This is a genomic window from Domibacillus sp. 8LH (assembly GCF_038806185.1).
Classification (GTDB): Bacteria; Bacillota; Bacilli; order Bacillales; family Domibacillaceae; genus Domibacillus; species Domibacillus indicus_A.
The window spans coordinates 1-111,897 of the sequence record NZ_JAVJNG010000008.1; the positions used below are offsets into that span (position 1 = coordinate 1).

The window sequence follows — 111,897 nt, forward strand, 5'->3', positions numbered from 1 at the left end:
GTTGTGGTGATTCAATTCTACAAGAAAAGGTCTTCCTTTTTCTATTTACTCATTTACACAAAATATTTTACGCTCTCCTTCTCAATGATTAAATCATTTAAAGTATAAAGAAAAATAATAAAAGATATTTAAAAACCAGTAAATGTATTGCAGGATGAAAGCAACCCTGAGTAACTGCTCTTACATCGGAACAGGAGAGGGCGCCTTGTCTCTTCTGTTTTTTTAAAAGCAATTTTGTGAAAAAGTGAGCAAAGCAAAAACCATTAGAAAGAATATAAAACCCGCTTATTTAAAGACTTATAAACACAGCGCACATAAAAGAAAAAGTGCTATTGACAACGGGTATCCAAAAGTGGTCTATTTGTTTTACGTGGGGAAAGGGGATGAAAATGAATAAATGGGATAATTTGATGAAATGGGTACGCCCAGTTAAGATTCGGCAGAAGTATTTTGTGACCATGCTGATTATTTCGATTTTGCCGATTGCGGCACTCGGTTTCATTTCCTATAATATCGCCAAAAATACACTGGCTGAGAACCAGCTGCAGGCAACAGCGAACCAATTAAAAACATCGAGCGAAAGTGCAGATTTGCTGCTTCAAAATGTTATTAATTTGGAACGGCTTATGTCATGGAACCAAGATCTTCAAAGCGAGCTAAAAGAAAGTGCGGCAAACAATGAAATAGACAGTGCGACGATGACGAATGAGACACTTAACCGGATTAATTACATCATTTACAGCTATTTTATTGATACACAAGATATCGACTCGGTCTGCTTATTTGATATTCATCACCATCCATACTGCTACGGCAATTCTAACAGCATCGGTTTATTCGATAATGGCGGCTCATTCCCAGAAATCGAAGGTGAAAAATGGTATCAGGAAGGACTAAAAGCAGAAGGCGGCATTACCTTTTTCAGCAGGAATGTGCTAGTCGGCAACCAGTCTGAACAAACCTTTTCTTCAGTTAAACTGCTTCGGGATGCGGAAGGGGTTTTTGAAGAAAGAGATCTCGGCATGCTTGTTGTGAATGTAAAAAAATCATTATTTGAGCGGGCTATAAATGAAAGCGGTCACAGTAAAACGATGGTGTTTGATGATTCAGGTTCCATTGTTCGAAGTGTGTATAGTGATCCCTTTGTCAGCAGGTCTTCTCTCAGTCACCGAAGTACACTTGAGGGAACAATTGACAGCTTGAAAGAAGATGGAAATCTTGTCAGCAGTTATCAAAACGATACGACTGGATGGACATTTGTGCATACCATCGATGAAGACGAACTGTTCAGCCAGTCGAGCGGCATCCGGAATGCGACCGCACTTCTTGCTATTTTAATGGTTATGGTTTCTTTGTATTTATCATTTGTTGCATCCGGCCGGCTGATCCAGCCTTTTCTTCAACTGAAATTGCTAACATCGGACTGGAGCAGCCATGGGATAAGCAGTGAAAACAAAAAGAATGATGAAATTACAGAAATCGGCGAGACCTTCAAGCGGGTCACAACGGAAAACAAAGAATTGAGTGAAGAGCTGATTCGTGCTCAGCTAAAAGAACGGGAAGCAGAATTGAAAGTGCTGCAGGCGCAAATTAAGCCGCATTTTTTGTATAACACGCTCGACTCCATGTACTGGATGGCGACCATTAACAACAATCCGGATATCGCCAAAATGGCGCTCGCCCTGTCAGAAAGCTTTAAAATCAGTTTAAGCAAAGGAAAAGAGCAAATTTCCGTGAAAGATGAGCTTGATCATATCCGCCATTATATTACCATCCAAAATTTACGATATCAGGACCGTTTCACGTACATAGAAGACGTAGACCCTGCAATGCTGGATAAGCCGATGTTAAAGCTGCTCTTGCAGCCACTTGTAGAAAATGCCATTTATCATGGTCTTGAACAAAAAGTTGGGCCGGGTACGATTCGCGTAACTGGACGGGAAAATGACGGCCTGTTCAAATTTACTGTGGAAGACGATGGTGTTGGCATGGAGGATGTTTCAAAAGCGAATGAGGGGTTTGGCATGAGTAATGTAAAAGAGCGGCTTCTGCTGTTTTACGGACCGGAAAGCACGTTCAAGGTTGCAAGCGAACCGGGAAAAGGAACAAAAGTGGAACTGCAATTTCCAGAAAAGAAAGGGGAGAAGTAGCGCGTGTTAAAAGCCGTTGTATTTGATGATGAGTACATTGTGCTGCAAGGTTTGCGCATGATGATTGACTGGAACAAATACGGAATTGAACTGGCCGGCACAGCTTCAGACGGTTTAGAAGCACTTCGCTTATTTAAAGAAGTGAAGGCGGATATTGTGTTAACCGATATTCGCATGCCTGGCTTAACAGGTCTGCAAGTCATTGAAGAAATCATGAAAGAAGCCCCTGAGACTGCGTGTATTGTGTTCAGCGGATTCAATGAAGTGGATTATTTGAAAAAAGCGATTAGGCTTGGTGTAGTGGACTATTTAGAAAAGCCGATTACACTGCCGATGATTGAAGAAGTCCTATTGAAAACAATCAAGAAAATTAAAGAACAGAAGCGTATTGAACAGCTGGAGGCGGAATGGGAAGGCACGCAGCAGGAGCGGCTGGAAAAAGCGACAATGGATTTGCTGCTGGGGCATGAAGGTGCCATTGAGAAGTGGCGGGAAGCATTCGGCGATGACGCAAGCCGGGTACAGGCTGTGACCGTACTTGCTTTGTCTGGTGATCACACGTTCCTGCCGGATCCGGACGATTACCGAATCGTCACAGTTCGCAATGGGCATGAGCGGCTTGGTATCGTGTTTCATTTTACGCTCCATTCTGAAGAGCTGATTCGGCGATTACTTGCGTTTCCAAATAAATTAGTTATCGGCTCTGGCCGGGCAGTAACGGCGCTTGCCGAGGCTCCGCAAAGCTACGGTGATGCCCAGCATGCTTTAAAATACGGTTTATTTATGGAAGAGACTGGCTGGATCCGGTTTGAAGACATCGGAGAAAATACGCGGCTGCCGCGCTATCTGTCAGAACTTGAGAAAAGCATTATTTTTAAGATTCGCACAGTAGATGAAGGCGGTCTGCTTGGTGAGTTAGAGCATTTTAGAGAAGAGCTGGAAACACAAAAGCTGAATCCGGATGTACTTGAAAGTGAAGTCCTGAAGCTTATCTATTTGGCACAGGAAGTCGCCAAAGAAACAGGCGGAGACATACATACCATAAAAGAGGGAGGCTACTTTCCGCAGCAGGAAATCCGAGCTATCCAGACAAAAGAGCAGCTGTTTGACTGGCTGTATGTACAGATGGACTTGATTATGAAGTGGATTTTGCGGGTGCGCACAACCGAAAAACAAGGGGCGGCAGAGCGGGCATGTGCCTACATGGAAAGCCGGTTTAATCAAGATATTACCTTGCAGGAAGTCGCTGATCATGTCGGCATGAACAGTACCTATTTTAGCCTGCTCTTTAAAGAAAAAGTTGGTAAGTCCTATATCAAATATCTAACGTACATCCGTATTGAAAAAGCAAAAGAGCTGCTCCTTGCGGGAGGAAAAGTCGCCGAAGTCAGCGAACAAGTTGGTTACCACAGCTACCGGCATTTCTCTGAGCTGTTTAAAAAACAGACGGGAGTGAGTCCCGGCCAGTATAAAGAAAGTCAGTAATTTTTTCTTCGGTATTATAGCGCACCTGAAATCGATTTGCGTCATCGACAGAATAAACAGGCATTGAGGCAGCCTGTTTTTTTGTTTTCTAAAAAAATCGGACATCAATACAAATTATGAGCACTTATTTTTAATTTTGTAAGCACTTACAATTAGGTTATCAAAGAAAAACAGAAATGAGGGGGCAGGAAAATGAAAAAGAAAAAGTTTCTTACAGCATTATCAAGTGCGGCATTATTTGCAGGACTGCTTGCAGGGTGTGGCAGTGACGCAGAAGAAGCCACTGGCGGCAGTGGAGGCGGGGATGGTGCAACTCTGACACTACTCATTGACAACCAGTCTTCCCGTGCATCGGTTGAAGCTATTGCGGAGCTTGTGGAAGAAAAACACGGTATTAAAACGGAATTTGAAACACGTCCTGGCGGTACAGAAGGCGATAATATTGTTAAGACGCGTCTTGCCACAGGCGATATGAGCGATCTTGTTTACTATAATTCCGGCTCCCTTTTGCAAGCGCTTAATCCAGAACAAAATTTTGTGGATGTAACAAATGAGCCGTTTATGGAAAACGTCACAGATGATTTTAAACAAACGGTTACAGTTAATGATAAAGTTTTTGGTGCACCAGCCTCCACAGTGGGGGTAGGCGGATGGTTTTATAACAAAAAAGTATACAAAGAGCTCGGCCTGTCTGTACCAAAAACATGGGATGAGCTGATGGCAAACAATGAAAAAATCAAAGCAGCGGGCAAAACAGCTGTAATTGGCTCATACAAAGATACATGGACATCGCAGGTTCCCGTGCTGGCTGACAATCACAATGTGATAACTGAGGAACCAACTTTTGCTGAAGACTTTACAGCCAACAAAGCGAAATTTTCAACAACACCAGCGGCGCTCCGCAGCTTTGAAAAACTGCAGGAAATTCATGAAGGCGGGTACATGAATGAAGATTACTTGGCAACAACACTTGATGCAGGTGTAAAAATGCTGGCAGAAGGGACAGGTGTTCATTACCCAATGATTTCACTTGCTATTCCGATGATCGCACAAAATTATCCGGATCAAATGGAAGACATTGGTGTATTCCCTCAGCCTGGTGACAGCGCAGAAACAAATGGCTTTACGGTTTGGATGCCTGGGGCTGTGTACATTAACAAAAACAGTGAAAATGTCGATGCAGCGAAAAAATGGGTAGAAACATTAGTTTCACCCGAAGGGGTAGAGGCATTTCTTGCTGCTGAAAAACCAGAAGGTCCGCTTGCGATTAAAGACACAACTCTTCCAGATGACGTATATGGCGTTGTAAAAGACATGCTTCCTTACATCAATGAAGGAAAAGTAACACCGGCACTTGAATTCTTAAGCCCTGTAAAAGGTCCAAGCCTTGAGCAGCTCACAACAGAAGTGGGCAGTGGCATTAAAACAGCTGAAGAAGGTGCGAAAGCATATGACAGCGATGTTGAAAAACAGGCAAAACAGCTTGGCCTTGAAGGCTGGTAAGAAGAAAATGAGACAGCCCTGCTCTTTGGCAGGGCTCTTCTCAAAAGAAAGGAGTACGTATTTATGAACAGTTTAACTGCAAAAACATACAGCTATTATTTTCTTCTGCCGGCTGGCATCATTTATTTCATCTTTTTTCTTCTGCCAACTATCCTATCTTTTTTCTTTAGCATGACATGGTGGTCCTTAACCGATTGGAAATTTATTGGACTGGAAAACTTTAAAACATTTTTATCAGAGCCGTCGCTAAACATTGGTTTTAAAAACACGGTTATTTATGCGGTCGTTACCTGTGTGCTGAAAGTAGTGCTGGGGCTGCTTCTTGGTGTCTTTCTCAGCCAGCGTCTCCGAAGTGTTGGATTTATTCGCTCGATGATCTTTTTTCCAACGCTCCTCAGTACGATAGCGGTCGGTATTGCGTTTTCTATGATGATGCATCCGACACAGGGGATGATTAACGCAGCGCTTTCAATTATTGGCATTGCCGGTCCGGACTGGCTTGGTGATACGCAAATTGCACTATTGTCTGTGGCGTTAGTGGATGTCTGGAAAGGTATTGGAATGGCAACGGTTATTTTTATAGCGGGCATCATGTCGATCCCGCAGGATTATTATGAAGCGCTCATGATTGATGGGGGTAACGGATGGAATAAGTTTTGGAGTATTATTCTTCCGCTTAGCCGTCCGGCCATGAACACGGTCATCATTCTTGCGTTTATCGGCGGCCTGCGCTCCTTTGACTTAGTATGGTCTATGACAAAGGGCGGTCCTGGTTTTACGACTGACTTGATTGCTTCGATTATTTATAAGCAGTACCAAGCTGGATTTTACGGGCTGTCGACTGCTGGCAACGTTATTTTATTCCTGCTTGTTTCCATGCTGGCATTCCCGCTTTATGCGTATTTAAACAGAAAAGAGGTGGACTTATAATGAGCAAAGCTGTTGAAAGTACATCAAGGGTCCAGCCGTCTTTAAAAATGAAAAAAGGTTTTAAAGTAAAACGAAAGGGTATCCGGCAAGTTTTCATGGAAGTGATTGCTGTATTGGTAACGATGATTCTGTTCGGTATCCCTCTTTATTTTGTTTTTGTCAATGCGGCTAAAACTACACCTGAAGCATCTCTTCTTAATATGGCATGGCCGACAGAGTTTCAGTTGACAGAAAATATTGCTGCTGTATTTGCTGCTGAAAATGGAATGATTGTACGGGCGTTTATGAACAGTGCGCTCATTACTGGCTTTTCTATTGCCCTGTTAATCTTGTTTGGGGCAATGGCAGGGTACGTACTGCATCGGAAAACCACAAAGCTCTCACCATTTTATAACTTTTTGCTGCTGGCAGGCCTTATTATTCCGCCGGCTGTCGTACCGACGATTTGGGTGTTAGAAGGCATCGGTTTATTTAAGACAATGCCAGGTATTGTGCTTGTAGAAGTAGCACTGAATCTGCCATTTACCGTTATTTTGTACCGAAGCTTTATGGCGACGATTCCGAAGCAGATCGACGAAGCAGCATTGATTGACGGGTGCGGCCGGCTCCAATTGTTTTTTAGAATAATTTTGCCGCTGTTGAAGCCCGTGTCAGCAACGGTCATTGTCCTTACTGCTGTTGGTATTTACAATGATTTTGTCAACCCGCTTTATTTCTTCCCGGGTTCTGAAAATGCGACTCTGCAACTGACACTTTACAACTTTATGAGCTTATATAGCACACAATGGAATTTGCTGTTTACAAATATTTTAATTATCTCGATTCCGCCGCTTATTTTGTTTATTTTCTTTAATAAACAAATCGTAGCTGGAATGACAAGCGGTTCCGTTAAATAAAAGACTGCACCTGTTTAAATAGGTGCTTTCTTTCTATTAATAAAAAGCGTTTTTCACGTGGTATCTCGTTTTGTTGCATAACTCGGAAATAATTTTAAAACAAGAAAAGAAATTGGAGGAGTACGATGAAAATTTCAAAGCTTCGCACCAATCATGTTGAAAATCCGCTTGGTTTCGAGTTTAATAATGTCCGGCTTTCATGGATCACTGAGTCCAGTGCAGACCAATACCAGACAGCGGCCCAAGTGGAAATCGCAGCGGACGAACTATTTCAGAAAATGGTATTTGACAGCGGTAAACGAGAAGATATTGACAGCTTGTCATTTATGCCGAATATTGAACTTGCTCCGCGCACCCGCTATTTCTGGCGTGTTACAGTCTGGGGAAATGCAGGCGGGCAAACAACGAGTGATCCTGTTTTTTTTGAAACAGCAAAGATGGATGAGCCATGGCAGGGGAAGTGGATTGCGGCCAATTTTGACAAAGACATTCATCCGCTTCTTAGAAAGGAGTTTACTCTTCCAGAAAATATCATCTCGGCACGCGCTTATGTTTGTGGAGTAGGCTTGTATGAGCTGTTTATAAACGGTCAAAAAGCGGGCGATGAATATTTAGCGCCGGGCTTTCATGCGTACGATTTTTGGCAGCAGTACCAAACGTATGATATTACAGATCTTTTAACGCCGGGAGAGAATGCAATTGGTGTCATGCTTGGAAACGGGATGTATAAAGGGCGCTTTGGCTTTGAGGGCGGTTATGAGAATATTTACGGTGATCAGCTAGCGTTGATTGGCGAGATCATCTTGACATTAACTGATGGCTCAGAACGGCGGATTACAACAGATGAAACGTGGAAGTCCGCGCCTTCTCCTATAACATTCAGCGGTGTGTATGATGGAGAAGCATACGATGCAAATAGAGAAGTGGAAAACTGGGCTTGTGCCGCAGTGGGAAATGATTGGCATGATGTTCAAATCGTGGGTCTTGATAAAGATAAGCTGACAGCCCGTCTCAGCCCCCCGGTGAAGGTCATGGAAGAAATCAAGCCGATCGGGATCATCCACACGCCTGCCGGTGAAACAGTGCTCGATATGGGACAAAATATGACCGGCTGGATTCGTTTTAAAACCAATGCACCAGCTGGAACGAAGCTGCACTTGCAGTTCGGCGAAATTTTGCAGGAAGAGAATTTTTACCGGGATAACCTCCGGACAGCGAAAGCAGAGTATACGTATATATCGGATGGGAGCGAGCGGGAGGTGCAGCCGTTTTTCACATACTTTGGCTTCCGTTATGTGAAAGTGGATGGCTTTGAACAAATGAATATCAATGATTTCACGGGCTGCGTCCTTTATAGTGAATTAGAAGAAACAGGTCATATTGAAACATCAAATCCAGATGTGAACCGTTTGTTTTTAAATACGATGTGGGGGCAAAAAGGCAATTTTCTTGATGTACCGACCGATTGCCCGCAGCGTGATGAGAGAATGGGGTGGACAGGAGATGCGCAAATCTTTGCTTCAACAGCCTGCTTTAACATGTATTCACCCGCTTTCTATCAAAAATATATGCAGGACCTGCGTGAAGAGCAGATTCGCTTAAATGGCTCGGTTCCATTCGTTGTACCGACGATTAAGCCGAAAGACGCTCAAAATATGTTTGCAATGAACGGATCGGCTGCATGGGGAGACGCGGCAACGGTTATTCCGTGGACCCTTTACATGCATTATGGTGACAAGGAGCTGCTTCGCCAGCAGTTTGATACGATGAAAGACTGGGTGGATCATATTAAGCGGGTGGACGATGAATCGGGCGGCAGCCGTCTTTGGAAAGCAGGTTTCCACTTTGGAGACTGGCTGTCACTGGATGTGAAAGATCCATCTATTTTAACAGGCGGCACCGACAGCTATTATATTGCATCCGCTTATTATTGCTACTCTGCCCAGCTGGTCGTAAAAGCAGCCCGAGTGCTTGGGTACACAGCGTTGGCTGATGAGTACACAGCGTTAGTTGATGAAATTAAAGAAGCCATTCAAAAGGAATATTTCACGGCCAATGGCCGATGTGCTATTTCTACGCAGACGGCGAAAATTGTGGCGCTGTATATGGATCTGGTTCCGGAATCGTACCGCCAGCGTTTGATCGAAGACTTGAAACTGCAGCTGCGTGATGATGACATGCATTTAACAACAGGATTTGTTGGGACTCCATATTTTTGCCCGGTTCTATCGGAAAGCGGTGCCAATGAATATGCGTATGAGCTGCTATTGAATGACGATTATCCAAGCTGGCTGTATGCGGTGAAGATGGGAGCAACAACGATCTGGGAACGGTGGAATTCGGTGCTTCCAGACGGAAGCATCAGCGATACCGGCATGAACTCGTTAAATCATTACGCATATGGTTCCATTGCCGAGTGGATGTACCGTTATATGTGCGGTATCACACCCGTTGAAGATTCGCCTGGCTTTAAGCGGTTTGAACTGAAGCCGCAGCCGTTTGGCAGGCTGTCTTATGCGAAGGCATCCTTCCAGTCGGCATCCGGGCTGATTAAAAGCGAATGGACGATTGAAAAGGACGGCTCTTTGACATTTGATTTTACCATTCCATTCAATACAACAGCGAATATTATACTGCCGGATGCAGGCCTGCAAACCGTGCAATTAAACGGTCAGCCGCTGTCTGAAGGAAAGCAGGAGGGAACAGCTGTCGCAATCACGCTTGGCGCCGGGCATTACATCTTTACGTATATGCCAACAAAAACGTATCTGCTTATGTACAGTACAAACGATACGGTGCGGGATTTGCTTGGAAATGAAGATACAAAGGAAGTACTGCTGGGCGTTTTGCCGGAAATCAACGAAAATCCGATGATTTTAAAGCAGGTTTTGAAAAAAACCGTGAAAGAAATGCAGGAATCTCCATTTGTTTCGCATTTAGTAACGGAAGAAAAAGTGAAAGCACTTGATGAACAATTGGGCCGAGTTCTTGTCCGCGTTTAAAAAGGAAGGGGCTCGTGTTTTCCTCCTGTAGAAAGGTGATCGAATGATTCAGTATATTGAAAATGAAGATGGACCTGTATTAGGATATTCACAATCATCAGGCATTGGCATCATAACGGTAGATGGAAAGAAATTTAAGGACTTAAATAAAAGCGGCAAGCTTGAGCCTTACAAAGATTGGCGTCTGCCGGCAGCGGAGCGGGCAAAAGACCTAGCATCGAAAATGACGATTGAACAAATCGCCGGATTGATGCTGTACAGCCCGCACCAGTCGATCCCGGCTGCTGACCGAGGTTTTTTTACAAGCACATTTGGTGGCAAATCATTTACAGAAAGCGGAGCCAAGCCATGGGAACTATCCGATCAGCAAATTAATTTTTTAACCAAAAACCATTTGAGACATGTTTTAGTCACGTCGCTTCAAAGTCCAGAAATTGCTGCCAAGTGGAGCAATGAGGTGCAGGGATTTGTGGAAGGGATTGGGCTTGGCATACCTGTAAACAATAGCTCAGACCCTCGTCATTCTTCGGATTCCAGCAAAGAGTTTAATGAAGGAGCAGGCGGCCACATTTCGATGTGGCCGGAACCGCTCGGCTTGGCCGCTGCCTTTGATCCCGATTTGGTTCAGAAATTTGGGGAAATTGCCTCTAAGGAATACAGGGCACTCGGTATCACAACCGCTCTTTCACCACAGATTGATATCGCTACAGACCCTCGCTGGTTTCGCTTCAATGGCACATTTGGCGAAGATTCTGACCTGTCTAGCGATCTAGCCCGCGCGTATGTTGATGGATTCCAGACCTCGTCCGGAGAAGGAGAAATTTCACACGGCTGGGGATATGACAGCGTAAATGCCATGGTGAAGCACTGGCCCGGCGGCGGCTCAGGAGAAGGGGGAAGAGATGCCCATTATGGTGCGGGTAAGTATGCCGTTTATCCAGGAAACAATTTTGAAGAACACCTGCTTCCATTTACAGAAGGTGCCTTCAAACTGGCCGGCGAAACGGGAGAACCGTCTGCCGTTATGCCGTATTACACGATTTCAGTTGATCAAGACACAATAAACGGTGAAAATGTAGGCAATTCCTATAGTCGTTATTTAATTCAAAACCTGCTTCGCACAACGTACCGATACGACGGGGTTGTATGCACAGATTGGAGTATTACACGGGATTTTTCAGGAAAAATGGATGTCTTTATTGATGGAAAGCCGTGGGGTGTAGAACAGATTTCTGTCGCGGAACGGCATTATAAACTACTTATGGCTGGAGTGGACCAGTTTGGCGGCAATTTTGATATTGACCCTATTCTTGAAGCGTATCATATGGGTGTTCAAGAGCATGGAGAATCATTCATGCGTGCACGAATGGAGCAATCAGCTGTTCGCCTGCTGCTGAATATATTCCGGCTCGGGTTATTTGAAAATCCTTATGTAGACGTGAAAGAGACCGTCCAAACAGTTGGAAACCCCGATTTCATGAATGAAGGCTTTGCGGCTCAATTAAAATCCATTGTACTTTTGAAAAATAAAGATCAACTTCTTCCGCTCAGTAGACAAGTGAAAGTGTATATGCCGAAACGACACTATCCAGCTAAACGAGACTGGTTTGGAAATTTGATTCCAGCACGAACAGATTACCCGATAAATCGAAAGCTTTTAGAAAAGTATTTCCAAGTGGCGGATGGGCCGGCTGAAGCCGATGTGGCTCTTGTTTTCATCTCTGGACCTGATTCCGGCATTGGATACAGTAACGACGATGCAGAAAAAGGCGGAAATGGATTTGTGCCTATCAGTCTGCAGTATCGACCGTATACAGCGGAATACGCTAGAGACAAAAGCATTGCTGGTGATCGTGCCTACAAAGGAAAGACGGTAAAGACGATCAATGAGTGTGATCTAGATTTAGTACTAGAAACAAAAAAGCAGATGGAAGGAAAGCCAGTGATTGTATCAATGCTTTTATCTAATCCAGCTGTTGTTGCAGAATTTGAAGAAGAGGCAGATGGACTTCTTGTCCATTTTGGCGTACAGGATCAGGCTGTTTTGGACATATTGAGTGGCAAAGCCGAGCCGTCCGGGCTGATGCCTTTTCAAATGCCGGCTAATATGCAAACGGTCGAGGAACAGCTGGAAGATGTGGGTCATGATATGGAGCCCCATGTAGATACGGAGCATAATGTGTATGACTTTGCTTTTGGGCTTGATTGGGAAGGTGTTATAACAGACAGCCGGACAAAAAAATATCGAAAAAACAATCGTTAAAAAAGAATTCTGCTTTTAACCCGTTCGAGCTGCTTCCTTTTTTATTGAAGCGACTTTCGGAATCAAAACGAACGCACAGCTGAATGTGTTTAGAATAGAAATTAGCTTTACAGGTGCCATACTGCTTAACCTTTTTTGTTAGATCATTCGTCAGCGGACGGTTATATCGGCGGACAAAAAGGGCGGATTGATGGCGCGCTGAATATCATTAATTTTGTGTTTGTTTGCTGACTATTTTTGCTTTTTACAGCTTGTCTTGCTTTATTTTCTACAAACTTGATAAAGAATGCTTACGTATTTTAGAAGAGTTAAGACTGGGAAAGTGATCAGGGAGGGAAAAGCATGAGTGTTCAAGTAAAAAAAGAGTATGTAATGGTTCGAAATGAATCTTTTATTGAAAAAGCAGAGCAGTTAAAACCGGAACTGCTAACGAAAGTGGTCAATCCTGTATCTATTGTCAATGTCAAAGCTGATCATAAGGCAATCCACGGCTGGACCGCAGAATATGCAGCGCCGGTTACCGAATTAAGTGAACGTGAATTAGCCAAAAAAGATTCATTCATTTTAGATTTCGGTGATCATCAGGTCGGCTATCTATCGATGGATATCCATCCTGCCGGAAGTCCGCCGGATGCGCCCCTGAAGCTGAAGCTGACGATTGGTGAAATGCCGGTTGAGATGGCAGAACCGTTTGAATCCTATGATGGATGGCTTGCAGGTTCGTGGCTTCAGGAAGAAACCATTTTCATTGATGTGCTGCCAGCAAAAGTAGAATTGCCACGCCGTTACAGCTTCCGGTATGTAAAAGCAGAAGTGCTCGAAACCTCTCGTAAATACCGGGTTGTTTTTGAAAATATAAAATGCAAATCGGTCACATCCGCTGATTACGAGGCTGTAAAACCCCTTAAGCACGTAGATCCACTCCTTCAAAAGATGGATGAAATCAGTGTAAAGACGCTCGCTGACTGCATGCAGGAGGTATTTGAAGACGGACCGAAACGGGATCGCCGTCTTTGGTTAGGGGATCTTCGTCTACAGGCGCTGGCAAACTATAAAACATTCTGTACAAATGATCTTGTGAAGCGCTGCTTGTACATGTTTGCCGGCGTACCGGATGACAATGGACAGGTGGCCGCAAATCTATTTATAAAGCCTGAGCTGATCGCAGATGATATACGGCTGTTTGATTACTCCTTGTTTTTCGTCTCAACCCTGTATGATTACTATGAAGCAACGAAAGACATGGAAGCGTTAACCGATCTTTGGCCGATAGCGCTTCGGCAGGTGGAATTGGCCCTTGAGCGTTTAGATGAACGGCATATTGTGACAGATTCAGAAGAATGGTGGTCATTTATTGACTGGGAGGAAGGCCTGAATAAGCAGGCACCATCACAAGCTGTCTTAATTTATGCCCTGAAACAGGCGATTCACCTGGCTGATGCGTTAAATGCACCTGAAAAATCAATGCTGGCATCATGCCTGGTGGATATAGTAGAAGCTGCAAAGCAATTCTTATGGGATGAAAAACAGCAACTTTTCATCAGTGGGGCAGATCGGCAGGTATCTTGGGCGAGCCAGGTATGGATGGTATTGGCTGATATTTTGCCAAAAGAAGAAAATGCGGCATTACTAAACCGGCTATTAATGGCTGACAAAGCCGTTGGCATGGCTACCCCTTATATGTATCATCATTATGTGGAAGCTCTTCTGCTTTCAGGAGAAAGAGAAAAAGCTATTGAACAAATGAAAGTGTACTGGGGCGGTATGCTCGAAGATGGGGCAGATACATTCTGGGAATTGTATGATCCAAAAAATAAAAGCTTTTCGCCATATGGTAGTCATTTAATCAACAGTTACTGCCATGCGTGGAGCTGTACACCAACGTATTTGATTCGAAAATATAGTCTTTAAAAGCACAAAAAACGCCTTCAAATGAAGGCGTTTTTTGTATGTTACAATTATAAAAAGTCTTTTTTTCGCTTTTAATATTAATGGCTAAGTTAAAAATAAAAAGCTAACAACATTTCACTAAAATGAAAGCTGAAAGAAAAAGGTCTTGGGAAAAATTCTTTATTGTACTTGAGGTAGTAATAGATTACTATAGTCAAGCGGCGTATACTAAAAGCTATCTGTACAGCAGGCTTGCAGTGATTACAATGTAACGCTTTCCTATGCCCGTTTACAGAGTTTACATTTACAGTTGATCTAAGCTAAACGGCAAAGTAAAATACAAAAACCGGCGAAAAAGTGAACGCAGGTTTGCATAAACATTAGTGTAAGGAAACAAAGGAAAAACGTGACGGACCGTGCGGAGGCATTCAGGCTAAAAGCCAAAGCGGCTTCTAATAAGGTGTAGTTAAAATAAAGAACAGAAGAGGGGAAGATATGGACTGGGAAATAGAATTATGGATGATTGGGAAAATCGGATTTGCGGCCTTTTTAGGTTTCTTGCTCGGTGTTGAAAGGGAATTTAAACGCAAGCCTGTCGGCATGAAAACCTCTATTGTAATCGCTGCGGCAGCCTGCCTGCTTACCATCGTGTCGATTGAATCAAGCTTTCGCTATGCAGAAGCAGCGATCCGGCCGATGGACCCGCTGCGCCTTGCAGCTCAGATTATTTCGGGTATCGGTTTTATCGGAGCGGGGGTTATTCTCCGCCGGAGCAATGAAATGATTTCAGGTTTGACCACAGCTGCCATTGTTTGGGCATCGGCGGCAACAGGGATCGCAGTCGGAGCAGAATTTTACCTGGAAGCCGTTGTAATGGTCATCCTTGTGATTTTTGCGGTTGAGATTATACCTTTTTTAATGAAGCTGTTTGGCCCAAAAACACTTTTGATGAAACCCATCTACGTGAAAATTAAGGTAGAAGACAGCGTGAATTTAACTCTTTTGCTGAAAAGTATTAAACAAACTGGCGTGAACGTAAAAAATTTGCGGCTTAAAGATCTAGAAGATGACTGCAAAAACATGTATCTAGAAGCCGAAGTAGAAAAGCAGCGGTATACAACGGACGTTTATGAAAGCATCCGGAGCATTGAAGGCGTAATATCTGCTGAAGTACAAGGAACATAACGTTCTCGTACTTCAGTTTTTTTATGAAAAAGCGCAGCTTACATACATGTCTGGGCTTTCGGACATCATACATGTGGGTGTGAATACATCCGCTGACTACGATGTGGAGGGAGATTCCATTGAACATTCGTGAAGGCTTGATTCCAACTGTATTGGGTTCAGCTGTTACGGCCACTGGATATGCCCTAAGACAAAGAGACGGGACCAATAAAGCCATTGCAAACACTGTTTTTGGTTTTGGGTTAGCCCACATTGTATTAGGTGCCATTGACCTCGTGGAGCATCGTCGTTAGTTTAAAGGCAGGCACAAATTTGTGCCTGCCTTTTTCTTTAAAATTAAAAAGGAGTCTGACGTAAGGACGGCTTAGCTTTCAGTTTGAGGAGCAAAAAGAATATGAAAAATCTTTTAGCACAATCAGTTGACAGACCGAAAAGAATCAGGTATATTTATCTTGGATTCAAGATAATTTATTTTGAAATGGTAACTACTTAGAAAGAGAAAGCAGAGATTTTAAAGAAATTCTTGCCCTTACTCAGTTTTAAAACAGAAGGTTTATCGTCTTTTACACATTAATATCTCGAATTCGAGATATTAATCCGAAGGGGAATGTAAAAATGACTGAATTCACTCAACTAGTAGAAAAACGGCGCTCGGCGAGCAATTTCCTGGCTGATACACCCATTACTAAAAACGAATTAAATGACATTTTCTCGCTCGTCAAGCTGGGACCATCGGCTTTTAATCTGCAGCATACGAAATATATAACCGTAATGGATCCAGAACTGAAAGAAAAGATAAGAACGGCTGCCTACGGGCAATATAAAGTGTCAAGCGCTTCAGCCGTGATTATTGTGCTTGGAGACAAAGGCGCATTTAAGCAGGCTTCACAACTTTACGAGGGTTTAAAAATGCTTGGAATTGTGAACAAGCAAGAATATGATCAAATGGTGGAAGATACCGTCTCCTTTTATGAGTCAAGAGGCGAAGAATTTCAGCGGGACGAAGCAATCCGGAATGCTTCTTTATCCGCCATGCTGTTTATGCTGGCGGCCAAAGAAAAAGGCTGGGATACATGTCCCATGATTGGATTTGATCCTAAAGTGGTAAGAGAGCTGTTAAATATACATGATGAAGATGAACCCGTTTTAATGATTGCGATTGGAAAAGAAAAAGTAGAGAGCAGAAAGCCGCGCGGGTACCGAAAACCTGTCAGTGAATTTGTGACGTACTACTAAACCATACAGTAAAGAGTCTGGTGCACAGAGCCCATTCATCGATTATATATAAAAAAGGAGCAGGTAAAATGAACAAACAAACAGCAGGCATTCACCAAACAAACGGTGAACTTTGATGATCCCGGAACGTACCACCTTTACTTTGGCAATGAGGGCGGAAAACCGGGAACAATCATTACATTTTTCCCGTGGGCAGGCGCCCGCCAGGGGACGATAGGAGATGGCCAGGTAGGGGTCACTTCTTATGTGGTTCCAAAAGGGGCAACCGCATTTTGGGAAGAACGGCTGGCGAAATTCAACGTGCCGGTTACCAAAATGGACCGGTTTGGAGAACAGTACCTCGAATTCGACGATCCCCATGGACTTCATTTGGAGATTGTGGAGCGGGAGGAAGGCGAAAAGAATACATGGTCTTTTGGAGATATTACATCAGACACAGCCATTAAAGGGTTTGGCGGGGCTACTTTATTATCAGCCCAGCCGGAAAAAACGGCTCACTTACTGGAACAGGTGATGGGGCTAAAAAAAGTAAGTGAAGAAGGAGACTTCGTGCGTTTTCAGTCTTCAGCCGACATTGGAAATATCATTGATTTAAAGCGAACGCCGATTGGGCGGGGAGAAATGGGTGTTGGCACTGTGCACCATATTGCCTGGCGCGCCGAAGACGATCAGGATCAGCTGGAGTGGCAAAAGTATGTGGCTGAAAACGGATATGGCGTGACGGCGGTACGGGACAGAAATTACTTTAATGCCATTTACTTTAGAGAGCATGGTGAAATCCTATTTGAAATTGCGACCGATCCTCCAGGGTTTGCGCATGATGAGACATTTGAAACCATGGGAGAAAAGTTAATGCTGCCGGAGCAGTATGAACCACGCCGGGAACAAATTGAACGGGTGCTGATCCCTTTCCAGGTAAGAGAACTCGATTAAATTCTGATTGGAGTGAGTGCTTTGCTTTCCATTGACCCATCTGCAAACACAGAACGAGAAAATTACAAATTTCTAATAGGGAGCATTATCCCAAGACCGATCGCTTTTGTAACGTCGATGTCAAAAGAAGGAACGCTGAACGGCGCCCCATTTAGTTATTTCAATATTGTTTCGTCTAACCCTCCGATGATTTCTTTAGCGATTCAGCGAAATCAGGGAGAACGAAAAGATACTGCACGAAACATTGTCGAGTCAAAAGAATTTGTTGTTCATATTGTAGATGAACAAAACGTAGAAAAAGTGAACGAAACGGCTGCCAATCTTCCTCCTGAGGAAAGTGAAATAGAACGGACACAGCTGACGCCGGTAGAAAGTGTGAAAATTTCCGTTCCAGGCGTAAAGGAAGCAAAAATTCGAATGGAATGTCTGCTGGAGCAGTCACTGGAACTAGGAGACTCTGATGCTCCTGGGTGTGACCTGATCATCGGAAAAGTCGTGCAGTTTCACATTGCGGAGGATATTTATGAAAACGGCAGAATCAACCCAGATGGATTAGGAGCTGTAAGCAGGCTGGCGGGAAATGATTATGCAAAAATCGGCGAAATCTTTACCATTGACCGCCCAAGCTGACAAAAGTTGAATCCGGGAAACGGGGTGTACAACATGCAAAAAATAGCGGGCATTCATCATATTACTGCGATGGTGAACGATGCACAAAGAACGATTGATTTTTACGCAGGTGTGCTGGGGCTGCGGCTCGTAAAGAAAACAATCAACTTTGACCGTCCAGAAGTATATCATCTGTATTTTGGAAACGGATCAGGAGACCCGGGAACAGTCATTACATTCTTTCCGTGGGCTAAACAGCCGAAAGGCCGTATCGGTACAGGACAGGTGGGCAGTATCAGTTTTGTCATCCCAGCCGGTTCAACGGAATTTTGGAAGAATCGGTTACAGAAGTTTGGCGTAAAATTTTTTTCATCGGTCCGTTTTGACGAAAAACATATCGCTTTTCAAGATCCAGATGGCCTTGAACTGGAACTGGTCGAAAGGGAAGAAGAGTTTTCACATAGTGGATCCTTTGGCGGTATTCCATCGGATAAGGCGGTTCAAGGATTTAGCGGGGCGATGTTAATTTCTGTGCAGCCTCATAAAACGGCGGAAGCGCTTGAAAACATACTGGGATTCGAATGCCTGGGACAGGAAGAAGGCTTTCTAAGGTTTAAATCAGAAGCATCGGTTGGAAACACGGTTGATATTAAGCTCACTCCCTCTGTCCGCGGGCTGATGGGAGCAGGAACGGTTCATCACATTGCCTGGAGAGCAAGAGATGAAGAAGAGCTTCATAAATGGAGAGCGGTTCTTGAGGAAAGGAACTTCTATCCGACCGAAATTCGTGACCGGCATTACTTTAAAGCCCTTTATTTTCATGAAGGGGGCGGCATTTTGTTTGAAATCGCCACTGACCCGCTAGGCTTTGCGGTGGATGAACCGATCGAGAAGCTCGGGCAGAAGCTGATGCTGCCGTCCTGGCTGGAATCAAAACGACAAGAATTAGAAAAAACCTTGCCTCCTGTAGAGGTTCGTGTTTTGGAAGGAGACCAGAAATGAAACACCTTTTTCAAAAAGGCAAAGACCCCTCAAAACCTACACTATTACTGCTTCACGGAACAGGTGGCAACGAATTAGACCTGCTGCCACTTGCTGGAAAAGTAGACGATGAGGCTTCCATTTTAAGTGTAAGAGGAAACGTACTGGAAAACGGTATGCCGCGTTTTTTCCGGAGACTGGCGGAAGGGATATTTGATGAAGAAGACCTTATTTTCCGCACAACAGAATTAAATGCATTTTTGGATGAAGCGGCTGAAACGTATGAATTTGACCGAAATAATATCATTGCGATTGGCTATTCAAACGGAGCCAATATCGCAGCAAGCTTGCTGTTCCATTATCAGCATGCACTAAAGGCGGCGATTCTTCATCACCCTATGGTTCCTAGAAGGGGCATAGAGCTTCCTGATTTGACTGGAACGTCCGTTTTTATCGCAGCCGGTACGAATGATCCGATTTGTGCCCCGATGGAATCAAAGCAGCTTCAATCTTTACTGGAACAAGCAAACGCATCCGTAGACGTTCACTGGGAAAATCACGGCCACCAGTTAACGCTGACTGAGGTAGAAGCAGCTGCTGACTGGTACCGCAATTTATCACTTTAAATAGATCGGTTATCATTTCGAAATAAAGGGAAGAAGTGATGATAATGGAACAGACTTATAATGAGCTAAAAGCCGTTACGGTGATTTTGCGGGCTTCCCAGGCGATTCAAGACGTCGTTCGAAAAGACGTAGCGCTCTATGGGTTAAACCCAACAGAGTTTGCGGTTTTGGAATTGCTGTACCATAAAGGCGATCAGCCGATTCAAGTGATTGGCAAAAAAATATTAATTTCAAGCGGCAGTATCACATATGTGGTCGATAAACTCGAACAAAAAGGGTATGCCGTTCGAAAAGGCTGTCCGAAAGACCGCCGTGTCACGTATGCAGCCATTACACAAAAGGGCAGGGAGCTAATGGAGGAAATATTCCCTAAACATGAACTTACGATGGGAAAGGTATTTGAAGGCTTGAAGCCTGATGAACTCCATACTGCTATCCAACTGATTAAACGAATTGGCTACCGAGCACAATCGCTTGAATGAAATAAAAAAGAAAAGATCTTTTTAACGTTTATATCTCGAATTGAAGATAATTGAACCTAATTGGTTAGGAGGAAAAAGAAATGAATCATTTAAAAGGCATTCACCATGTGACAGCTATTACAAGCAGTGCAGAAAAAAATTATGAGTTTTTCACATATGTACTAGGTATGCGATTAGTCAAAAAAACGGTAAACCAGGATGATATTCAAACGTATCATTTGTTCTTTGCTGATGATAAGGGCAGCCCCGGAACCGACATGACGTTCTTTGATTTCCCTGGTATCCCAAAAGGCGTGCATGGGACAAATGAAATCTCAAAAACGTCTTTCCGGGTACCGACCGATGCGGCGCTTGATTATTGGGTGAAACGATTTGACCGCCTAAACGTGAAACATACAGGTATTAAAGAACAGTTTGGTAAACAGACACTTTCGTTTGTTGATTTCGATGATCAGCACTATCAGCTTGTTTCAGATGAACATAATAAAGGAGTGGCTTCTGGTACGCCTTGGCAGAAGGGGCCAATCCCTTTAGAATTTGCGATTACAGGTTTAGGCCCTCTGTTTGTTCGCATTGCTGATTTTAAGTATTTTAAACAAATGATGGAGCAGGTGCTGTTATTTAAGGAAATAGCAGCGGAAGGTTCCCTGCATTTATTTGAGGTAGGCGAAGGCGGAAACGGGGCTCAGGTTATTGTAGAACATAATACGGTGCTGCCGCAGGCGCGCCAAGGGTACGGCACTGTTCACCATGCGGCTTTCCGTGTAGAAGACCGGACCGTGCTGAATGAATGGACGAACCGCCTCGAAAGCTTTGGCTTCCAGACTTCTGGTTACGTAGACCGCTACTTCTTCGAATCCCTTTATGCCCGCGTTGCACCGCAGATTCTGTTTGAATTTGCGACGGATGGACCTGGATTTATGGGCGATGAGCCTTACGAAACAGTCGGCGAAAAGCTTTCATTGCCGCCGTTCTTGGAGCCGAAACGTGAACAAATTGAAAAATTAGTACGGCCTATTGATACCGTGAGAAGCACTGTTGAATTTGAGAAGGAATACGAGTAACAGGATAGCTATTAGCTTCTAAATATAGAGGATGCACGAAGAAGAGAAATACTCACATTGAAATCACCTTTACAAAAGTAAAAAATACCGGATTTCACAAAGGAACATCTTTGTAAAATCCGGTATTCCTGCTTAGTTTACAAGGGCTTGATTGATTCGATCGGCTACGGCTTCTGCAAATCCCGAGGTTGTAGCGCTGCCGCCAAGGTCTCTTGTTTTAACACCATCCTCAAGTGACTGGTACAATCCTTGTTCAACGAGCTGACCCATTTCCTTTAGCTTTAGATCCTTGTGCCGCTCTGACAGCCAGTCCATCAGCATAACAGTAGAAAGCATCATACCAATCGGATTGCCGATGTTTAAGCCGGCAATGTCAGGTGCGGAACCATGTGCTGCCTGGGCCATTGCAACATTGTCATTTGAGTTGATAGAAGGAGCCAGTCCCAGGCTGCCTACAAGTTCACCAGCAAGGTCAGAAAGAATATCTCCATACATATTTTCCGTAACAATGACATCAAAATCTTTGGCACGACGTACTAAGTGGGCCGCCATTGCGTCAATATGGTAATCGTCTATTGTCACTTCAGGGTACTGCTCTGCTACATCCCGGCAAACCTTTAAAAACAAGCCGGTACTCAAACGTAGTACATTAGCTTTATGAACAATCGTTACTTTTTTGCGGCGCTGCATCGCCATTTTAAAAGCGCTATGGGCAATACGTTCCGTTGCTTTTCGCGTAAAGACGCCTGAAGTCACCACCACGTCTTCCGTGATCTGCCATTCACCATGCCCACTGTACATATTGCGGTCCGCATAAAAACCCTCTGTATTTTCACGGTAGATTACTAGATCTGCTTCTTCTACAACACTTTTAATTCCAGGCATTGTTTTAGCTGGACGAATGTTGGCATACAAATCAAGGTTGTGGCGAAGGGCACCGCTCGGGTTCAGCTTGATTTTATGTTCTGGAGGATAAGCAGCTGAATCATGTGGTCCAAGAAGCCATCCATGAGTGGTTTCTAATGTTTTCGTTGTGATTTCTGGAAGAGGATCATTGTGATGTTTAATGCCTTTCCATCCCATGGGAAGGTCAACCCACTCAATATCTACACCTACTTTTTGGGCAGCCGTTTTGAAAACATTCACTGTAGCGCCCACAATTTCAGGTCCAATGCCGTCTCCAGCTAATACTCCGATACGATAAACAGTCATTGTTTCGACTTCCTTTCTGAATTAAAAAGTGTCCCAGTTCAGTAAAAACATATTGATTGTGCTGTTTTCACTGTAAACGATTTCAAACAATTAATAAAATAGAATTTTTTATCACTTAACTATTACATTTTTCTATGTAAAAGCCTGAAATTACAAAAGTAGAGTCCAAAAGGAAAGTGATTTTATTCAAAATTAGAATATGTAATCATGAATTATCACTATTTTTCAAAGGATTTATGGATCGAGTACACTTTAATCAGAGAAAACAAATCTTCATTTACAAAAATGAAAGCGTTATCTCAACAAGTGGAAGGAGGTTTGTTCTACACTTAGAGGTCGATTAAAAAAATAGTCAAGTAAGCTTGGCTTTCTTCAAAACTTAAGAGAGAAAGAAATGTATCGAGGGAGGAATGAGCGTTTCAAATAAAGTCCGTCGCTTTTCGAATTAAAACAAAAGAACCAAAATTTACTGATTATTCAGACAAATAAACTGGGGGGATTTTGATGAAAAAGTTGATGGTACCTATTCTAGCTGCTGCCTTAACGCTGGGAACGGCCGCCTGCAGTAATAGTGGAGGAGAAAAAGCTGCCGGTGGACAAGGCGGATCAGGCAGCAGCTATCCGGAAAAAGCGATAACCTTTTCTGTTCCATCCGGTGCAGGAGGCGGGCTCGATACAACAGGAAGGGCGCTGAGCAACCTTTTTTCTTCTGAAGGAATTGTAGACAGTACCATTACCGTTGAAAATAATCCAGGCGGCGGACAAGTTGTCGGCACAGTTGATTTTGCGAACAAGGACAAAGGGAACGACTACCGGCTGCTGATTGCGTCAACACCATTTATTTTGAACCACATTAAAAAAGAAGGAAACAGCCCGGTTTCCTTCCGGGACATTACACCAATTGCCCGGCTGGTGACAGAATACGATGTACTGGCAGTCCCGGCAGATTCTAAATACGACTCATTAGATGCTTTATTTGCTGACATGAAAAAAGATCCATCATCTATTTCTTTTGCGGGCGGCTCTGGTCCAGGCTCTTTTGACCACTTAAATGCCATTTATCCGGCCATGAAAGCCGGCGTAGATGTAAAAGGCCTTAAGTATATTTCTTTTGATGGCGGTGGAGAGGCGCTCACTTCTCTGCTTGGCGGAAACGCTGACGTTATTTCTTCTGATGTCTCTTCCGTATATGAGTATGTAAAAGCCGGCAAAGTGAAGATCCTGGGCATTTCTGCTCCTGAACGTCTGGAAGGAGAGTTTGCAGAGATTCCAACGTACAAAGAGCAGGGCATAGACGCCGAATTAACCAACTGGCGCGGTATTTACGGACCGGCTGATATGTCAGAAGATGCGAAAGCCTACTGGGAAGAAAAAGTAGCCCAGCTGGTAGATACAGAAGCCTGGAAGAAAGAACTGGAAAAACAAGGCTGGCAGGATGGCTATATGGCATCGGAGGACTTTATCAAGCTAATGGAAGAAGAAGAAGCGATGTATAAAGAGATTTACGAAGATCTCGGCATGGCGAAATAATGATCTTTAAACAGGAGAAAAGCAGCGGCATGAAATTTCCCGATAGGCTGCTGCTTTTTCCGAGGCAGGGAGGAGGAAAACAATGAGCAAAACATTTGACCGCTATGCAGGCATCCTATTTCTTGCAATCGGCGCCATGTTTGTAGTAGAAAGCTTTAAACTTTCTCAAAGTGCCTACGGCAGTGAAATTGGTCCAAATATTTTTCCGATGTCTTTGGGCATTGCCTTAATCTTGCTGAGCATCCGTCTTGTTTATGAAACGTTTCGCTACACAGAAGTGAAAAGTAGCAGTACGAAACTGGATTATAAGCGGTTTGGCATTGTCCTGACTGCCGCCATTTTATATGCGGCACTTTTAGAAACACTTGGATATGTGATTACTACCTTCCTGTTTTTGTTCATTGGTTTCCAGACAATGCAGAGAGGAAAGGTATGGGCATCTGTTATGATTGCTGGATGTTTTTCCTTAGGGGTCTACTACTTATTTGTCGTTCTTTTACAAGGTTCACTTCCACCATTTCCATCATGGATGAGTTTCAGTTAGGAGGGGTTAGATGGGCACGCTGGATTATTTACTTCAGGGTTTTGCAACAGCCCTGCAATGGCATAATCTTCTGTTCGCTTTTTTCGGCGTATTGATTGGAACGGCTGTTGGTGTCCTCCCTGGTATTGGCCCTATGAGCGGGATCGCTCTTTTAATGCCGATTACCGCATCCATTACAAGCGGGCTTCCTGCTGAAGCGGCAGCCACAAGCTCTATTATTTTACTGGCTGGCGTATATTACGGCGCCATGTATGGCGGCTCTACCACGTCCATTCTCTTGAACACGCCAGGCGAATCGTCTTCAGTTGTCACGACACTTGATGGGCACCAAATGGCTAAAAACGGCCGGGCGGGAATCGCGCTGGCCATTTGTGCAATCGGTTCTTTTGCCGCTGGATTAGTTGCTTTAATCGGATTGATTTTGCTGGCTAAACCGCTGGCCGGTATTGCGTTAAAGTTTGGCCCGGCAGAATATACATCTCTTATGCTGCTTGGCCTGCTGGCTGTAAGCGGTCTTGGCGGCAAATCGATTACGAAAGCCTTAATGATGACCGTCTTTGGCCTGCTTCTTGCAACAATTGGCATCGACTCTGTTTCGGGTGTTACCCGGTTTACGTATGACATACCGGTTCTGTATTCAGGATTAGAATTCTTAACGATCGCAGTTGGACTCTTTGCGGTAGGAGAAGTGTTTAAAGCTATTTTAGAGCGTGAAAGCAATGACGGCGAAATTGCCAGGATTACCCGAATCATTCCGACTAAACAGGATTTAAAAGACAGTTCTCTTCCGATTGCCCGGGGATCTGTTTTGGGATTTTTCATCGGTGTTCTTCCTGGTGCCGGGGCTACTCTTGCTTCTTTCTTTTCCTACATTATGGAAAAGAAATTAAGCAAAAATCCTAAGAAGTTCGGAACGGGCGCTATTGAGGGAGTAGCGGCTCCAGAATCTGCAAACAATGCGGCGGCCGGAGGAGCGATTGTTCCCCTGCTCACGCTTGGTATTCCAGGGTCTGGTTCCACAGCGATTTTAATGAGTGCGTTTATTATGTTTAATATTACCCCTGGTCCGCTTCTTTTTGAAGAACACCCGGATGTTGCCTGGGGATTGATTGCCAGCATGTTTGTCGGAAATGCGATTTTACTGATCTTAAATCTGCCAATGGTAAAAGTGTTTGCCAAAGTAGTAGAAACACCTGCCAAATACTTGATTCCGTTAATTATCGGTTTTTCTTTCTTTGGCGTTTATGCGGTCCAGTTTTCTGTTTTTGATTTAGGCCTGCTGATTGCCTGTGGAGTAGCTGGTTATTTTCTTTCAAAAAATGATTTTCCGATTGCTCCTCTGGTGTTGGGCCTGGTATTAGGGCCGATGATTGAAAACAATTTACGGAGAGCACTGACGCTATCTAATGGCGATATAATGATTTTCTTCCAAAAACCGCTTTCCCTGGCTTTTATTATTGTCGGGATTCTATGGATTTTAACTCCTCTGTTTTTAAAACTGAGAGGGAAAAAATTAATTTTAAATGAAGAAGGATAATTAAAGGAGAGAAAAAAATGACTGTTGAAAACCAAGTGAAAATGAATATTGTAGAGCAATTTGAGGACATCCCAACAACTTGTATTTCCGATGCGCTGCAAGGGGTGAACAATTTGTCATCAGCGATTCAGCCGCTCAAAGAAGAATACCGTGTTGCCGGGCGGGCTTTTACAGTAAAAATGCCAGTTGGTGATAATTTAGTCGTGCTGAAAGCAATCAGAGAAGCAAAACCGGGCGATGTTTTAGTGATTGACGCAAAAGGAGACACATACCGGGCGATAGCAGGTGACTTTATTGTTGGGATGGCGCAGACGCTTGGCATTAAAGGCATTATTGTAGATGGCGTGATTCGGGATGTCGTTGGTATCAAAGAATTAAATTACCCCGTTTTCTGCAAAGGGACAACCATTGCCGCAAGCGGAAAAGCAGGGCAGGGAGAAATCAACGTGCCGATTTCCTGCGGCGGTGTAACCATTCAACCCGGTGATATTATTGTAGGAGACGCGGATGGCGTTACCGTTATTCCGCAGGAAGCAGAAGAAGACGTATTAAAACAGTCCATAGAGAAAGCAGATAAAGATATTAAACGAGCCCAAAAAGTATCAGGTAATAGAGAAGAAATTATTGCGTATTTAGATCGCTTCTTATCATAAGAAAACAGGCCAAAACTGGCCTGTTCAGGCTGTTGACAAACGCCCGCTTTCGGCGTCATTTGCCGTCTGCGAATGCTCATGACCCCGAAAAGGTCACTCCGCTTCCCAGCCGGCGGCGTTTCTGGAAAGACAGGCGTTTTCAATCAGCCTGCTTTCTTAGTTTGTCTACACTCTCAACAGGCCAAAACTGGCCTGTTTTTTAGTTCTTGAAAGCAACATGCTGCTTAATAAAATCAGCGAATGCTTTTACAACGTTTAATTCTTCAGCTTCTGGATGATACACCATCCATGTTTTTTGTGTGAGTGCCTGGCCCTCTTTGGATTGAAGCGGGATTTTGTAAATAGTGTCCGTTTCATTAAAAAATAAAGATGGCAGAATGGCATACCCTAAACCGTTTAACACCATTTCTTTGCAGGTATCAGCCCGGTCTACCGTGATGCCAATCGAAGGAGGATGCGAGTAATGCTCAGCCCACCAATTGTCTGTCATATGCTTATAAAGCTGGTCCGTTTGATAATCAATCCTGGCCAGGTGAGGCAGGTCCTCGAGTGTGAGCGGCTCATTGGAAAACACACATAAATTCTCTTCAAACAGCTGCTCTTTATGGCCGGGCCAATTGTATTCCCCACGGATAAAGCCGATATGGATATCATGATTGTAAGCAAGCTGGTAGATCTGCCTGCTGTAGGCGGTTTCAATTTGAAATTCAACATCCGGATACTGTTCTTTAAACTGTTTTAACCAGCCGGGGAGTTTATATTTGCTGATGAAGTTTGAAACACCAATCCGAAGCGTGCCGGCCACAATATGGTTAAAATTATCAACTTCTTCTTTAATTTCGCGAAATGTATCTAAAAGTTCTTCAGCACGTTTTGCTAAATATTCTCCTTCAGGCGTAAACTGTACGCCTTTAATGCCGCGGTTTACAATTTTAACCCCAAATTCTGTTTCAATCTGCTTCAGCCGTTTCGTCAAGGTCGGCTGGGCAATAAAGAGGGTTTGGCCTGCTTTTGTAATGCTTTTTTCATGAAAAAGCGTATGTAAAATTAACCAGTCCCGATCGTCCATATGCGCCCTCCTTTTTTTTCAAACATATCATACCATTTGTTTTTGCTAAAGAAGAAAGATGGAAATCGTTCATGTTTAACTATGAAAAAATGCTATTTTTTCGAAAAGAAACGATTCAGTATGATAGAAATAAGCGAATTTCTATTTAGAACAGAAAAGGGGAAACGGCATGAAGACAAAAGGATATATCGAGCCAGTCAGCCTGAAAGTAAATGAAAACGAATACACCTATTATCCCATTCATCAATTAGACAATCAAAAGTTTCAGCATATAGCAAGGCTCCCATATTCGATTAAGGTACTGCTGGAGGCGGCCATCCGTACATTCGATGGAACCTCTATAACGGAAGAGCATATTCGGAAACTGGCGGACTGGACAGTAGAAAGAGAACCGAATGAAGAAGTTCCATTTAAGCCCGTACGCATATTGCTTCATGACACAACAGGGCTTCCAGCCATTGTGGATTTAGCCGCTATGCGTGAAACGATGAAGCGCTCAGGAGGCAATGTTTCGGCTGTCAATCCTTTGATTCCAGTGGATCTGGTTGTCGATCATTCGGTAACCGTTGATTATTTTGCCCGGCCAGATGCCCTAGAGCTGAATGAGAAAGTAAACATGGAGCGCAATGGTGAGCGGTTTCGTTTCCTATGCTGGGCACAGCAGGCATTTGAGAACTTGAACATTATTCCGCCTTCTTCCGGCATTATGCACCAAATTAACATGGAGTATTTGTCCACTGTTACGGCGGTAAAACAAGAGGAAGGGCAGGCCGTTGTTTATCCTGATTCACTTGTTGGAACAGACTCTCACACGACCATGATAAATGGTCTTGGGATTGTGGCATGGGGAGTAGGCGGAATAGAAGCGGAAGCAGCGATGCTTGGGCAGCCTTTGTATTTTGCCACACCGGAAGTGGTCGGCTTCCGGCTGACTGGATCACTTCCAGAAGGAACGACATCAACAGATCTTGCCCTAACCATTACAAACATTCTTCGTCAAAAAGGTGTGGTTGGAAAGTTTGTAGAGTTTTTTGGCGAAGGCGTGCGTTCCATGAGCGTAGCTGACCGTGCCACTGTTGCGAATATGGCGCCAGAATACGGAGCCACAATGGGCTTTTTCCCTGTAGACGAGCAAACGATTCACTACCTGCGGCTGATCGGGCGTGACGAGGAGCAGGTCGACCTGGTTGAAGCGTATTACAAAGCTCAGGGCATGTTTATGGAAAAGGACAGTGAAGATCCGGCTTATCCTGAAGTCATTGAGCTGGATTTATCTACCGTCGTTCCATCCTTAGCAGGCCCTAAACGGCCGCAGGACCGAATCAGTTTAACAAACATGAAACAAAATTACCGGGAAGTCATCCGCAAGCCGGTGGCCGAGGGAGGTTATGGCGTTACCGAGGAAGCACTCAGAAAAGAGGTTCCGGTTACGCACAAAAGTGGAGAAACATCCGTTATAAAGCATGGTTCTGTCGTGCTGGCAGCCATTACAAGCTGCACCAATACATCGAATCCGACTGTGCTTATGATGGCAGGGCTGCTTGCGAAAAGGGCAGTTGAAAAAGGATTGTCTAAGCCTGCTTTTGTGAAAAGTTCATTAACCCCAGGATCGCGTGTAGTCACCGATTATCTTCAGGAATCAGGGCTGCTTCCATATTTAGAAAAACTGGGCTTTCACATTGCCGGGTATGGATGTGCTACTTGCATCGGCAACTCAGGACCGCTTCCTTCTGAAATAAGCGAAGCGATCAGCCAGTACGACTTGACTGTAGCAGGCGTTCTGTCAGGAAACCGTAATTTTGAAGGCCGGGTCCACCCTGAGATCAAAGCCAATTACCTGGCTTCACCGCCTCTAGTGGTGGCCTATGCACTGGCTGGCACAGTTGATATTGATTTTACAACAGAGCCTCTTGGGCATGACTCCAGCAATCAGCCTGTTTATCTGCGTGATATTTGGCCGTCTTTAGCGGATACACAAAAATGGCTTGGGGATGCCCTGCGGCCTGAGCTGTTTCAAATGAGGTATCAAAATATACTCAAAGCTAACGAAAGATGGAATGGGTTAGAGATTCCAGAAGGACCGCTTTTTGACTGGGAAGAATCTTCAACCTACGTACAGGAGCCGCCATTTTTAAAAGACTTGCCTACCCAGCCAGGAAACATTGTTGATTTTCAGCATGCCCGTGCGATAGCCGTATTAGGACACTCGATTACAACAGACCATCTGTCGCCGTCTGGCGTAGTGCCAGCTAACAGTACGGCTGGTTTATATTTAAAAAGCCGTGGTGTGAAGCCGAGGGATTTGAATTCTTATCCTTCACGGCGCGGCAATCACCAAGTCATGATTCGGGGAGCGCTGGCTAACCATCGAATCCGCAACTATCTGGTTCCTGGCTCAGAAGGGGGCGTAACGAAATACTTGCCGAGCGGGGAAGTCATGCCGATGTATGAGGCGTCGCTAAAATACAAAAAAGATCATACGCCACTATTTATTATCGCAGGAAAAGAATATGGCACAGGCAGTTCCCGTGACTGGGCGGCGAAAGGTACAGCACTGCTCGGTGTCAAAGCTGTGATTGCCGAAAGTTTTGAACGTATTCACCGCAGCAACCTGGTTGGAATGGGCATGCTTCCTCTTCAGTTTGAGAACGGGGAAAATGCGGAGTCTTTAGGCATTGAAGGAACAGAAATCTTTCAGACAATCGGCTTATCAGACGAGATTCAGCCCGGACAAAAGATTAGAATTAAAGCAATAGGCGAAGACGGAAAAGCTTTTGAATTTAATGTATTTGTGCGGCTGGACAATATTGTAGATGTCGAATATTACCGGCATGGGGGCATTATGCAAAAAGTCATCCGGCAATTAATAAATCATACCTCCACGCTAACTGTGAAATAAAGCAAGTAAGCTGTTCGACTGCAATCATTGATGTGAAAATGACTGTTTGAAGGAGGAGAAAGCATGGAAATAAGCAATACATTTGCCGAATTTGTTGTGGCAATTAATAAAACAGCACAGGAATTCCAATCCAGCATTGTCATTAAAACTGATCGTAAAAGTTTTGATGCAAAGAGTGTTCTTGGGCTGACGTATTCTGTTCTAAGCTCCAAGACCTTTGAACTTGAAATTCATGGGCCGGATGAAGATGAAGCAAAAAAAGCGATGACCTATGTATTTCATCAGCATAATGTACCTGTATGCGTGAATGAATGACAGAAAGGCTCCTGGCACTGACCAGGAGCTTTTCTGTGCCCAATAGAAAAAGGAATAAAAGTAGTGAATAACAAAGGTTTTATTTAGAATGAGTGGTTTAATTAACTAGCAATTTTTTTATTTTTCTTCAGAAGTCATTAAACCATACATTTGTACAAAATCAACAAACTCCTTTACTAAGGCCAATTCTGTTAACTCCTCACGGTATAACATACGTGTTTTCCAAATAATAGGAGAATCGTTTCGGTCCATTAAAAAAACTTTTTGCAAAAGGTCGTGTTCCTCTAATACAATACTGGGTGCGATACAGTAGCCAAACCCATTCAGCACCATTCTTTTGGCTATTTCTACATTATCAACATCCATGTGATTGATAGGCGGTTTAGAAAAATGAGCCTTCCACCAATTTTCAATCACCATATTTAGTGCCGGATCTGTTTGGTAAACAACTCTTCTCATAGAAGGAAGCTCTTCTAAAGCGATTTTTTGGGAAGAGAGAACACAAATATGCTCTTCTGAGATCGTAATGCTTTTGTTTGGCCATGTATGATTTCCTCTTACAATCCCGATATGTGCTTCCTGTTTATAAACCGTTTGAATCACATCATGATTAACGCCTGTTGTCACATGAAACTCAACTTGAGGAAATTTTTCATGAAAGGCTTTAAGCAGCTGAGGCAGGCGGTAAAAAGCGAAGGTCCTGGATACACTTAACCGCAAAGTTCCTTTTACTTCACCGCCTTTATTCTGAAGCTGTTCCTCTATTTTCTGTTCTTCCTTTAACATAGCGGCAGCGTGCTTAACCAATAATTCTCCTTCTTCCGTAAAATCAACACCTTTTCTTCCGCGATAAAAAAGTTTAATATTAAATTCTTTCTCAATCTGCTGGAGCCGATAAGTTAAGGTTGGCTGTGCCATATACAGCCGTTCCGCTGCTTTGGTAATATTTTTTTCATTGTAAACCATTTGTAAAATAATCCAGTCTTTTGTTCCCATTGTATTTCCCACCTTATAATCGAAAAAATCTATAGTTATTTATAAAAAATAAATATTTTATTAATTAATCTAACTATAATATATTTATCGTACAGCAAGTGAGTAAACTTTTTAAAAAATTTTTATCATCTTTGTAAGCGAATTCAAGGGAGGGAGTAGAGATGCAGGAGAAGGAATACCAAATTGGTCTGATACACGCAACCATAAATTCCGTACAGCCGATTTTGGAAGCTTTTCGCGAGCATGCGCCGGATGTCACGGTTGTGAACTTTATGGATGAAAGTTTGATTTTCGAATTAAATGAAACGAATACAGTAACGAAAGATATGGTCAGGCGGCTGCTGAATCTAGCCCAGAAAGCAGTCGATTATGGAGTAGACGGAATATTGCTGACCTGCTCATCTTTTACGCCGGCAGTAGCCAAAATCAGCCACCTATTTGAAGTTCCCATGTTAAGTGCGGATTTGAGTATGTTGGAGAGAGCCGTAGAGATTGGAAGCCGGATCGGTGTGATTGCTACAGTGGCAGCGGCGGGACCGACCACTACAGGACTTTTAGAAGGAATTGCTGCAAAGCATGGAAAAGATATCTTAATTGACACAGCAATTATACCTGAAGCTTTCGAAGCTCTCCAGAATCGGAATCAAACTAAGCATGATCAGTTGATTCATCAGAAAGCGGAAGAGTTAGCGTTAGAATGTGACGTTATTCTTTTTGCCCAGTTTTCTATGGCCAGAGCGTTGAAAACATTAAAAACAAAACCAAAGCCAATCTTGACAAGTCCCGAAATCAGCGTAAAAGCAATCATTGAAGAAGTATCCAAAAAGGAGGCCGTTTTAAATGATTAAAACTGAAATGATGCATGTAACATCATTAATCGAAGGAAATTCTGTCAGTCGAGCGGAAGGGAAAACAGCTGATGTCATCAGCCCATTTAATGGTGAAGTAGTAGGAAAAGTGAGTCTGGCATCTGCAGAGGATGCAGAAAGAGCGATCCAGTCGGCTCATCGTGTTTTTCATGAAACTATGAAAAAAATGCCGGCTTACCAGCGTGCTGATATTTTACGTAAAACCGCTGACTTACTGGAAGCACAGACAGAAGAATTTGCACGCATTCTCGTATTAGAAGCAGGAAAGCCGATCCGGGATGGTCGCGGAGAAGTAGGAAGAGCTGTACAGGTACTTCGCTTTGCAGCAGATGAAGCGAAGAAAATCGAAGGAGAACTCGTTCCAATGGATGCAGCTGTTGGAGGGGAGAATCGGATAGGCATGGTGCGCCGCCTGCCAATCGGAGTGGTATCTGCGATTACACCGTTTAATTTCCCGCTCAACCTCGCTTTACATAAACTAGCTCCAGCTTTTGCAGCAGGAAATACAGTGGTATTAAAACCAGCAGGCAAAACACCTCTTTCTGCGTTCATGCTTGTAAAGCTTTTTGAAGAAGCTGGTTTGCCGAAAGGTGCCTTGAACTTAGTGATTGGAAACGGATCAGAAGTTGGCGACATTTTGGTAACAGATTCACGTGTCAGCAAAATTACATTCACAGGAAGCCCAGCTGTAGGAATTGATCTTCGTCAAAAAGCAGGGCTGAAAAAAGTAACGCTTGAACTAGGATCGAATTCTCCAAACATTATTTTTGAGGATGGAGACGTCAAAGCGGCGGCTGCTGGGCTGGTACGAGGAGCTTTTGCATTTTCAGGCCAGGTGTGTATTTCAGCCCAGCGCATTTATGTACAAAAAGGCGTTTACCAAGAGTTTCTGGACCAATATGTTTCTGCTGTTAAAGTGTTAACTCTTGGAGATCCAGCTGACGAATCAACAGATATCGGGCCAATGATTAGTGAAAAAGAAGCGATTCGTGCTCATAGCTGGATTCAGGAAGCGGTAAAAGCAGGGGCAAGGCTTGCAACAGGCGGCAATCGGGAAGGCGCGCTGCTTGAGCCGACTATCCTTGTTGATGTGAAACCGGATATGAAAGTGGTTTGTGAAGAAACGTTTGCTCCAATCGTTTCTGTGATTCCGTTTGAAACAGAAGAAGAAGTGATTGAAATGGCGAACGACTCCGTATTTGGCCTCCAGGCAGGGGTATTCACAAACGATATTAATCGTGCGATGCGTATAGCAGAAGGCCTTGAAACAGGAGGCGTTTGGATCAATGAAACGTCTACCTACCGCCAAGACAACTATCCATATGGCGGCGTAAAGCTGAGTGGTATTGGAAAAGAAGGCGTTAAATATGCGATTGACGATATGACAGAAATCAAATTCATCGGAATTAAACTGGGCTAAGGGGGAAAAAACATGGCAATTTCATATTTCCGTACAGCAGGTATACTTATTACAGGAGCAGGCTCTATTGCTGAAGTAGGAGAGCAGGCTAAGAAATTAGAAGCAACAAAAGTAATCATTGTGACTGATAAAGTTATCCGTGAAACAGGTCTGTTGTCTAAAGTGACAGAACCACTGGCTGAGGCCGGTTTAGAAGCAGATATTATTGATGAAGTATTGCCAGAACCGCCATTTGAAAATTTAGAGCAGCTGGCTGCCCAAATCAAAGGAAAAGGCTATGACTTGCTTGTAGGTGTAGGAGGCGGCAGTGCACTAGATATTACGAAAGTGCTTTCCGTTATGTTGACAAATAAAGAGGATGTGCGTGATTTTGTCGGCATTGATAAAGTAAAGAATCCAGGAGTGCCTACGATTCTTGTGCCGACTACAGCCGGAACTGGCTCGGAGGTAACATATAATGCTATTTTTACCGATACACGAGACAAAGTAAAAAAAGGAATTGTCAGCCCGTACCTGCTTCCAAGTGTGGCCATTGTAGATGCTGAATTAACATTGACTGTCCCTCCAGCGGTAACAGCGGCAACTGGAATGGATGCATTGGTGCATGCTGTAGAATCTTATACGGCTATTCGTGCTGGAGAACTAACAGACGGCATTGCCCTACAGGCGATCAAGCTTATTTCACGTTCTATTCGTAAAGCTGTGTATAACGGAAAAGATCTGAAAGCCCGTGAAGATATGGCAATGGGCAGCCTTCTGGCAGGGATCTCTCTTGGAAATGCGGGGGTTGGAGCCGTTCACGCTCTTGCTTATCCACTTGGCGGTAAATTCAAAGTGCCGCATGGTGTTGCCAACTCGCTCCTGCTGCCGTATGTCATGAAGTACAATGTAGTAGCGGACCTGGAGAAATTTGCGGAGGTAGCAGAAGCGCTTGGAGAAAATATTGAAGGATTATCGCTTCGTGAAGCAGCAGACCGTGCTGTTGCGGCGCTTGCCCAGCTGTCTCAGGATGTTGGCATTCCTTCCAGCTTGAAAGAAGTGGGCGTAACAGCTTCGGATATTCCAGCTTTGGCGGAAGAAGCAAGCAAAGTCGATCGTCTGTTGAATAACAATCCAAGATGGCTGACAGTAAAAGAAATCCAGAAGATTTATGAAGAAGCATACGGCGCTATTAAAGAACCATCACATGCTTGATAAGCTTCGTTAAACATACACGTCCAGATTCATTGAACTAAATGAATCAGCAGGAGGCAAAATCATGAGTTATTTCTCAGAACTAAAAAACAAAAAAGTAGTCATTGTCGGCGGAAGCAAGGGAATTGGAAAAAGTATTGCCCTTGCCTTCGCTGAGTTAGGCTCAGACGTTATCGTTACTGGCAGAAACGAGCAAGATCTTCAAGAAGCAGCATCGGAACTGCAACAGTATAATCCTCAATGTTCCTATTTAACAGCGGATATCCAGGATGTCCCGCAAATTTACAACATGATCGACCTTGCTTATAGACGTCTTGGCCGGATCGATGTGCTGGTGAATAATGCAGGCATTAATATTGCAAAGCCGTCATTAGAAGTGACAGAAGAAGACTGGGACCGGGTGCTTGATACGAACTTAAAAGGAACATTCTTTTGTACCCAGCGGGCTGGGAAATACATGATTGAGCAGGAACATCCGGGTAAAATCATTAATATTGTGTCCCAGATGGCATTTGTTGGCTACATCAAACGTGCAGCCTACTGCTCCAGTAAAGGCGGAGCGGTACAGCTGACAAAAGCTTTGGCGGTTGAATGGGCTCAGCATCAGATAAAAGTAAATGCGGTAGCTCCGACATTTATTGAAACAGATTTCACCAAAGCGATGTTTAAGGATCCAGACTTTCATCAGGATGTATTGAACCGGATACCACTCGGTTCATTGGCAAAGCCAAATGATGTGACAGGGGCAGTTCTATTCCTGGCTTCAGACATGGCGAATTTTATTACAGGTGAAACCATCCGTGTAGACGGCGGCTGGACAGCCATATAAGTCTGATAGACTTAAATAGTTGTACTGGCTAGTCTTCCGATTTCGGGTGCCTCCTTGATTTATAAAATAAGAACATTTTAAATTACAGCAAGCTCTACTATTGTAATATTCCTGGAATGTTAGGAAAGCCGCAGTGGGAGAAGAAAAAGCAAAATTGGTGATGGCGAGTGTATTGTGGAAACACAGTCTGCCGGTTGAAGTCGTATAAATGTAAATGAAAAAAGTGTAGACCATCTGGAGATCTGCACTTTTTGCGTTCGTGTTTAAGAAGATGCCGATTCATTTTCAATGTTAGAGAGCTGAGTGGCATTTATTAAAATGGATGTTGTTCTTTTTGCTAATCTCATCACTGTATCTAACCTTGTGTTATTTAAAGAATGTACGGGAAAAAAAGGGTCTAAATGATTGACGACCGCTTTAAGATGATAATCACCAACTTCCGGCAGCGTTTGATGAACAGCATTCCCCGGGCAGAAAGATCCCTCATTAAAATAAATGGATTCAATCTGATGGGGATCACCTAAACAGGCATCAATGGCAAAAACAAGTGAATCCAGCTTCTTTTTTTGAATTTCTTTTAAAACGATTTTTAAATTCTGGGCATGTACCGGTTCGCTGAGTGTGCCAAACACCTGATAGGGAATAGGATGTTCTTTTAGCATCGTGCCGACTAAAGGGCCAAAAGAATCTCCTGTAGACCGATCAGAGCCAATACATAAAAAAACAAGCTCTTTAGAGGATAAGCGAAGTGTATGTGCGATTTGTTTCGACATCTCTGCGGTCTCCTCACCGGTTTTCGTTATAAAACGAACTGTTTTTTTGTGCCGCTGAACGGCTTTTCTGTTTTTAAAAGGATACATCTGCACGCCCCCTTTTAGCTGATTACTTATTTAAGGTATAAGGATATTCAGATAGCTTTAGTATACCCGTTTTTCTTGTCAGATACTTTTATGTGATTACAGACAATTTGAGAGAAAGAGGCTAGAAGGGATTAAACGAATTAATTCGATTGCCAATGCCTGCCTTGCTCATTCAAAGTCTGCTTTGTTAAAATTTACTATGTAAACTGTTCTATAAAGAAGGAGTGAGGAAATGAAGGCGTTATTTATTGGAGGAACCGGGACAATCAGCAGTGCCGTTTCAAAGCGTGTCGTGGAAAAAGGATGGGACTTATACCTTTTAAACAGGGGGAACCGTTTGGATCAAGTACCTGAAGGCGCAACGGTTATCAAAGGAGATATCCAAGACGAAAAAGCGGTTGCAGAACTCATCAAGGATTTCCATTTCGATGTGGTTGCGGACTTTATCGCCTTTAAGCCAGAGCATATTGAACGTGATATAAGGCTGTTTACAAACAAAACGAAGCAGTTTATTTTTATCAGCTCCGCTTCCGCTTATCAAAAACCACTTTCTTATTATCGAACAAGTGAAAGTACACCATTAAGCAACCCGTACTGGGAGTATTCACAGGACAAAATCGCTTGTGAAGAGGTGCTGATGGCGGAATATCGCAATAATCAGTTTCCAGTCACAATCGTGCGTCCAAGTCATACATATGGAGAACAAAAGGTGCCGGTAGCCTTCTATGGAAAAAACGGCAGCTGGCAGGTTGTAGAACGGATCCGACAAGGAAAGCCGGTCATTATTCATGGTGACGGTACGTCGCTTTGGACATTAACGCATAACACTGATTTTGCTAAAGCCTTTGTCGGACTGATGGCCAATCAAGGGGCTATAGGGGAAGCGGTCCATATTACATCGGACGAGGCGCTTACCTGGAACAAAATTTATGACTGCATTGGGGCAGTTTTTAATGTGGAAGTGAAAAAAGTCCATGTAGCGACTGATTTCCTCGTTGGCTGCCGGCCGGATCTAGAAGGGCCATTACTCGGGGATAAAGCTGGCTGCGCTGTATTTGACAACAGCAAAATCAAAAGACTTGTCCCGGATTTTATCGCAACGAAACGGTTCGATGAAGGAGTCAGGGGAGCGATTGAACATATCTTAGCCCATCCGGAACTGCAAAAGACCGACGAGGAATTTGACCGTTTCTGTGACAGGCTGATTGATGTGCAGCAGGCAGGTTTAAATATGTTCAAAGAATCATTCTGAAGAGAGTGAGAAAAAGTAAAAAATAAAAACTGAAGGATTGCGGAAGAGATGGATTTGAAAACTGGTTAAACGTATAAAATTCAATATAGTGAGTGGTTAACACTTTGGTGAAAGAGCATGTTTTTTCGAGCATGCTCTTTTTTAATGACATAAACCTATATACATAACAAAAAACTAAAAACCTTAAAAGTGATTAGAAAAAGTTAGCTTAAAGGCAGTTTATATAGACTTGGTGGTTTTAATATAAACAATTGATAAATCAATGCAAAATGTATCCGGATACAAAAAAACAAATTTTTTGAAAAAAAGGTATAGACAAACGCTTTCAACAGTTGTATAGTGTTCACATAAGCTAGTTGTCATACAAGTACACAAGTTAACAAGTGGTTAAGTTTACATCTTAAATTATGACAGAGGTGATTGTAGTGAAAGAAGTAAGTGTTGCGGAACTACAAGAAAAAGCGATTGAGCTCAGAAAAACAGCCATTACAATGATTTTTGAAGCTCAGTCCGGACATCCAGGGGGTTCATTATCCGCTGCAGATATCATCACAGCCCTTTATTTTAAAGAAATGAATATAGATCCCCAAAACCCTAAATGGGAAGACCGGGACCGTTTTGTTCTCTCAAAAGGCCATGTAGCCCCTATTCAATATGCGGCCTTGGCGCTCCGAGGCTTTGTTCCATATGAAAACGTATACAAGCTAAGACAATACGGATCTCCATTCCAGGGTCATCCTGATATGAAGAAGTGCCCGGGCATCGATATTTCAACCGGTTCACTAGGCCAGGGACTTTCCTGCGGCGTGGGTATGGCACTTGCAGGCAAACGGGACGAAAAAGATTACCGGGTATTCGCTATGGTAGGCGATGGGGAGTGCCAGGAAGGGCAAATTTGGGAAGCGGTTCAAACAGCCGTAAAATACAACCTGGATAACTTAATTGTCTTTGTCGATAATAACCGCTTGCAAATTGATGGCTTCTGTGAGGAAATTATGCCTCTGCAGGACATCGAGAAAAAGTTTGAAGTATTCGGTTTTGAAACGAAACGAATTGATGGACACTCGATGGAAGAGATCGTGCAGACATTAGATGAAGTGACAAAAGCGAAAAACGGAAAGCCGAAATGCATTGTAGCCGACACGATTAAAGGAAAAGGCGTTTCTTATATGGAAGACGTCTGCTCATGGCATGGTGTAGCGCCAAATGAAAAGGAATATGAGCAAGCACTAGAAGAATTAGCAGGAGGTTTAAAATCATGAGCCTAACTGAAAAAGCAGTAATGACAAAAAAAGCGACACGGGAAGCTTTCGGTGATGAAATCGTTAAATTAGGAAAAGAAAATAAAAATATTTACGTAGTAGATATTGATATCGGCAAGTCATGTAAAACCGGAGAATTCATTAAGCAGCTTCCTAATCAGCATGTGAACGTCGGGATTGCGGAGCAGAACGGTGCCGGCCTGGCAGCAGGCCTTGCAACAACTGGTAAAATTCCATTTGTAAGCACTTACGCTGTTTTTGGCTCGCTGCGGATGGCGGAACAAATCCGCCAGGAAGTATGCTATCCAAACTTGAATGTAAAGATCGCCTGCTCACACGGCGGACTGACTCCAGGAAATGACGGGGGAAGCCATCAGGCGATTGAAGATATGGGCGTTTTAAGATCATTCCCAAATATGACTGTCATTATGGGTTCTGACTACTATTCAACAAGAAAATTGATCGAGCAGGCAGCGAATACGTACGGCCCAATGTATCTCCGCTTTACACGTGACGCGGTGCCGGTTATTTACGACGAAAATGAAGAATTCATCATCGGAAAAGCCAAGAAATTAAAGAACGGAAAAGATATTGCGATTATCGCGAATGGCGATACCGTATACCTTGCCTTAGAAGCGGCCAAGCAGCTGGAAGAACAAGGAATTTCTGTAACCCTTTTAGATATGCATACGATCAAGCCTCTAGACAGAGAAGCGGTGGTAGAGTGCCTCGATATCGGAAACATCGTGACTGTAGAGGACCACAATATCCTGAACGGTCTGGGAAGCGCTGTATGTGAAGTAGCAGCGGAAGAAGGACGAGGCCGAGTGAAACGAATTGGAGTCCAGGACCAGTTTGGAGAATCAGCTCCTTATGAGAAACTGATGGAAATCAACGGCATTACCATTGAAAACATTGTTCAAACAGCAAAAGAAATGCTTTAAAAATAAAATATGAAAATAGGAGTACGCCATGTTTACATTAAATGATAAAGTAGCTATAGTGACTGGAAGCGGTTCCGAAAAAGGAATTGGACGGACGATTGCATTAACACTTGCGGAGCAGGGTGCTTCGATTGTGGTAGCTGACATGAATCCAGCCGGTATTTGGGATACAGTAGAAGCGATTACGGAAAATGGCGGAAAAGCCATCGGAGTAGAAGTGAATGTAACAAACAAGGAGTCAGTTGACCAAATGGTAGCCAAAACGCTTGAGGCGTTCGGACGTATTGATATTTTGGTGAACAATGCCGGAATTTCTCAAAAAGTAACCGTTGAAGATATGACACTCGAAGATATGACAAGAGTATTTAACGTCAATATGTTTGGTTTGTTCCTGTGCACGCAAGCCGTCTTGGCCACAATGAAAAAACAGCAATATGGCCGTATTATCAGCTTGTCTTCTGTATCTGCCAAAAGAGGCGGCGGCGTTTTTGGCGGAGCCCATTACTCCGCTTCTAAAGCAGCTGTATTAGGTTTTTCTAAAAACCTTGCCCGGGAAGTGGGGCAGGATGGCATCACAGTAAACTGTGTAGCTCCCGGCCTTGTGAATACAGATATATGGAAATCCCTTCCTGAAGAAGATGCGAAAAAGGTCATCGACAGCATCCCAATGGCACGTCCGGGTGAAACAAAAGAGATTGCTGCAACGATTGCGTTCCTGGCCTCTCAGGAAGCATCTTACATTACTGGTGAAGAGATCGATATTAACGGCGGTTCACATATGGATTAAGGTTCAACGGATCTTTACGGAGCAGGCATATTCTATATGCCTGACCCGTTTCTTTCCTGAAAACAAGGCTATAAGCTGGCGGTTTTTGACCTATGAAAAAAGCAGTTTTTGTAAGCGCTTAATAGGAATGACATTACATCTTTTACTTCCCGGTAAAGGAATCTCGCCTTTTCAAAAAAGAATGGATAATCAGTTAGTTTATTTCTAAGCTTTGGAACATGGAAACAAGAAGGAAGGCAAAACAAGCTTAAGGGGGAATTATAATGGACCAACTCGCATTAGAGCGTTCCACTACTCGTAAAGTAACACTCCGATTGATTCCATTTTTGTTCTTATGTTTTATTATTGCTATTTTAGACCGTGTTAACATCGGGTTTGCTGCCCTGCAGATGAATGAAGATTTAGGGTTTTCCAATGCTGTATTTGGGTTAGGCGCCGGAATTTTCTTCATCGGCTACTTCCTATTAGAAGTACCAGGAAGCGCAATGATGACAAAAATTGGAGCTAGAAAATGGATTAGCCGGATCATGGTCACATGGGCTGTTATCGCCATATTAATGGCGTTTGTTAAAGAACCGTGGCAGTTTTATACAGCCCGCTTTTTATTAGGTGTAGCAGAAGCAAGCTTTTATCCATGTATGGTGTATTACTTAAGTGGTTTTTACCAAACAAAACACCATGCAAAAGCAATTGCAGGTTTTATGCTGGCCATTCCGGGTGCTAATGCACTGGGTTCTCCGCTTTCCACGTTCCTTTTAGGAATTGACTGGCTTGGTATGGCCGGCTGGCAATGGCTGTTTATTTTAGAAGCGATTCCAGCGCTTATTCTCGGTGTTATCGCATTTTTCTACCTGGATGACAAAATAGAGGATGTAAAATGGCTGAATAGAGATGAAAAGCAGTGGCTTATCGACATAACAACAAAAGAAAGATTGGAAAAAGAAGAGGTTAAGCATTATACATTCGCCCAAGCTTTAAAAGATCGTGATGTGCTAATTCTATCGATTGGTTACTTCTGCTGGATGGTTGGCTACTACGGCATTAATATGTTCCTGCCGACTATTTCGCAAGGATTATCCCAAACGACTTCTTTAAGCACGCAAGGTATGGGCTGGCTATTAGGTCTTATGTATGCCTGTGCAATGGTCGTGATGATTCTGGTCGGCAACCATTCTGATAAGAAAAATGAAAGACGCTGGCATGTAGCCGCTTGTTTAACAGTTAGTGCCATTGCCATGATTGTCAGCAGTTATGTAGCAGATTCAAATGTTGTATTAGCATTTGTATTTTTAACCATTGCGTTATGTGGCGCGTTTGGTGCCTACTCTCCATTCTGGGCGATTCCGCCTTCTTTCTTAACAGGAGCTGCAGCGGGTGGTGCCATTGCGCTAATTAACAGTATTGGAAATCTTGGCGGATTTTTCGGGCCATATATCGTTGGTTACATTAAAGATGTAACTGGCTCATTTAATACAAGCATGATTTTCTTAGGCATCAGTATGATTCTTGCTTCGCTTATTATTGTTTTCCTGGTTAAACAATCAGGGAAAGCGCTAAAAGTAGAAAATAGATCAGAGAAATCCAGCCTGGAAAAGTCTAGCTGAAAGAACCGATTTTAACAAGAAATAAGGGAGAAATCTTTCATTTTCTGGGCCATCTTCGAAAACAAAGAAAAATTCCTAATCTTCTAAGAGGTGTGGTAATCATGAAAAAGCTGGGAGTCTTAACAAGTGGAGGAGATGCTCCTGGAATGAATGCGGCTATTCGAGCTGTCGTTAAAGCAGCTCATCACTATGGGGCAGAGGTTATGGGGATCCAAGGCGGCTATCAAGGTTTGATTGATGGGGCGATGTACCCTCTGACTCTTTCAGATGTCGAAAACATATCGAACAAGGGCGGTACGATCCTACAAACCTCGAGATCTTTAGAATTCATGGAAGACACTGGGAGGATGAGCGCAGTTCGCACATTAAGGGAATGTGAAATAGATGCGGTGGTCGTTATCGGCGGGGAAGGTTCTTTAAAAGGAGCCCAGAAATTGCACCAGCTGGGCGTAAAGGTAGCTGGCATCCCGGGTACAATTGATAATGACATGCCGTATACAGATTACTCCATTGGATTTGACACTACACTAAACACAGTGCTTGACTGCATCGGGAAAATCAAGGATACGGGATTTTCTCACAGTAAAACGACTATCGTGGAAGTGATGGGAAGATACTGCGGCGATCTGGCTCTTTATTCCGCACTGGCAGGGGAGGGAGAAATCATCTCCACTCCAGAAAGAAAACTGGACTTTGAGACAATCTGCCACCAATTGCATGAAAGAATCAGCAGCGGGAAAAAGGATAATGTCGTCATTATTACAGAAAGAATGTATGATCTTCCTTCTCTGCAGCAATACATTGAAGAAAAACTGCAGATTGAGGTAAGAACGATGATTTTAGGTTTTATCCAAAGAGGAGGAGATCCTTCTGCTTTTGACCGGGTCCTGGCCAACAAACTAGGTGTAAAAGCAGTGGAGCTGCTGATACAGGGCCAATCTGGACAGGCGGTCGGCATGAAAGAAAACAAAATTATCTGCAAAGACCTTGAAACGATCGATCAGGCATCCATAAACAAACAAGATGATTATCAATTACTTGAAATGCTTTTACACTAAAAATGAAACGTCTATATGTCCATCAGATTAGTTTAACTTAAGAAAACGTTCAGCATTCTTAAAGGCCTTTTTAAATAAGAGGAATAGAGGCGATAAAACATGGTAAAGGAATTAAAAGTGAAGCAAGATACGATTGTATGCCAGGTTTGTGAAGAAGTGATCGATACAGCTCATAGTCCTGAAGGTGTTAAAGTGTTATATGGAATGTGTCCGAGATGCTTGGGATTAGAAAACCAAAAAGAAGCATAACAAGCAAAGGAAAAGGCGTATATCGACAGGCAGCAAGCCTGTCGATATACGCCTTTATTGTATTTGCTCTTATAAAAAGAGGAAGCGCCTTTAACGAGGCACTTCAAATAAGCAGATCATAAAGCTCAGCTTTTCCAATAGCGGTCATATAAATTTTGCATATGGGTGGTCATGCGCTCTACTGCTTCTTTTTCATTGCGATCCTCGATCGCTTGAATAAGCAGTTTATGCTCTTGGAAGTTCACTTCCTGATAATCTGACCGGGTAACGGTCCGGTCCCGAATAAACTGCCACATTTCCTGCTGCTTCATTGCATTCGTGATGGAAGACATAAACGTGATAAATAAATCATTATGCGACGCTTTAGCAATGCCCATATGTAGTTGTTCGTCCGTTTCGGGAACATAGATGCCAGAACGCGTTTCTTCTTCCATTTTTTTAATCGTCTGTTTTAGTTCCTCTATATCTTCGTCCGTCGCTCTTAAAGCAGCAAATTTGATAATTAATGGCTCGATATTCATTCTTGCTTCTACGATATCCTCTGGAGATACCGACTCAAGGGATTGTGAATTTCCATTTGTGATATGCGTGCTTTTCACAAATACCCCTTCTCCCTGGCGGGAGTAAATGATACCATTCATTTCTAAAGCACTAAGAGCTTGTCTGACAGGTGCACGGCTGACGCCGAACTGGGCGCACAATTCTCTTTCTGAAGGAAGTTTATCTCCAACTTTAAAAGAGCCTGCCTGAATTTCCGCAAGAATTTGGTTATAAATTTGAATATATAATTTTTTACTGGATACAGGATTGAAATTAATAAAAATCACTTCTTTCAATGGTTATTAGTTGTCATACAAGTACTATTATTATATACTTTTCCCTTTTGGAGGGCAAAATAATTATGTGATTATTGAATAAGAAAGCATTAAAAAAGAGAGAGTGAAACAGCTTTTTCTTGCTCTCAAGAAAGGGGGATAAATCGCTTTAGCCAATAATAAAATAAGACTCGCGTGAAAAAGCCATTGAATCATGAAAGCCCTATCAAAAACAATTGACAGGTCTTTGATGTTTAGTTATACTTTAATTGTGGTAAACATAGTATACAAGTAGACAAGTTATGAGAGGAGGGAATAAAATGGGAACTTTAATTTGCCACACTTGTAATGCCACAATTGATCACTTTGAGGATGAAAAAGTTACGTTTCTTTATTCTAATTGCGAATGTGAGAACTGCAGCCAGAACAATGAAGATAACGAATGAATAGATAAAAACAGTGGGCAGAATTGTTTTTTTTGATAGTTAATGAAAGGGGTTACAAAAAACAGGATTGGCTTTTAGAAGCCAATCCTGCTATAAAAATGAAGGAAATGAAAGTACATAATGAAACAGCCAGTTAAGAAAAAAACCATTTTAGGAGGAGAGAATCAGATGAAAATCGTTATTGCATCTGACCATGGAGGGGTAACGATTCGAAAAGAGATCGCCGCTCTTCTAGAAGAAATGCAGGTAGAATATATTGACTTAGGGTGTGGCTGCGGGGCATCTGTTGATTATCCTGACTATGCACGCCTGGCCGCAGATAAAGTCGCCAGCGGGGAAGTGGATCGGGGCATTTTAGTATGCGGAACGGGTATAGGCATGAGTATTGCGGCCAATAAAGTAAAAGGAATCCGCTGTGCTCTTGTACATGATACCTTCAGTGCTAGAGCGACACGGGAACATAATAACTCGAATATGCTGGCAATGGGTGAACGGGTTATTGGTCCAGGGCTGGCCCGCGATATTGTGAGGATTTGGCTCGAAACGCCTTTTGAATCGGGAGGACGGCATGAAAATCGTGTAAATAAAATTGAGGAAATGGAACGGGTCTGACCTTAAATTAAAATTCATATAACGCCTAAGCCGATAATAGTAGAAGCTGTTCATCTAGCAGCAGGTCTGCGGCTGGATGTTTATTTTATAATAGATATTCCAAATACATAGATGTTTTTGCAAAAGAAGGAGCAGCTGTACTCCTGTGTGCTTCGTTATATTCATTAAGAAAGTAAAAAAAGATTAAAACAATGAAAGATATTAATCTTTTTTTCTAAAATAAAAAGCAGGTTAGCCTTTAGCGGTTATCCTGCTTTTTTGTACTGATGCAAAGGTTGCTGAGCTTTATACAAAAAAGTACTGATTTTAAAATAAAGATTTAGTTAAAACGAAAAATCGGCTTGGGCATTTGCCCAAGCCGGTTTTCTTGTACCACTAATTGGCAGATTTTGCTACCTCGATGGCTGCTTCGTAGTTCGGATGATTGGTCGCTTCAGGAACATATTCTACATAAATAACTTTATCATTTGAATCCAATACGAAAACAGAACGTGTCAGCAGACGAAGTTCCTCAATGCCAACACCATAGTTTTGAGCGAAAGAGAAATCACGGTGGTCTGACAAAGTTTTAACATTTTCAAGACCAGCCGCTGCGCACCATCTGCTCTGGGCAAATGGAAGGTCAGCTGAAATGGTCAGCACCTCAACGTTCGCCAGGTTTGCCGCTTCTTCATTAAACCGGCGTGTTTGAGCATCACAAACGCCTGTATCAATAGATGGTACTACGCTTATAATCCGTACCTTGCCGCTTGTATCAGCCAGGGAAATCTCAGAAAGATCATTTGCCAATACAGTAAAATCAGGTGCTTGATCACCTGCTTTTACTTCATTTCCAGTTAGTGTAATAGGGTTTTCTTTAAACGTTACATTTGCCATGAATGATTTCCTCCAACTTATGTAAGATAGATTTATTATAACAGGTTGTATACTTGTCATACAACTAAAACTTTGTTAGATGCCTAAATTAAAAGATTAGATTTTCACTTTAAAATAAAAGAATTTTAATGGTTTTTAAGAAGGGTTTTTTTGTTTTAAAAAGCTGGTTAAACGACTATAAGAGCGGTTTATTAAAGGGTATCCTTCATAATTTATCTTTTAAAAGCGACTGTATAGGGCGCTTTTTTATTTTTTTAGAACTAGTTACATATGCCGCTACCTCGCGAACGATTGGATCATACAGTACTGTATAACATGAAAAAGGAGGGTTGATAATATGTCAAGAAGTCAAAGAGAAGAAAACGAGGATAAAAAGCAAAAACGCAAGTCGCGTGAAGACAGAGGGCAAGAAGAGAGAGAGCGGAATGACGACGTAGAAGTTGTACAGGACGGCTTTCAAAAATCAGTGATGGAACAAGAGTCTGACGAACTCGTATGGATTAAAGACTCTTGCAACGTTGAGGTGCGCACGACTGATACACAGGCAGCTGTATCTCTCCAAGTAGGCTTGCAACTGGCTATTGCGCTCGTTGTCAGCATCACAATTGGCGATTCAGATGAAGGTCAGTCGGTCGCTCAGGAGCTGTTCCAGCAGTTTGATTCGGAGCAGACGAACAAGCAGAAGATCTTTGTTAAAAACTCAAAAGATGTCACAATCACAACAACGGACACAGACCTGGCTGTGAACATCCAGGCGCTTCTACAATTGCTTGTTGCTCTAGTTGTAAAACTAGATGTGCTGTAATGAGAGTTTAGTAAAAATGAAAGAGGTGAAAAACATGAGTGAGAAAAAATGGAGAGCGCTGGATCACTGTGATGACAACAATGGTAAAAACGGTGCAGACGTTTTGCAGGAAGGCGACCAATTCGTATCAAACGAGCAAAAATCGTTTGAATGGATTATCGTAAAAGATTCCGAGGATGTAGATGTACAGACAACAGACACACAAGTAGCCGTGTCCCTTCAGCTGGGTATCCAGGCAGCGATTGCTGTTGTCCTAAGCATCACAGTTGGCGATTCAGATCAAAGCAAATCTGTGCTTCAAGACCTTAAACAATTCATTAAAACAAAGCAAAAAAATAAGCAGAAAACAGTTGTTGAAGGCTCTAAGCATGTAAAAGTGACGACAACTGACACAGACTTGGCTGTGAACATCCAGGCACTGCTGCAAATTCTTGTAGCAATCGTTGTGAAACTAGATGTTCTTTAATAGATAAGCCAGTTTAGAGAGAGGGGAGAAGGTATGGATACGAAAGGTAAAGACCTGGTTGAACAATTGCGTAAAATGAACGAGAAATCTCTCCAAAATCTGGTGAAAGATTCTCGCCAAAAACGTAATAACAAAAAACTAAAAGAAGATTTTAAGAAAAGCCAGGCAAAGGCATTAGAAGAGCTGAAAAAACAGAATACTCCAGCGACGGATTCAAAGAATACTTCCTTGAAAGACATGCTGGACAAATTATTCGAATAATTTGTAAGTGTTATACTAGAATGTAACGAGTCGTGATGGTTTAGCTAAATTTCTTCAATTCTCCTTACTTGAAAAAGAAAAAGGAAATTGAATTTATACAACAAATGAAGCATGCTGCTGCTAAAAACACCCCGCTTGAGCAAAACAAGCGGGGTGTTTAACATGATTGCTATTTCCTGCTGGATAAAAAATGGATTTCAACAGATATAGAAAGAAATCAAAAATTCATCAGATTGTCACCCATTCAGTCCTGATTCGTATACCATTAAAAGTGAATCGTGTTATACTAATTTGTACCAATACAAAGTATGATCTATTATTCAAATTTCAGCCATTGGATGATATTGTACATAAAGCAGCCGCGGGTATGCTTGAAAACAGACTACACTTTCAAAAGGATGATCTTACATGTTACTAGACAAATCAAGAGCACAGGTTGTTGTAGAAATTAACCAGACAGCGAGCAAATTCAAATCAAGTATTGTGATTATGACAGATAACCAAACAATCGATGCTAAAAGTATTCTCGGCCTGACATACAGTATTTTAAATTCAAAATCATTTAAACTAGAAATTCACGGACCGGACGAGGAAGAAGCAAAAGTAGCGATGTCGAGTGTATTTTGGAAACACAGCCTGCCGGTTGAAGTAGTATAAATAAAATATTTGTAAAAAGTGCAAACCATCAAAGGGTTTGCACTTTTCTATTTGCCCGTAGTTTAAAAGACAGGGTTAAAGTAATGAAAAATAAATTTCACTTTGTGCAAAATTCAAAAACAAATTCTTTTTAAGTTTCTAAAAAAATGAATAGGTTCTTTCTTTTCTATTTTCACTTCCTATTTTAAAATAGAAAACGGTGTGAAAAATCGTTCACTGTTTATGTGTTGATAATAAGAAAGAAGGTCTATTTTTTGGAAAAATGTCGTTGCTTCTCTATGAAATTCATAAAAAATGAAAAAGCTGTCTTCAAAAAAATAACAGCTAGTACACTCATTACAAGTATGCTGATTCTGCCAGTAACTCCGTTTTCCTCTCCTGTCGAAATTTCCGCTGTGGCAGCTGAAGGAACCAGCGGTACCGCTGTAGCTTCTGCAAAAGCAGACAGCGTTCCCTCTGCTGATTCGCTGAATCTGCATCTTAAATCAGCTGTGCTTATGGAGCCGACAACGGGAAAAGTCCTTTTGTCGGTAAACGCTGATACAGCTTATGCGCCGGCCAGCATGACGAAAATGATGACTGAGTATATTGTGATGGACAAAATAAAAAAAGGCGAAATAAGCTGGAATGATACCGTAACGGTGAAAACAAATGCCGATCAAACAATTGGTGCCAGTGTGCACCTGACCGAAGGTGAACAGCACACCGTAAAAGAGCTGTACACAGCGATGGCCCTGCATTCTGCGAATGATGCAGCGGTTGCCCTTGCTGAATTTGCAGCCGGCTCGGAAGCCGAGTTCGTCAAGCTGATGAACGAAGAAGCGAAACGGATGGGAATGACGAAAACCCAATATATCAATGCGACAGGGCTGGACCGTTCCGATATGTCAGCTGCATTCCGTCCGGCTGAAGAAAAAGAAACAAAAATGTCAGCAATGGATGTAGCAAAGCTTGTCCAGCATATTATTCAGGACCAGCCGGAATTCAGCGATTTTACGTCTCTTCAAACCTATCAATTCCGCGAGACTGATGCGGAGCCTCTCGTTAATTCAGACTGGATGCTTGAAGCCAACAAAAATGATCCAGAGCTGAAGAAATATGCTTATGAAGGGCTGGATGGATTAAAAACAGGTTACACCACCAATGCCGGCTACTGTTTTGCAGGAACAGCGGAACGCGACGGTATGCGCCTGATCAGTGTGGTAATGGGCGCAGAAACAATGGGCAGCCGCTTTACCGAAACGAAAAAAGTGCTCGATTATGGATTCGATCATTTTGAAGTCAAACAAGTCGTAGCCGCTAAAAGTTCAGCGCAGGAAGAAAAAGCGCCAGTACTGGATGGAAAAGAAGTAGAAGTTTCGGTTGTGCCTGACCAAACGATAAATTTTGTGGTGCCAAAAGGCGTAAAGTCGCCCAAATTGGTTGCAGAAATAGACTTTTCAAAAGAAGCTTTAACTGCTCCCGTTAAAGAAGGGGTCAAAGCAGGAACGGCTACCTACACGTACCGCATTAACGGGGTAGAAGGTGCCCAGACTCAAACGGTTAATCTTGTTACGGCAGAAGAAATAGAAAAAGCAGGATGGCTCCGTTTAATGTTCCGTTCAATCGGTCATTTTTCGGCAGGCATCTTTTCCGATGCAAATGAATAACTTGTATCGATGCTTCTTTCATTTTCTATGAGAAAACCAGTTTTAAAAATGTTGTTTTCAGATCAAACCAGAGATGATATAGTAGTTAGAATACAGAGATTATTATATGGGGGTAGCAAAAGGTGTTAGCGAGTTGTAATTATTGTCATCATGGAGTTTTGTTGCCGTCTCTGGACATTGCCTGCCTTTACTATAAAGGACGAACATTGTTTATTCACAACGTGCCATATGGCCACTGTACCCATTGCGGAAACAGAGATTATGATTCTTTGCAAGCGAGCAGAGTACAGGCCTTGGAAGCATTTGAACAATACGGAATCACATCCATTGATTTCGTTCAAAGTCCTGAAAGAATATAAATGAACAAAAAGAACCGACAAATTGATTTTGTTGGTTCTTTTTTTGTATAAAAAGCAATGATATATGACAAAATGCAAATGATCATTTACATAATGTTGTATATCATTTACAATAAAACAAAATAGTGATGGAAGGAATATGAGGATGTTAGAAAACCGAGTACGTGAACTTCGTGCACGTTTTAAATGGACACAGCAAGACTTGGCCGATGCAATCGGAGCTACCCGCCAGACCATTGGGCTGATCGAAAAAGGAGATTATGCACCTTCAGTGATTTTAGCTTTGAAAATCTCTAAAGCATTTAACGTACCGGTTGAAGAAATCTTTTATTTAAAGGAGATGTAACTTCGTGCTTCCAAACATTCTGCGTTCGCCGTTTGTCCCTATGGCCTTGTTAGTTTTAATTATGACATTTCTGATTTTGTCGTTGTCAGGCCCTGATTCTGTACAGCAGGAATTAGCGAGATACAGCTTTTTAGGATTTACCTGTTTTTTATTTCTCTGGATTTTTTTGATTCGGCTGAATAACCGCAAAAATCCTCAAAATCGGATTCATTCCTGGGGAGTAATCCCGCCGGAATTTCGAGAAATGGATGAAGGACAGCAATGGGTAACGTTCAAGGCCTGCCGTAATGTGTATATCTATTACACTTACGCATTGCCGGCAGCAGCTTTATTTTGTTTTGTGTTTTTTAAGTGGCCCATTGCTCCCTTACTGGCTATAGGTGTTCTTGGATTAGGACAGTATTTGGTATATTGGTTAACGATCCGGAAGCTAAATCATTTTTAACTGAATTGCTAAGGAGCTGAATGGCGATGTTAGAGTGGGCTCAAGAAGCAAATGCTATATGGCAGTATGTTGTTTTGTTTTTGCTGGGGGCAGCACCATGGATGGATGTATCCATCATTGTGCCACTAGGTGTTTTATGGGGGCTATCACCTGTGGGAGTTGGTTTAACAGCTTTTATAGGGAATTTCCTGTTAATTGTCCTGCTTGGCCTATTTTTTAAGCAAATTGCAGAGTGGAGAACAGCAAGAAGGCAAAAGAAAGGGATAACGAGCCCTACCAAAAGAGAAACCCGGTCAAGGGAAATATGGGATAAGTATGGCATCCCAGGCTTAGCTCTGCTGGCACCTATCCTTGTTGGAACCGATATTGCTGCAATCCTGGCTCTGACATTCGGCTCTTCCAAGTCCACAGTAGTAGGCTGGATGGCTGTCAGTTTAGCATTATGGACTATTGTATTTGTAGTTGCTTCCATGTATGGTTTTAGTTTTTTAAATGTCATGTAAAAAATGGCTATCAGTTATGTCATCATATACCATTCTAGGCAAGTTATTCATTGATATTTAAAGTAAGTAAATTAGAAACATGAACATTCACTTACGGTTATGGAACAGGCATTGAGGGGAAACAATATCAAAAATTAACCTAAGTATAAGTGGTAAGCCAATTTCCGTAAAAATTGGCTTTTTTATTGTGTTGTTCGCTTGATACAATTTTCGTTTTCAAAATAATGTTCCTATCGCGTTTTTTAATAATACACTTTGTGCAAAATTCAAATAAAATCCAAAAAACAATTAGCCAACAAAAGAATTATAAAATCAGCTTTTATTCCAAACCGCCATTCATCATACCATTTAAAAGCTTGATCAACGGCTGGAAAGGGTATAAGAAAATGATTAGAGCAAACATTAATCATGCTTGTAACATGATAAAATAAAATGCATTGTTTAAATGGAGCGAAAAAGGAAACCCACATACTAAAAGACACAATAAAGAAAAGGGGATACGATGATAAAGGAAAACAAACCAACCCAAACAGGCTGGAACTTTGATAACAGTTTTACCCGTCTGCCAAAAGTATTTTTTTCGACTATTGATGTAAATCCTGTACGCTCGCCGAAGCTTGTCGTTTTGAATGATTCACTGGCTGCCTCTCTTGGACTGGATGCACAGGGGCTTCGGAAAGCAGAAGCGGTGGAAGTGTTAGCCGGTAATCGGGTCCCTGAAGGCGGTGCAAAAATTGCGCAGGCATACGCAGGTCATCAATTTGGGCACTTCACCATGCTGGGGGATGGCCGTGCATTACTTGTTGGCGAGCAGATTACACCTACTGGTGACCGTTTTGACATTCAGCTTAAAGGTTCAGGCCGAACACCTTATTCACGCGGAGGCGACGGCCGGGCAGCACTTGGTCCGATGCTGCGTGAATATATTATCAGCGAAGCAATGTATGCGCTCGGAATTCCGACTACCCGCAGCCTGTCTGTTGTAACAACAGGTGAAACCGTTAACCGCGAAACCGGACTAACAGGTGCGGTCATGACCCGTGTAGCGGCGAGCCACCTGCGTGTTGGCACTTTTGAATTTGCGGCTCAATGGGGTTCCGGGGAAGACTTGCGCAGCCTGGCTGATTACACCATTGCGCGTCATTATCCACATATCGAGGCAAATGAAGACCGATATCTTTCACTGCTTCGTGAATTAATTAAGCGGCAGGCTGCTTTAATAGCCAAATGGCAGCTGGTTGGTTTTATTCATGGAGTTATGAATACCGACAATATGACCATCAGTGGAGAAACCATTGATTATGGCCCTTGCGCTTTTATGGACGTATATGATCCAGAGACCGTCTTCAGCTCTATTGACATTCATGGCCGTTATGCGTATAAAAATCAGCCGCCGATCGGTGGCTGGAACCTGGCACGATTCGCTGAAACGCTGCTGCCGCTTCTGCATCAAGATCAGGATGAAGCCGTCAACCTCGCTCAAAAAGAACTAACGGATTATCCAGAGATTTACCGCTCGAACTGGCTCGCAGGAATGAGAGCCAAACTAGGCATCCTAAACGAAGAAGCAGGGGATGAAGCGCTTATTGAAGAACTTCTCAGCCTGATGCATAAACATCGTGCAGACTATACGAATACGTTCCGTGCCCTAACATCTGATGAGCGGGAAGATACGGCTCTGTTTAAAGCACCAGAATTTACCGAATGGCAAAAACGCTGGCACGAGAGACTGGACAGACAGCCGGAATCTAAAGAGGCTTCGCAGCAAGTAATGCGTAACAATAATCCGGCTGTGATCCCGCGGAATCACCGGGTAGAAGCCGCCTTAGAAGCGGCGGGGCAGGGCGATTACAGTGTGATGGAAAAGCTGGTGAAGGCTCTTTCTCAGCCATATACTCATTCCCCGGAACAGGCGGAATATGCGTGCCTTCCGGAGCCGACTTTACGCCCTTACCGCACTTTCTGCGGGACATGATGAGAAAAGCTTTTTGTATGTTCAACTTAAGATCGGTTCAAAATAAGGATGCCTTTTCTAAAGGCATCCTTATTTTAAGTTTAAGGAGAATATGGCTGATGGAAGAAAAAAAATTTATATATGTGTATTATGACGAAGACGATTTGTTGTGGAAAATCAATGCTTTAAAAGAAGAAGGCTATAAGGAAGAGGATATGTACATTATCGTAAAGGATAAAGAAGAGATCTTGATGACAAAAGGGCAGATGGGTATCAATGTAGAATCAGCCGGCCTTCAATCCTGGCGGGATCGCTTTGCCGCATTCCTATTAGGGGAAAAGCCTGTCCGTGACGCTTTGCTTCGTATAGGGCTGTCTACAGGAATGTGTGAGGAAGAAGCAGAAAAACATTATACAGATGTTATCACCGGCGGCATGCTGCTCTACGTGGATACAAATTCACAAAACAATAGTGAGCAATTTCATCCGGCAAGCCAATACACCGGTCAGGATCCGGAAGATTATTCAATTTGAAACAGAGAATAAAGAAAAAGCCTGGATGAGCCCTACACTTATTCAGGCAAATATAATAAGCAGCCAGTCCTTTCCAAAGTATTTATTTATGTTTATTCTGATCCTTAAAATCCGCTGCTCACTCTGCACTGTTTACTTCGCTCTATGATCCTGCTGCTCCTCTTTTTTTATTTCTTCAATTTTTTTCATCTTTTGTTGGTATTGTTCTTCTACCTCCTTTGTAGCAGGAATAAGCGGTTCCTGGTTATAATCCATTCTCCTGCCATAACGAACCATTTCGTAAATAATATAACCGTTGTTTGGCTTCCCATTGACCGTCTTCATCGGCACCACGTCAAATAACACATAATAAAAAGCATAAAAAATAAACCGGTCCCAAAATGTGGCATATGTTTGCCAATAGCCATTTGCTAAAAGCGAATTAACGGTTAAGGCAGCAACGATGTTTATTAAAATGGGGCCTGCGTATACACAAACATAAACCCATCTATTTTCTTTGTTTAAGGAGTCATAAGAAAACCAGCTGTACAGATGATAATATTTTCTGACGTCAAATAGTCCGATCTTAAATAATCGAGGGCCTGAACCGATTGTAATTCTTGGATTTTGGACCCCAAAGAGGACACTAACAATGAGGTACCCTAACTCACGTAATAGTATGACCGCTGGCAAAATAATAAAAGCTGAAACGACTAACGATAGTAAGTCGGATAATCCGAACATTGAACACTCACCTTGGTTTCTTGCTGTAGTTTATGTCTTTATTTAACAGCTACCCCTCTTTAAAGTATACAAACCGCTTTTTTTTCCCGAATGTTTTCATCATCAAAATCTACCCCTTTTAATTCTTATGCCAATTTCTTCTTTTTGACTTGCTGGCTAACTTAATGAGCAACGAATCATACAACAGTCCAGGTTGAAAAGAAGCGACCAGCTGCTCCAAGGGATCAATCAGGTTTTGTTTAGTTGATAGTGAAATGGGAAAAAGGGGACATAGGTGTTTTAAAAGATGTTATCTAAAACGAAAAGTGAAAGTTTAAGAATGGATTGAACATAATAGGTAGTGCAAATACAGGAAGGAGTTTTGACAGTGCCTGATACAAACATATTATTTCAAAAAGTAAACCTGGGAAGTACAGAATTGGAAAACCGGGTAAGCGTGGCGCCTATGACACGCACAAGTGCAACACCTGAAGGGCTTGCGACTGGCCAAATGGCTTCTTACTATACATCTTTTGCCCATGGCGGTTTCGGCCTCATTATTACAGAGGGGATTTACCCGGATCAAAAATACAGCCAAGGTTATTCGAATCAGCCTGGCATCACAGATGAAGAGCAAACAACAGCCTGGAAGAAAGTAGTCGACTCTGTTCACCAGGCCGGTGCCAAAATCTTTGCCCAGCTGATGCATGCAGGTGCGCTTTCTCAAGGAAATCGTTTTATGGAAGACTCAATTGGTCCTTCTTCAGTCCAGCCTAAAGGGGAACAAATGGAGTTCTATGGAGGAAGCGGCTCATTTCCGAAACCAAAAGAAGCCTCAAAAGAGGATATTCAAGACGTTATTAAAGGGTTCACAGAAGCGGCAGTAAGGGCAAAAACAGCTGGATTTGATGGAGTCGAAATTCACGGAGCCAACGGCTATATCCTGGATCAATTTTTAACGGACTACACGAACCAGCGTACAGATGAGTACGGCGGCTCGATTGAAAACCGAGTGCGCCTGCTTGTTGAGGTATCCAATGCTGTCCGTGAAGCGGTTGGAGAAAATTTTACGGTAGGCATCCGGATCTCGCAAGGGAAAGTGAATGATTATGAACATAAATGGGCGGAAAAAGAAAAAGAAGCTGAAATCATTTTCGGCCAATTGGGGAATGCACCATTAGACTTCATTCATGTGACAGAATATGAAGCGTGGCAGCCGGCATTTCCGGAAGGAGAAGGAACCACGGCTGCGGATTCTGCTTTTGGTGACGGCGGTCCTTCTTTAGCTGCCCTGGCTAAAAAATATGGAAAACAGCCTGTTATTGCAAATGGGCATTTAGAAAAGCCGGAACTTGCTGTCAGTATTGTTGAAAAAGGAGAAGCGGATGTTGTTTCGCTCGGTAAAGGAGCGCTTTCGAATCATGACTGGGTCAAAAAAGTCAAAGAAGGGGAGCCATTAGCGGAATTTCAGCCAGAGAAAGTGTTAAGCCCAGATGCGAAAATTAAGGATTTTGAAGCACAAGGATAAATAGCGTTTTGTACGCATAAGAGAGAAGCCTTATGGAATTCAATTGTTCCGTAAGGCGACTTTTATTTTTTGGATAAAAGTTCACCGCAAAGAGGGAAAAATATGGCGAATTAGCAACATTCTGCAGTGTAAAAAAGAGCCGATGAGGCTCTTTTTAAACGCATAAAGTACTCTCTTTATTTCTCATTTAAATGCCTGCCTGTTTAGAAGAAGGCGGTTTTAGCTTAAAGTCTGTCAAAGCCATACAGTAATGAAGAATAGGACCTCCTAAACAAACAGCCAGTATCGTTCCAACACCAACAGGTCCTTGAAACAAAAGAGATAAAGAGAGGAAAAGAATATAAATGATTGTTTTCGTAAGCCCTATGTTCATTTTGGTTAATTCCCGGATAATAAGCATAAAGCGATCAACAGGGATAGGAGCAAAATCGGCACATAAATAAATGGCGGTGCCCATTCCTATTGTTAAAAGCCCTATGCTAAAACATAAAAGTTTGGTAACCCATAACTCTGGTGTAACGAAAGCATCCAGTAAAAAAAGCCATACATCAATGCTGATTCCTGTAACCAAGGCCGTTAACAAGCCGGAAAACTCTGGCTTCTGCTTTTTTAACATCGAATTGCAGCCAATTAGGATAAAAGCAATGATTACTTCCCAGCTTCCTACCGTCAACCCTAAATTGGCGGCTAGACCGACTAGCAGAGCATCAAAAGGAGACACGCCAAGGTTCGATTGTATCGTAAACGTAACACCAAGCGTGAGAGTAACGATTCCCGTTGTGTAATACGTATATTTCGCCATTCTCAGACGCCTCATAGTAATTCAGCAAATAATTCTTTTTTCATTAAAAGATGGGGAATACCATCTTCCATAAAAACATCTGACGCAGCATAATAGCCGAGTTTCTTATAAAAACCTTCTGCCTGTGTCTGGCCATGCAGTTTTACCTGAGATGTTTCCTGTTCCTTAGCGATCGTCTCTAACGCTCTTATGATTACTTTTCCGAGGCCAAATTGACGGTACGGTTTTAGTATACAAATTCTCTCCAGCTTACCGACGCCGTCCATCCATCTTATCCGCCCCGTTCCAACAGCTTTATCCTGATAGTAAACCAAGATATGCAGAGCGGGTCCCTCTAGAGTATCAAATTCATCAAACTCGTCTTTTAAAGGTACTCCTTGTTCTTCAACAAACACTTCTTTCCTAATGGAAAAAGCTTTTTTTAATTCACTGTCTGATGTTATTTTTATTGCATTCATTTTTCTTCAGTCCTTTCCTAGATTTATCAAAATGGTTTAGTCATAATACATATATGACTTGTAATAATACCAACTATAATGTATTTTTGTTGCAAATACAACAAATTTTCATAAAGGAGTTTAACTATGGGGGAAATTCTTCGGGAAATCGGCATGATTGCAAGAGCGCTCGATTCGATCAGCAATATTGAATTTAAAGAGTTTGACCTTACGAAAGGGCAGTATTTATACCTTATTCGAATCTGTGAAAATCCGGGCATTATCCAGGAAAAAGTGGCGGAAATGATCAAAGTAGACCGCACCACAGCAGCGCGTGCAATCAAAAAATTAGAAATTCAAGGTTTTATTGAGAAAAAAGACGATGATCAAAACAAAAAAATCAAGAAGCTGCATCCAACAAAAAAAGGAAAAAAGCTTTATCCCTTTTTGAAAAGAGAGGGGGATCACTCTAATAAAGTAGCTTTGTCTGGGTTTTCAGAGGAGGAAGCTGAGGTCCTTTTTGACCTTCTCCAAAGGGTCAGAAAAAATGTAGAGGTTGATTGGGATTTTGTGAAAAAGGGGAACAAAAGAGAGTATTAACCACACCTATCCAGCTACTGAGCATGTAATGTATAAACATAAGGAAATGGATTGAGAAAAGAATTAAAAATTCTTTTAATTTTTCAGAAAAAGAGTGTTATATTAAATAAATAAACATATTTATGTATTTTTATTCTTTTTTTCATCAGTTTGTATTTTTAAAGGAAAGTAGATTTTTGCTCAGTGAAGTATGGAGGGAGTGCGTTATGAAGAAGATTGCTATTATAGGAAGCAGCGGCGGGAATCTATACAATTTAGGCGGGAAGGACCCCGAAAAGCTGCTGCAGGAGATTATTACACAAAGTGATGCAGCAGGGTTGACCATTTCTGCTGTTCAATTTATCGCTGCGGCCGAATCAATGGATTCTGTTAAAGAGACGACTAAAGCAACAGTATTTACCTTAGATAAGTACGGACAGCCAGATGAGATGTTCCATGGACTTCTTGCAGAAGCCAACAAGGCAGCGGTGGAGCTGGATAAAGATATTGCCCGAAAAATTCGAAATGGGCATATAGATGGATTAATTTTAATGAGTGCGGATCCGGAGAGAACGAACAAACAGGCCATTGAAGCCGCTGTTGAAATGAAGCTGCCTATTGTCGGTACAGGCGGTACATCCATGGCTATGATCGGTTCAAAAGGAGCCAACATTATAGCACAGTCGGGAACTACCGGAACAACAAGCCGGACGCGGGCTATTTCTTTTATTACTTCCTTATGTAAGATATGGGGGATAAAATACCAGCCTATTATTGGTGCATCCAGTAAGAACCATTCCGCTCAGCAGGGAAATGTATTTAAAAGGATTAATATTCGCGGAATCATGGTTTCGGCCCTGCCCGGTTTTATTGCAATGGCTATTGTGTTGGCCTTGAGCCAGATTCCGGGTCTCTCTGGCATGAAGGAAGTATTCGATGTGATGATTCAGGCACTTCCTGTAGTGGTGGCAGTGATAGCAGCTAAACAAGTTTCTGATTTAGATGAAGTATCCATTGTTTCCGGTGTAATTGCAGGGATTTTATCTGTAAATGGCGGCATTATCGGAGGAATTATTGGCGGTATTTTAGCTGGTATACTCGTTCAGTTTCTTTTTAACAAATGTATTCAATGGCGCTTTCCAATGACGACCGTCAATATTGTCGCCGGAGGATTTTCAGGATTGATTGCCGGGTTAATGGTGTACTATCTGCTTGCTCCGCTCGCTTTACAGATCGGTGACGGATTCAAAGCTGCTATCGAGTTGGCGATCAATTTCAATCCAATTCTTGCAGGAGTGGTGGCGGGTCTATTGATCTGGCCAGCTATTTTAGGCGGTATTTATCATGCTGTTATTCTGCCTATTGTTTTACTGGAAATGGAAAAAACAGGTTCAAGCTTTTTAGGGGCTGTTGATATGGTAGGACTTGTTATGGTATCTGCTGGAATTAATTTAGCGAATGTGATTGCTCCAAGGGACAAGGGAGAAGCAGCGGCCGCAACTCCAGGATTTTTGATCAATATGGGATTTGGCACCTTTGTAGAAGCCGCGTATCCTTTTATGTTTTCCAATAAAGCCGTGTTTGCAGGAGCGATTCTTTCAGCAGGGGCAGGGGGCGCCTTGGTCGGTATGTTTAATGTCCGTGGAACAGCTTATGTACCGACTTTTACAGCGCCGCTGTTAACCAATAACATGGCTGGTTTAATTATTGCGATGGCTGCTGCATTAATTTTGTCTTTTATCATAACGATTATTGCCAACAAAACAGCAGGCTTACTGAGGAAGAAGGATAATGCAGTGAAAGGTAAGATAGAGAATCAAAAGTCTTATAAAGCAGAATAAAAAATACACTCAAAACCCTTTGTTATCAATGATTAGTTAACAAGGGTTTTTCTTTTTTAAATGACATTTTAGCAAATTACAATATGTGAAAAATTCAAATAAAAGCAATCAAACGAGAAAGCAAAAATCTCTATCCATTTTCGTATAATCAACATAAAAAATACCCCTGTCGACTTAAAAAAAGACAGGGGTCATAATTTGGATTTGTAAAGATCAATCTGATATTCCATAAAATGAAATCTTTAGTGGGTAATAACCTCGTCATCTTCATCATCATTTGGATTATCAACGTCAGATAAATCTTTTTGGAGAAGTACTTCTTTTGTTTCCTCGTTCCAAGTGACTTCATACCCAAGTGATTGTGCCACTTTTAAAACCGGCAAGTAAGAGCGCTTATGCGGTTTGTATGCATTTAAATCGGAAGAGTCAATCGCACCTAAGCCAAGCAGCAGCTTATCTGATTGAATATAAGGCGTACCATTGAGCAGCTTCATTTGATCAGCTGTGTACGGATAAACCGTGCCATTCACTTTAAGGGTAAACGGCCCTTTTTTCTCTTCTTTTATCTCTTTTGGCTGTTTAGATGTGTAGGAGATAGCATCCACCCCTAGAACCGTTCCTTCTCTTGTATTGTCTGCTCCGCCATACATTTGGCCATTTTCGTAATCAAAGATCACGGCTTGTACGTTGCCGATATTTTCAGGCTGTTCCTCAAAAACGTGTCCTTTCGCCATTAATTCCAATCTTGTATTTTGACTGATTCCCGATTCCCATCGTACCGTTGGATAGCCTGCTGAGTAAATGCGAGGCGTTAAAATGGCTTCTTGAATCGGCATCTGGTGATCAATGACATTCATGATCGTTTCAGCCACTGACACAATAATAGTTGGTCCGCCGGGGGATCCAAGGGCCATAAATGGCTGTCCGTCTTTTAACACAAGAGTAGGGGACATACTGCTTCTTGGCCGTTTGCCGGGTTCTACCTCGTTCACGCCGCCTGGAGCTGCATCAAAGTCTGTCATTTCATTATTCAGCATAAATCCATAGCCTGGAACCATGATGCCTGATCCAAATACCTGTTCAATCGTTGTGGTATATGAAACCATATTTCCCCATTTGTCCATAACCGAAAAATGAGTAGTCTGCCCGGTTGGATTTGTTTCTTTTACCGTCGCCTCAGCAGCGGGTTCTTTATTTTCATACTTCCAAGGATCGCCTTCTTTGACTACAGCTGTTGCTTTCAACGGGTTGATCAGCTTTCTTCTTTCTTCAACATATTGCTCATTTAAAAGTCCTTCTGATGGAACATCATAAAAATCTTCATCTGCCATATAAGCAGCACGATCTGCATAAGCGAGATGCATGGCTTCAATCAAATGATGAAGGTAGGCAGGGGAATTCACACCCATTTTTTGAACATCATAGCCTTCCATTAACTTTAGAATTTGGAGAACAGTTAAACCGCCTGAGCTTGGAGGAGCAGCACTGACCACATCATATCCCCGGTAATTTGCCTGCACGGGTTCCCGCTCTTTTGCAACATACTGCGCCAAATCTTCAGTTGTCATCGTTCCGCCGGTTTTCTGCACTTCTTGTACAATCGCTTCTCCAATTTCACCGCCGTAAAAAGCATTCGTCCCTTGCTGCTCGATCAGTTTAAAGGTTTTAGCCAGATCCCGCTGAACAAGGGTTTGTCCTTCTTTTAGCGGCTTTCCATTCGGCACAAACACATCCGCTGCCGTTTCATATTTTTGCAGTTTCTCTGCATTTTCATCAATATACTGCGCCATCGACCAGTTTACTTTAATCCCGTTTTCCGCCTGGTCAATAGCTGGGTCAATGACTTCAGACAATTCCATCGTTCCATACTCTTCAAGAGCCATTTCAAGCCCTTTTAATGTTCCCGGAACCGCTACTGCTTTACCGGTTGTATGACGTTCTTGAAAAGGCACAGGCTGTCCGTTTTGGTCTAGGAAAAGTTTAGGTGTTACATTTGCTGGAGCCATTTCCCGGCTGTCGATCATGGTAATGTTATTTTCTGCTTTGTTGTATACCATCATAAAGCCGCCGCCGCCAATCCCTGACATCATTGGTTCTACAACATTCAGTGACAGCTGAATAGCCGCTGCCGCATCTACAGCATTCCCGCCTTGTTCTAAAATTTCTTTGCCGACTTCAGCGGCTAATGGGTGAGAGACAGATACAATTCCTTCTGTGGCTCCTTTTTTCATCGAATCATCTACACCTGGAACAGCTGCAGTAGCAGGGGTGATCATCATAAAAAAACTCAATGTAGCGAAGGCACTTCTTTTTAGATGTCTCATATATAGCTCTCCTTTGTTCGCATTTTTCACTGACAGTTTTATGGAATAGTCCGAGAAACAGCCCTCCTTATTAGTAAATAATTTACAAAATTTATTTCCTGCTTAGCTCTTTATATTAATCTATTTAACAATAGTGATGGATTTTCCTACATAAATAACTAATAAAAGTAAAAATTCGTCTTTTGTACTACTTATCTGCCAGGCACATTATAGGCCATTTTCATGAAATTTATTTTGGGGCAGGTGTAATAAAACACATTAAAAGGCAGGAGGGAACGTTCTTAAAAAAAGAAACCCGGCTTCAAGAGCCGGGTTTTAAAATGAATCATCCATTATAATGAATGATTCTGTTTCATTGCATTATATTAGTGCTTCAGGCCAAACGGGTGGGAGGAAGAAGATCATTGTTGCATTAATTTATAAGCCGAAATAGCATTTTTCAGCGTTCCTTTTACGTTAAGCTGGTCAAGAGGGACTCCTAAATTAACCATCGGCAGAGCAAGGCTGGGTTTTATACCTGTAAAGATCAAATTAATACCAATCAAGCCGAGCGACTGTTTCAGCTGAAACAGTTTATCTGTACTCATTGTATCTACCTGAGGGACTCCAGATAAATCTAAAATAAGGTCATTGATTTTTAAATCTTTACATTTAGGCAGCACATTTTCTAATAAAATGCTGGCTCTTTCTTCACTTAACTCACCAATTAAGGGAAGAACAGCCACTTGATCTGAAAGTGCGACAACTGGAAAAGACACTTCATTAAATGCTGTTTGTGCAGCTCTTATCGCTTTGGTATTATACTCCACGTAAGAAACACTAAAGATTTGCGTGGTTTGATCCAAAATGGCATCAATAATCCGGTTTACTTTTAACACCGAGAAAGGGTTCATAGCCTCAATGTCTATTTCTTTCTCGATATAATCCCAAATGACTCCTCGGTAACAGCGGACCGTAAGCATTAACTCATCGATTCCTACTCCGTGGTGAACGGCTCCTTCAGCTGTTTGTACAGCCCAGTCAGCTACAGAATCAGTGACAGAAGCGTCATTCTGGTCTAAAATGGCTGTTCCGATAAAATGAATTAACTGGGCTCTCCATTTGGTAATCGCATCGTCGGCAAGCCCGCTCTCATTAAGAAAAGAAGTATATCGTTGATCTAATTTCCGGCTGATTTCTATTGATATTTCTATTTGATGACCTCTTAATAGCTGACCCGTCGCTTCAAAAAACTTCATTGTGATAAACCACCTCTCCAGTTAGACCTTTTTAGATTTATTTATAACATTTTTGTTTATTATCACCTTTTATTCCTTTTTCGATGCTATTCATCCGTGCTTCTTTACCTTCCATTCATTGTGCCATTTCTTTATAAAAGAAATCAATTTAAAATTCATAAAAAATAACGTTATCTTTATCTTTTTAGGATTTGCTGATGCTATTGATTAAAACAATCGGGTATAAGCAGTCAATCAGACCGCTGCACGAAAACAACTGCTGATTACTCCAGCTCTTTTTTTGAATACTATTACTCAACAACACAGGAGGATGTAAAACTACAAAAAATTTTTTGTCATAGGTAAACGACAGAAGATATTTTTCACATTTTATTTTTTGTATAAAATATGTATTTTTTACTTTTCATCTGTACGCCAGTGCTTATTTTGTATTAACCGACGATATAAGAGAAGAAGGATGCTTTCATATAGCTTTTACCATTTAAATGTAACAGGTGGTACAAGAAAGTAGAAGGGGTGAAAACATCCAAACAACATATTTGCTACTCTATCAAGCACTATTGACGCAAATGTTTTTCGGTTATGACAATGACTATTAAGTGAGGCGGGAGTTAACTTCTAATGAAAAGTAAATTTAAAAAAAATCACTTTAACAGGGATTCTCTTTATGAACTTCTCTTTCTTGAGCGGAATGACCAGTCAAATGGCTCATGCAGAAGTAAAAGTGCCACCCGTCCAAGTATGGGTGACGACGCCTGATCAAACCAAGCTGCTTCAGCAGCAGCCAAGCATAAACTTTACAGACAAAGATGTGCTTTCAGAAACGACTATCCATGTAAATGAGCAAAAAAAATACCAGCAGATGGATGGATTTGGTGCCTCGATGACGGATTCTTCCGCCTGGTTAATTCACCATGCACTAGCGCCTGTGGAAAGAAACAAACTAATAGAAAGCCTTTTTAATCATAAAACAGGCATTGGGCTTAGTTATCTGCGCGTTCCTATGGGCGCTTCAGACTTTTCATTAAGCGATTACACTTATAATGACAGGCCAGCTGGACAGGCTGATCCGAAACTGGCTTATTTTTCAATTAAACATGACCAGGGCTATATTATTCCAACTCTGAAAAATGCTAAAAAAATTAATCCTGCCTTAAAGATAATGGGTACGCCATGGAGCCCGCCCGCCTGGATGAAAACAAATGAATCAATCATGAAAGGAAGACTGAAGAAAGATGCTTATCAAGCCTACGCCCAGTATTTCATTAAGTATGTTCAGGCTTACAAAGCAGAAGGGGTATCAGTAGATGCGGTCACTGTACAAAATGAACCGCATTACGAAGCTGAAGGCTACCCGAGTATGCGCATGGAGTCTTTCGAACAGGCATCTTTTATTAAAAACTATTTAGGGCCGGCTTTTGGACGGGCAGGTGTGAAAGCAAAAATTCTTGTCTGGGATCATAACTGGGATGAATACAACTATCCTATTGAAATATTGAATGACCCGGCCGCAAAGAAATACATTGCCGGTTCCGCTTTTCATGGTTATGCAGGGGACGTACAAAATCAGCAGTATGTACATGACGCTCATCCTGATAAAAGCATTTACTTTACCGAAAGCTCTGGCGGAGAATGGGCCCGTGATTTCGGAGGCAATTTAAAGTGGGATATGCAAAACTTGATCATTGGTGCTACCCGCAACTGGGCCAAGACCGTCTTAAAATGGAATGTGGCACTGGATGAGACACATGGACCGACGAATGGAGGATGTACAGACTGCCGGGGTATGGTGACGATTGACAAGAAAACCGGAGGGGTAACATACAACGTAGAATACTACGCGTTCGGACATGCGAGTAAATTTGTAAAGCCTGGAGCTTACCGCATTGATTCGAATACATTTGGCAGCGGCAGCATTGAAAATGTAGCATTTAAAAATCTAGATGGCTCAAAAGTGTTGATTGCGCTAAATTCCTCAAAAGAAAGCCGGGAATTCAAGATTCGCTGGGGTTCTAAATCGTTTACGTATACGCTGCCTGCTGGTGCAGTTTCCACTTTTGTATGGTCAGGTACTCAAGCAGGAGCAACCTTTACCAGCCCCTACAGCAAAATAGAAGCAGAAGATTACACACGAATGTATAGAGTGAAGAGCCAGATTACCCATGATGCCGGCGGTGGGAAAAGCGTCACTCCTTTAGAGTCTAACGCTTATATGCGTTTTGATAATGTGGAATTTGGAACCGGAATAAACAGCGTTGAGGTGAGGGCAGCCGCTGCACAAAGTGCCAGAATTGAATTTCGCAGTGGAAGCCCGTCTGGTGCCCTTCTTGGCAGCCTGAACATGACCCATACAGGCAGTTCCTCGTCATGGAAAACCAAGACGGCTGAAATCAAAGGGGCCAAGGGCATTCAACATTTGTATGTCGTATTAAAAGGAGGCGTCCATCTCAACTCTTTCCAATTCTCGAAACGCAGTTCTGCTGATTTTGTTGACCATCTATCAGAAAACGGCGATTTTGAGCAGGGCAGCCTGGAAAATTGGTCCGGATGGAACCCTGATGGCCAATTGAGTGCACAAAAAGTGGATACAGACAATCCGCGCGGCTCATACAAACTAACCCATTGGCTTTATCATGAATACAAACAGACAACATACCAAACCGTAAAGGTTCCGAACGGTACTTACCGGGCTTCTTTTTGGATTCGCAAGAGCAGCGGGAATGCCGTCCGCCTGGAAGTAAAGAAATATGGAGGCTCTGATTTGTTTCAGGAGGCTGGAACCGTCGCCGTTGACACCTGGAAAAAGATGATGATCGACAACATTAAAGTGACCAATGGACAAATTGAGATTGGGGTGTTTTCAGATAGTCCGGCAGGAGGATGGGCAGCTTTTGATGATTTTGAGCTTCACTCTGTAACAGCAGCTCCATCTTCCTAACAACGAGGAAGTGATGAAACACTTTCCGCTTGTTAGAGTGGTGAAAATGAAGAGAACCTGTTTTGATACTATTCAAAACAGGTTCTTTTTTGCTCGATTATATGTATCAAGCAGAGCAAGTATAAACATTACCCTGCACCGGATCCCACGTTAGGGATTTCACTGATACGTATAGGAACCATAATTCGTATAATTGTATTCGTTTGAACCAAAATCTGAATCAATAAATTTATCTAACGGATGCCCGGCTTCTGTGATATTTTCAATGACAGGTCCTAAATAAAGATCTGTCTGCCAGTCGCCATACGGCAGGTCAACTTGGACAGTATAAGTGCCCGGACCATACAGACCGGTTTGGTTATCATAGCTGGTTTGATTGCCGTCACCAATTTTACGATAGCTTGTAAAGCTAAGTTCTACCGGTTTCATTCCTTCAGGTACCGTAAATGTAACCGTTCCTTTATCTACATGAGTGTTAAAAAATTCATTATACGGCTGTTCAGGCTCCAAAATAGTATAATTTTCATTCGCTTCTGTTACAGAAAGGGCCTCACTCCATAACTCTCCCTTACCAGGATGGTTTGGACGCTGATACGCTTTAAATATGTAATTTCCTTCTTCGCTCGGTATGTATGTTAATGTTTGTGATTCACCAGAAGCTAAATCATCTACCGTTCCTGTGTACACCACTTCACCGTTTTTAGGGTTGCCATTTGGCGCCCAGTATACTTCATACGTTACGGTACCTTCCATATCACGGGAATCCTGGCCATTCTCTATTACAGCAGAGATAGAATCTGGCGTATCATTTTGTCCGGTGAAGACTAAAGAACTCTTATCCCAGCTAAGAGCTTTTCCGGTTGATGATGTTTCTTTTTGTACATTCGCACTTTTTGCTGAGTCAGCAAATGCTAAATGTCCTGGCAGCGCTAAAGATCCCCCTAATAGTGAAGCTGCAAGGGCGCCTGCAGTGATTTTCGTGAATTTTTTCATAGTCTCACTCTCATTTTCAATAGATTTTTTACCGCCTGACTTTTCGCAACGAGTTGTGTGCCTGCTTTTTCCTGAAGGCTAAACTAGCTTAGCGAACATTAAAATAAGTTGTCAATTAAGGCAGTGACGCCAAAGTGAAATATGATTTTGGATTTAGAAGCGTTGATAAATATGAGGTGAAAACGCAGTCATTCTGAAGGATAGCGGTTTCAAAAAGTGGGAAAATTGAGCCGAAAATCCTGTATTTTCTAATATATCATCTAGGGAAAATAACCTTAAAGAAGGAATATATTTGAAGTGATTTTCACATCTTATTGACATAACATTTTATAGACCTATACACAAATAAAGGTTTGTTTAGGGAAAAACTATATTTCTCACCATACACATACAAAAAGCACAAGAAGAGTGACAAGTATCAAAAAAGGGGCGGCCTCGCTTTAAAAACATTCGTTATGATTTCGGTGTTATGGCTGGAGGAAGCGAAGAAGAGAGCAGCTGTATTGAACAGTCATTTGCAAGTTGTCAGGACATTTAGTTTTGCGATGAGACAACAGCATAAGGCAAGCCGGCATTTTGGCCGCTTGCCTTATGGAATGGCGGACAAATCTTTGAAGGTTGGTTCTGTGTGATACATACTGCAAGCGCTGCAGCCGGCAAAAGGGATGATGCTTACAGCACTTTGGACGTAGCAATCGCATTTTTTAAAGTGCCTTTTATATGAAGCTTGTTAATCGGAATCCCCAAGTTGACCATAGGTACAGCCAGTTCAGGTTTTATGCCAGTGAAGGTCAAAGAAATACCGATGATTGCAAGAGAGTCTTTTAACTGAAATAACGTATTAGCCGATATTGTATCGATACGAGGAACCCCTGATAAGTCTAAAATCAGCTCATCAATTTTTAAGTCTTTGCATTTAGGCAGTACATTTTCTAATATGATGCTGGCTCTTTCTTCATCCAGTTCGCCGATTAAAGGGAGAATCGCTACTTTATCTGATAGAGCTACTACAGGAAAAGAAACTTCGTTAAATGCTTTTTTGGCAGAGGCTATCCTCTGTTCGTAGAAACTGATATAGCTAGCATTGTAAACAAGAAGGACTTGATCAATAATATCCTCTATTAAGTAATGGACTTGGATCACGACAGAAGCTTCTGTTTGATCGATGTCGATTTTATTTTGAAGGTAATTCCAGATAGTTTTTTTATAAGAACGAAGGGAGCGGGTGAGCTCTTCTACCTGTATTCCTTGCTCAACAGCTGCTAGAGCCGTTTCCCTGGTCCAATCCGCTATTTCCTCTGCTACACCGGGATCATGCTGATTTAAAATAGCAGTTCCAATCAATTCAATTAAGTGTGCCCGCCGTTGAGTCATCGTATCATTTGAAAGGCCGCCTTCATCAAGCAATGAATGATATTCGCTATTCAAGGCTTTGTTAATTTCTACCGCTATCTCAGCACTATGATTTTGCAAGAGCTGTCCTACTGTTTTAAAAAATGACATATTGACAACCTGCCTCTCTATTTTGGCAATTTTTGAATACATTTAAGTAATTCAAATGATAAAGAAAATTTCTTTTAAAAACCATCTTTTCTTTTAAAAATTTCCATCTGGCAGAAGGCGGGGTCTCCACACAATTAGCAGCATTATAAGAAGGAAAGGCCATTGGTATAAGTGAGCTATTTAAATCGTCAATCGCGGCCATACACCTATTTGCATCCCGAAGTAATCAGGGCTCTGTTCTTAGAAATAGATAAAGAAAGATATTTAGAAGGCTGAAAGCAGAAAATAAAAGCTAAAAAACAATCTAGAGGAGCAGGTGCCCGAAACATTCAATAAGAAATTCATAAACTAATAAAAAAAGCGGCGTATTCAAAATCTCTTGAAAGCGGACTGCAATTAGCAGCCGCTTTTTTTTGTAGATACACATATATAAGCGGGCTGCGTGTCTATCAATCAGGGAATACAGCCGATTGGTCCCTGTTTCTTTCACGATGCAGGCTGCAATTGGTTTCAAATTACTTTTAACAGGGTATGCTATATTTGTTTGAGCATGCTGCCTCCAGCATCCCCCTCTTACTTTTACTCCTGAAAAGCAGATTCATTTTTTTGATTGATTGGCTTTCGTAGTAATATACATAAGAAAGATGTTAGCTAATAGAAGCGAGGATATTGAAATGACAGAAAGATTAAATCCATCCCTGGATATTCGTTTTCAAGATTTTGAAGAAGCAGCGGTCCGGGTTCTTCAAATCATGGCGGAATTCATCCACGTAAACACGTTATTTATTGCCCGCAACGATGGCAAAACGAACCGCATGGTAAAGGTATTAAACAAAAGTGAAAAGCTTGTGAATGAAGGGGATGAACGCCCATTCCCCGAAGCATACTGCAGCTTAAGTGTGGAACATGGCGAACAGGTTCTTGTCATTCCAGACGTGAAACAGCATAAAGAAACAAAAAACATGGACGTTACAGAGAAACTTGGCGGCGGAACGTTTATTGCGATTCCAATTAATTATAAAGACGGAAAAAACTACGGAACGATTTGCGGCCTCGATACAGAACAGCAAACATTTACAGAAAAACAAATTAAGATGTTTGAGACGATGTCTGCTCTTTTATCGTACGTATTAGAGCTTGATTACACGAACAAGCAGTTATTTACCATATCGGCACCGGTTGTAAAGGTCGCAAAAGGCATTGCGATTTTGCCTGTTGTAGGTGACATCGACGAACAGCGTGCAGAAAGCATTATCGAAAAAGCGCTTTTTGAAAGCCGTGAATTAGAGCTTGAGCGTCTCATTGTGGACTTGTCCGGCATTTTGCATATAAATCATACAGTTGTAGCGTCGCTTTTAAAAATCTCCACAGTTTTAAAGCTGGTAGGTGTAGACTGCACAGTAACCGGCTTGCGTCCTGACTTAGCTATGAAAGCCGTTCAAATGAATGCAGAATTAAAAGAAATGGTATTTGAAAAAGATTTGGAGAAAGCATTGCAGAAAATTGGCTTCGAATTGAAATGAAAACAAGCCCGCCGGTAGGAAGCGGGCTTGTTTTTACTTTGTTCTTAGCGTATGTACTTAAAAGAGAATGAAAATTGTTAGGAGTCTCATAAAAAGCAGCAGGAAGATTCGTCCCTCATTTTAATCTTATGCTAGAATAAAAAGGAAAAAACGAATAAAAGAAAGGATTTTAAAAAGTGTCTTTATTAACAGTTATTTCTTTTCTAGGTACAGCTATCCTGCTTACGCTTATGCCAGGACCGGATAATTTATTTGTTTTGGCACAAAGCATCGTAAAGGGAAAAAAAGCAGGAATTGCTACTGCCTTTGGGCTTTGCACGGGGCTTCTTGTCCATATTACAGCAGCGGCCGCTGGCATTTCAGCTCTTGTGTATCAATCTTCTGTTGCGTTCGCCCTGGTAAAGTATGCAGGGGCTGCTTACTTGCTGTATTTGGCTTATAAATCTTTCCGCGCTTCAGGATCCGATTTTTCTCTCGGCGGGAATGATTCCTTAGGCTATAAAGCGCTTTATAAAAGAGGTATTATTATGAATATGTTAAACCCAAAGGTTTCTCTCTTTTTTCTCGCCCTTTTTCCCCAGTTTATCGATCATACGGACGGCAGTATTATCATGCAGATGATCGTTTATGGCTTTATTTTTCTGATCCAGGCCTTAATTCTATTTACACTTATCAGTGTGTTTGCCGGTAAAATCGGAGAATTCCTTCGTAAAAGCCCATCCGTGTCAAGAAAAATGAATATCATCCAAGGATCTATTTTTACTTTAATCGGTGTGAAAATAGCCTTCAGCCAAAAATAAGGAAGAGGAAGGACAATAATATCCTTCCTTTTTTATTTTACATGCTTTAAACGTCAGCCATAAAGTATCATTTGTGCTTAAAAAAAGGATGTGATACAGTATGGTTGAGACTTATTAAAGGAGTTTAATAAGTGGAAGGAAAAAGAGAGGTGAGGATCATGAGCGAGATGTTTGCCACTCCAAAATCCATGAAAAAGGTGATTCTTTATCGTATTCGTAAAGCCTTATTGGAGATGGGAGGAGCGACCAAAGCAGAACTCAGCGAAAAGTTAAACATTAGTTTTCCGACCATCAGCAAGTTTCTCACGCAGATGGAAAAAGACGGAGAGCTGAAGCTGCTTGGCCTCGATGATTCGAGCGGCGGCCGTAGAGCGAAACGGTACGCATACAACCCTGAATTCCGGCTTGGTTTGGCCATTTTTCTGGAGAGGGAAGAAACCCACTATACGATCTTCAATTGCCTGGGCGAGATCAAGAAACAAGGAAAAGCAGGCAGTGTTTTAGCAGGAGGTTTACCGATGCTGACCGCCTGCATAGAAAACATCATGCGCCAGTATCCCAAAATACGCGCGATTGCCATCGGCGTGCCTGGTTCGGTGGAGAATGGCCGCGTTTTTTTCATACCGGGCTATGAACAGTTTCAGCAGGTTGACTTAAAAGAATATTATGAAACGCACTTTTCCATCCCTGTTGTGGTTGAGAATGATATGAACGCAGCGGTCCTCGGTTACCAACGGGAGAAGACCACGCAAACCAATTTATCACTTGTTTATTTGTATTTCGGACAAAACGGCCCAGGGGCTGGCATTTTGGTGAATGGGAATATTGTGCGTGGCAGCACATTTTTCTCTGGAGAAGTTTCCTTTGTACCGCAATACGATCACCGAAACTTTCAGGAAGCATTGGGAACAAATTGTTCTTCCGGTTATAGCGGTCAGCAGGTAGATGCTATTAGCCGCCTGGCGGCTGCGTTTGTTTCCATCCTTAACCCTCATACCATTATATTTTGCGAAGAAGAAGCCGATGAAGCTTTGATGGAACAGATTTTGGCTCAAACTGCAAAGTACGTTCCAGCGGAGCATCTTCCGGAATTGATTGTGAGTGACTTGAAGCAGGATTATCTATATGGATTGCAAAGTCTGGGGCTGGACTTAATCATCAATGAAACAGGGATGCCTTCTATGTAATAATAAACGCTTTTCAGGTAAAGATTTCTACATAAAGCCATCATTTCACTGTGACTACGGCTGCAACATTCATATAGGCGAGAATTTCTATACAAATGTTGTAACCAGGGATGTGCCGGATAACGTTTCATAAGTGGGAATCCAGCAAGAGTGGATTAAGGCAAGCGAATCTTCAATGGAAAGTGCCCTTATGAGAAAGGAGAAAACATAATGGACAGCCTGATGATATTGTTAGAAGAATTTAACCACAAAGACATAAACAAAGGACTTAAATGGTTTTCGCCTCCCCAGCATTGGAGTCATGATTCCGAATGTGCCACTTTCATGATCAGAACGGACAAGCAAACGGACTTTTGGCAGAAGACGCATTATGGATTCGAAGCTGATAATGGTCATTTTCTCTACTATGATGTAAACGAAGACTTTCGGTTAACGACGAAAGTACATTCAAAACCCAAAAATCGCTATGACCAGGCCGGCTTAATGGTGAGATACTCCAAAGACACATGGATAAAAACGTCTGTTGAGTATATACCGGGCGGAAAGAGTAAATTAGGAGCTGTGGTTACGAAGCATGGATATTCTGATTGGTCCAGTCAGGCCTTTTCCCAAGAAGACTTTTCTCTCTATTACAGAATCACAAAAAAAGAAAGCGACTTTTACGTCGAGTACTCAGTGGATGGTGATGTCTGGACTCAAATCAGAATGGCCCATTTACCCGAAGCGACTCACGTCCAGGCTGGCATTTATGCCTGCAGTCCTCAGGGAGAAGGATACGAGGCAGCATTTGACTTTATAAAAATTGAAAAAGTCCATGATCAGACAACAGTATACGAGTAATGGAGAGTATCTAGCTATACTCATTAGGCATAAGGAAAGAGGTGAAAAAAGTGAAGATTGAGCATGTAGCAGTCTGGGTGAGAGACTTAGAGAAAATGAAAGCCTTCTATGTTGATTATTTTGACGGAATATCAAACGAAAAGTACGTGAATCAGACTAAAGGATTTGAGTCCTATTTTATTTCCTTTGGAAAGGGAACTGCAAGGCTCGAGATTATGCAGAAAACAGGGATCAATCAACTCCAGGCTGAAAATATGACTGGGTGGGCCCATGTGGCATTTTCAGTAGGAAGCAAAGAACAGGTAAATTATAAAACGGAGCAGCTTCGGGATGCTGGCTATGAGGTAGCCGGAAACCCGCGTGTTACCGGCGACGGCTACTATGAAAGTGTTATTAAAGATCCGGAAGGAAACCTTATAGAGATCACTATCTGAAAAAGCTGATGTTATAGGCAGGTTTCGAGCTAATACACTATGGTGGACAAGTGATTAACTGAAATGAAACAAACAAAAGCCTTCTTTTTTAAAGAAGGCTTTCGTTTGTTTTGTGCTCCTTCCTCCTTAATGCGACAGTTTAAGAAACGAAGCTGGTTGAAAATTGATTTGAAAAAGAAGTTCGTGAGATTTTCTAACATACTTTTATTTTGAAAAGTTTAAATCATGTAATATGGCAGGAAGGGAGGAAATTGTTTATGCTACACATGCAGATGCTTCAGAACCAATCACTTCAATTAAAAATTTCACCAGAGCTGTCACAAGCGATCTCTATGCTGCAGTATTCAGCAGAAGAGCTTCTGTCTTTCTTGCAAGAAAAAGCGGAAGGAAATCCGTTAATCGAAATCGACAAGCTTATGGATTATTCCTTCCTGCCTAGTCATTCTTCTCCTAATACCCAAGCTGATCCTTTGGAGGTTATTGCTGCAGAGGACATACATTTAACAGACTACTTATTAGAGCAGCTTCTCTTTTTTGATTTGTCTCCTGACGAAAAGCGCTTAACTACTTACATTATTCAGTGCCTGGATGAGAACGGTTATCTGAGAGAAGATCAAAGCGAAATCGCTCTTCGTTTTCACACAACGCAGTCAGAAGTAGAAAGATGTCTCAAGCTTATTCAAAGTTTAGAGCCAGCTGGAGTGGGAGCACGCAATTTGCAGGAGTGTTTACTTCTCCAGCTTGAGAACATTCATATACGCACGCCTCTTGCTGAACATATTCTTTCCACTCACTTTGAAGATTTTGCTTATCGAAAATGGAACAAGCTTGCAAAGCTTTTAGAAGTCGACATCGGGCAAATTCAGGATCTTCATCAAATGGTTTTAACATTAGACCCAAAGCCTGGCCTTTCTTATTCAAATCAAGGGAGCCCGGTTGTGATGCCGGATTATACCGTTCAGTTTCAGAATGGAAAGTTACTCGTGACAAAGAACGGACAGGGCAATTGGAATATCAGCTTAAACAAAGCGTATGAAACTATGTTACGTCAAAACAAAAAGACAGAAGAAGGCTCTTATTTACGGGGGAAATATAAAGAATTTCAATGGATTCAAAACGGGCTAAATACTCGAAATAATACTATACATAACGTTGTACTCAGCTTAGCAGATTGTCAAAAAAGCTTTTTTCAAAAAGGACCCGAATATTTAAAGCCTCTTACAATGAAAGAGCTCGCCGCTCACTTAAATGTTCATCAATCTACCATCAGCCGGGCGGTTAGAAATAAATATGTCCACACACCTTTCGGCGTATTTGAATTGAGGTCTTTTTTTACAGGAAGCACTCAGGCGGTTAACCAGGAGGAAGTATCATCAAATCGAGTGAAGCTGCTTATTAAACAAATCGTCGAAACAGAAAATAAATACAATCCGCTGTCTGACCAGCAGATTGCGGCTATGCTGAAGCTGAAACATGAAATAAACATTTCGAGAAGAACAGTCGCCAATTACCGCGATGAGTTAAGAATTTTATCTTCTTCCAAACGAAAGCAGTTTGCCGCAAGTGGGGCTATTTAATAGATCTCTAAAGAAAAACACGACAAGAACAAGCTTGTCGTGTTTTTTGCTTTTTAGTTGTAAGTGCAAAGCGAAGTTTAAAGAAGCATCTTTCTATCAGCCGATAAATGAATCTCCTGCTGTTCTTTTTCAATCGCCTGGTTTTTCTTGATCTTCAGGTGGTAGATCGCATAGCAGGCCAGCATAAATGGAACCCCGCAGTAAAGGGCAAGCCGCTGGTCTGGATTAAATGCCATGCTGACCAGGACGGTGCAGTTCAGCACAAGGCCCAGCAGCGGAAAGAACGGATAAAGAGGCGCTTTGAATTTCAAGTCTGCCACATTGCCGCCTTCCCGGACGTATTTTCTGCGAAACGCAATCTGGGAAGCGGTGATGGAAATCCAACCGACCTGGGCGCCGAGACCGGCAATAGAAAGCAGCCAGAGAAAGACGGTTTCTTCTGCAAAAAAGCCGGATAACAGCGATAGAAGGGCGATGCCAAGCGTCAAAATAAGCGAGTTCATCGGAATGCCTTTTTTGTTTACTCTTGCCAGGGCAGGGGCAGCCATGCCCTCTTTCGAAAGCGAGTACAGCATGCGGGAAGCCGCATACAGGCCCGAGTTTCCAACCGATAAAAGAGCCGTCAAAATAACAAAGTTCATAATATCAGCCGCATACGGAATACCGATGCTGTCAAGCACCAAAACAAACGGGCTTTCCGTTACGCCTGCCTGGTCCGAAGGAATTAAGCCGGCCAGGACAAAGATAGATAAGACAAAGAATACAAGTGTGCGCCACACCGACTGTTTGATCGACTTCGGAATGGTTTTTTCCGGGTTTTCACTTTCCCCAGCCGCAATCCCGATTAATTCAGTTCCCTGGAACGAGAAGTTAACTGCAATCATCGTAATCAGCAGGGCGGTGACGCCGTGTGGAAGCAGGCCGTCCGAGGCATAGTTCGAGAAAAAGGGTGCTTCCTGGCCGCCTTTCATGTCAATCAGTCCAAACATTGCGGCACCGCCAAGAATGATAAATAAAAGGATCGCCACAATTTTAATGCCGGAGAACCAGAATTCTGCTTCTCCAAATGCCTTGGCCGACAGGGCATTGAGTGAGAAGAGGAGCCCTGCAAAAACCGCACACCAAATCCATGTCGGTGTATCAGGAAACCATCTGCCCATCAGCTGTCCGGCAGCCAGAAACTCCAGGGCAACTGTAACGGCCCAGCCCAGCCAGTACGTCCAGCCGAGAGCAAAGCCTACGCCAGGGCCAATAAATTTTGTGGTATACGTCTGAAAAGAGCCGGATACCGGCATGGCCACTGCCAGTTCCCCGAGGCAGACCATCGTTAAATACATGACAAAGCCGCCGACTAAAAACGCTAGAATGGCTCCTCCGGCCCCGGCTTGATTAATCGTATAGCCCGATCCGAGGAACAAGCCAGAGCCGATGACCCCTCCGAGTGAGATCATAAATAAATGCCTGGTTTTCATGGTTCGTTTCAACTCTTGTTGATGATGTTCCTTCATGTATTCTCCTCCTGTTTTGAGTAAATTGTTTTCCTGCCTTTTATACTGCAATTCTGATGCCAAACAAATATTTTCATTTTTCTAAAAAAAGCGATGATTTTTTCCTTTTTCAAGAAAAAAACGCCAATATTTTTGGCGGATGTTATAAAAAAATCTTTGCATGCCAGTTGCTTGGAAAGATCAATGGTCTCAAATAATAGATAAAGCAAAGCGGTGCAGCCCGCCAGGCACTTAAGAGGTGAAGCAGCTCAGTAAAAGAAAAGCACCTTCTGTAGGATTGGCATGAAGATTGCATTCTAAAAGGTACGATTCATTTTGATGGAGGTGAACAGCACTAAAGAGCAGGGGGAGGGGATAAAAGTTCCCCAATAAAAAGAATGGAAGCCGCTAATGGAAGAAGAACCCTGTTCAAGTAATGACTAAAAAGTGAAAGGCGGCTCATCCGCTTATAAAGAAAGGGCGATTAGGATGTGGAATATTACAGTTTTTCTGTCAAACAAGATTTGTATGTATGAGTTTGAAACAAAACAGGAAGCAGAGGAGATGTATCAAAAAATCCATAAAGGCTCTAAAATCATTTCCGAAATCATCTACATGCAAGAAAGTAAAACAGCCGTTTCAGTTTGAATGTAAAGACAAACGATTCATTTTTTCTGTTCTTTTAACAGAGGAAAACAGACTTTTTCATGGATTAAACAAGCTGGCTCGTTTCCTTTATTTAATGAATCTGTGAAAGAGGTAGAAACAATGAAAAATTATTTGATAGAAATAACGCTTATTATAATAGGTTCGTTCTTTTTTGCAGCTGGTGTTAATTTTTTTGCTATTCCAAACGAGCTGGGGGAAGGCGGCATTACTGGCATTTCTATGATCTTATATTATCTTTTTGATTGGTCTCCCGGCCTTACCACTCTCTTATTTAATGCTGTGCTTCTCGCTGCAGGATACAAGTTACTGGAAAAAAGAGTCACCCTTTACACGATTCTTTCGATTCTATTTACGTCCTTTTTTCTTCATTGGATTACAGGGATAGAAATGGTTTTTGATGAAAGCATTTTAGGAACCATTTTTGCCGGCGTATTTATTGGAATAGGGATCGGCCTTGTCCTGCGGGGAGGCGGCACAACAGGCGGATCGACCATTCTGGCCAAGTTTGCCAATCAGTATTTCGGCTGGGGCATGAGCACGGCCCTGCTTATTTTTGATTCCATCGTTGTCTTTTCATCCTATTTTGTGATAGGGATTGAAAATACGATGTTCACGATTCTGTCTATTTATATCGGCACAAAAGTGATTGATTACATTATTGATGGGCTGAATATGCGAAAAGCGGTCACGGTTATCTCGAAAAAGGCTCCTCAGATTGCAGGGCAAATTAATGAGGAGCTCGATAGAGGAGTTACGATTTTGCCGGCACGGGGCCACTTTACGCAGGAATCCAGGGAAATCTTATATATTGTCATTAATAAGCAGGAGCTGTTTAAATTTAAAAAGATCGTCCATCATATTGATCCAAAAGCGTTTGTTGTGGTTCATGATGTACGGGATGTGTTTGGGGAAGGATTTAGTTATCCAAAGTCTGCATTAAAACAAAGTATGTAGTACAACAAAAAAGAAAATGTTTCACTTTCAACAAGCACCTTTAATGGTGCTTTTCTCTTTTTAAGAGAAGCAGAACGTAAATAATAGGTTAACTGACATGATGAACAAGCAGATGATTCATACTATATTCTTTTAAATCAAGAAATACGGTATATGTAATGTTAAAAAGTTATTAATAAAGAAATTAAAAATAGATACTTTATTCCTGTATATACAACACTTTGGAAGCTAGAATGAAGCAAAATTAGCGATCTTTCGCAGTACAGAAGAGGTTGACTACACTCCTGTCCGGCGTTATGAAAAAAAAGAACTGAAAAAACTAGCACAGGACCATGCTCATCATTTCACGACAAAAAAGGAATAGGATGACTATGCGAAAGAACGGGAGCTTCCTCGCTCTAAAACGTTTGCCAATCATTTTGGCGGCTGGAACGAAGCAAAAAAAGCTAATTTTCAAAGACAAGGCCCGAATTAGGCAAAGAAGACCTAAAAACCCGATCCTGAAAAAGCTTATTCCATGATGACTTGAGCGTGGCAGTAAGAGAACAGACAAAAATAAAACCCTCTGTCCGGTTATCAGACAGAGGGTTTTGTGCGTTTGTTTAAAGGTGTATGCCTACCACATGATATTTTTATTCTTTTACGATAATAGCATCCTTGCTTTCTATACCAGTTGCAGATACGGACTTTACGCCATATGTGTAGGTTCTGTCCGAACGTGCTGATTTATCCAAAAATACGGTTTTGCCCTTTGTATTGTATACGACATCTACAATATTACGTGCATCCTCATAAGATCCTAGTGTTTTGCCTGCAAAACGATAAATCACGTATTTACGCGGCTGTTTGCTGGCCTGGTCCTGAATCACGATTTTTCTGCCTGCTGCTTCTTTCTTTACTTGTACGGATGTCGGCTTTACAGGCTGCGATGCATCTTTCCAAGAAGACGCCGGCGTAAGAGAAGGGTACTTATACAGCTGCTGTTTTACAATCGTTGCATAGCCAAGTGAATTTTTCTTCCAGCTTTTCAGCGAAAAGTGCATTTGCCCTTTTGTCATTCGGTCTGCCCGGTTAGAAACAATTTGATTGGGCAGCTCCATTTTGTTTTTCCATGCCGGATCAGAGTCCTGTCCAACTTTATAATCGGCTACTCCGATATACAAGTTTACCGGATGTGTTTTTGCATATACTTTTACTTCATTGCTCCACCAGTTAAGAAGCGTCCCGTATTTAGCAGCAGCTAATTTTTTCGACCAATAAATTTGCGGCGTAATATAATCGACTGTTCCTTCTTTGATCCATGTACGCGTATCCGCATATAAATCATCATAATTATTTACGCCAGCTTTTGTGGCACTTCCTGTTTTATCGATCGATTGATTGCGCCAGACGCCAAACGGTGAAATACCGAACTGGACATATGGTTTTGTCGTTTTAATCGTAGAATAAATCTTTTTAACAAGCTGATTCACGTTATTTCTGCGCCAGTCTTCTATTTTCTTAAAGGACTTTCCATATTTTTTAAAAGCAGCCTGGTCTGGAAAGGTTTCATTTTTAATCCTATATGGATAAAAGTAGTCATCCATATGGATGGCATCCACATCATAATTTTGCACCAGCTCTTTAACAGACGATACGAGATAGTCTTGTACTTCCGGAAGGCCAGGATTTAAATAGTACTGCTTGCCGTATTTCACGACCCAGTCAGGGTGTTTGCGTGCCGCGTTTTGAGATGACAAGTTTTTCAGCGTTTCACCCGGCATGGTCACCCGGTACGGATTAATCCACGCATGAAGCTCCATTCCGCGGCTGTGAGCTTCCGTAATCATAATTTGCAGCGGGTCATAGCCCGGGCTTGTCCCTTGTTTTTTTCCTGTGATATACGCTGACCAAGGAGCCAGCTTAGAAGAGTACCAGGCATCACTGGTCGGCTTTACCTGAAAAATGACTGTATTAAACTTGTTGGCTTTCAAGCTGTCTAGTGTCTGCCGGGCCCAAGTTGTATACTGTGTTTTATTCATTCCTGCTTTTACATCGCTGTTTTGAACAGACGCAATCCATACCGCCCGCATTTCTCTTTTTGGTGGTGCAGACTCCGCTGCATGAGAAGGCGACGGGATGAGAGACATACATAAAACAAATGTTAATATCCACACGAGCCAGCTGCATTTTTTCATTCTCACATTTTTCTTTCTATCTTTAAACAACATTATTCTAACTTGTTCCTCCATCCATCCTTTTTTTAGTGTTATCGACAAATTCTTTGGGAAATGAAGTATTTTTTTAAAATAATGTTGGTGAATAAGCTTCTTTTTTACCTCAAAAGTTCCACTAAAGGATATACAAGGAAATCGGATATTGAAACATCTTTTTCCAGGCTGTACACTTGTTTTACTGGGTACATGAATCGTTTTTTCTAAGTGGATCAGTCAGCTCTTAGTGGTTAATGATTGCATTAAAACAATAGGCTACCAAAACTCTAAACCACACAGATCTCAGCCAATAAGCGAGTAAGGCTGCAAGCCACCCCGAACTAAGAAAATTGGTTGTTAAAACAAAGCGTCCTCTGCGGGAGGCGCTTTGTTTATATAAATGACAGAGACTCCTTTTTTTATACGGAATGTAAAAAAGCCAATATAGAGGCATAGCCAGTGAAAATTTCACTCGAAGCCGTCTGTTTATTAAAAAGCATATCTTCTATACAGTTATTTTTAGTTTTTTTGTGTCTATTTTTTATAGATAAACCGATCTTGCACAAAATCACTAAAACACATACAAGAAGTACCGATAGAAGAGATAGAATACAAAAATAGGGCGTGATACCTATAAAGTGAACGGGGGCGCAGTTATGATTTACACAGAACAGCAAATGTCTAAAAGCTATGCAAATGAAGATCATCAGCTGAGAAAAGAAGAAGACGTAGAACAATTAATTGCCCAAAATATTATTCGCCGGAGAAAAAAGCTTGGCCTTACGCAAAAACAGATGGCCGATCAGCTGAATACACAGCAAAGTGTCGTATCAAGAATCGAAACAGGAAACCATAATTTAACCATTGCGAATCTAAAAGGAATTGCCCAGGTTCTCGAAACAGACGTCAGCTCCCTGGTGGCAAGGGAAACAGGACTGACGCACAAACGATACAAACTTGTTAAAAGGTGAAAAGCTGAGTTGATACTGGAGCATGGAACAAAAAATAAATGAATGTTTTTTCCTTACTTTCTTTGAAAACCAAGGCAGCCTTTCCTATAAAATGATATAATAAAAGAACAATAGAACAGGTTTTCTCAATGGTGGTCAGCAAAATCCCCTTTACAGAAAGGGGGTGGCGCTGTGACAACTTTCGAATCACTCATGTTTGCAGTTAGTTTTGCAAGCCTCGTTGTAGCGATTTTGTCATTTAACCAAAAAAAATAATCCACCATTGAGTTGAGCGCTCTGGTGGATTATCCCCTTAGACTGCTGACTCCCCATAAGGGAAGCCTGCTATTGGTAGGCCGATTTGATGTTACCAGCATCGAATCGGCTTTTTTAATATAGCTGTTTGTTACCTTCAGTATACACGATCTTTTGAGAAAAGAGAAATAGAATACGCTTTTCTTTTCCTCTGCGAGGAGCATAACTGCCTCGGCAGCTGAAAAAGGAGGAAGCTGAGCAATCAATCCCACTGCTTTCGATTAAAATAGGACTGAGCGGTTCTTTTATGGCTTTCTATACTTCCTAAATATAAAATTTACCAGCAAGCCTGGATCAATCCGTTATAACATATATATAAAGATAATCTGCAAGGGAGGGGAACGATATACATAATGCCTTTTTGAGAAATATCATTTTATTATCCTTGTTTGTCTCTCTTCTTGTTTTCATACAGCTTCATAATTATTGGGGTATTGGGCTGTGGGCCGCTGCCACTGTTTATTGTTTTGCGGCATTCGATCAAGCAGCGAAAAGGTTTGTTGTCACAACCCTTTTATTTGGGATCGGTTTTTATGCATATCTGATGTCAGCTCCTCAATGGGCGGAACAGTTTCAACTAAGGGAGCTGCAGATATTATTCAATAGAGGATCATTGGTTTTCATTTTGATTCCCTTGTTCTGTTTATCTTTTTTTTCTCATGCTCCTTTTATAAAGTATATGAGAAAACCAAAGTGGCAGGAATTGATTCATTTTCCGTTTATCTGGTCAGGGTTTCACCAGACAAGCATCAAAGTCTTTTTAATCATTGCCATAGTGGTCAATACTGCTTCCCTGGCACCCTTTATCGCTCGAAGCGGCTGGGGTTATTTTGAAGAAATCTGGCTTCTGCTGCTTATCTTTTCCGTTACAAACGCTTTGCTTGAAGAACTCATCTGGAGAGGGACGATGCTAAGCCGCTTTTCAGAACAACTAGGCGAGAAATGGGCCGTTGTCATAACGAGCATAGGCTTTGGCTTGCAGCACTACTCTCTTGGCATTCCTTGGGCAGTATGTATTGCTTTTTCTATCGGCGGCGTGTTTTATGGAGGCATTACCGTTAAATCAGGAAGCATGATTCCTGCAATGATTTGGCATTTTGTTTTAAATATATTGATGGTTTCAAGTGGTTTCATTCTAAACTAGGGAGGGCTTGAGATCTTATCTCGATGATCTCTGGGCCAACGAGGTTAACATACAGTAACTTCATAAAAATTAGTTTAGTACACGTATTTTAAAGGAGAATAATAATGAACGTGGCTGCTGCTATTGATAAACTACAAAAAAGGTGTATTTACCTACAAGGAAAGAATGTCTCATTTCACATCCATTCTTGGGGGGCACATCCCAATCACCCAGATAACCCACTTCACAAACACTCCTTTTTCGAGATCTGTTATGTGTTTGACGGAACAGGTCTTTATGTTGAAGACGAACAAATTTATCCACTGCAAAAAGGCGTGTTCTTCTGTTCACGCCCGGAAAAACTGCATAGAATTCATAAAGGAAAAAACCTTTCGCTGTTCTGGATTGGTTTTGAAGTAGATTTGTCGTCTTCAACAGAAAAAGGAGTTTCTCTTTTTAAAAAGCTTTCCGAAACGAAAAATATCCTTATTCAGGATGCAGAAGATTCTCCGGCGTCTCTCTTATTAACAACATTAATGAAGCACGGGAGCACATCCTGTTCAACCGACATTTTGAATTCCCTTAGTCATTCCTTGTTACTTTCACTTCAGACATTATTTTGCGGAACGGATGAGGAAGAGGACGAGAGTGATATAAGTCATGAAACAAAAGGCCGGATGCTGGTTAACCAGGCTCAATTATTTATTAGAGACAATTTGAACAGGCCTCTTTCAATAAAAGATGTAGCGCAATATCTACATATATCAACCCGGCACTTATCCCGTTTATTTACTCATCATTTAGGAGTATCCTATACGGCTTTTATACGTCAAGAACGGGTTGACGCGGCAGCAGAGATGCTTCGGATGACGAATCTGGACATTAAAACGATCTCCGAGCAATACTGTTTTTCATCAGTCCATTATTTTACTCGTGTTTTTCAAGAAGAAACGGGTTTAACCCCGGGAAAATACAGAAAACAAGCAAGCCTCTAAAAACCCTTTAGAGGTCTTTTTTTATTATTCATGTCCCTAAATCATAAAAAATTAGTCTTTTCAGGATAAATACTTTGTAAGCGCTTTTCATTATACTTAATTTAAGTTAAGCACTTAACCATTCTAGAAAAGGAGGGGAACTTTAGAAATACGACCTTTACATCCAAGCTACATAATGGAAAGGCGGTTGGGAGATTTTCTGTCTTCCAAATGCAAACAAGACAGGCTGCTGTCTGATGCATAAACAGATGATTACATACGTTGATAGATCTGAAAATAAGCCAAAGCAAATTCTCAGGTGAAAGAGCATCTACTACAACGCAGCCTATGGAGGTGGTTATACATGAGTAATCAAGTAATGAAGAAATCCATCAATCACAAAATGTATTTACAAATTGTTATGGTTTCCGCAACATTTGGAGGGCTTCTTTTCGGATATGACACGGGTGTAATCAATGGTGCTTTACCTTTTATGGAAAGGCCTGATCAGCTTAATCTCACACCGGTTACAGAAGGGCTTGTAACGAGTTCCCTCCTGTTAGGAGCAGCATTTGGCGCCTTAATATGCGGAAGATTAGCAGATCGCTATGGACGCCGGAAAATGATCCTCAATTTATCCTTTTTATTCTTGTTGGCATCGCTTGGCACTGCATTTGCTCCCAATGTTTCCATCATGGTTGTCTTTCGATTTTTACTGGGTCTTGCTGTTGGAGGAGCTTCCTCTATGGTCCCGGCCTTTTTAGCAGAAATGGCACCTCATGAAAAAAGGGGCCGAATGGTGACGATGAACGAATTTATGATTGTGGGCGGGCAGCTGCTGGCCTACGTCTTTAATGCCATTCTTGGTGTCACAATGGCGGATACCGGCCATGTTTGGCGGTATATGCTTGTTCTTTGCGCTATTCCAGCTTTAATTTTATTTGTCAGTATGCTCGTTGTGCCAGAAAGTCCGCGGTGGCTGGCTTCAAAAGGAAAAAATACAGAGGCGCTGCGTGTCCTTAAACAAATACGAGATGAGAAACGAGCGAAAGCGGAATTTCACGAAATTGAAACAGCCGTAAAAAAAGATTCAGAGCTTGAAAAAGCTTCTTTAAAAGATTTTTCCGCTCCATGGCTGCGCCGTATCTTGCTTATTGGGATTGGAATTGCCATAGTGAATCAAATTACAGGTGTTAATTCTATCATGTATTATGGAACGCAAATTCTTGAAGAATCAGGCTTCGGCACGAAAGCAGCCTTAATCGCGAACATTGCGAATGGACTTATTTCAGTCATTGCAGTCGTAGTCGGTATTTGGCTGGTGGGGAAGGTGAACCGGCGTCCCATGTTGATCATTGGTTTATCTGGAACCACAACTGCCCTTTTCCTTATCGCCATCTTCTCTATGGTACTCGATGGATCTGCTGCACTTCCGTATATTGTACTTTCTTTAACCGTTCTGTTCCTTGCATTTATGCAGGGCTGTGTGGGGCCGATGACATGGTTAGTCATTGCAGAAATCTTCCCGCAAAGGTTAAGGGGCCTTGGTTCTGGTATCAGTATCTTTTTCCTCTGGATTATCAACTTTGTGATTGGTTTTGCTTTTCCGGTATTGCTAAGCTCTGTCGGTTTATCGGCTACATTCTTTGTTTTCGTAGCTCTAGGTTTATTAGGAATCGGGTTCGTATATAAATTTATGCCGGAGACAAATGGGCGTACACTTGAAGAGCTGGAAGAACATTTCCGCTCACAATCTAATAAAGGTGATAAAAGGGATTCAATTGTTAAGGCAAGATAATAATAACTGTCTATTTTAAAAAGATAATTGAAAGCGCTTCTAATTATAGAGATCTTTTCATTAGGAACAAGTAAGAGGAGGGTTTTAGCATGGGAATTAAAATTGCAGGAGCGCCGTGCTGCTGGGGAGTGGATGATCCAAAAAATCCATATCTTCCGCCATGGGAACGAGTGTTATATGAAGCATCACAAGCAGGCTACAAAGGCATTGAACTTGGTCCATACGGATATATTCCAATGAATATTGAGCGGGTACGAGCAGAGCTATCTAAAAACGATTTAAACATCATTGCGGGGACCATTTTTGATGATTTGGTATCACCCTCTAACTTAGAGAATTTATTGCACCAGGTAGACGATATTTGTTCTCTGATCACTAAACTTCCATTGTCACCCCCAGAAGAAGGACAAAAATTTCCGACTCCTTATCTGGTGATCATTGACTGGGGACATGAGGAAAGGGATTATAAGGCAGGCAGGCCGGATGAAGCACAGCGACTATCTTCAGAGGCCTGGCAGAATATGATGTCACACATTCAGGCACTCGCAGAAAGAGCCTGGACAAAATATGGCGTCCGTTCTGTTATTCACCCTCATGCGGGCGGCTACATTGAATTTGAAGATGAAATTAAACAGCTATTAGAAGATATCCCTTATGAAACAGCCGGCCTTTGCCTGGATACGGGTCATCTTTATTACTCTAAAATGGACCCATACCAGTGGATTCAAGACTATGCAGACCGCTTAGACTACATTCATTTTAAAGATATTAACCTCGACATTTACAACGAAGTGATGGGTGAGCATATCCGTTTCTTTGAAGCATGCGCCAAAGGCGTGATGTGCCCGATTGGACAAGGCATCATTGATTACAATTCCATCCACAAGCTGTTAAAAGAAATTGGCTACCAGGGTTATATCACGATTGAGCAAGAACGTGATCCCCGCAATGCAGATGCGAGTCTGCGGGATGTAAAACAAAGTGTCGACTATTTAAAAAGCGTAGGTTATTAACGAAAACATAAAAGAAGGGGAGCATGACAAATGATTAACGGTGAAAAAGTAATTCAACAACCAATCCGCTGGGCGATGGTAGGAGGCGGGCGTGGAAGTCAAATCGGTTATATTCACCGCTCAGCTGCACTGCGTGATCACAACTTCGAACTTGTTGCGGGCGCTTTTGATATTGATGCAGAACGCGGCAAAGACTTTGGAGTGAATCTGCACGTTTCTCCAGAGCGCTGCTATCCTGACTATAAAACAATGTTTGAAGAAGAAGCAAAATGTGAGGACGGCATTCAAGCGGTTTCTATCGCTACGCCGAACGGCACGCATTATGCGATCTCTAAAGCAGCCCTGGAAGCAGGCCTGCATGTGATCTGTGAAAAGCCGCTCTGCTTCACAACGGAAGAAGCACTGGAGCTTGAAATGTTAGCTAAAGCACAGAATCGCGTTGTCGGGATTACATACGGTTATTCCGGCCACCAAATGATCGAGCAGGCGCGCCAGTTAATCGCGAACGGTGAGTTAGGTGAAATTAGAATCGTGAATATGCAGTTTGCCCACGGCTTTCATTCGGGAGAAGTGGAAGAGCAAAATGCCAGCACAAAATGGCGTGTCGATCCTAAAATGGCAGGACCGAGCTATGTACTCGGCGATTTAGGAACACATCCTTTATTCTTGTCAGAAGTAATGCTGCCAAACATGAAAATCAAAAAGTTAATGTGCACACGCCAGAGCTTTGTTAAAAGCCGTGCGCCGCTTGAGGACAACGCTTACACCATCATGGAATATGAAAATGGCGCAGTGGGCACAGTCTGGTCTTCCGCTGTGAATGCAGGCTCTATGCACGGACAAAAAATACGAGTGATTGGTTCTAAGGCAAGTATTGAATGGTGGGATGAACAGCCAAACCAGTTGCGTTTTGAAGTCCAGGGACAGCCTGTACAGATTTTAGAGCGCGGAATGGACTACCTGTACCCACAAGCATTAGCAGACGATCGGATTGGCGGCGGCCATCCTGAAGGGTTATTTGAAGCATGGTCCAACCTGTATACTCGTTTTGCTAAAGCAATGGCAGCATTGGACAACGGAGAAGAGATGAATGATGTTTGGTATCCAGGAATTGAAGCGGGTGTAGAAGGCATTCGCTGGGTAGAGAACTGTGTGCGCTCTGCTGATAATGGTTCTGTCTGGGTTGACTACCAGTATGAATTAAGCCCATCCACATAAGAAAAGTGAATAAAAATCTGCCTGACAGTAGAAACGGACTTCAGGCAGATTTTTTGCTGCTGTTTTTAGAAACATCAAAGAATAATTTTGCATAGAAGAGAATAATTATTCATTTTTGCGTAAAATATTTATTTAGCACAAAGTTTGACTAAATTTGACCTTTAAGGAAAAAAGTGAGGAACCTGCTTTCGAGGCAAAAGAACAGTGAACAATATAGTTTATGGGGTACAGGGTACATATTGCATGAAAAGTCTTTTATCCATCACAGCAGAAAAATTGCTGAGCTGTTGTATAAAATGGGCTTGATCCTTAAACAAAATAAACGTGATTCTTATATGAAAATCCAGCGGTCTGATTAAAAAACAATGTTTGAATTAAATTTTTGCCGTTTTTCCCGTTTGCGAACAAATGTTTCGCGAAGACAGGAATCGTTAAAATAACATGCACATGCTTAAAAGCTAATTTTTTAGGATCTCTAAAGCATTTTATGTATAATTTGCGGCGCTCAGCCGGCTGAATGTAAATAAATCATGTATAAATCACTCAAAGTAAAATCATTTAGCTCAAATAGTTAAAAATATTTGCATGAAAAGCTGAATTTACCAAATCAATTAGGTATAATGAATATATACTATCTTTTCTTAAAAATTGAATTTTACGCAAAGTTGAAATTGATCGAAAGAGGTTTGAAAAATGGCTAATACACGTCAGCATCAACTACACGAAAAAAAATTAGAAGAATTAATGAATATCATGCCGTTTTACGTGGTGGAATATGTAGATCAGAAGCTGGGCAGCCGGTCTCCTTCTACTCTTTTAAATTATGTGCACGATTATAAGCTGTTTTTTGAATGGATCATTGCAGAAGGCATTACAGACGTCAAAGAAATAAAAGATATACCCTTGACTGTACTCGAAAACCTTAAATTGGTAGAAGCACAAGGATTTATCCGCTTTCTGGAACGACGTGATATCCAAGTAAATAAACAGGATACGAAAAAAGCGGAAAAAGTATCGATTAATCGTAAAATCTCAGCACTTCGCTCTCTTTTTAAGTATTTAACGACGCAAACAGAAAATGAAGACGGCGAGCCTTACTTTCACCGTAATGTCATGCTGAAAATTGAAGTCACCAAAGTAAAAGAAACACTAAATGCCCGCGCTGCGCGTATTGCAACGAAAATCTTTCACCAGGATGACGATATTCGTTTCCTGGAATTCCTGAAGAACGACTATGAACAGGAACTGCCTGCTGATTCACGTAAAGTTGTTTATTTTAAGCGGGATAAAGAACGAGATATTGCCATTCTTTCGCTGTTCCTTGGAAGCGGCATCCGGGTAAACGAGCTGTCTAATCTCCGCCTGCGGGACATGGACTTTGAAATGGGTCAAATCAGCGTTTTGCGTAAAGGAAATAAGCGGGACATTGTTGCAGTCATTCCCCAGGCAATGGATGACGTAAAAGCTTATCTCGCAATTCGTAATGAGCGGTATAACGCAACCGGTGAGGATTATGAGTTCGTTTTTTTAACAAAAGTTAAAAATGAACCGCAGCCTCTCTCCAACCGGACCATTGAAGCCCTGGTGAAAAAGTATACGAAAGCATTTATGTCCAATAAATCGATGTCACCGCACAAACTGCGCCATACGTTTGGTACAAATTTGATGGAAGAAACAAATGACATTCACCTGCTTATGATGCAGCTTGGCCACAGTACGACTTCGACCGCTGCGCTTTATACAAACCCTGAGCAGGAAAAAGCACGTAAAGCGCTGAAAGAGTTAGGAGAAAAACGCAAAGAGCGTTAAACTAGGAATGGAACATACCCGCATTCCGAAGGAGCCCCCCGCCTCGGCAGCTTTACAGGCGGGCTCCCGCATATTTTGCTTCTAATTGGAGTAAATACTGCTTTAACTCCAGGCCGCCTCTGTAGCCGGTCAATGCCCCGTTTTTTCCGATCACCCGGTGGCATGGAATGTTAATCAGCACGGGGTTTGCGCCAATCGCGGCTCCTACTGCCCGGACAGCAGCCGGCTTTCCAGCAAGCTCGGCAATATCCGAATACGAATACGTTTCTCCATAAGGAATCTGCTTGAGCGCCTCCCATATTTGAAGCTGAAAAGGTGTCCCTCTTACATCAACAGGCAAATGAAAAGTGCGGCTCGTTCCGGTAAAATAAGCATACAGCTCGTCCTTGTAAGGCTTTAAAGCACTGTGATCTTCTATAAGAACAGTAGCTGGGAACCGTTTATTCACCCATGTTTCGAGCTCTTCGAACGTCTGTCCCGGTGATCCTACATAACAAAGCCCTTTCTCTGTTTTGGCTATATAAAGCGATCCATGTTCATAGTCGACTGTGGACCACTGGATCGCTTCTGCTTTCTTGTTCATCTTTCCCCGCCTCCTTTATCCCTATTATACAAATAAACGAAAAACAAAGCGCTTCTTTAAAAGAAGCGCAAAACAACTTACATCTCTTTCTCTAAATCTAGTAAATGCTTATACTGCCAGGCACGTTCATCAGCCACTGCTTCCGTATCAAAGTGGGTTGCATGAGCAATGGCCTTTACCGCATAGGTGGATGCATGGATCGCATGGCCAAATATATGAACGGTTGCGACGGCCTGCCCTGCTGCCCGTGCAGCAGCAGTCGCTGCCTTATTATCTGTTTGACGGGCCGCGGCATGAGCTGCAAATGAAGCTTTTCGAACTTCTCTCACTTTCATAGTTCTCTGCAGCCAGGCGCGTCCGGCTTCAATGGCCTCTCTTGGGCGTCCGTCATGGGGGAACTTTTGTTCATAATACTGAATCACATGTTCTGCACAATCTAATGCCCAACGCACCGCGACTGGATGGTCAATGCTTCGAAGATGTTCTTCAATCGTTTCTTTTATCTCTGTATCGACGAATCGCTGCTTTATCACGGCAGTTTCCTCCCTTTATATTATTGTTTTTTTTAGGATCTTTTATGTTAATCGATGGATTTCTTAGCGAGCTGTTTTCATCGCTTATTAAAAGAAGGGGTATACCATTCTCTTCCTTGTTTGCTTTCATTTAAACATTCATTTTTATTGGATAGTTAATTTATTTAAAGAAAAATTAACTGAGTGTAAAATCAGCTCAGTCACCGAACGGTTGTCAAATATTCATCACACTTAAACGGGGGTATGGCTTTAAATTCCCTGGATACTATTGAAATGAAAAAAAACAGGAACCCTACTCTGGGATCCCTGCTTTTTTCATTTCATTTCATTAACAAGCTAGTGGTCTGTTTTTAAACGATTAACTTCGAAATAGAAGATCTGAATAAATTTTTTGGTGTTTATTTTTGTTGATGAGTCAGCAGGCAGAGAGTGTTCTTGAAGCTCTCTCATCTTTTTACGTACTACTTCAAAATCAAAAAAACGGGCTGCATAGGTCTCAAATGATGGATGAGAGTAATCCGTCAATCCAAGAGAAGCAAAATGAATAATGGAATGGAGAACCGCCCTGCGAATACGTTGTTCCGCTGCTTTTATCTCGCGGTTAATTTCAAGATCAGAGGCCTCTGATCCCAGCTTGCGTTTAGCGGTTTGCCTAAAGATATCTTTTAGTGAAGGAAAGCTATGTTCAAAAGTGTAGCTGTGTTCACAAGAATATAAATATTCGAGAACATTAATCAGGTCTGCAGCACCAGTTTCCCCCGTAATGCCAAGTTCTGTAAGGAGAAAATCACAAATACCTTCCCAGCTTCTTTCTTTCTCTGATATGATGCGCGTGCCTTGCACATCCATCAATTTATTAAGAGAGTTTTGAATATCCATAAAAGAACGCTCCATCTGAATTCTGGCTAGCACTTTTTGAACGATTGTTACAATCTCAATGCGGTTTACCGGCTTTAAAATATAGTATTCTACGCCAAGTTTATACGCTTGTGCAATCAGTTCTTTGGACTCTACCTGTGAAATCATGATAATTTTTCCGTTGAAGGATCCCAAAAGGTGACGGATGGTTTCAATACCATCCCGAATAGGCATCAATAAATCAATGAATAGGATATCTACTCCTTTAAAATTTAAAAATGAACTCGTCAGCTGCTCTCCGCTTGCTGCTTCCCCTACAAGCTCTCCTAAATCTTCGTCTTCAATAATTTTATGTAAGACAGCGCGTACAGCGGAGTCATCATCAACAATGTAAAATCGCATTTTCTCACCTCATTCGAGATAATTGGCGGATCGGTATTTTAACAAAAAAAGTGATACCGCTTTCTTTGTTTTGAAAGTCACACTGACCTGCCAGGTTATGCACGGCTTCTTTTACATAAAAAAGCCCAATTCCAGATGATAAATTTCCTTTCTCATCAAATTTTGTTGTAAACCCGGGCTCAAATACGGTGTCTCTGTACTTGTCCGGGATAGACGAGCCGCTGTTAAAAACACGAAATTCAGCTTGTTCTTGCTGCTCAAGCAGCTCTAGATGAATCGTTCCTTTTTCTTCTATCGCTTCTATAGCATTGGCCATTAAATTGTTGATCAATGATAACACCGTGTAAATATGGTAGGCTGGATGCTTTCCTTTGATAGTGTACGTGAAGGTAATCTCTTTCTTCAGAGACCTCGCATACTTCTCGTTAATATGAACAAGCAGCTGTAATAGCTCTTCTCCGCTCATATAGTCTTTTAAGCTTTGATTGGAGATTAACTTTGACAGACCAGCCAGAATGCGTTGATGGTCTTTTTTGACTTCATGAATCTCAGCTGCTATTTTCAAGGCCTGCTGGCTGAGCGAAGGGTCTATCTCTCTTAAATGACTGTACAAATCGTAGGATTCTTTCGTTACCGTTTCCACATTACCAGATGATTTTTTTAGATGGACGGCTTCCTCGTACAAAGTAGAAACGAGCATCATCATATGACTATTTTGTTCCCTCACCTGTTTTTCTTTTGACTGAGCCTCATACATTTTAATCATGCTGAAAAAGCTTAAAACGATAAAGGAATGGGTTAAAGCAATGGCAATCATCTCAAACAGCTGTGCAGCAAAAATACTGTATCCAAACAAAATGAACTGAACAAACATCTCTATCACGTTAGAAGCCAGTTCAATCAGCAGCCCAAATAGCCCTATCGCCAGTGGTCTATCTTGAAATCTGCTCAATTTCATCCATTGAAATAAACAGGCATATGTAAAATAAAAGAAAAAAGCGGGAAAATGGTATGTAAAAGATGACCAGCTATCTCTTTGCATTCCAGTATAATGATCAAGAAAAACGCGAAATGCGACCACAGCCAATGCGGTTATAAAGCCCGGCAAAATAAATGCCCTTTTTCGCAGCAACAGCAAAAAAAACATAGCTGGTGCACCGAGGCTGATGCGGAAAGTTTCATTTAACGGATAAAACTTCATTTCTCCTAAAAGCGGAACGAGAATAATCATAAATATAAGAATGTAAGCATCTTTCATTTCTTTGAAGAGAATCCTCACCACCTGCTTTCTTCCATTCACTGAAATTCAGTATACAGTCCCTCTTTCTTTTAAACAATGAAAATTTTAAAAGCTGCTTTGTCACTTTTTATATGTTTTTATAGGCCGCTTTTTAATATTCAGTTAATCAGTTGCAACGAATTATGAAAGCGCTTATAAAAGGGGATGATAAGGTGGATGCAAGAACGGCCAGCAAGGAATTGCTTTATTCCGAACAATATATTCTTGATAAATGGGTGGAGGAAAGTCGAGCTTATGCGGCCACTGGGCAAACAGCTGCATACATTCCTGCACTTCAAAATGTAGAAGCACTGCAGCTTGGTATTTGCATAATTGAGCCAAATGGCCGCATGTTGAAATCAGGTGAAGCAGACTGTTTTTTTACCCTGCAGAGCATTTCAAAAGTAATATCCTTTATCGTCGCATGTATGCACCACAGTATTTCGTATGTACTAGAGCGAGTAGATGTGGAGCCTACTGGTGATTCGTTTAACTCTATAGTCCGTCTCGAAGTAAATCACTTTGGAAAACCATTCAATCCAATGATTAATGCAGGTGCGATTACTATCGCCTCCCTCTTGCCTGGCAGTAGCGCAGAGGAAAAAATACAAAGCGTTACTGCCCTGCTTAAACAAATAACGGGCCGTCCTTTTCAGATAGACGAAACTGTTTTTCAGTCTGAATGGAAATCGGCACACCGCAATCGTGCTCTTGCTTATTACTTAAAGGACAATGGCCATCTAGAGTCGGATGTAGAAGAAACCTTAACCGTGTATTTGAAACAGTGCGCTATTCAAGCAACGAGCGAAGATATCGCGCTTGCAGCTTTGATTTTATCGCAGGATGGTTATCATCCTTTTTTAAAAAAACAGGTTATCCCTATTGAAGTAGCAAAACTGGCAAAAGTTTTGATGGTTACCTGTGGAATGTACAATGCTTCTGGAAAATTTGCGGCCCATGTTGGCATACCGGCAAAAAGCGGAGTGTCCGGTGGGATTATGGCTCTAGTGCTCCCAAATAAAGGACCTTTTTTAGAAGGATGCGGAATAGGCATCTACGGTCCAGCTATTGATCAATACGGGAATAGTTTAGCCGGAGTGAAGCTTCTGAAAAAAATAGCATCAGAATGGAATTTAAGTATCTTTTAAAGAGGAGGATGAAACATATGCTGGAAGCAGTTGTGCAAGAATTAAACGAACTTTTTTGGTCCAAGGTGCTCATTATTTTCCTGGTTGGAACAGGCTTTTACTTCACACTCCGGTCGCGTTTCTTACAGTTTCGACTGTTAAAAGAAATGATGATGGTCTTAAAAGAAGGAAAAACAAGTGCAGCGGGCGGCCTATCTCCATTCCAGGCTTTTTGCATCGGTATGGCAGCACGGGTAGGCACCGGCAATATTACCGGTATTGCTATCGCTATTGCGCTTGGCGGTCCCGGAGCTGTTTTCTGGATGTGGATCATTGCCCTGATTGGTTCTGCCTCTGCTTTTGTGGAAAGTACGCTGGCACAGATTTATAAAGTGAAAGACCATGGCGGCTTTCGTGGCGGCCCGGCTTATTATATGGAAAAAGGCTTGAAAAAGCGCTGGATGGGTGCCTTGTTTGCCATCCTCATTACACTGTCATTTGGCCTTGTTTTTAATGCAGTACAGTCTAATACGATCACGGTCGCATTCCAAAGCTCCTTTGGAACCGACCGCTTGACGCTTGGCATCATCATGACCGTTCTGTTTGCGTTTATTATTTTTGGCGGTATTAAGCGGATTGCCAAGGCCTCTGAATACATTGTCGTTGTACTTGCTGTTTTCTATATTGGTGTCGCGCTGTTTATTGTCATCATGAATATTGAACAAGTACCCGGTGTTCTTGCGCTGATCGTAAAAAGTGCCTTTGGCCTCGAACAGGCTGCAGGCGGTACGTTTGGGGCAATGATTATGAATGGAATTAAGCGTGGCTTGTTCTCAAATGAAGCGGGTATGGGGAGTGCGCCGAATGCGGCAGCAACAGCTGTTACAAGCCATCCTGTTAAACAAGGGCTTATTCAGGCGCTAGGTGTTCTAATCGATACAGGTGTGATTTGTACAAGCTCTGCGTTTATCGTTTTGCTTTCTCCTGTATATAAACAAACCGAGTTAAGCGGAATCGAACTCACACAAGCATCATTGGCTACCCATATGGGTTCATGGGCACCAGGCTTTTTGGCTTTCATGATTCTTCTGTTTGCTTTCAGCACCCTAATCGGAAACTATTATTATGGCGAAACCAACATTGAGTTTTTGAACACAAATAAAATGTGGCTGATAGTATACCGCGTAGGTGTGCTAGCCATGATCTTATTTGGTGCTGTGGCCAAGGTGCAGCTTGTATGGGATCTTGCAGACTTATTTATGGGATTCATGGTTGTTGTGAACTTGATTGCTATCCTTCTTTTATCAAAGGTAGCATTTATGGCGTTAAATGACTACGTTCAGCAAAAAAAAGCGGGGCATAATCCCCAGTTTTACAGTAATAGTATTGAAAATATAGAAGGAGCAGAATGCTGGCCGGAGGCGGAAATGCACAAGAAAGAAAACATCTTATAACTCCCTTTCTTGCTTTCCTAATGGTTAACACCAAAACAAAGATAAAAAACAACGGTTCTTTCAAAGAACCGTTGTTTTTTTGAAGATTTCTAAGTTTAAACCCATCCACGAAACATGGATGCCTCAGCTGCCCGTCCAATGCCGACAATATAGGCAGCCAGGCGCATATCGATACCTCGCGTCTCTGACGTATGAGCAATTTGCTCAAACGACTCCTTAATTTTATAGCGTAGTTTTTGAGCTACCTCTTCTTCCGTCCAATAGTATCCCTGATTATTTTGTACCCACTCAAAATAAGAAACAGTTACTCCTCCTGAGCTTGCCAGCACGTCAGGAACGATTAATTTATTGCGTTTCGTTAATATTTCTGTTGCCTTTTGGGTTGTAGGGCCATTGGCTGCTTCTACAATAATATCAGCTTGTATATGTTCTGCATTTTGTTCGGTAATTTGATTAGAAATGGCTGCTGGAACTAAAACATCACATTCTTTTTCAAGCAGCTCTTCATTGGTTAACACATTTTCAAATAAGTTTGTTATCATGCCAAAACTGTCCCGGCGTTCCAATAGATAAGGTATATCAAGCCCCTTTGGATCGTAAAGAGCGCCGCCGACATCGGAAACTCCGATAATCTTTGCTCCAGCATCATATAGGAATTTGGATAAAAAACTCCCTGCATTTCCGAATCCTTGAATGATAATACGTGCTTCTTTTAAATCAAGTCCTCTTCTTTTTGCTGCTTCCTCAATGCAAATCGTCACGCCTGCTGCAGTTGCTGTTTCACGTCCCTTTGACCCGCCCAGAACAATTGGTTTTCCCGTAATAAATCCTGGAGAATCAAATTCTTGGATGCTACTGTATTCGTCCATCATCCAGGCCATTACCTGGGGATTGGTAAACATATCCGGAGCTGGAATATCTTTTGTCGGGCCCACAATCTGGCTGATTGCACGAACATAACCACGGCTCAGACGCTCTAGTTCAAGCATGGACATTTTTCTTGGATCACAAATAATTCCACCTTTTCCGCCTCCATATGGAAGATTAAAAATGCCACATTTAATGGTCATCCACATTGATAACGTCTTCACTTCTTCCTCGGTTACATCCGGGTGGAAGCGGACCCCTCCTTTTGTCGGTCCGACTGCATCGTTATGCTGGGCCCGGTAGCCGGTAAAAATTTGGGTGGAACCATCATCCATTTTGACTGGTATACGCACTGTCAGCATTTTTAAAGGTTCTTTTAAAAGCTCGTACATACTGCTGTCGTATCCAAGTGACTGAATCGCTTCTTGAATAATCGCCTGGGTAGAACTGAATAATCCTTCTTTTGCTTTTTGCTTTACCACTTGAACTTTTACCATATAATTCACATCTCCTTTTAAAGCGCTTTCATGTGTTTCTAAACAATTAAATCATAGAAAATAAACTACAAAAGCAGACAGATAGTAACATAAAAAATTTTGTTTCTAGGTAATATATTTTCTAGCTGCAGCAACCCACGTAAAAAAGCAGAAATTCAAAGAATTTCTGCTTTTTATTAGAAATATTTAAGAGCTCCCACAGCTGCTTGAAGAACAGCTGGATCCACTACCGCTATCAGAAGAACAAGAAGAATCATTCCCTGAGTCGTGATGATCATAACGGTCGTCACGGTCATCGTTGTCGTAATAACCGCCTGAACTCATATAGTTATTGTCTTCCGGTATAGGCTCATGCAGGGCCAGAATCGAATAAGACAGCAGCAAGACAGGTGTTTGATCCTCCGGCCGGGCCGCCACAATCGTTTTAGACCGTGTTTTTTGCCGGCGGTCCACGTGTTCTTCTGCTTCTTCAAGAAGCTCTGCAAGCTTCTTCGTTAAAGCATGGATAAGAGGCTCATATTCTTCTGGCGCTGCTTCAAACAGCTCTTTTTGAAGATATGTTTCCCGTTTCTTTCCTTTTGCTTTCTGCCATTTTTCTACAAAGGATTTGCGAAGCAGCGTTTTTCCAAATGGGCCTTGAATGGTTTCAGTGTAATCATGCTCGGTGAATAAAACCGAATATACCAATTCAAAAACAGCCCGCTCGTGCTGTGATGCTCCTTTTGTTACTTTATCTTTGTGAGTTGGAGTATGATGAATCATCGTACCATGAAATTCCTCGCAAAAAGCCGCGTAATCCTTGGTAAACAAAATCATATCATGCCAAATGGCATCGACCTTTGCGCTGTACATCGGTATATTTTTCATGATGGCAGAAAGAATGAAAAACCGCTTTAATTCAAGCTGGTACCATGAAAACGAATGCTCGGACACCATTCCTTTTTCAATCAACCGTGCTTTTACGGACGCTTCGAGACTCCGGTTCCAGGCATGCTCTAGTTTTTCAGCTAACGGCTTTCCTTCCGGTATTTTTAAGCCAAGTGTCTGTTCCAGCTCAAAAGAAAGCGGCTTGTCTATTGCCGGTCCCTTATAACTTCTTGCTTTCTGGCCGGGGCGCCTGCCAGGCGTGTTTTTTTCGCTGGCCTTTTTAATAATAATGCTGGCTATAATGGCTGCAATCACGAGGAAAAATACAACCTCCATTTCAGTCCCTCCTTTTAACTCTCCCTGCTGTTTTTTCTCTGTTTGATCTGCTCTCTTATCTCGCTGAATAAAGGAAAAAAATGAAATAAATAGGATTTTTTTCTGCAGGGCTTCTCTTCTATTGTATCATGCTCTTCTAGTTGTTCATGTCTCCTTGGCTAAAAAGTTTGAAACATTGACGATATGCCGGTATTTTTTTGCAGAAAAAGGATTAAAAGAAATAAGGGAAGGGAAAAGGCTAGATAAAATTCAGTGAAACAGCTCACACTACCTGAATACATAACTGTCTATGGAGGGATTTTTCATGTTAAAGGAAGCCATTTATCACCGGCCTAAAAACAATTTTGCTTATTCCTATGATTCAGATACTGTTCATATCCGCCTGCGCTCTAAGAAAGGTGACCTTACGCATGTATCGTTGCTTCACGGAGATTCCTATATTCTTAAAGACGGTATATGGGTATATGACGAGGAAGACATGATTTTAGCTGGATCAGATATGCTGTTTGATTACTGGATGGCGGAGATTAAGCCTGCTCACCGCCGCCTCCTTTACGGATTTAAATGTGTCAGCGGGGACGAGACTGTTTATTACACAGAGCGCGGCTTTTTCGATCAAGCACCGGAAAAAACAGCGAATTATTTTAACTTTCCATATATTAACCCAGCCGATATTTTCACCGCTCCCCGCTGGGTAAAAGATACGGTCTGGTATCAGATTTTCCCGGAACGATTCGGCAATGGCGATCCACGTCTGGATCCTCCCAATACACAGCCATGGGGAGGCAAGCCGGAGTTTGATAACTACTTTGGCGGCGACTTTCAGGGAGTCATTGACCACTTGGATTACCTGCAGGATCTCGGCATTACTGGTATTTACTTCACCCCTATTTTTAAAGCAAACACAAACCATAAATATGATACCATCGACTACCTTCAAATCGATCCACAATTTGGCGATGAGGCACTGCTGAGAAAGCTCATTGATGAATGTCATCAAAGAGGCATTAAAGTGATGCTTGATGCAGTGTTCAATCATAGCGGCTACTTTTTTGGCCCGTTCCAGGATGTGCTTGAAAAAGGTGAAGCATCGAAATATAAAGACTGGTTCCACATTCGAAAATTCCCACTGCAGGAAGGTGACCAGTTAAATTACGAAACATTCAGCTTTGAAAAAAACATGCCAAAGCTTAACACCGAAAATCCGGAAGTAAAAGACTATTTGTTGAATGTTGCCTCACATTGGGTGAAGAATTTTGATATAGACGGCTGGAGGCTGGATGTGGCCGATGAAGTCGATCATGCCTTTTGGAGGGAGTTCCGCCGCACGGTAAAAGCGATAAAGCCGGATGTGTATATTCTAGGTGAAATCTGGCATGATGCCCTGCCATGGCTTCAGGGAGACCAGTTTGATGCAGCTATGAACTATCGCTTTGTCCATGCAATTGTAGACTTTTTCGCCCAAAGAAAAATCACAGCCGAACAGTTTAAACAGGAAATTACCCATGTCTATCATTCTTATCCGATTCCCATCAATGAAGTTGCCTTTAACCTGCTTGGAAGCCATGATACGCCAAGACTTTTAACGGTTGCGTATGACAATAAAGAAAGCGTCAAGCTGTCTTACTTGTTTGCTCTGTCTTCCCCAGGGTCTCCATGTATTTACTACGGCGATGAAATTGGCTTAACAGGCGGACCAGATCCGGACTGCCGCAAATGTATGGTTTGGGATGAAGATAAGCAGGACCGCGATTTACAAGCCTTTATTCAAAAAGCGATTACGCTGCGTAAACAAATACCTGCTTTTGGCAACAGCGGCAGCTTTGCGTTTGCAGATATTCATCCGGAGCTGATCAGCTACACGCGCGAAAATGAACAAGAAAAACTTCTATTTTTGATTAATTCAAGTGATACACCGATACAAGCTGATGTGCCAGATGTCTTTATGAATACTCAAAATGTGTGGACGGAAGAAACACATGATGAAAAGACCGTCACCATTCAGCCTCAAAACTTTGTAATTTTGCATAAAACAATGCAGTAAGCAGTCTTTTCCTTTAAAAAAGGCATACAAAAAAACCGGTACACCTCCTTTTCCATCACAAGGGGACGTACCGGTTTTATTCTTTGTTATATATGATTAATCCAGGCTCTCTAATGCCCTTTTTACGGTAGAAAACGTATCTGTACCTGAAAGCTCAAGCCCGCTTTTTACTACAATTTGAGCTAAGTCAGGACGCAGACCGGATGTGATGAGGTGAATACCCACTAACTTGAGCATCATGCCCAGTTGCTGAAGGTAGGCCGCCATCTTTACATCAATTTGGGAAAGGCCTGAAAAATCGACAATGAGATGATCGATCTCCATATCTGACAGTTTAGGAAAAACGTGCTCTAGTATATAGTTGGCCCGGTAGGTATCCATTTCCCCGATAAGAGGAAGAATCACAATTCCTTCCCTTACAGGTATAATTGGTGCGGATAAGGCGGCCATTTCTTTTTTCGCCTGCTCTTTCTTTTCTTCATACAGCTGTTCAAATGCAAAAATGGTCTCATTTAAGCTGCTGTCCAGCATTTGATTGATACGCTTAATAATCAAAACGATTTGTTCCAGTGACAACTGAAGCTTTTGTCCGATTTCCATAAACATATCGGTTAAAACTTCCCGTGTTGGAGGATACCGGACAGCCAAAAGAGAAACCCTGCCGCCTGAAGAAGTCTGCATATCTGCATTTTTTCGGCTCCACTCTATAAAGAAATCAGGAACGCATTTTTCTTCTTTTACAAAGGAATCCCCAAAAAACTGTAAGAACTCAAGGTACATTGTATATGCCTGCTCTTTTTCCCAGTCTGGAATCGTCAGTTCCAGCTTTGTAAGCACTTTTTCCACAACCTCAGTTGCTAATGCTTCTACGTTGTCAGTAATATAAGCCGAAAATTTAAAAAATGAACTCACGATGGCTTCCCCTTTTTCTCTATTACGTACTTTAACACATGTATTTAATGGTTGTTCCATAAAAATCCCGCAGTAAAAATCTATTTTCTGTTTTCATTCCACACGAAGAAAAACAAAGAGCAAACATCATCCTAGTATTAAGTATCGGGTCATTTTCTTCATATTAAAGATGACTTTCTTCACAAATTAGCATTATTTATGATCAGCAATGTGCATTTATTATATAAAAAAAAGCCCGTTCTTACTAGGTTAATAAGAACCAGCGTTTTTTATGTTACCAAAAGAGCATGAAAAAACAGGTGCCTAACTAAAAAGCACCTGTTTTAACGCCCTATTATGATCATTTTACATGTATGGGAAAGTTTTTTAATCAAGCCATGTATACTGTCTGCCCCAGCTTTCTTTTGCAAGAGATGTAATTTCTTCAACGATCTCATCTTCTACCGCGTACGAATCCCCTTGTTCGTAAGGATTATAATGAAAAGCATACATACGTGCCGTAAATTGTGAAAACGGAAGAGACGCTTCTCCCTCCTGTTCTCCATGCCCTTTTACAGAAGGTTCAATGCCCTGTCCCCAGTTTTGGCCGCTGTCGTTATTAGGATTGTAAAAATAAATGCGGTACTCTCCTGCTTCGTCTGCAGCGATCCGCTGAATAGAAACCGCGTGAAGACCTAACAGATCACCGTGCACATTGGTAATATAAATACCTACTGGATTCGGATAAATCAATTCATACCCTTCGTTATAGTCAGGGTGATGGGTAGAATAAAATAATCGGACAAAACCGGCGTAATCTGTTACCGCTCCGGTCGCAGGATTAATGATATTCGCAAATCCGCGCGGCACCCACTCTCCATAAAACTCGGGATTCACCCATTTATGGCCGTCTTCTCCGCGCAAAGCAGTCCGTTTCATCATTTCATTGTAAATCTTATCTAAATGGGGAACGAGAACCTTAGAAACGGGATCCAGTTCCTGATGAATCTCTGAAGCGACGCCTCCTTCAAGCGAAGAAGAGTGAAGAGGTTCTCCTTCAAAAATAATGTCCACATCATTGTCCCGTGCTCCCCGGGCAATAAACTCAAGAAGCTGGCCAGGGCCGTGCTGTGCCCAGAGGCTGAGAGCCCGTGCAGACTGGCATGTCGGATTTAAACCCTGCCCAATTCCTAAAGGCTGGCCAAGCACACTAAGCGTTCCGGCTAAAAGAACAGCGTTCGCTGTTAAGCCTTCCCGTTTATTTTCAGGCGTAAGCAGGGTTTGTTTCACTTCCGGATGAATATCAAGTTCAATCAGCCGGCGAATACTCGGAAGAAGCGGTTCCTGTGAAAGCAGTCCCCGGTCCAATACCTTCCCAAGCCCGTAAATAGATTGAGCTGTATGGGGGTGGATAGAGACCTGAATGATGTCATGGACAAGATTGGATTGAGCATTTAAAATCGCTTCACCGGTTTCAGATAAAGAGAGGGCGGCTGGCAGAAGCTCTGGTTTTACCCGATTTAAATGTCTTAAAAAAACAGCGTGATAAGGAGAAACAAGCCCTGTATCCCTTACAGATCCGGCAAATGCTTCTGCTTCTTGCTTCAATTCCTCTTCTGACGCATTTTTTAAGCTTAAGCGGTATTCCCTAAAGCTGGACCAATCTTTGCTTAACGGGCTTGGTGCCGTAATAGCAGCCGAGTATGCCTGTAAAGACTGCTTCACTTCCTCACTAATATCACTTTCCATCATTTGTTTGGCCATCGTAATCATTTTTACAATTCGGTTGACCATGATCGGCCTTTGGACAGTCAGCCGGTCAATTTCCGCTACAATCTGATTGGCAATAGCCTGAAAAGAAAGTTCATCTCCTAAGAATCGGAACAAACGCTCTGCCCGTTCGATATGTTCACCTGAACCAATTCTGGATTCTTCTGTTTCCGGCGGAAAAAGAATATCTAAATTTAATGCTAGTACTTCGTTTAAAAATTCTTTCGCTTCCTGGGCAGACACTTCTTTATGCTCGTACAATCCTTTGGCAATCGCGAGCATGCGTAATTCACTAAGCAGCTCAACAATCGAATTGACGCCTTTTAGCTTTAAAGAGCCGCCGACAAAAGGTGGCTGGAGCTTTGATGCTTGCTCCCACGGGCCACCCTGGAAAACCCCAGCTTTATCAAATCGAGGGGCGTAGCTGAATAATTGTTTAAGGCCATCATCGGTCCGTGCCAGCTCGATGGCTTGTTGAAATACTTCTGTTTGATACAAACTTTTGGCATAAGGTTTTGCCTGCTCCAGCGTATCAAGAGCTTGTTCAAATTTTGTCGGTGCCAGTTTGCTTTCAGCGTCCATTCTATATTCCTCCCTAACCGGTCTCCAAAATAAAAGTTTTTCAAAGATAGAAATCAAAGGTTTCATACTTTTTCATCAAACCGCGCATTTCTTCACTGTCTTCCCCAAAGAAGAAAATAGTCCCGTAGTGATTGCCAAATCCAACCCGCTCCGCTACTTTGCTTGTAGCCGGGATGAACATATCATGCTTTTCAAAATAAGGGTGCGATTTTAATTCTTCCGGCACTTCCAGGCGGTCGATAATTTTAACGCGTGGATAAACCATCAAGCTTCCAGCATACCCTTTCGCGGAAGTTACCTCTTTAGGAAAAAACGCTTCCAGCTCTTCTGCGGTTGTATCTGGGTCGCTGCAAAGAACCTGGGCCTGATATGCACTGAAACCGTATGCCCGCTCAATTAAATCAAAAATATGTCCCCCAGGGATCCGCGCTGCGACTTCTCCAAAATGAAGCGTGCCGTCAGGTGAAATGAAAAATTCCGGGTGGATCACTCCATATTTGATTTCAAAGGAAGTGACCAGCTTTTCAATTTCTTCTCGGATTCTAGGGCGCCATTCTTCAAGAGAAGGAGACGCAGGAACAAAATTGGAATGCCCTAATTGGACATATTCGGTAATATTCAAGAAATAAACTTTCCCATTGTGAACAAACGCTTCACAGGAAAATTCCTGACCGTCTAAGTGGCTCTCCATTAAACAAGGAAAATCCTCCTGAGGGATCAGATCGATATCGGAAGCATCCCGTATAACCCGGTGGCCAACCGTGCCGGCTTTATTTAAAGGCTTTACATGAATAGGATCATTGATATCCCCGTCTATTTTAATTAAAGCCTCATTTACTCGTTTTAAAAAGCGGTATACATCTTCTTTTTGGTATGCTTCTTCAAATACCCCGACTTTGATGCCGGACATTTGCGCTTTTCGCTTCATAAGCCCTTTATCTCGAAGAAGAAGAGATCGATTGAAAATACGGGGATCATCCTGGAACCTCGCGTTTAAAGCACCTGCCCATTCAACCGTTTCTTCATAGATTGGAACCGCAAGCTTTACGCCTAAAGAATGCAGCTCTTTATATAGCTCCTCTGATTTTTCATTTAACCGCTCGAACTGCCAGCCGACAAACTGAATATCATTTTCTTTGGCAAACGGTTCAAATTCAGGCGGTCCTACTACAAGAAAAGGCCGGTCAAGCTTGTCTACCGCTTCAATGACAGGCAGACTCCACCCAAGAAGGGCTGTAACTTTTTTTTCATTTTCCATTTCTTCTTCCCATCCTTTGACTAAAAAATAACAAACAGGGGTACAATTCCCTATCTTACTATAAATCAAACTTTTTTGTCTGATTTTTGTTTATTTTCTAATTTTTTGAGATACTAATTAATAGTTTATATATGTAAGAGATAAATATTACAAAAGAGTAGTATAATTACCCATTTTTAAATAAATTAAACTTTTTTTAAATTTTTTTGTTTATTTTCTACTTTTTTAAGGTAGTGATTAATAGTTTATATATGTATATGACAAAGGAGGAATGAAAATGAACACTTGGTATATGGCACTATCAGAATATTTTCCGGCAAATGAAATGAAATCAGAAGAGCATTTTGAGCTGCTTTTAAAAGACAAAGGCTGTTTCTACAAGATTGAAGAAGGTGCTGACTATGTACTCGCTTATTTTGAACAGGAGGATTTTTTGTTTGTAGACTACGTACTGGTACATAGCCATAGCCGGAGCGCAGGTTTAGGAAGCCGAATCATGGACCAGTTAAAAAAGAAGAAAAAGCCTATTCTTCTTGAAGTAGAGCCGGAGTCGATTCACGAACCGGATACCATTAAACGAGTTCACTTTTACAAAAAAATCGGCTTTCAATGTATTGATCACATTCAATACGTGCGCAGGCACCCGGTCACTAAAGAACTGAATGAAATGAAGCTTTATTGCTGGTCTTTCGCACCAAAATCAGATAGATGGATAATCGAGAAGATGGCTGCTGTTTATCAGGAAGTTCATGCTTACCAATCAAAAGCTTTGTATGGGACACAAGCGGAGGAAATCAATGACATTCTTATTCTAAGGGAACATACATACAACCAGGCTAAATAAAAAGGATTTTAATTATTTTTGCATCATTGTATGCGCTTAACATGTTTAGGCGCAAATGGACAGATTTGAGGAGGAAATAATTTGGAGAGTTTTGAGCAAATCGTCGCTTCGCTGTCAGGATGGATCTGGGGAGTGCCAATGATCATTTTGTTATTAGGATGCGGCCTGATTTTAAATATCCGGATTGGTTTTTTTCAGTTCCGGTACTTCCCTCACATTATGAAGCAGACATTTGGCAAAATGTTCTCGAAAGGAGATGCACCTGGCTCTGTTACGCCTTTTCAGGCTTCTACATCTGCCCTGGCTTCCACAGTCGGAGCGGCCAATATTGTCGGAGTGCCTCTTGCGATTGGGCTGGGCGGGCCTGGAGCCGTTTTTTGGATGTGGCTCGTTGCGCTCATCGGCATGGGAACCAAATATTCAGAAGTAGTGCTCGGATTAAAGTACCGCACAAAAAATGAAGCCGGCGAGTGGACCGGCGGGCCAATGCATTATATTGAAAAGGGACTTGGCTGGAAACCGGTCGCCACCTTTTTTGCGTTTTTTCTTATGCTTGAAGTGATTGCGAGTACCATGGTCCAGTCTAATTCCCTGTCTACCACCGTCGAATCTTCCTTCGGTATTCCGCCGCTGGCAACAGGTATTGCAGTTTTGCTTGTTGTTGGCATCGTGACTTATGGAGGCATTAAACGAATTGGTTCAGTTACCGAAAAGTTTGTGCCGGTCATGGTCGTTCTGTATTTAATTTGCTCAGGGCTTGTGCTGGCTGGAAATCTGTCTGAAATCCCAACAGCCTTTGGCTTAATTTTCTATCACGCTTTTACGCCTATTTCGGCTGCCGGAGGCTTTGCAGGTGCGAGTGTGGCTGCTGCTATCCGCTGGGGGCTTGCCCGCGGTATTTACTCAAATGAAGCAGGAATGGGAACAGCGCCTATCGCCCATTCAACGGCTATGAACGATCATCCAGCCAAACAAGGCTTATGGGGCGTGTTCGAAGTGCTGGTGGATACCATTATTGTCTGCACAACAACCGCGCTCGTTGTCTTAACATCAGGTGCCTGGAAAGAAGTCTCAGCGAACGATGCTTCGACGATGGTGATCGAAGCATTTGCCACCGTTGTCGGTCATGGAACAGCTGGTACCATTCTTTCGATTTCTTTGTTCTTTTTCGTATTATCTACCGTACTAGTGGTGGTTTTTTACGGAGAAAAACAGGCGGAATATTTATTTGGGATTCAATTTTCCAAGGTGATGCGCGTTGTTTACTTAGTGGCCATTTTAGCTGGAGCCGTCGGGGCCCTTGAATTTATCTGGCAGTTCCTTGATTTAATGCTGGCATTGATTATTGTGCCGAATGTCATCGCTCTTGTGTTCTTAAGTAAAGAAGTTCGTGAAATAACAAAAGATTACATTAAAAAATATATTTAGGGGAAAAGCTAAAGTAACCCTGCTTGTCAGAAGAAAGGAGCCGTCAGAATTGATTGAAGAGTTAGCCGCTGCAATCAAAAAGAAAAAAGCGATTTTGTTTGCCGGATCTGGCGTCTCTAAAAACTTGGGACTGCCGGATTATTCAGAAATGATTCACCAAATTGCTGAAAATCTCGGTTATAACCCAGACGAGTTTACAGCATGGGGTAACAATGACTTTTTAACTCTGGCTGAGTATTATTGTTTAGAAAAGGGGTCACTCGGTGAACTGCGCAGCTGGATGGACCGGAAATGGCATAATCCGAAGATTGAGCTTGAACACTCGGAGATCCATCGAATGCTGATTGAATTGAATTTCCCCTTAATTTATACAACCAATTTCGACCGCTGGCTTGAAGAAGCGCATGACTTTTATGAAAAGCCGTACACGAAAATCACCAATGTTGCGGATATTACTCAAATTGAGGAAGGAAAAACGCAGATTGTCAAATTTCATGGTGACTTTGACGATGACTCCTCTATTGTGTTAACGGAATCCAGTTTTTTCAAGAGGCTGGATTTCGAAACATCTCTGGATATTAAGCTCCGTTCAGACTCATTAGAGAAATCTTTGCTTTTTATTGGTTACAGCCTTTCGGATATTAATATCCGCTATATGCTTTATAAACTGCATAATCAGTGGAAAATTTCTAAATACGAGCATTTAAGGCCAAAATCGTACATCTTGCTGAATGAACGGAATCCTATTAAAGAAACAATCCTAAAAGAAAGAGGGATTACCCCGATCATTTATGAAAATGAAAATCCCGGAAAATCCCTGCATACTTTTTTAACGGACTTACTCAACCTTGTCCGAGAAGAAGCATAAATAAAGAAAGCGCCACTTGCTGCCCATTCAGAAGCGGCGCTTTTCTCTTGCGAACCCGTGGAAATAAAACCAGTTATACTCTATCCATACCGTTCAGACTTCGGTTTTTCACCACTTCTTTTATCTCATCTACAAATGTTTCTAACCTTCTTTGAGACGCGTCCTTTTGCCCGTAACGCCGTACATTGACCGTTTGGCTGGCATACTCTTCATCTCCTGCTACTAATGTGTACGGTATTTTCTTCATTTGCGCTTCTCTTATTTTATAGCCGAGTTTTTCTTCACGATCATCCCATTCCGCCCGTATACCGGCCTGCTGTAATTGCTGTACGATTTCTTCGGCATACGTTTGATGAACATCATTCGAGACAGCGATCACTTTTACCTGTACAGGCGCAAGCCAAACAGGAAACGCTCCAGAAAAATGTTCGATTAAAATACCAATAAACCGGTCAAGAGATCCGAAAACAGCCCGGTGAATGACAACCGGCCGGACTTTTCGGTTTTGTTCATCTACATAGGATAGATCAAATTTTTCAGGCATTTGAAAATCCAGCTGCACCGTTGCGCATTGGTGGCTTCTTTTTAAAGCGTCTTTAATATGAATATCGATTTTAGGTCCATAAAAAGCGCCATCTCCTTCATTCACCCGGTATTCCCGTCCAAGTTTATCTAAAACCCTCTTTAACGCTCCTTCCGCCTGATCCCATAATTCGCGGCTGCCCATCGAATCGGCTGGTCTTGTGGAAAGCTCTATTTTATATGGAAAGCCAAAGATATTGTATACATAATCAATTAATTTCAGGACAGAGGTGGTCTCGTCTTCGATTTGGTCCGGCCTTACAAAGATGTGGGCATCATCCTGGCAGAATGTGCGGACCCGCAGCATTCCATTGAGAGCTCCGCTGAACTCATGGCGGTGTACCTGCCCAAACTCGGCCATACGAATCGGCAGATCGCGGTACGAACGGAGTTTATCCTTGAAAATAAGCATATGCCCCGGACAGTTCATCGGCTTCAGGGCAAAACGCTGCTGGTCAACCTGTGAAAAATACATATTGTCTTTATAATGATCCCAATGTCCAGACCGTTCCCACAGCCTCTGGTTCATCATAGTCGGTGTCCGTACTTCCTGGTACTGATGCTTGAATTGAAGTTCCCGCAGAAAAGATTCGAGCTCATTCCGGATGATTTGTCCGTTCGCTAAATAAAAAGGCATACCCGGCGCTTCTTCCGAAAACATAAACAGCTCTAATTCATTGCCAAGCTTCCGGTGATTTCGGTTTTGTGCTTCCTCCAGAAAGTAAAAATAGTCATCCAGTTCTTTCTTTGAGGCAAAAGCAGCCCCATAAACGCGCTGAAGCATTTGGTTGCGGCTGTCACCGCGCCAGTATGCACCGGATACATGTGTCAGTTTAAAAGCCTTCAAAAAGCGCGTAGATGGCAAATGCGGTCCCCGGCACAAATCAACGAACTCTCCCTGACGGTAAGCCGTGATTTTTTCTTCCGGCGGTATACGTTCCAGCAGCTCCAGCTTTAGTGGATCATCCTTAAACCACGCTTCCGCTTCCTGCCGTGTCCATTCCTCGCGGCGGATCTCCAGGTTTTCAGCAATAATTCGATTCATTTCTTTCTCAATTCTTTTTAAATCACCGGGGATTAACGGCTGATCGATGTTTATGTCATAATAAAAGCCGTTTTCAATAACCGGACCCACGCCTAAGTGAACGGAGCCGTACAATCGTTTTAGGGCCTGCGCCAGTACGTGGGCGGCTGTATGGCGCATCACACCTACTCCCTCTTTTGATTGGAGGTCAAATAATATAACACTGGCGGATTCGTTAATGCTTCGTTTCATGTCCCAGAGAACACCATTTACCATTCCGACTGCTGATTTCTTTTTTAGGCCCGGACTGATTGACTGGGCAATCTCTTCTAGAGTAATCCCCTGTAAAAAGCTTTTTGTTTCCCCGTTTGGAAATGTAATCATAATGTTTTTTTGATTCATAAGAAAGCACCCCTTTAATGATTGTTTATATAAAAAAACACACCCGTCCCTAAGAAGGGACGAGTGTGTTTTTCCTCGTGGTTCCACCCAAATTTCCACTGCTGAAAAAAGCAGCGGCTTCAGTCAGTTTTATCGCACTGCTGCGGTACCGGTTCGCCAGTACAGCTCCAAGGCGGTAAGTGATTTTGCTGCGCTGGGAAGCTTTCAGCCTTGGCTTCCCTCTCTGTGGGCCGGTCAAATACATTCATGTCCTTGTCATCGCTTATTTCTTTATGCCTTAAAAAACAAAAAAACACACGCATCCCTAAGAAGGGACGAGTGTGCTTACCCGTGGTTCCACCCAAATTCCCACTGCTAAAAAGCAATGGCTTCAGTCAGTTTTATCGCACTGCTGCGGTACCAGTTCACCGGTACAGCTCCAAGGTGGTAAATGTATTTTCAGCGCTGGGAAGCTTTCAGCCTCGGCTTCCCTCTCTGTGAGCCGGTCAAATACATTCATGTCCTTGTCATCGCTTATTTCCTTATTCCTTAAAAAAACAAAAAAACACACGCATCCCTAAGAAGGGACGAGTGTGCTTACCCGTGGTTCCACCCAAATTCCCACTGCT

The 111,897-nt window shown here is 42.2% G+C and carries 95 protein-coding genes and 1 pseudogene; 71 read left to right on the top strand and 25 right to left on the bottom strand.

What is annotated here, in order from left to right; translation table 11 throughout:
• The first annotated feature begins 389 nt into the window (after positions 1 to 389).
• The 17 genes and pseudogenes from RG959_RS11570 (at position 390) to RG959_RS11650 (ending at position 21,235) form a co-directional block, all read left to right on the top strand.
• A complete protein-coding gene (locus tag RG959_RS11570; RefSeq protein WP_342797242.1) occupies positions 390 to 2,150 on the top strand; it encodes a cache domain-containing sensor histidine kinase in 1,761 nt (586 codons plus the stop codon).
• Positions 2,151 to 2,153: 3 nt separating this feature from the next.
• A complete protein-coding gene (locus tag RG959_RS11575; protein WP_342797243.1) occupies positions 2,154 to 3,635 on the top strand; it encodes a response regulator in 1,482 nt (493 codons plus the stop codon).
• 192 nt (positions 3,636 to 3,827) lie between these two features.
• Positions 3,828 to 5,138: an ABC transporter substrate-binding protein gene (locus RG959_RS11580; protein ID WP_342797244.1), complete on the top strand. Its 1,311-nt coding sequence runs from the start codon at positions 3,828 to 3,830 to the stop codon at positions 5,136 to 5,138.
• Between the two features lie 63 nt (positions 5,139 to 5,201).
• A complete protein-coding gene (locus RG959_RS11585) occupies positions 5,202 to 6,068 on the top strand; it encodes a carbohydrate ABC transporter permease (protein ID WP_342797245.1) in 867 nt (288 codons plus the stop codon).
• Between the two features lie 95 nt (positions 6,069 to 6,163).
• Positions 6,164 to 6,964 (top strand): carbohydrate ABC transporter permease, encoded by an 801-nt coding sequence (locus tag RG959_RS11590; protein ID WP_483298882.1) that lies wholly within the window; start codon positions 6,164 to 6,166, stop codon positions 6,962 to 6,964.
• A 125-nt stretch (positions 6,965 to 7,089) separates the two neighbouring features.
• Positions 7,090 to 9,966, top strand: coding sequence for an alpha-L-rhamnosidase (locus RG959_RS11595; RefSeq protein WP_342797246.1), 2,877 nt, complete (start codon positions 7,090 to 7,092; stop codon positions 9,964 to 9,966).
• Positions 9,967 to 10,009: 43 nt separating this feature from the next.
• Positions 10,010 to 12,229: a glycoside hydrolase family 3 protein gene (locus RG959_RS11600; RefSeq protein ID WP_342797247.1), complete on the top strand. Its 2,220-nt coding sequence runs from the start codon at positions 10,010 to 10,012 to the stop codon at positions 12,227 to 12,229.
• Between the two features lie 342 nt (positions 12,230 to 12,571).
• Positions 12,572 to 14,140, top strand: coding sequence for an alpha-L-rhamnosidase-related protein (locus RG959_RS11605; RefSeq protein ID WP_342797248.1), 1,569 nt, complete (start codon positions 12,572 to 12,574; stop codon positions 14,138 to 14,140).
• Between the two features lie 474 nt (positions 14,141 to 14,614).
• On the top strand, positions 14,615 to 15,304 hold the full coding sequence (locus tag RG959_RS11610; RefSeq protein ID WP_251273106.1) for an MgtC/SapB family protein: 690 nt from the start codon (positions 14,615 to 14,617) through the stop codon (positions 15,302 to 15,304).
• A 119-nt stretch (positions 15,305 to 15,423) separates the two neighbouring features.
• A complete protein-coding gene (locus RG959_RS11615; RefSeq protein WP_342797249.1) occupies positions 15,424 to 15,597 on the top strand; it encodes an asparagine synthase in 174 nt (57 codons plus the stop codon).
• 322 nt (positions 15,598 to 15,919) lie between these two features.
• On the top strand, positions 15,920 to 16,540 hold the full coding sequence (locus RG959_RS11620) for a nitroreductase family protein (protein ID WP_342797250.1): 621 nt from the start codon (positions 15,920 to 15,922) through the stop codon (positions 16,538 to 16,540).
• A 96-nt stretch (positions 16,541 to 16,636) separates the two neighbouring features.
• Positions 16,637 to 17,473, top strand: a pseudogene (locus RG959_RS11625) (ring-cleaving dioxygenase); the annotation flags it as partial.
• 21 nt (positions 17,474 to 17,494) lie between these two features.
• A complete protein-coding gene (locus RG959_RS11630; RefSeq protein ID WP_342797251.1) occupies positions 17,495 to 18,103 on the top strand; it encodes a flavin reductase family protein in 609 nt (202 codons plus the stop codon).
• A gap of 33 nt (positions 18,104 to 18,136) precedes the next feature.
• Positions 18,137 to 19,084: a ring-cleaving dioxygenase gene (locus tag RG959_RS11635; RefSeq protein WP_342797252.1), complete on the top strand. Its 948-nt coding sequence runs from the start codon at positions 18,137 to 18,139 to the stop codon at positions 19,082 to 19,084.
• Complete coding sequence (locus RG959_RS11640) at positions 19,081 to 19,689, top strand: alpha/beta hydrolase (protein WP_342797253.1); 609 nt, start codon at positions 19,081 to 19,083, stop codon at positions 19,687 to 19,689. The genes RG959_RS11635 and RG959_RS11640 overlap by 4 nt, the downstream gene beginning before the upstream one ends.
• A 44-nt stretch (positions 19,690 to 19,733) precedes the next feature.
• Complete coding sequence (locus RG959_RS11645) at positions 19,734 to 20,171, top strand: MarR family winged helix-turn-helix transcriptional regulator (protein ID WP_342797254.1); 438 nt, start codon at positions 19,734 to 19,736, stop codon at positions 20,169 to 20,171.
• A gap of 80 nt (positions 20,172 to 20,251) precedes the next feature.
• Positions 20,252 to 21,235: a ring-cleaving dioxygenase gene (locus RG959_RS11650; protein WP_342797255.1), complete on the top strand. Its 984-nt coding sequence runs from the start codon at positions 20,252 to 20,254 to the stop codon at positions 21,233 to 21,235.
• Positions 21,236 to 21,367: 132 nt separating this feature from the next.
• On the opposite strand, the gene RG959_RS11655 is transcribed toward RG959_RS11650, so the two are convergent.
• Positions 21,368 to 22,447 carry an isocitrate/isopropylmalate dehydrogenase family protein gene (locus RG959_RS11655; RefSeq protein ID WP_342797256.1) on the bottom strand — a complete coding sequence of 360 codons (1,080 nt, stop codon included), beginning with the start codon at positions 22,445 to 22,447 and terminating at the stop codon, positions 21,368 to 21,370.
• Between the two features lie 504 nt (positions 22,448 to 22,951).
• On the opposite strand from RG959_RS11655, the gene RG959_RS11660 reads away from it, so the two are divergent.
• The 4 genes from RG959_RS11660 (at position 22,952) to RG959_RS11675 (ending at position 26,711) form a co-directional block, all read left to right on the top strand.
• Complete coding sequence (locus RG959_RS11660; RefSeq protein WP_342797257.1) at positions 22,952 to 23,977, top strand: Bug family tripartite tricarboxylate transporter substrate binding protein; 1,026 nt, start codon at positions 22,952 to 22,954, stop codon at positions 23,975 to 23,977.
• Between the two features lie 82 nt (positions 23,978 to 24,059).
• A complete protein-coding gene (locus RG959_RS11665; RefSeq protein ID WP_342797258.1) occupies positions 24,060 to 24,521 on the top strand; it encodes a tripartite tricarboxylate transporter TctB family protein in 462 nt (153 codons plus the stop codon).
• A 10-nt stretch (positions 24,522 to 24,531) separates the two neighbouring features.
• On the top strand, positions 24,532 to 26,058 hold the full coding sequence (locus RG959_RS11670) for a tripartite tricarboxylate transporter permease (protein WP_342797259.1): 1,527 nt from the start codon (positions 24,532 to 24,534) through the stop codon (positions 26,056 to 26,058).
• A 17-nt stretch (positions 26,059 to 26,075) separates the two neighbouring features.
• Positions 26,076 to 26,711, top strand: coding sequence for an RraA family protein (locus RG959_RS11675; protein ID WP_483298879.1), 636 nt, complete (start codon positions 26,076 to 26,078; stop codon positions 26,709 to 26,711).
• Between the two features lie 199 nt (positions 26,712 to 26,910).
• Here the strand turns inward: RG959_RS11675 and RG959_RS11680 are convergent, their stop codons facing one another.
• Positions 26,911 to 27,780, bottom strand: coding sequence for a LysR family transcriptional regulator (locus RG959_RS11680; protein ID WP_342797260.1), 870 nt, complete (start codon positions 27,778 to 27,780; stop codon positions 26,911 to 26,913).
• A 169-nt stretch (positions 27,781 to 27,949) separates the two neighbouring features.
• Between RG959_RS11680 and acnA the strand changes: the two genes are divergently transcribed.
• Both acnA and RG959_RS11690 read left to right on the top strand, forming a co-directional pair.
• Positions 27,950 to 30,679 (top strand): aconitate hydratase AcnA, encoded by a 2,730-nt coding sequence (gene acnA, locus RG959_RS11685; protein ID WP_342797261.1) that lies wholly within the window; start codon positions 27,950 to 27,952, stop codon positions 30,677 to 30,679.
• 63 nt (positions 30,680 to 30,742) lie between these two features.
• A complete protein-coding gene (locus RG959_RS11690) occupies positions 30,743 to 30,994 on the top strand; it encodes an HPr family phosphocarrier protein (protein WP_342797262.1) in 252 nt (83 codons plus the stop codon).
• 117 nt (positions 30,995 to 31,111) lie between these two features.
• Here RG959_RS11690 and RG959_RS11695 read toward each other — a convergent pair whose 3' ends face one another.
• Positions 31,112 to 31,990, bottom strand: coding sequence for a LysR family transcriptional regulator (locus RG959_RS11695; RefSeq protein WP_342797263.1), 879 nt, complete (start codon positions 31,988 to 31,990; stop codon positions 31,112 to 31,114).
• A gap of 161 nt (positions 31,991 to 32,151) precedes the next feature.
• On the opposite strand from RG959_RS11695, the gene RG959_RS11700 reads away from it, so the two are divergent.
• From RG959_RS11700 to RG959_RS11715, 4 genes are all read left to right on the top strand, one after another.
• A complete protein-coding gene (locus RG959_RS11700) occupies positions 32,152 to 32,838 on the top strand; it encodes an aspartate/glutamate racemase family protein (RefSeq protein WP_342797264.1) in 687 nt (228 codons plus the stop codon).
• On the top strand, positions 32,831 to 34,279 hold the full coding sequence (locus tag RG959_RS11705; protein ID WP_342797265.1) for an aldehyde dehydrogenase family protein: 1,449 nt from the start codon (positions 32,831 to 32,833) through the stop codon (positions 34,277 to 34,279). Before RG959_RS11700 ends, RG959_RS11705 begins: the two co-directional genes overlap by 8 nt.
• Positions 34,280 to 34,291: 12 nt before the next feature.
• Positions 34,292 to 35,473 (top strand): iron-containing alcohol dehydrogenase, encoded by a 1,182-nt coding sequence (locus tag RG959_RS11710; RefSeq protein WP_342797266.1) that lies wholly within the window; start codon positions 34,292 to 34,294, stop codon positions 35,471 to 35,473.
• A gap of 64 nt (positions 35,474 to 35,537) precedes the next feature.
• A complete protein-coding gene (locus tag RG959_RS11715) occupies positions 35,538 to 36,302 on the top strand; it encodes an SDR family NAD(P)-dependent oxidoreductase (protein ID WP_342797267.1) in 765 nt (254 codons plus the stop codon).
• A 263-nt stretch (positions 36,303 to 36,565) separates the two neighbouring features.
• On the opposite strand, the gene yyaC is transcribed toward RG959_RS11715, so the two are convergent.
• The gene (gene yyaC / locus RG959_RS11720; RefSeq protein WP_342797268.1) at positions 36,566 to 37,075 is read right to left on the bottom strand and encodes a spore protease YyaC; all 510 of its coding nucleotides are present in this window, start codon (positions 37,073 to 37,075) and stop codon (positions 36,566 to 36,568) included.
• 319 nt (positions 37,076 to 37,394) lie between these two features.
• Here yyaC and RG959_RS11725 point away from each other — a divergent pair, with 319 nt between their 5' ends.
• From RG959_RS11725 to RG959_RS11755, 7 genes are all read left to right on the top strand, one after another.
• Entirely contained in the window at positions 37,395 to 38,414 is a 1,020-nt protein-coding gene (locus RG959_RS11725) for an SDR family oxidoreductase (RefSeq protein WP_342797269.1), read from the top strand.
• Between the two features lie 407 nt (positions 38,415 to 38,821).
• Entirely contained in the window at positions 38,822 to 39,676 is an 855-nt protein-coding gene (locus RG959_RS11730; RefSeq protein WP_410492928.1) for a transketolase, read from the top strand.
• Positions 39,673 to 40,620, top strand: a complete 948-nt coding sequence (locus tag RG959_RS11735) for a transketolase family protein (RefSeq protein WP_342797270.1) — start codon at positions 39,673 to 39,675, stop codon at positions 40,618 to 40,620. The genes RG959_RS11730 and RG959_RS11735 overlap by 4 nt, the downstream gene beginning before the upstream one ends.
• Before the next feature lie 28 nt (positions 40,621 to 40,648).
• Positions 40,649 to 41,407, top strand: a complete 759-nt coding sequence (locus RG959_RS11740) for an SDR family NAD(P)-dependent oxidoreductase (protein ID WP_342797271.1) — start codon at positions 40,649 to 40,651, stop codon at positions 41,405 to 41,407.
• Between the two features lie 263 nt (positions 41,408 to 41,670).
• Entirely contained in the window at positions 41,671 to 43,011 is a 1,341-nt protein-coding gene (locus tag RG959_RS11745; protein ID WP_342797272.1) for an MFS transporter, read from the top strand.
• A gap of 101 nt (positions 43,012 to 43,112) precedes the next feature.
• Positions 43,113 to 44,069 (top strand): 6-phosphofructokinase, encoded by a 957-nt coding sequence (gene pfkA / locus RG959_RS11750; protein WP_342797273.1) that lies wholly within the window; start codon positions 43,113 to 43,115, stop codon positions 44,067 to 44,069.
• A 99-nt stretch (positions 44,070 to 44,168) separates the two neighbouring features.
• The gene (locus RG959_RS11755) at positions 44,169 to 44,318 is read left to right on the top strand and encodes a GapA-binding peptide SR1P (RefSeq protein WP_251273067.1); all 150 of its coding nucleotides are present in this window, start codon (positions 44,169 to 44,171) and stop codon (positions 44,316 to 44,318) included.
• A 125-nt stretch (positions 44,319 to 44,443) separates the two neighbouring features.
• Here RG959_RS11755 and RG959_RS11760 read toward each other — a convergent pair whose 3' ends face one another.
• Complete coding sequence (locus RG959_RS11760) at positions 44,444 to 45,145, bottom strand: FadR/GntR family transcriptional regulator (protein WP_342797345.1); 702 nt, start codon at positions 45,143 to 45,145, stop codon at positions 44,444 to 44,446.
• Positions 45,146 to 45,453: 308 nt separating this feature from the next.
• Between RG959_RS11760 and RG959_RS11765 the strand changes: the two genes are divergently transcribed.
• Both RG959_RS11765 and rpiB read left to right on the top strand, forming a co-directional pair.
• Positions 45,454 to 45,579: a GapA-binding peptide SR1P gene (locus RG959_RS11765; RefSeq protein WP_251273066.1), complete on the top strand. Its 126-nt coding sequence runs from the start codon at positions 45,454 to 45,456 to the stop codon at positions 45,577 to 45,579.
• A gap of 168 nt (positions 45,580 to 45,747) precedes the next feature.
• The gene (gene rpiB / locus RG959_RS11770) at positions 45,748 to 46,191 is read left to right on the top strand and encodes a ribose 5-phosphate isomerase B (RefSeq protein ID WP_342797274.1); all 444 of its coding nucleotides are present in this window, start codon (positions 45,748 to 45,750) and stop codon (positions 46,189 to 46,191) included.
• A 375-nt stretch (positions 46,192 to 46,566) separates the two neighbouring features.
• Here rpiB and tpx read toward each other — a convergent pair whose 3' ends face one another.
• Positions 46,567 to 47,067, bottom strand: a complete 501-nt coding sequence (gene tpx, locus RG959_RS11775) for a thiol peroxidase (RefSeq protein WP_342797275.1) — start codon at positions 47,065 to 47,067, stop codon at positions 46,567 to 46,569.
• Between the two features lie 337 nt (positions 47,068 to 47,404).
• On the opposite strand from tpx, the gene RG959_RS11780 reads away from it, so the two are divergent.
• The 11 genes from RG959_RS11780 to RG959_RS11825 all read left to right on the top strand — a co-directional run bounded on the left by RG959_RS11780 (position 47,405) and on the right by RG959_RS11825 (position 55,045).
• The gene (locus tag RG959_RS11780) at positions 47,405 to 47,872 is read left to right on the top strand and encodes a spore coat protein (protein WP_342797276.1); all 468 of its coding nucleotides are present in this window, start codon (positions 47,405 to 47,407) and stop codon (positions 47,870 to 47,872) included.
• Positions 47,873 to 47,906: 34 nt separating this feature from the next.
• Positions 47,907 to 48,338, top strand: coding sequence for a spore coat protein (locus tag RG959_RS11785; RefSeq protein WP_342797277.1), 432 nt, complete (start codon positions 47,907 to 47,909; stop codon positions 48,336 to 48,338).
• Between the two features lie 33 nt (positions 48,339 to 48,371).
• Entirely contained in the window at positions 48,372 to 48,599 is a 228-nt protein-coding gene (locus RG959_RS11790) for a hypothetical protein (RefSeq protein ID WP_342797278.1), read from the top strand.
• 408 nt (positions 48,600 to 49,007) lie between these two features.
• A complete protein-coding gene (locus RG959_RS11795; protein WP_242235609.1) occupies positions 49,008 to 49,256 on the top strand; it encodes an HPr family phosphocarrier protein in 249 nt (82 codons plus the stop codon).
• Between the two features lie 278 nt (positions 49,257 to 49,534).
• Positions 49,535 to 50,905, top strand: coding sequence for a D-alanyl-D-alanine carboxypeptidase family protein (locus RG959_RS11800; RefSeq protein ID WP_483298883.1), 1,371 nt, complete (start codon positions 49,535 to 49,537; stop codon positions 50,903 to 50,905).
• Between the two features lie 122 nt (positions 50,906 to 51,027).
• Complete coding sequence (locus tag RG959_RS25155) at positions 51,028 to 51,264, top strand: YgiT-type zinc finger protein (protein ID WP_369335180.1); 237 nt, start codon at positions 51,028 to 51,030, stop codon at positions 51,262 to 51,264.
• Between the two features lie 145 nt (positions 51,265 to 51,409).
• Positions 51,410 to 51,610 (top strand): helix-turn-helix transcriptional regulator, encoded by a 201-nt coding sequence (locus RG959_RS11805; RefSeq protein ID WP_251272719.1) that lies wholly within the window; start codon positions 51,410 to 51,412, stop codon positions 51,608 to 51,610.
• 4 nt (positions 51,611 to 51,614) lie between these two features.
• Positions 51,615 to 52,055 carry a hypothetical protein gene (locus tag RG959_RS11810; protein ID WP_251272720.1) on the top strand — a complete coding sequence of 147 codons (441 nt, stop codon included), beginning with the start codon at positions 51,615 to 51,617 and terminating at the stop codon, positions 52,053 to 52,055.
• A gap of 26 nt (positions 52,056 to 52,081) precedes the next feature.
• On the top strand, positions 52,082 to 52,558 hold the full coding sequence (locus tag RG959_RS11815) for a small multi-drug export protein (protein ID WP_342797280.1): 477 nt from the start codon (positions 52,082 to 52,084) through the stop codon (positions 52,556 to 52,558).
• Positions 52,559 to 53,060: 502 nt separating this feature from the next.
• Positions 53,061 to 54,533 (top strand): protein adenylyltransferase SelO, encoded by a 1,473-nt coding sequence (locus RG959_RS11820; protein ID WP_342797281.1) that lies wholly within the window; start codon positions 53,061 to 53,063, stop codon positions 54,531 to 54,533.
• Positions 54,534 to 54,631: 98 nt separating this feature from the next.
• On the top strand, positions 54,632 to 55,045 hold the full coding sequence (locus RG959_RS11825) for a YflT domain-containing protein (protein WP_342797282.1): 414 nt from the start codon (positions 54,632 to 54,634) through the stop codon (positions 55,043 to 55,045).
• A 132-nt stretch (positions 55,046 to 55,177) separates the two neighbouring features.
• Here RG959_RS11825 and RG959_RS11830 read toward each other — a convergent pair whose 3' ends face one another.
• Entirely contained in the window at positions 55,178 to 55,768 is a 591-nt protein-coding gene (locus RG959_RS11830; protein ID WP_342797283.1) for a zinc metalloprotease, read from the bottom strand.
• A 367-nt stretch (positions 55,769 to 56,135) separates the two neighbouring features.
• Between RG959_RS11830 and RG959_RS11835 the strand changes: the two genes are divergently transcribed.
• Complete coding sequence (locus RG959_RS11835) at positions 56,136 to 57,275, top strand: oxidoreductase (protein WP_342797284.1); 1,140 nt, start codon at positions 56,136 to 56,138, stop codon at positions 57,273 to 57,275.
• Positions 57,276 to 57,462: 187 nt separating this feature from the next.
• Here the strand turns inward: RG959_RS11835 and RG959_RS11840 are convergent, their stop codons facing one another.
• Positions 57,463 to 58,077 carry a YczE/YyaS/YitT family protein gene (locus RG959_RS11840; protein WP_342797285.1) on the bottom strand — a complete coding sequence of 205 codons (615 nt, stop codon included), beginning with the start codon at positions 58,075 to 58,077 and terminating at the stop codon, positions 57,463 to 57,465.
• Between the two features lie 11 nt (positions 58,078 to 58,088).
• On the bottom strand, positions 58,089 to 58,535 hold the full coding sequence (locus RG959_RS11845; protein ID WP_342797286.1) for a GNAT family N-acetyltransferase: 447 nt from the start codon (positions 58,533 to 58,535) through the stop codon (positions 58,089 to 58,091).
• Positions 58,536 to 58,661: 126 nt separating this feature from the next.
• On the opposite strand from RG959_RS11845, the gene RG959_RS11850 reads away from it, so the two are divergent.
• Together RG959_RS11850 and RG959_RS11855 are read left to right on the top strand one after the other, a co-directional pair.
• A complete protein-coding gene (locus RG959_RS11850) occupies positions 58,662 to 59,114 on the top strand; it encodes a MarR family winged helix-turn-helix transcriptional regulator (protein WP_342797287.1) in 453 nt (150 codons plus the stop codon).
• 206 nt (positions 59,115 to 59,320) lie between these two features.
• Positions 59,321 to 60,934, top strand: coding sequence for a PTS sugar transporter (locus RG959_RS11855; protein WP_342797288.1), 1,614 nt, complete (start codon positions 59,321 to 59,323; stop codon positions 60,932 to 60,934).
• Positions 60,935 to 61,176: 242 nt separating this feature from the next.
• On the opposite strand, the gene ggt is transcribed toward RG959_RS11855, so the two are convergent.
• Together ggt and RG959_RS11865 are read right to left on the bottom strand one after the other, a co-directional pair.
• Entirely contained in the window at positions 61,177 to 63,258 is a 2,082-nt protein-coding gene (gene ggt / locus RG959_RS11860) for a gamma-glutamyltransferase (RefSeq protein WP_483298880.1), read from the bottom strand.
• Positions 63,259 to 63,659: 401 nt separating this feature from the next.
• Positions 63,660 to 64,496, bottom strand: a complete 837-nt coding sequence (locus RG959_RS11865; protein WP_342797289.1) for an STAS domain-containing protein — start codon at positions 64,494 to 64,496, stop codon at positions 63,660 to 63,662.
• Positions 64,497 to 65,163: 667 nt separating this feature from the next.
• Between RG959_RS11865 and RG959_RS11870 the strand changes: the two genes are divergently transcribed.
• Positions 65,164 to 67,434 (top strand): carbohydrate-binding protein, encoded by a 2,271-nt coding sequence (locus tag RG959_RS11870; RefSeq protein ID WP_342797290.1) that lies wholly within the window; start codon positions 65,164 to 65,166, stop codon positions 67,432 to 67,434.
• 159 nt (positions 67,435 to 67,593) lie between these two features.
• On the opposite strand, the gene RG959_RS11875 is transcribed toward RG959_RS11870, so the two are convergent.
• Positions 67,594 to 68,427 (bottom strand): hypothetical protein, encoded by an 834-nt coding sequence (locus RG959_RS11875; protein WP_342797291.1) that lies wholly within the window; start codon positions 68,425 to 68,427, stop codon positions 67,594 to 67,596.
• A 672-nt stretch (positions 68,428 to 69,099) separates the two neighbouring features.
• Positions 69,100 to 69,930, bottom strand: a complete 831-nt coding sequence (locus RG959_RS11880) for an STAS domain-containing protein (RefSeq protein ID WP_342797292.1) — start codon at positions 69,928 to 69,930, stop codon at positions 69,100 to 69,102.
• A gap of 674 nt (positions 69,931 to 70,604) precedes the next feature.
• Here RG959_RS11880 and RG959_RS11885 point away from each other — a divergent pair.
• The 6 genes from RG959_RS11885 to rpoN all read left to right on the top strand — a co-directional run bounded on the left by RG959_RS11885 (position 70,605) and on the right by rpoN (position 76,291).
• Positions 70,605 to 71,453: an STAS domain-containing protein gene (locus RG959_RS11885; protein WP_342797293.1), complete on the top strand. Its 849-nt coding sequence runs from the start codon at positions 70,605 to 70,607 to the stop codon at positions 71,451 to 71,453.
• Between the two features lie 176 nt (positions 71,454 to 71,629).
• On the top strand, positions 71,630 to 72,253 hold the full coding sequence (locus tag RG959_RS11890; protein WP_342797294.1) for a LysE family translocator: 624 nt from the start codon (positions 71,630 to 71,632) through the stop codon (positions 72,251 to 72,253).
• 158 nt (positions 72,254 to 72,411) lie between these two features.
• A complete protein-coding gene (locus RG959_RS11895) occupies positions 72,412 to 73,440 on the top strand; it encodes an ROK family transcriptional regulator (RefSeq protein ID WP_342797295.1) in 1,029 nt (342 codons plus the stop codon).
• A gap of 210 nt (positions 73,441 to 73,650) precedes the next feature.
• Entirely contained in the window at positions 73,651 to 74,280 is a 630-nt protein-coding gene (locus RG959_RS11900) for a DUF1349 domain-containing protein (RefSeq protein ID WP_342797296.1), read from the top strand.
• A gap of 50 nt (positions 74,281 to 74,330) precedes the next feature.
• A complete protein-coding gene (locus RG959_RS11905) occupies positions 74,331 to 74,714 on the top strand; it encodes a VOC family protein (RefSeq protein WP_342797297.1) in 384 nt (127 codons plus the stop codon).
• Positions 74,715 to 74,971: 257 nt separating this feature from the next.
• The gene (rpoN, locus tag RG959_RS11910; protein ID WP_342797298.1) at positions 74,972 to 76,291 is read left to right on the top strand and encodes an RNA polymerase factor sigma-54; all 1,320 of its coding nucleotides are present in this window, start codon (positions 74,972 to 74,974) and stop codon (positions 76,289 to 76,291) included.
• 77 nt (positions 76,292 to 76,368) lie between these two features.
• Here rpoN and RG959_RS11915 read toward each other — a convergent pair whose 3' ends face one another.
• Entirely contained in the window at positions 76,369 to 77,799 is a 1,431-nt protein-coding gene (locus tag RG959_RS11915; RefSeq protein WP_342797299.1) for an amino acid permease, read from the bottom strand.
• Positions 77,800 to 78,546: 747 nt separating this feature from the next.
• Between RG959_RS11915 and RG959_RS11920 the strand changes: the two genes are divergently transcribed.
• Entirely contained in the window at positions 78,547 to 79,401 is an 855-nt protein-coding gene (locus tag RG959_RS11920; RefSeq protein WP_342797300.1) for a YitT family protein, read from the top strand.
• A 632-nt stretch (positions 79,402 to 80,033) separates the two neighbouring features.
• Here the strand turns inward: RG959_RS11920 and RG959_RS11925 are convergent.
• Positions 80,034 to 81,611: a glycoside hydrolase family 10-like protein gene (locus RG959_RS11925; RefSeq protein ID WP_483298881.1), complete on the bottom strand. Its 1,578-nt coding sequence runs from the start codon at positions 81,609 to 81,611 to the stop codon at positions 80,034 to 80,036.
• A gap of 638 nt (positions 81,612 to 82,249) precedes the next feature.
• Between RG959_RS11925 and RG959_RS11930 the strand changes: the two genes are divergently transcribed.
• The 7 genes from RG959_RS11930 (at position 82,250) to xerS (ending at position 90,793) form a co-directional block, all read left to right on the top strand.
• Entirely contained in the window at positions 82,250 to 82,564 is a 315-nt protein-coding gene (locus RG959_RS11930; RefSeq protein ID WP_342797301.1) for a helix-turn-helix domain-containing protein, read from the top strand.
• A 997-nt stretch (positions 82,565 to 83,561) separates the two neighbouring features.
• Positions 83,562 to 84,002: a CPBP family intramembrane glutamic endopeptidase gene (locus RG959_RS11935; RefSeq protein ID WP_342797302.1), complete on the top strand. Its 441-nt coding sequence runs from the start codon at positions 83,562 to 83,564 to the stop codon at positions 84,000 to 84,002.
• Positions 84,003 to 84,106: 104 nt separating this feature from the next.
• Positions 84,107 to 84,976 carry an AraC family transcriptional regulator gene (locus RG959_RS11940; protein WP_342797303.1) on the top strand — a complete coding sequence of 290 codons (870 nt, stop codon included), beginning with the start codon at positions 84,107 to 84,109 and terminating at the stop codon, positions 84,974 to 84,976.
• Between the two features lie 358 nt (positions 84,977 to 85,334).
• Positions 85,335 to 86,753, top strand: a complete 1,419-nt coding sequence (locus RG959_RS11945) for a sugar porter family MFS transporter (RefSeq protein ID WP_342797348.1) — start codon at positions 85,335 to 85,337, stop codon at positions 86,751 to 86,753.
• Between the two features lie 89 nt (positions 86,754 to 86,842).
• Positions 86,843 to 87,766 carry a sugar phosphate isomerase/epimerase family protein gene (locus RG959_RS11950; protein ID WP_342797304.1) on the top strand — a complete coding sequence of 308 codons (924 nt, stop codon included), beginning with the start codon at positions 86,843 to 86,845 and terminating at the stop codon, positions 87,764 to 87,766.
• Positions 87,767 to 87,796: 30 nt separating this feature from the next.
• Positions 87,797 to 88,984, top strand: a complete 1,188-nt coding sequence (locus tag RG959_RS11955) for a Gfo/Idh/MocA family protein (protein ID WP_342797305.1) — start codon at positions 87,797 to 87,799, stop codon at positions 88,982 to 88,984.
• A 693-nt stretch (positions 88,985 to 89,677) separates the two neighbouring features.
• On the top strand, positions 89,678 to 90,793 hold the full coding sequence (gene xerS, locus RG959_RS11960) for a tyrosine recombinase XerS (RefSeq protein ID WP_342797306.1): 1,116 nt from the start codon (positions 89,678 to 89,680) through the stop codon (positions 90,791 to 90,793).
• Positions 90,794 to 90,845: 52 nt separating this feature from the next.
• Here xerS and RG959_RS11965 read toward each other — a convergent pair whose 3' ends face one another.
• The 4 genes from RG959_RS11965 to RG959_RS11980 form a co-directional block, all read right to left on the bottom strand.
• Positions 90,846 to 91,376, bottom strand: coding sequence for a methylated-DNA--[protein]-cysteine S-methyltransferase (locus RG959_RS11965; RefSeq protein ID WP_342797307.1), 531 nt, complete (start codon positions 91,374 to 91,376; stop codon positions 90,846 to 90,848).
• Positions 91,377 to 91,453: 77 nt separating this feature from the next.
• The gene (locus tag RG959_RS11970; RefSeq protein ID WP_342797308.1) at positions 91,454 to 91,909 is read right to left on the bottom strand and encodes a putative immunity protein; all 456 of its coding nucleotides are present in this window, start codon (positions 91,907 to 91,909) and stop codon (positions 91,454 to 91,456) included.
• Between the two features lie 336 nt (positions 91,910 to 92,245).
• On the bottom strand, positions 92,246 to 93,169 hold the full coding sequence (locus RG959_RS11975; protein WP_342797309.1) for a response regulator: 924 nt from the start codon (positions 93,167 to 93,169) through the stop codon (positions 92,246 to 92,248).
• 4 nt (positions 93,170 to 93,173) lie between these two features.
• Positions 93,174 to 94,400 (bottom strand): sensor histidine kinase, encoded by a 1,227-nt coding sequence (locus RG959_RS11980; RefSeq protein ID WP_342797349.1) that lies wholly within the window; start codon positions 94,398 to 94,400, stop codon positions 93,174 to 93,176.
• A gap of 191 nt (positions 94,401 to 94,591) precedes the next feature.
• Here RG959_RS11980 and RG959_RS11985 point away from each other — a divergent pair, with 191 nt between their 5' ends.
• Together RG959_RS11985 and RG959_RS11990 are read left to right on the top strand one after the other, a co-directional pair.
• Positions 94,592 to 95,596: a glutaminase gene (locus RG959_RS11985; protein ID WP_342797310.1), complete on the top strand. Its 1,005-nt coding sequence runs from the start codon at positions 94,592 to 94,594 to the stop codon at positions 95,594 to 95,596.
• 8 nt (positions 95,597 to 95,604) lie between these two features.
• Complete coding sequence (locus tag RG959_RS11990; protein ID WP_342797311.1) at positions 95,605 to 97,029, top strand: alanine/glycine:cation symporter family protein; 1,425 nt, start codon at positions 95,605 to 95,607, stop codon at positions 97,027 to 97,029.
• A 95-nt stretch (positions 97,030 to 97,124) separates the two neighbouring features.
• Here the strand turns inward: RG959_RS11990 and RG959_RS11995 are convergent, their stop codons facing one another.
• Together RG959_RS11995 and RG959_RS12000 are read right to left on the bottom strand one after the other, a co-directional pair.
• The gene (locus RG959_RS11995; protein ID WP_342797312.1) at positions 97,125 to 98,393 is read right to left on the bottom strand and encodes a Glu/Leu/Phe/Val family dehydrogenase; all 1,269 of its coding nucleotides are present in this window, start codon (positions 98,391 to 98,393) and stop codon (positions 97,125 to 97,127) included.
• 186 nt (positions 98,394 to 98,579) lie between these two features.
• A complete protein-coding gene (locus tag RG959_RS12000; protein WP_342797313.1) occupies positions 98,580 to 99,596 on the bottom strand; it encodes a glycine-rich domain-containing protein in 1,017 nt (338 codons plus the stop codon).
• 304 nt (positions 99,597 to 99,900) lie between these two features.
• On the opposite strand from RG959_RS12000, the gene RG959_RS12005 reads away from it, so the two are divergent.
• Positions 99,901 to 101,640 (top strand): glycoside hydrolase family 13 protein, encoded by a 1,740-nt coding sequence (locus RG959_RS12005; protein WP_342797314.1) that lies wholly within the window; start codon positions 99,901 to 99,903, stop codon positions 101,638 to 101,640.
• Positions 101,641 to 101,736: 96 nt separating this feature from the next.
• Here RG959_RS12005 and RG959_RS12010 read toward each other — a convergent pair whose 3' ends face one another.
• From RG959_RS12010 to RG959_RS12020, 3 genes are all read right to left on the bottom strand, one after another.
• Positions 101,737 to 102,552 (bottom strand): STAS domain-containing protein, encoded by an 816-nt coding sequence (locus tag RG959_RS12010; protein ID WP_342797315.1) that lies wholly within the window; start codon positions 102,550 to 102,552, stop codon positions 101,737 to 101,739.
• A 366-nt stretch (positions 102,553 to 102,918) separates the two neighbouring features.
• Positions 102,919 to 104,883 carry a hypothetical protein gene (locus tag RG959_RS12015; protein WP_342797316.1) on the bottom strand — a complete coding sequence of 655 codons (1,965 nt, stop codon included), beginning with the start codon at positions 104,881 to 104,883 and terminating at the stop codon, positions 102,919 to 102,921.
• A gap of 40 nt (positions 104,884 to 104,923) precedes the next feature.
• On the bottom strand, positions 104,924 to 106,141 hold the full coding sequence (locus tag RG959_RS12020) for an ATP-grasp domain-containing protein (protein WP_342797317.1): 1,218 nt from the start codon (positions 106,139 to 106,141) through the stop codon (positions 104,924 to 104,926).
• A gap of 277 nt (positions 106,142 to 106,418) precedes the next feature.
• Between RG959_RS12020 and RG959_RS12025 the strand changes: the two genes are divergently transcribed.
• The 3 genes from RG959_RS12025 to RG959_RS12035 all read left to right on the top strand — a co-directional run bounded on the left by RG959_RS12025 (position 106,419) and on the right by RG959_RS12035 (position 109,281).
• Positions 106,419 to 106,985: a GNAT family N-acetyltransferase gene (locus RG959_RS12025; RefSeq protein WP_342797318.1), complete on the top strand. Its 567-nt coding sequence runs from the start codon at positions 106,419 to 106,421 to the stop codon at positions 106,983 to 106,985.
• An 81-nt stretch (positions 106,986 to 107,066) separates the two neighbouring features.
• Positions 107,067 to 108,413: an alanine/glycine:cation symporter family protein gene (locus tag RG959_RS12030; protein WP_342797319.1), complete on the top strand. Its 1,347-nt coding sequence runs from the start codon at positions 107,067 to 107,069 to the stop codon at positions 108,411 to 108,413.
• 49 nt (positions 108,414 to 108,462) lie between these two features.
• Positions 108,463 to 109,281: an SIR2 family protein gene (locus RG959_RS12035; RefSeq protein WP_342797320.1), complete on the top strand. Its 819-nt coding sequence runs from the start codon at positions 108,463 to 108,465 to the stop codon at positions 109,279 to 109,281.
• A 73-nt stretch (positions 109,282 to 109,354) separates the two neighbouring features.
• Here the strand turns inward: RG959_RS12035 and thrS are convergent, their stop codons facing one another.
• Complete coding sequence (gene thrS, locus RG959_RS12040; RefSeq protein ID WP_342797321.1) at positions 109,355 to 111,289, bottom strand: threonine--tRNA ligase; 1,935 nt, start codon at positions 111,287 to 111,289, stop codon at positions 109,355 to 109,357.
• Positions 111,290 to 111,897: the final 608 nt, after the last annotated feature.

Bases quoted from the DNA above. Each gene is read 5' to 3' on its own strand.
- RG959_RS11570 (WP_342797242.1), top strand. From the start codon at position 390: ATGAATAAATGGGATAATTTGATGAAATGGGTACGCCCAGTTAAGATT.
- RG959_RS11580 (WP_342797244.1), top strand. From the start codon at position 3,828: ATGAAAAAGAAAAAGTTTCTTACAGCATTATCAAGTGCGGCATTATTT.
- RG959_RS11585 (WP_342797245.1), top strand. From the start codon at position 5,202: ATGAACAGTTTAACTGCAAAAACATACAGCTATTATTTTCTTCTGCCG.
- RG959_RS11590 (WP_483298882.1), top strand. From the start codon at position 6,164: ATGGAAGTGATTGCTGTATTGGTAACGATGATTCTGTTCGGTATCCCT.
- RG959_RS11595 (WP_342797246.1), top strand. From the start codon at position 7,090: ATGAAAATTTCAAAGCTTCGCACCAATCATGTTGAAAATCCGCTTGGT.
- RG959_RS11600 (WP_342797247.1), top strand. From the start codon at position 10,010: ATGATTCAGTATATTGAAAATGAAGATGGACCTGTATTAGGATATTCA.
- RG959_RS11605 (WP_342797248.1), top strand. From the start codon at position 12,572: ATGAGTGTTCAAGTAAAAAAAGAGTATGTAATGGTTCGAAATGAATCT.
- RG959_RS11610 (WP_251273106.1), top strand. From the start codon at position 14,615: ATGGACTGGGAAATAGAATTATGGATGATTGGGAAAATCGGATTTGCG.
- RG959_RS11620 (WP_342797250.1), top strand. From the start codon at position 15,920: ATGACTGAATTCACTCAACTAGTAGAAAAACGGCGCTCGGCGAGCAAT.
- RG959_RS11635 (WP_342797252.1), top strand. From the start codon at position 18,137: ATGCAAAAAATAGCGGGCATTCATCATATTACTGCGATGGTGAACGAT.
- RG959_RS11640 (WP_342797253.1), top strand. From the start codon at position 19,081: ATGAAACACCTTTTTCAAAAAGGCAAAGACCCCTCAAAACCTACACTA.
- RG959_RS11645 (WP_342797254.1), top strand. From the start codon at position 19,734: ATGGAACAGACTTATAATGAGCTAAAAGCCGTTACGGTGATTTTGCGG.
- RG959_RS11650 (WP_342797255.1), top strand. From the start codon at position 20,252: ATGAATCATTTAAAAGGCATTCACCATGTGACAGCTATTACAAGCAGT.
- RG959_RS11655 (WP_342797256.1), bottom strand. From the start codon at position 22,447: ATGACTGTTTATCGTATCGGAGTATTAGCTGGAGACGGCATTGGACCT.
- RG959_RS11660 (WP_342797257.1), top strand. From the start codon at position 22,952: ATGAAAAAGTTGATGGTACCTATTCTAGCTGCTGCCTTAACGCTGGGA.
- RG959_RS11665 (WP_342797258.1), top strand. From the start codon at position 24,060: ATGAGCAAAACATTTGACCGCTATGCAGGCATCCTATTTCTTGCAATC.
- RG959_RS11670 (WP_342797259.1), top strand. From the start codon at position 24,532: ATGGGCACGCTGGATTATTTACTTCAGGGTTTTGCAACAGCCCTGCAA.
- RG959_RS11675 (WP_483298879.1), top strand. From the start codon at position 26,076: ATGACTGTTGAAAACCAAGTGAAAATGAATATTGTAGAGCAATTTGAG.
- RG959_RS11680 (WP_342797260.1), bottom strand. From the start codon at position 27,780: ATGGACGATCGGGACTGGTTAATTTTACATACGCTTTTTCATGAAAAA.
- acnA (WP_342797261.1), top strand. From the start codon at position 27,950: ATGAAGACAAAAGGATATATCGAGCCAGTCAGCCTGAAAGTAAATGAA.
- RG959_RS11690 (WP_342797262.1), top strand. From the start codon at position 30,743: ATGGAAATAAGCAATACATTTGCCGAATTTGTTGTGGCAATTAATAAA.
- RG959_RS11695 (WP_342797263.1), bottom strand. From the start codon at position 31,990: ATGGGAACAAAAGACTGGATTATTTTACAAATGGTTTACAATGAAAAA.
- RG959_RS11700 (WP_342797264.1), top strand. From the start codon at position 32,152: ATGCAGGAGAAGGAATACCAAATTGGTCTGATACACGCAACCATAAAT.
- RG959_RS11705 (WP_342797265.1), top strand. From the start codon at position 32,831: ATGATTAAAACTGAAATGATGCATGTAACATCATTAATCGAAGGAAAT.
- RG959_RS11710 (WP_342797266.1), top strand. From the start codon at position 34,292: ATGGCAATTTCATATTTCCGTACAGCAGGTATACTTATTACAGGAGCA.
- RG959_RS11715 (WP_342797267.1), top strand. From the start codon at position 35,538: ATGAGTTATTTCTCAGAACTAAAAAACAAAAAAGTAGTCATTGTCGGC.
- yyaC (WP_342797268.1), bottom strand. From the start codon at position 37,075: ATGTCGAAACAAATCGCACATACACTTCGCTTATCCTCTAAAGAGCTT.
- RG959_RS11725 (WP_342797269.1), top strand. From the start codon at position 37,395: ATGAAGGCGTTATTTATTGGAGGAACCGGGACAATCAGCAGTGCCGTT.
- RG959_RS11730 (WP_410492928.1), top strand. From the start codon at position 38,822: ATGACAGAGGTGATTGTAGTGAAAGAAGTAAGTGTTGCGGAACTACAA.
- RG959_RS11735 (WP_342797270.1), top strand. From the start codon at position 39,673: ATGAGCCTAACTGAAAAAGCAGTAATGACAAAAAAAGCGACACGGGAA.
- RG959_RS11740 (WP_342797271.1), top strand. From the start codon at position 40,649: ATGTTTACATTAAATGATAAAGTAGCTATAGTGACTGGAAGCGGTTCC.
- RG959_RS11745 (WP_342797272.1), top strand. From the start codon at position 41,671: ATGGACCAACTCGCATTAGAGCGTTCCACTACTCGTAAAGTAACACTC.
- pfkA (WP_342797273.1), top strand. From the start codon at position 43,113: ATGAAAAAGCTGGGAGTCTTAACAAGTGGAGGAGATGCTCCTGGAATG.
- RG959_RS11755 (WP_251273067.1), top strand. From the start codon at position 44,169: ATGGTAAAGGAATTAAAAGTGAAGCAAGATACGATTGTATGCCAGGTT.
- RG959_RS11765 (WP_251273066.1), top strand. From the start codon at position 45,454: ATGGGAACTTTAATTTGCCACACTTGTAATGCCACAATTGATCACTTT.
- rpiB (WP_342797274.1), top strand. From the start codon at position 45,748: ATGAAAATCGTTATTGCATCTGACCATGGAGGGGTAACGATTCGAAAA.
- tpx (WP_342797275.1), bottom strand. From the start codon at position 47,067: ATGGCAAATGTAACGTTTAAAGAAAACCCTATTACACTAACTGGAAAT.
- RG959_RS11780 (WP_342797276.1), top strand. From the start codon at position 47,405: ATGTCAAGAAGTCAAAGAGAAGAAAACGAGGATAAAAAGCAAAAACGC.
- RG959_RS11785 (WP_342797277.1), top strand. From the start codon at position 47,907: ATGAGTGAGAAAAAATGGAGAGCGCTGGATCACTGTGATGACAACAAT.
- RG959_RS11790 (WP_342797278.1), top strand. From the start codon at position 48,372: ATGGATACGAAAGGTAAAGACCTGGTTGAACAATTGCGTAAAATGAAC.
- RG959_RS11795 (WP_242235609.1), top strand. From the start codon at position 49,008: ATGTTACTAGACAAATCAAGAGCACAGGTTGTTGTAGAAATTAACCAG.
- RG959_RS11800 (WP_483298883.1), top strand. From the start codon at position 49,535: ATGAAATTCATAAAAAATGAAAAAGCTGTCTTCAAAAAAATAACAGCT.
- RG959_RS11805 (WP_251272719.1), top strand. From the start codon at position 51,410: ATGTTAGAAAACCGAGTACGTGAACTTCGTGCACGTTTTAAATGGACA.
- RG959_RS11815 (WP_342797280.1), top strand. From the start codon at position 52,082: ATGTTAGAGTGGGCTCAAGAAGCAAATGCTATATGGCAGTATGTTGTT.
- RG959_RS11820 (WP_342797281.1), top strand. From the start codon at position 53,061: ATGATAAAGGAAAACAAACCAACCCAAACAGGCTGGAACTTTGATAAC.
- RG959_RS11825 (WP_342797282.1), top strand. From the start codon at position 54,632: ATGGAAGAAAAAAAATTTATATATGTGTATTATGACGAAGACGATTTG.
- RG959_RS11830 (WP_342797283.1), bottom strand. From the start codon at position 55,768: ATGTTCGGATTATCCGACTTACTATCGTTAGTCGTTTCAGCTTTTATT.
- RG959_RS11840 (WP_342797285.1), bottom strand. From the start codon at position 58,077: ATGGCGAAATATACGTATTACACAACGGGAATCGTTACTCTCACGCTT.
- RG959_RS11845 (WP_342797286.1), bottom strand. From the start codon at position 58,535: ATGAATGCAATAAAAATAACATCAGACAGTGAATTAAAAAAAGCTTTT.
- RG959_RS11850 (WP_342797287.1), top strand. From the start codon at position 58,662: ATGGGGGAAATTCTTCGGGAAATCGGCATGATTGCAAGAGCGCTCGAT.
- RG959_RS11855 (WP_342797288.1), top strand. From the start codon at position 59,321: ATGAAGAAGATTGCTATTATAGGAAGCAGCGGCGGGAATCTATACAAT.
- ggt (WP_483298880.1), bottom strand. From the start codon at position 63,258: ATGAGACATCTAAAAAGAAGTGCCTTCGCTACATTGAGTTTTTTTATG.
- RG959_RS11865 (WP_342797289.1), bottom strand. From the start codon at position 64,496: ATGAAGTTTTTTGAAGCGACGGGTCAGCTATTAAGAGGTCATCAAATA.
- RG959_RS11870 (WP_342797290.1), top strand. From the start codon at position 65,164: ATGAACTTCTCTTTCTTGAGCGGAATGACCAGTCAAATGGCTCATGCA.
- RG959_RS11875 (WP_342797291.1), bottom strand. From the start codon at position 68,427: ATGAAAAAATTCACGAAAATCACTGCAGGCGCCCTTGCAGCTTCACTA.
- RG959_RS11880 (WP_342797292.1), bottom strand. From the start codon at position 69,930: ATGTCATTTTTTAAAACAGTAGGACAGCTCTTGCAAAATCATAGTGCT.
- RG959_RS11885 (WP_342797293.1), top strand. From the start codon at position 70,605: ATGACAGAAAGATTAAATCCATCCCTGGATATTCGTTTTCAAGATTTT.
- RG959_RS11895 (WP_342797295.1), top strand. From the start codon at position 72,412: ATGAGCGAGATGTTTGCCACTCCAAAATCCATGAAAAAGGTGATTCTT.
- RG959_RS11900 (WP_342797296.1), top strand. From the start codon at position 73,651: ATGGACAGCCTGATGATATTGTTAGAAGAATTTAACCACAAAGACATA.
- rpoN (WP_342797298.1), top strand. From the start codon at position 74,972: ATGCTACACATGCAGATGCTTCAGAACCAATCACTTCAATTAAAAATT.
- RG959_RS11915 (WP_342797299.1), bottom strand. From the start codon at position 77,799: ATGAAGGAACATCATCAACAAGAGTTGAAACGAACCATGAAAACCAGG.
- RG959_RS11920 (WP_342797300.1), top strand. From the start codon at position 78,547: ATGAAAAATTATTTGATAGAAATAACGCTTATTATAATAGGTTCGTTC.
- RG959_RS11925 (WP_483298881.1), bottom strand. From the start codon at position 81,611: ATGTTGTTTAAAGATAGAAAGAAAAATGTGAGAATGAAAAAATGCAGC.
- RG959_RS11930 (WP_342797301.1), top strand. From the start codon at position 82,250: ATGATTTACACAGAACAGCAAATGTCTAAAAGCTATGCAAATGAAGAT.
- RG959_RS11940 (WP_342797303.1), top strand. From the start codon at position 84,107: ATGAACGTGGCTGCTGCTATTGATAAACTACAAAAAAGGTGTATTTAC.
- RG959_RS11945 (WP_342797348.1), top strand. From the start codon at position 85,335: ATGAAGAAATCCATCAATCACAAAATGTATTTACAAATTGTTATGGTT.
- RG959_RS11950 (WP_342797304.1), top strand. From the start codon at position 86,843: ATGGGAATTAAAATTGCAGGAGCGCCGTGCTGCTGGGGAGTGGATGAT.
- RG959_RS11955 (WP_342797305.1), top strand. From the start codon at position 87,797: ATGATTAACGGTGAAAAAGTAATTCAACAACCAATCCGCTGGGCGATG.
- xerS (WP_342797306.1), top strand. From the start codon at position 89,678: ATGGCTAATACACGTCAGCATCAACTACACGAAAAAAAATTAGAAGAA.
- RG959_RS11965 (WP_342797307.1), bottom strand. From the start codon at position 91,376: ATGAACAAGAAAGCAGAAGCGATCCAGTGGTCCACAGTCGACTATGAA.
- RG959_RS11975 (WP_342797309.1), bottom strand. From the start codon at position 93,169: ATGCGATTTTACATTGTTGATGATGACTCCGCTGTACGCGCTGTCTTA.
- RG959_RS11980 (WP_342797349.1), bottom strand. From the start codon at position 94,400: ATGATTATTCTCGTTCCGCTTTTAGGAGAAATGAAGTTTTATCCGTTA.
- RG959_RS11985 (WP_342797310.1), top strand. From the start codon at position 94,592: ATGAAAGCGCTTATAAAAGGGGATGATAAGGTGGATGCAAGAACGGCC.
- RG959_RS11990 (WP_342797311.1), top strand. From the start codon at position 95,605: ATGAAACATATGCTGGAAGCAGTTGTGCAAGAATTAAACGAACTTTTT.
- RG959_RS11995 (WP_342797312.1), bottom strand. From the start codon at position 98,393: ATGGTAAAAGTTCAAGTGGTAAAGCAAAAAGCAAAAGAAGGATTATTC.
- RG959_RS12000 (WP_342797313.1), bottom strand. From the start codon at position 99,596: ATGGAGGTTGTATTTTTCCTCGTGATTGCAGCCATTATAGCCAGCATT.
- RG959_RS12005 (WP_342797314.1), top strand. From the start codon at position 99,901: ATGTTAAAGGAAGCCATTTATCACCGGCCTAAAAACAATTTTGCTTAT.
- RG959_RS12015 (WP_342797316.1), bottom strand. From the start codon at position 104,883: ATGGACGCTGAAAGCAAACTGGCACCGACAAAATTTGAACAAGCTCTT.
- RG959_RS12020 (WP_342797317.1), bottom strand. From the start codon at position 106,141: ATGGAAAATGAAAAAAAAGTTACAGCCCTTCTTGGGTGGAGTCTGCCT.
- RG959_RS12025 (WP_342797318.1), top strand. From the start codon at position 106,419: ATGAACACTTGGTATATGGCACTATCAGAATATTTTCCGGCAAATGAA.
- thrS (WP_342797321.1), bottom strand. From the start codon at position 111,289: ATGAATCAAAAAAACATTATGATTACATTTCCAAACGGGGAAACAAAA.